The following is a 114337-nucleotide window of genomic DNA, read 5'->3' as shown; positions in this document are numbered from 1 at the left end:
GGCTGCGGCGCGTCATAGACCACGGATACTTCCATCCTGATCCAGGTATCCGCGGGTGAGGCGATGTTGGTGGTGATCGGCGCCAGTGCGACAAGCGTCGGGCCCGTGCCAGGCTGTTGTGCGGCGGCGGGCTGGGCGACCTTGCCCTCATTTTCAGGCGCAACCGGCACCAATGGTGGTGCATCGACGCCTTTGAGGTAGCCGCCTGACATCCAGCCCATGCCGATGGCGGCGGCAGTCACCACGAGCAGCATGGCGCCCTGGATGGCAAGGGAAGGACCCTTGCGAGGCTGAACCTGTTCGACATCGGCCATGGCGCTTTGCTCTCCAATCCCCAGAATGCCAAGAACTAGAACGGAAGAACCTGGTCGAGGACCTGCTGGCCGTAGGCCGGCTGCTGGACCTCGCTGACGCGACCGCGGCCGCCATAGGAGATCCGCGCCTCGGCGATGCGTTCATAGGAGATGGTGTTCTCCGCGCCGATGTCAGACGGGCGCACCATGCCGGCGATGGTGAGCACCCTGAGTTCGTAGTTGACGCGCACTTCTTGTGAACCCCTGATCATCAAATTGCCGTTGGGAAGGACCTCGGTGACGACGGCGGCGACGTTGAGCTCGAGGTTCTCCGAGCGCTTGATTTCGCCATCGGCGTTGGTTTCGGTGCTGGAACTCAAGCCGGCGTCGCCCTTGCCGCTCGTGCTGCTGCCTTCCCATCCGAGCGTGACGTCATAGCCCAGCTTGCGCGCGGCAGTGCGGCTCCTGTCGTTCTGGTTCTTGAAATTGGCCTTGTCGTTGAGCTTGATCCTGACGGTCAGGATGTCGCCTTCGCGCAGCGCCCTGGGATCGGTGAACAGCCGGCTCTGGCGATCGTCCCACAGAGAGAACTTCTTGACCGGCGTGGCGGGCGGCTGAGGATAGCTGTAGGGCGCTGCCCCGTCGCTGCCGATGCCCGATCCGACCGGCGACAGCGCCGGTTCCCTGCCGATCTCCTTGAAGTTGGTTCCACAGCCGGACAAGGCTGCCACCGCGCACAGGATGAGCATTCTGCGGATCATGACGGATCTACCCTTCGGGCTGCGCTGGCCATGATGCCGGTGAGCGTCGCCGCCGCCTTCTGGTCCATTTCGTTGAGGATGACGCCCGCCTTGCGTGAATCGAGCTTCATCAGGATGGCCGCGGCCAGGTCTGCGTTGACGATCGCCAAGCGTTCGGCCGCCGCATCGGGCTTCATGCCGGCATAGATCTTGACGACGCCGTCCTCGGCCCGGGCCAGGAACACTTCGCGCCGCTTCAGCCAGGTCTCGTATTCGGCTTTCTTTGCGTCCAGAGCTTTCATGCGCTCGTCGATGCCGGCCTGGAGCTGTTTCAACTCCTCGGCCTGCAAGGCATAGCGGCGGTCGCGAGCGGCGTCGGCGATATTGGAGCAGAAGCGCTCGATCTCGCTTTGGTCCGGCGCTTTCTGCCGCGTCAATTGCGGCGGCGCGACCACGGGCTGCGCACCGGGCAGAACCTGGCGCACGGTATCGTCCGCGTGTGCGCCACCAAAAACAGGCATGACCGTGAGGGCGGCCGCAAACAGGAAGGTGCGGGAGCGGCGTCTTTCACGGGACGAGAGGGAGGAGATCATCGGCATCGCCTATTGGAGAACCAGATCGGCTTGCAGGGCGCCGGCCGACTTGATGCCTTGCAGGATGGCAATGATGCCGTCCGGCTTGACGCCGAGACGGTTGAGGCCGGAAACAAGGGTTTGCAGGTCGGGCCCGTCGAGCACGGCGACGCGGGCATCGGGCCGGCTGGCATCGATTGCGGTGAACGGCTCGATGGCGGTCTCGCCCTTGGAGAAGGGTTCGGGCTGCACGACGCGCGGCGCTTCCGTGATGCGCACCGTCAGCGTGCCGTGGCTGATGGCGACACGCGAGATCTTGACGTCGTTGCCGATGACGATGGTCCCGGTGCGCTCGTCGATAACGACGCGGGCCGGCGTGTCAGACTCGACCACCAGATTCTCGATCTCGGCATAGAAGCGGGCCGCCGAAACGCTCTTCGGCCGCCTGATCTGCACGGTTCGGGAATCGCGCTCTGCCGCTACGCGCATGCCGAAGCGCTGGGCGGTGTAGTCGTTGATCGCGTCGGCGATGCGGATAGCGGTCGAAAAATCGGGATTACGCAATTGCAGCGTCAGCGTCGACTGGTCGTCGAACTCGGCCTTCACCTGCCGCTCGACTATGGCCCCGTTCGGCACGCGGCCGGCGGTCGGCACGCCTTGCGTCAACTGCTCGGCCTGGCCTTTAGCGATGAAACCGGAAACGATGACCGCGCCCTGGCCGACGGCGTAGATCTCCCCGTCCGCCGCCTTCAGCGGCGTCATGATCAGCGTGCCACCGGCAAGCGAGGTGGCGTCGCCCATCGAGGAGACGTCGATGTCGATGCGGGCGCCGGACTGCACATAGGGCGGCATGTTGGCGGTGACGATGACGGCGGCGACGTTCTTGGCGCGTGCGCTGCCGCCTTCGGTGGCGATGCCGAGATTTTCGAGCATGGCGCGGATCGACTGTTCGGTGAACGGCGAATTGCGCAGGCTGTCGCCGGATCCGGCGAGCCCGATGACGAGGCCGTAGCCGACGAGCTGGTTGTCGCGCGAACTCTGCAGCTGCGCGATGTCCTTGATGCGCGAGGCGACCTGGCCTGGCGGCAGCGAACTCGGCCCGGGCGAAACGCGGAACATGCGTGTGGTGGTGGCCGGATCATATTCGGGATCGTCGTAAACACCGCCATTCCTGGCGGCGAGCTCGCGTTTGGCCTTGGACGTCAGGCCATCGGCCAGCGCCGGCTGCAGGCCAAGTGCCGCCGCGAGCAGAAGGGCAAATGGGCGCATCATGAAGCGCCGACCTGAATTGTGCCGTCGGCCATCACCGTGCCGGAGAGGATCTTGCCGCTGTCGCTGTTGCGAACCTTGATGAAGTCGCCGGCCGAGCCCGGCTGCAAGGTCACGGCGGTGGCCGTTATCGTCAGCCCGCCGGCGACGAAGAAGACCTGCACGGCGGCACCCTGCTCGACCAGCCAGGCCTCACGGACGGCGGCTGAAGGAATGTAGCGGCCCGGCAGCAGCGTGCGCTTGGCGATCTTGCCCTGGAGTTCCTCGGAACGGGTCGCAACAGCATCGGGCTTGTGCTTGCCGGGGATGAGGGTGACCTGCTTCAGGGCGGCGAGTTCGATCGTCTCACCGGGATAAATGACCCGGTTGGGGATCAGCACGACCTCGCCAGCAGGTTGGTTGCTGGCGATCTGGTTGGCCGAGTCCTGGGCGAAAGCCGGCATGCCGCCGGCCACCAGCGCTACGAACAGCGCGGCGCGACGGAATGCGGAGCAGGAGATCGGCATGGCCATCATCCGTTACCTGATGTTCTTGGAGACGACGGAGGCCATGTCGTCGGCGGCCTGGATGACCTTGGAATTCATCTCATAGGCGCGCTGCGCCGAGATCAGTTCGGTGATCTCCTTGACCGGATCGACGTTGGAAGCCTCAAGATAGCCTTGCTGGATGGTGGCGAAGCCGGGATCGCCGGGCACGCCGGCATTGGCCGGGCCGGAGGCGGTCGTTTCCTGGAACAGATTGTCGCCGAGTGGTGCCAATCCCGCCTCGTTGGCGAAGTTGACGATCTGAAGCTGACCGAGAGTTTGCAGGTTGGTCTGGCCGTCGATGCGGGCAAAGACCTGACCGGTCTTGTTGACGATCACCTCGACCGCATCGGTCGGCACGGTGATGGCCGGAATGACATTGGCCCCGTCGACCGTCACCAGCTGGCCGGTGGCGTTGGTGTTGAAGGCGCCGGCGCGCGTATAGAGCGTGCCGCCATCGGCACCCTCGATCTGGAACCAGCCCCTGCCGGTGAGCGCCATGTCGAAACTGTTGCCGGTGCTGGTCAGCTCGCCCTGTGTGTGGACGTTGCGCACGGCGGTCGTCTTGACGCCGAGACCGATCGAAACGCCTTCCGGTACCAGCGAGGCGTTGGAACGGTTCGGCACACCTTGCGTGCGGTCGACCTGGTAGAGCAGGTCGGAGAATTCGGCGCGGGCGCGCTTGTAGCCGGTGGTGTTGATGTTGGCGATGTTGTTGGCGATGACTTCCAGATTGGTCTGCTGGGCATTCATGCCGGTAGCGGCGATGGCGAGTGCTTTCATGGCGTGCTCCTCAGATGCCCATGCGACTGACTTCGAGATAGGCCGAGACGACCTTGTCGCGGATGGCGACGGCGGTCTGCAGCGCCTGCTGGGCGCTCATCACGGCATCGACCACCTGACGGGTGTCGGCGTCGCCCTTGAGCGCCTGGAGCGACACCTGCTCGGCATTCTGCATGGTGCTGACGGTCTTGGAGGCAGCCTGGCTCACCGCTTCGGCGAAGGAGGTGCCAAGGTTGCCAGCTGTCGCGGGCGCGACACCGCCCTGAAGCAGGTCGGTGGCTGTGTCGCCCAGTCCAGGCTTCAGGTTGAGCGCGCCGATGCCGTTGACGATCATTGGTTCCTCATCAGGTCGATGGTCATTGAAATGAGGTCGCGCGCCTGCTTCACCACTTGCAGGTTGGCCTCGTAGGAGCGGTTGGCCTCGGTCATGTCGGCCATTTCGATCAGCACGTTCACATTGGGCATCTTGACGTAGCCCTTGTCGTCGGCAGCCTCGTTGCCGGGCTGAAATTCGACGGGAAAGTTGCTCGGGTCGCGGTCGATCGAATTCACTTCAACCGTCGAGCTGCCGGAAGCCCGGTCGAGTTCGGAGACGAAGCTGATGGTCTTGCGGCGATACGGGTCGGCGCCCGGCGTGGTGCCTGTCGACTGGGCGTTGGCGAGGTTTTCCGAGACCACGCGCAGGCGCTCGGACTGGGCGCCGAGGCCTGATGCTGCGACTTTGAGGGCTGCGGTCAGTGCGTCCATGATCAGCTCTTCACCGCCATCATCATCATTGAGTGGAATGCCTTGACGATGGCCGTGTTGAGTTCGAAGGAGCGGCGTACCTCGCCGGCCTTGAGAAGCTGGTCTTCAAGCACGACCGTGTTCTTGGACGGCATGATCACGCCGTCGTCTTCCTGCGGCTTGATGGTGAAGCCGGCATTGGTGGCAGCACTGCCGAGATGGCCGGGCTCGGTGATCTGGAGCGACACCGCGGTGCGGTCGAGCACCTTCTCGAACGGCTCGACATCATTTGCCGTGTAGCCCGGCGTGTTGGCATTGGCGATGTTGCCGGCGACCGCCGACTGACGCACGGACAGCCACTGCGCTTGCTTGGCGGCGAGATCGAAAAGGGAAACAGGCTCCATGGGAATCTCCGGGCATATGCCCAAAGACTAGGCCGCCAGTCTTGCGCGGACCTTGCGGACGGTCGCTAGAAAATGACGGCGAAAAGCATGAAGCGGCTTTTGGACGGCATCTTGCTCCGTCTCTTGAATTGGATCCAGCTCTGGCCAAAGTCGAACCGCCTTACCGGGAAAGCTCGATCACCTGGTTGGCGCTGGTGAGCATGACCCATTTGCCGTTGCGCTGTTCGATCGCCGATACCTTGCTGGAATCCGGCAGCGTCGAACCCCGCTGGACCATCCACAGGCCGGTGTCGTCCTCGATCATGGCGCGGCCGTTGGCGACATGGACCATGCGGAACTTCGCGATATCGGCGGGAAAGGGTTGGTCGCCGGGTGGGTCCGCTTTGGAATCGTCCTGCACCGTGCCGGTGGCAAGCAGGTCGACGCTGGTGTTGGGAACGTCCTTGGCGGTCAGCGGCGCGCTGCGTGCGGCGACCACACCGCCGCCCGCGCGTCCCGAATTGGTGCCGGTGCCGCCGAACTTGATCGCCTGCACGCCGAACTGGTCCTGGTTGAAGAAAATGTACCAGGGAAACAGGGCGCAGGTCAGGCCGAGCGTGATGCCGAGCGCGGCGATGACGACGTCGCTGCGACGGTCAGCCTTCTTTCTCAATTTTGGAAATTGCGCCTTTGGCGGTTGCGGCCATTCGGTGGCGGCGAACAGGCCATCGATCAGCGATTCGCGGCTGGCCTGCGCCATCTCGGGAGTATCGACGCCGGGAACCACATGCGTTGAGGAAAGGGCGGTCCGACCCAGAACAGGTTCGGATCTGGGGAGAGCCGGTTTGACGGCCCTGGCCAGAACAGCCGCGGTCCGGGCGGCCATGGCGCCGGCGGTGTTTGCCTTGGCGACCCTGGCCTCCTCCGCTCGAGCCTGCTCCGCGGCGTTCGCCTCGGCGATCATCTCGTTCAGGAGGCGCTCGGTGTACTGGCGTTCAGTCTCCTGGTTCGGCATTCTGTTTTCCCTTGAGATAGCGGGCAAGGTCGGAGAACGGATCGGCGGACGGACGGTCCCTAGGCGATTGCGTCAGCGCCTCATAGATCAGGGGCACCTGGCGCACGGCCATGTCGAGTTCGGCGTCGACGCCACCCTGATAGGCGCCGAGCAGGCGGATGTCGCGCGTGTCCTCGAAGCGGGAGATCATCGACTTCAGCCGCGTCACCAGGGCTCGCTGCTCGACGCTCCAGGCCTTGCCCGCAAGTCGCGATATGGACGACAGTGGATTGACGGGCGGATAGCGGCCCTGTTCGGCGATCGCGCGGTCGAGCACGACATGGCCGTCGAGGATGCCGCGCAAGGAATCGGCGACCGGATCATTGTGGTCATCGCCATCGACCAGCACGGAAATGATGGCGGTTATAGAGCCTTTACCTTCAGCTCCGGGTCCGGCGCGTTCGAGCAGCTTGGGCAATTCGGTGAAGACCGAGGCGGGATAGCCGCGGGCGACCGGCGGCTCGCCCGTGCCGGTCGCCACCTCGCGCAGCGCGTGGGCGAAGCGGGTGATCGAATCCAGCACCAAAAGCACGCGGTGGCCCTGGTCGCGGAAATGCTCTGCCACGCGCATGGCGGTGTCGGGCGCGCGCCGGCGCATCATGGCGCTCTCGTCGCTTGTGGCGACGACGGCGACGGTCTTGGCCATGCTGTCGCCGATCGTGTCCTCGAGGAATTCACGGACCTCGCGGCCGCGTTCACCGATCAGCGCCACGACGACCGTGTCGAACGCGTCGGCGCCGGCGAGCATGGCAAGCAACGTCGACTTGCCGACGCCAGAGCCGGCGAAGACACCCATGCGCTGGCCGAAGCAGAGCGGCGTGAAGATGTCGATGACCTTGACGCCGGTCATGAAGGTTGTGCCGACACGCTGCCGCACCATGGCGCCGGGCGTCGCGGCGGTCGCCGACATGTCGTCGCCCCTGATCAGAGGCGGACCACCATCGATCGCCCGGGTGAGCGCGTCGATGGCGCGGCCGCGCCACGAGGCATGCGGCGCCACCGCGAGCGGACCCCTGCGGAACACGGCATCGCCGATGCCGGCGTCGGCGCTGCGTTCGAAGGGTGCTATCACAACCTCGTCCCGGCTGATCTTGACAATCTCGCCGCGGCGCGCGCCGGCCTGGCCGCGCTGCTCGACGATGTCGCCCAGCCTGGTGAAATCGGAAAGGCCGCGCACCTTGTAGTGCGTGGGTGTGACTTCGGTGACGAGACCGCCGCGCTTGACCAGCCCGTCGCCGTCGCCGAAGCGCCTGATAATCCGCTCCAACCCGGCAAGCCTATCCTTCGGCGCCGGCTGGAGCTGTCTTTCGGGTGCGCGGATGGATGGTTGCTCCGACGACATGCTACGACTTCGAGCCGAGCGTCTTTATCGCCTCGTCGGTGGAAGAATCGGTCTGCCGCATCAGCGCGGCGGTGTTCTCGAAGGCTCGCTGAACCATGATCAGCCGGGTCATTTCCAGCACCGGATTGACGTTGGATTCCTCGACGAAACCTTGCGCTATGCCGACATCGGAACGGTCGGTGACTGGTTCGGGCGTGCGTGCGGGCACAATGCCGGAATTGCCGTAGCGAACGAAATTCTGGCCCGGATCGAAATTGTAGAGGCCGATCGAGCCGACGAGCTGTTCGTTCTGGCGCAGCGAGCCGTCGGCGCCGGCCTTGGGCGGGCCGTTACGGGGATCGAGCTGGATCGGCGCCCCGCCGGCGTCGAGCACCGGATGGCCCTCGACCGACATCAGCTCGCCATTCTCGTTCATCGAGAAGCGGCCGTCGCGGGTCATGACGGTGCCTGCCGGCGTGTCGATGGCGAACCAGGCGTCGCCCTGGATGGCGAAATCGAACGGGTTGCCGGTTTCCGTCATGGCACCGTGAGCCCCCGACAGATAGGTCTTGCCGGAGGAAGCGAACGATACCGACTTCTGCCCTGCACCCGACACCACGTCCTCGAACTTCACGCCGGTGGCGCGAAAGCCGACGGTGCTGGCGTTGGCGACATTGTCGGCGATCGTATCGAGCCGGCGCTCGAGGGCCATCTGAGCGGAGAGGGCGACATAGAGACTGTCTCGCATGATCAGAACTTCAGTTTCTGCATGGCCATCATCAGGTCGGTGGAGATGCCCGATGTGACCGGTTTGGCGAAGAGCACGCTGATCGATGTCACGGCCGTCGAGGTCGGATTGTTGATCTCGTACATGCTGGTGAAGCGGGTCAGGAACTTGTTGAGTTTCACGGGATCCGTGAAATCCGAGATGTCGAGCTTCTGCTCGAACAGTTGCGCCTGCTTGTCGATGTCGGCGGTGGCGAAGGAATCGGGCAGTCCCAGCGCGGTGCGCACCACGCTGGCCAGCGCGGTGTCGGCCAGCACGTCGTACCAACTGGTGATGTCAGGAGCCTTGCGCTGGAAATAGAGCGCCAGCCGCACACCCTCATTGGTCTGGCCGGCATCTTCCTCCAGCGTCTGGCGCATGTAGCTGTCGACAGTCGGTTGCTGCGCCGGATTGATGGTGGTGGCGTTCTCGCCGTACTGCTCGAAGTTGAAAGCCGAGGCCAGTGCCGCGTAAGCCGGATTCGTCTGTTTGTTGGCGGCGCTGTCGGGATCGCGCACGCCGCCTTGCAGGACCTGCTTGATGAGGTCCTTGTCCTCGGTCGCCGAATCGAGACCGAACGCCGCCAGGGCATAGGTGTAAAGCCGGCTGTTGCCCATCAGATCGTCGACGGACTTCACCTTGGTGATGCTGGCGAGATAATACGTCGTCTCGCCCTTCACATAGTCTGAATTCGGATCGAGGCCTGCGATTTGCGCCTGCGTGGCATAGTTCTTCGTCACCAGTTGCTGGGCCTTGTTGTAGATCGTCGCGTCGGCGCCGTTGGCAGCGAAGTTGAAGGCCCTGACGAACGCGGCGTAGCGCTTGTCGGTCAGCTTGTTCGCGAAACTGTCGGGATTGGTGACGCCTTCCTTGAGCGCCTTGATCATGAACGCCTTGGCGTAGTCCATGTTCTCCAGCCCGTAGGCCTTCATGGCATATTTGAACAAGCGGTCGTTCTTGACGAAATCGTCGATCGATTTCACCTTGGTGATGTTGGCGAGGTAATATTGGGTATCGCGATCGACCGTCGGCTGCTGCTCGATGCGGTCGATCGACTTGTTGATGTCTCTGGTGATCAACTGGTAGCTGGTATAGGTACTGAGCAAGGACGCGCCTCCGGCCGAAGCTATGCCAGCACAATAAGCTCACTTCCTTGCGCGAAACTGAATCGCCAACTTTCGGTTCCATGGCGGCTCCGATTCAAGCCTCACACAAGGCACAGGGACTATCCACTCTCCGACGTGAAATGCGGAAGGACCGGTCGTGGGCATTCTGATTGGACTTGTGGTGACGCTTGGCTGCGTCCTTGGCGGCTTCATGGCCATGGGCGGGCATCTGCACGTGCTGGTGCAGCCATGGGAAGCCGTGGTCATCTGCGGTGCCGCGCTCGGCACTTTCCTGGTCGCCAATCCGATGAAGACGGTCAAGGATACCGGCAAAGGCATACTGGAGGCCTTCAAACAGGCTGTGCCGAAGGAGCAGGACTATCTGGAAACCCTTGGCGTTCTGCACAGCCTGATGCGCGAGTTACGCTCCAAGTCGCGCAGCGAGGTCGAGGCGCATATCGACAATCCGGAGGAATCGGCGATCTTTCAGGCCTTTCCGACCGTGCTCAAGAACCACGATTTGATGAATTTCATCTGCGACTACTGCCGCATCATCATCATCGGCAACGCCCGCTCGCATGAAATCGAGGCGCTGATGGACGAGGAAATCCAGACCATCAAGTCCGACAAGATGAAGGCCTATCACGCGCTGGTCGCGGTTGGCGACGGCCTGCCGGCGCTCGGCATCGTCGCCGCCGTGCTCGGCGTGGTCAAGGCGATGGGTGCGCTTGACCAGTCGCCGGAAATCCTCGGCGGCCTGATCGGCGCTGCGCTGGTCGGCACTTTCCTCGGCATCTTCCTGTCCTACGCGGTGGTCGGACCTGTCGCCACCAAGATCAAGACGGTGCGCGAGAAGAAGAACCGCCTCTACATCATCGTCAAGCAGACGCTGCTCGCCTACATGAACGGCGCGCTGCCGCAGGTGGCGATCGAGTTCGGCCGCAAGACTATCTCCTCCTATGAGCGGCCGAGCATCGACGCCGTCGAACAGAGCACGATGAACACCGGCAGCGCCGAGAAGAAGGCCGCCTGAGCGATGCGCGACAGACCGGTGCCAAAACTGTCATGACGAGTCCGGGCAGCCCCTCGCAAGCGCGTTCGTTGATCATCGAGCGTCTGGTCGGCGACAGCGGCGAGGCCGATCAGGTCATCGACGCCGGACGTGCCATGGCCGAACGCGCCGTGCCGCTGCTGCAGAAGGCGATCTCGGGCGAGCTCGGCATTCCCGTAATCGTCGACCTCAAGACCGTCGAGGTCAGCCGCGTCCCGGAGGCGCGCTCGCGCGCCGGCGACAATTTCGCCATGACCGTCGTCGGCTCCCCGGCGTCCTCGGACGCGATGACCCTCGTCATCGACGCTCCCGCGATCGCGATCATGGTCTCGACGCTGTTCGGCGGCGATCCGGACATGCCGGTGTCGCCGATCGAGCGCGACCTGTCGTCGATCGAGGCCGATGTCTCGACCATGGTGTTCCAGGAGGTTGCGCAGGCACTGAACGGATCGGGACGTCGCTCGCTCGAACTGCGGCTGCCGGCGCCGCGGGCCATGTCGGGCATCGAGGCCAGGCGACACGTGTTGCGCGACGGCGCCGCGATCCGCATCGTCCTCGGCATCTCGACGCCGGTCGACAGCGGCTCGATCACGGTGACGATGCCGCAGCGTATCGTGCTGGCCGGCCGCGACGGTACGGCAAGCGTCAGCGACGACGATCACAGCACCAGCTGGCGGGCACGCTTTTCGGAAGAGGTGATGCGCTCGACCGTGGCGCTCGAAGCCACCATGCCGCTGGCACGGTTGACGCTCGGAGACCTCGCCAATCTCGAAGTAGGCCAGGTCATCGACTTCGAAGAAACGGCGCAATCGCGCGCCCGCCTCGGCGCGCGCGGCCAGACGCTGTTCGTATGCGAGTTCGGCAAACTGGGGCAGAATTACACCGTCCGAATCAGACATCCTTTCGATGCCGGGCAGGACTTTATCGACGGGCTCATGCCGGCTGGTGCCGGGCGCGCCTGAGCTTTTGGAGACGACGCATGGCCAAGACCAAGGTAGAACCAGAGCTCGACCAGCCGGACGAGCAGCTCGATCGCGCTATCGAGGAATTGCGCGGGGTCCTGCACGAAGAAGAGCAACGCCCTGATGCGGCGTTCAGGGCCGCCGCGGCAGCCAATTCGAGCGTCATCATGAACATCCCAGTCGATGTCCAGATCATTCTCGGCAGCACCGAGATGGCGGTTGCCGATCTGATGGCGCTGCAGAAGGGGTCGACGGTCGCGCTCAACCGGCGCATCGGCGAGCCGGTCGACGTGGTGGTGAACGGCCGCAAAATAGCGCGCGGCGAGATCACCGTGCTCGAAAGCGACCCTTCGCGCTTCGGCATCAGGCTGACCGAAATCATCGCCGGCACGAAGGGCGCCTAGACATGGCTGGCGGGGCTTGCCGATGGCAGCGGAGGCGAAAGGCATGACAACGCCGCTGACGACTCTGACGCGCGCACAGAAGGCGGCAGCCATACTGGTGGCGATGGGCAAACCGTCCGCCAGCCGCCTGTTGAAATTCTTCAAGCAGGAAGAGCTGAAGGCGCTGATCGAGGGCGCCCGGCTGCTCAGGACCATTCCGCAAAGCGATCTCGAGCGCATCGTCGCCGAATTCGAGGCCGAGTTCACCGAGGGCGCGGGCCTGCTCGATTCCGCCGACAGGATGGACACCATCCTCAACGAGTCTCTCTCGCCCGAAGAGATGAACGCCATCATGGGCAACAAGAAGCCCGAGGCGGCACCCGAAGGGCCACCGCCGATCTGGCCCGATCTCGAAAAGCTGGAGCCCTCGCGGCTGGGCGCGTTCCTCGCGGGCGAACATCCGCAGACGGCGGCCATGGTGCTGTCGAAATTGGCGCCACAAGCGGCGGCGAGCGTGCTTTTGACGCTGACGAAGCCGATGCGCGGCGAAATCATCAAGCGCATGGTGACGATGGCCAATGTTCCGGCCGCCGCCACCAGGATCGTCGAGAACCGGCTGCGCGCCAGCGTGCTGTCGGACACCACGACCAAGGATACTTCGGCCGGGCAGGCGCGCGTCGCCAGCGTGCTCAACGAGCTGGAAAAGCCCCTGCTCGATGAGGTCATGCAGGATCTCGAAGCCGCCGGCACGCCCGACCTCGACGGTGTTCGGGCCCGGCTGTTCGCTTTCGACGATTTGCCGCTGCTCACCCAGAAGGCGCGCGTGCTTTTGTTCGACGGGCTGTCGACCGAGCTTGTCACGCTGGCGCTGCGCGGCACGTCGGCGGCACTGGCCGAAGCGGTGCTGTCGGCGATCGGCGCCCGCTCCCGGCGCATGATCGAGGCCGAACTCGGGCAAGGGTCGGAGGGTGTGCCCGCCGCCGACATCATGGCGGCACGCAAGACGATCGTGACGACGACGATCCGGCTGTCGCGCGAAGGCGCCTTCGAACTTCCCTCGACGCAGAACGCCGCCTAAGGCATGTCCGACGCCGTCGACAAGGACTCGAAAACCGAAGAGGCGACGGAAAAGAAGATCCGCGATACCATCGAACAGGGCAAATTGCCCCATTCGAGGGAGACCGCGATCCTGGCCTCCTTTGTCGCCATACTGGTGTTCACGGTCTTTTATGCCAAGGACGCCATCATCGAGCTCGGCATGTTCCTGTCGATGTTCCTCGAGAAGCCCGAAGCCTGGCCGATGGACACCGAGACCGATGTCATCGCGCTCTACAAGCTCGTCATGCTGGAAGTGGGCAGCGCCGTACTCAGCCTGCTGGTGCTGCTCACCGTTGCCGGCATCGGCGCCTCGGTGCTGCAGAATATGCCGCAACTCGTCGGCGAGCGGATCAGACCGCAGATGTCACGCATCTCGATCGTCAAGGGCTGGAACCGGATGTTCGGCGCCCAGGGCTGGGTCGAGTTCCTGAAGTCCCTCGCAAAAGTCGGCTTTGCCATCGCCGTGCTCACCTTCACGCTGTCGGAGGATCACCGCAAGCTGCTTGCCGGGATGATCACCAATCCGGTCGCTTTCGGCCTCGTCATCCGCGGCATCGCCATCGACATACTGGTGGCGATCGTCTTCGTCATGGGACTGATCGCGGCGATCGACATCGTCTGGTCGCGCTTCCACTGGAAGCAGGACCTGCGCATGAGCAAGCAGGAGGTCAAGGACGAGTTCAAGCAGTCCGAGGGCGATCCGATCGTCAAGTCGCGGCTGCGCTCGCTGGCGCGAGACCGGGCGCGCAAGCGGATGATGACGGCGGTGCCGCGCGCGACGCTTGTTATCGCCAACCCGACCCACTTCTCGATCGCGCTGAAATATGTGCGCGACGAGGACTCGGCGCCGCTCGTAGTGGCCAAGGGGCAGGATCTCGTGGCGCTGAAAATCCGCGAGATCGCCAAGGAGCATAACATCCCGATCTTCGAGGACGTGGCGCTCGCCCGCTCCATGTACAAGCAAGTTTCGGTCGATAATGTGATCCCGTCGCAATTCTACCAGGCCGTCGCCGAACTGGTGCGGATCGTCTACTCGAAAAAGGCTGAGCGCAGACAGATTTCATGAACCGTCAACCGCACGCAAAATCCCGCGAGATCATCGTCGCCAGCGCCATCGAGCAGGTGGTGGTGGAACTCAGGCTGATCGACGTCGCCGACTATATCGCTTTCATCCGGCTGGAGCACTTCGCCTGCCTGTCGGATCTGGTCGATTCAGCGGCGGAGCTGTTCTTCATGCCTGGTACGCTGCGGCTCGGCCATGGCGGCGAGGCGCATGTCGACTGGAGCGGCAGCCCGCGCATCGTGCTCGACCTGGAGCTCAGGCCACCCGGCGTGACCGTCTATTTCCAACTGACGCTGAACGAGACCGGCAACACGGTCGTGGTCAATTACGTGTCGTTTGAAAAACCGGGCGAAGACCCCCAGCACAATACGGCGCTGCTGGAGGCGGTGATCGAACAGGCTCGTATCCGCAAGGTCGAACCGCTGGCGTTTTAAAGCGCTTCGGTCAGCCGATAGCGGCTACTCGATAAGTCCCAGCCGCAGCGCCTTGGCGACCGCCTGGTTGCGGTTGACGGCGTTGAGCTTCTGGGTCGACTGGGTGAGATACTGGTTGGCGGTATGCACCGACAGTTTCAGGAGCCGCGCGATCTCCTCGCTGGTGTTGCCATTGGCGGTCAGCTTCAGGCATTCGAGCTCGCGCTTGGAGATCGACCGCATTCTGCCGACATCGCCCGGACGCATCCGCGCGACGGCGGCGAACAGCGAAAAGCAGCGAGCGTGGATTTCGTAGAGCGCATCCTGCTGCAGCGTGATCTCCGATCCCAGGAAGACGACAAGGCCGCATTGGCCGCGATCGGCATGGACGGGAAAGGCAATGCCGCTCGATCCGGGTGTCAGCGGCGCCATCTGCCCGGTCCAGGCCAGATTGCCGAACATGTCGGCCATCGCCGCCACGCCATCATCCGTCCACCAGCGCGGCTCGGTCGAAATCCGGCTATGGCGAACGATCTCCTCGCCATTGGCGCCTGAAATGAACTTCGACGCCACCGCGACGCTGGGATAATCGGAATCAAAGCACGGGACCAGCCGGGCGCGCTCCGGCGACGGGCTGACGAAGAACAGGCCGAAGGCCGAGGCGTTAATGTCGACTGATATCCAGCGGCAGCGGCGCACCGCATCGGGAATGGTGACGGCGTGATGTGTTTCGGATCCCAGCGAGAAGGCGCCGAAAGGGCTGCGCTGCTCGTTGAAAAGGGCTTCCGCTGCGTCCTTGATCTCGGTGTGTTTCAAATGATGCCACTCCTGATCGCCGTGGCGATGGCCATCGCACGGTTGCTGGCCGCGAATTTCTGGATGGCGTGGGTGATGTAGCTGTTGACGGTGTTTGAGGAGACGCCGAGGATGACGGCCACCTCGTCGGTGGTCTTGCCTTCCGAGACCCAGAACAGGCATTCGCGCTCACGGTCCGACAGCGGATCCTGCATGGCCGCGGCGGCGATCAACTGCGGAATGTGCGAGAGCGCGTAGCAGCATTTCAGTTGCGCCTTCATCAGCGCCGGCGGGTCGATCCGGCCGGCGGCCACCGCCGAGAACAAGGCGAACAGGCGCTGACGGCCGACATTCAGCCGCAGTGAATAGATCTCGGCATGGCCGAGCACGTCCAGCAGCCGGGCCTCTTCACCCGAGACCAGCCCGTCGGTATCCGGCGCCTGGGCCGCCACCAACGGTGTCGGACGGATACCGGGTGCGGCGGTGAGTGGTCCCTGGGCGAGGCCGGCGATCAGCCGCTTGCCGATCAGCTCGATGGCGTCGAAGATCCAGTTCGAGGAGACGATACGCGCATCGTTGCGGTCCTGGTCATGGACGATGGCGACCAGCATGTAGCTGTCGGCGCCGATCTCGGCGGTCAGCTCCATGAAGAAGCTGGTGAGATCACCGCGCGACGTCAGGCGCGAGCCCAATGTGTCGGATTGAAGAGGCGCGGCGGGACTGCTCATCTGCTGCTTTTGGCCGGAATCGATGCTGATGTCCGGTTGCTGGAGAGCCAGCCGCCGAACCCGAAAACGCATTACTTTTACGAGACACACACGAGGCGCGGGGCCGCGCCCAATCAGACGGAATCCATTCAGGGAACGCGAAAACATCCGCGTCTGGCGCCGGAGAAGTCCGGAACGTGAGACTTTGGGTGGTCGCCGCGCCCCCCGCGGACCGGCTGATTCGGGTCTAATCTACCCGCAGATGAATCCGACATCAAACGCGATTTGACAAAATCGAATCTGGGGGACTCTGCTTGCGACTCAGGGGAGCTTTCGAAGCCATTGAGGGGCGAAAATACCGGGACTGTGCGCGTAGGCCATATCAGCGTCCGGCCCGTTGCGGTAGCTTCGCTCGTGCCGAAGGGGTGGGCACCCCCGGCAGTCGAGCGCAAGGTCGGCAGCGCGGAATGCGGTTGTCCGCTGCGGCGCTACTCGGGTCTTGGCAAGGTTGGTTTCGGGGCAAACAATGAGCGATTCATTTCGGGAAGTTACTTCAATCTCGTGGTTCGGGCGGATCAAGCGCGCGGTCGGCGGGGTTATCTTCGGCCTGCTGTTGATCGTGCTGATGGTGATTGGGCTGTTCTGGAACGAAGGCCGTGCGGTGCAGACGGCGCGCTCGCTGGCCGAGGGCTCTGGTGCCGTGGTCTCGGTGGAGGCTGATAGTTCCGATGCCGCCAATGAAGGGAAACTGGTGCATGTCAGCGGGCCAGTGACGGCGGACAGCAGCTTGGCGGATCCGGATTTCGGCATCACGGCGCAAGGGCTGCGCCTGTCGCGCGGCGTCGAGATGTATCAGTGGAAGGAAGAATCCAAATCGGAAACCACCAAGAAGCTTGGCGGAGGCGAGGAGACGGAGACGACCTACAGCTATTCGAAGGTGTGGGACAACAACCAGATCGACTCGTCGGATTTCAAGAAGCCCGACGGCCATCAGAATCCGCCGATGGCGATCCACAGCCATGCCTTTCAGATTCCACAGGGCAAGCTTGGCGCTTTCGATCTCGATACGCCGGTGCTGGATCGCATCGACGGCGACAAGGGTCTTTCGTTGTCGGCCAGCCAGTCAGCCGCGATCAAGGCCGCCTACACCGGAACGAAGCCGCTCAGCATCCTCGATGGGAAGATCTATCTCGGCAGCGACAACACGACGCCCGCGCTAGGCGACTACCGTATCGGCTACGAGTTGGCGCCGCTCGGCGTGGTCAGCATCGTGGCGCGCCAGGCCGGCAGCCGATTCGAGCCCTACCAGACGCAGGCGGGCGATGCGCTGCTGATGGTCGACACCGGCTCGGTGCCGGCCGACAAGATGTTCGCCGAGGCGGTCAGCGCCAACACGCTGATTACCTGGCTGCTGCGCGTTGCCGGCCTTTTATTGCTGACCATCGGCTTTGCGCTGTTCCTCAGCCCGATCGGCGTGATCCTCGACGTGATTCCGTTCCTTGGCAGCATGGCGCGGATGGGAACCGGCATCATCGCCTTCTTCCTGGCGATCCTGGTCGGCGCCACGACAATCGCGATTGCCTGGTTCTGGTATCGGCCGGTTCTGGCAGCGGCCATCCTGGCGGTCGGCGTCGTCGCGGCTGCGGCGGTCTATTATCTCGGACGATCACGCGGGGCAGCCACGCCAATGGCCGCGCCGAGCACCGGCATCGCAACGTAGCTTAAAAAAAGGGCGGCCACGCCGCCCTTTTACTGTCTGTCGTTGCTCGCCTGGATTTGCTGGCAGGCTTACCGATCCTCGAAGCCGGTCAGCACGCCGACGGCGTTGATGCCGATCTCCTCGACGGCATAGCCGCCTTCCTGGACGAACAGCGTCGGCAGGCCGAGTTTGGCGATGCGCCGGCCGATCTTCGGATAGTCGGGGCTTTTCAGCTTGAACTGGCTGATCGGATCCTTCTCGAAGGTGTCGACGCCGAGCGAGACGACGACGATGTCAGGCGCGTATGCGGCGAGCCTGGCGCAGGCATCCTCGAGTGAGGCATTCCAGGTATCCCAACCGGTGCCGAAGGGCATGGGATAGTTGATGTTGAAACCTTCGCCCGCGCCCGCGCCGCGCTCATCGGAATGGCCGAGGAAGAAGGGATACTCGACCATCGGATCGCCGTGCAGGTTGAGAACCTGCACGTCGGCGCGGTCATAGAATATCTCCTGCGTACCATTGCCGTGGTGATAATCGACGTCGAGGATCGAGACACGTTTGGCGCCCTGGTCACGGAACCATTGCGCGGCGACCGCGGCGTTGTTGATGTAGCAATAGCCGCCCATGAAGCCGGCGCCGGCATGGTGGCCGGGCGGACGGCAGAGCGCGAAGGCCGATCTCTCGCCGTCCTTGACCAGGCCGGCTGCGGTCAGCGCCACGTCAAAGGACGATTTGATCGCGGTCCAGGTGCCCTCGACGAAGGTGGCGCCGCCGTCGAAGGAATAGTAGCCGAGCAGGGCATCGATGCGCTTGGGCGGCACGTCGCCGCGCAGGCCGCGCGTCGGCCAGGTGAAGGGCATGGCCGAGCCCGTGAAGCCGGATTCCACCCATTGCGGCCAGACGGTCGGCAGGAAGTCGATGTAGTCGGCCCTGTGGACGCGCTTGGCGGAGGCAAGGTCGTGCTCGACCGGTGCTATGATCGGGCCGAGCTTCTCGCTTTCGACCCGCGCCTTGATGAACTCCGCGCGCGAGGGCTTTTCAAAGCCGGGCACGATGGCTGAGGTAACCAGTTCCATTTGGCCGGCATGGCCGGCGTGAAGCGGCGAATAGACAGTCTTCATGAAATTCCTCTCAAAGTGCGCAACTAAGGCAATTCCGGGATAGGTGGGAAGCGGTTTTCCGTCCGGAATTGCGTTGAAACCGGTCAGCCAAGATTGAGATAGGGGCTCAGCAGAGCAAGCCACATGGTTTCGACATCGTCCTCGATGAGGTCGAATGTCCTGCGGTCCTTCTTCAACCCCACGAGCCTGCAGGCATGCCCGACCTCCATCATCACCACCCCGAGCCGGCTGGCGATCTTGCCTTCGAGTGCCGGGTTCACATGCTGCAGCCATGCGGCATAAAGGGCGATGATCTGGTCGTCATATTCGTTCTGGATCGGCCGCAGGTCCGCATTGCCTGAAATGGCCTCGATCACCGGCATCAGGGTGGCGTTTTCGAGATAGAGCTTCGATGTGTCGATGAAGAGCTTGCGCACTTCCCGCCGGAACTCTTCGCGGTTGGTGGGCGGGGCGACCTTGATGCGCCTAGCGATCACCTCGGGAAAGGATGACAGCCAGCGCCGGGCGAGATCCAGAAGAATGGCTTCCTTGTTGGGAAAGTACTGGTAGATCGAACCGACCGACAGCCCCGCGCGCTGTGCGATGGCGAGCGTCGTCGGCGTCTTGGTTCCTTGCTCCCGCGTCAGGATCAGCGCCGCGTCGAGAATCCTGTCGACGACCTTGCTGGACCGTTGTTGCCGCGGCTGCTTGCGCGGCTCGAGCGCTATCCTGGTTTTGCGGTCGAGACTGCGCTTCACTGCTTGATGCCCTCGTTCCCGCCTGGTCCCAAGCGAAGCGCTTCTGTCCACAATACATTCTAAATCCGGCATGTTGACAAACGCGAATAATCAGTCGCATTCTTTATCCACGCTGTCTCTTGGGATAACAAGGGGAATTTCGAAGACAGCGCACTGGCATCATTTCTTGTCCGATAGCGCCGCGCCGTGGTGCGCAGGTCGTTGGACGCGAGCTTTGCCGGTCTCAGTCAGTCGTCAAAAAAACGCGGAGTCGCGATGTCGGTCACGGGTGCGGGTGGTAGTGCGGATCTGATTGTCGTCAACGGTCGCGTGCTGACCATGGACGGTGACAATCCCGCCGCCGAGGCCGTTGCCGTCAAGGACGGCGCCATCATCGCCATCGGCAGCAGCACCTCCATCGAAGAGTTCAAGGGATCGGGTACCAAGGTCATCAACGCGCTTGGCGGATCGGTCCTGCCCGGCTTCATCGAAGCCCACATGCATCTGTTTTCGGGCGCCGCCGAGCTTGCCCATCTGCAACTGGCCGGCGTGCATGGGTTCGAGGCGCTGCAGAAGGCGATCCGCGACTATGCAGCGACGCACCCCCACGCGCGGATGCTGGTCGGGCAGAGCGTCGACTACACCGTGCTCGACGACGAGCGGGTGACGCGTCATCATCTCGATGCGATCCTGCCGGACCGGCCCTTTGTCATGGCCGCGCCCGACCACCATACGATGTGGGCCAACACCAAGGCTCTTGAAATGGCCGGCATCCTCAATGGACGCACGCTTGGTCCGGGCAATGAGATTGTCATGGGCGACGATGGCCTGGCAGCGGGTGAACTGCGCGAGGGCGAAGCCTTCGGCCCGGTTCTCGACCTTGCCGGCGAAGGCCGCGTGCGGCTGGGCCTGGCGACCGGCGGCGAGCCCGACCCGATGCCTTCGGCCGCCGAACGCGCCGCCGACCGCGATATCATGCGGCGCGGGCTTGCCTGGTGCGCGCGCCACGGCATCACCTCGATCCAGAACATGGACGGCAATCTCTACCAGCTCGAACTGCTGGCCGAGATCGAGGCCGGGGAAGGCCTGCCCTGCCGCGTGCAGATCCCCTTTCACTACAAAAATTTCATGACGCTCGACATGTTGGACAAGGCATCCGTGATGGCCGAGCGCTATAACAGCGAGTGGCTGTCATCAGGCATGGTCAAGGTGTTCTACGACGGAGTGCTCGATTCCTGGACGGCTGTCATGGTCGAGCCCTATGCCGATCGGCCCGACTGGGTCGGCGAGCCGCTGTTCACGCCGCAGCAGTTCATCGATCTGGCTGTCGCCGTCGACAGGCGCGGGCTGCAGATCGCGGTGCATTCGATCGGTGACGGCGCGGTGCGTGCCGTGCTCGACGGCTACGAGGCAGCGCAAAAAGCCAATGGCAAGCGTGACAGCCGGCATCGCGTCGAGCATATCGAGGTCACCACCACCGCGGATGTGCCGCGTTTTGCGGAACTCGGCGTCATCGCTTCCATGCAGCCGCCGCATCCGCCCGGCGCCATGGATTTTCCGCTGGAGCCGACCGTGTCGCGCATCGGCCCGGCCCGCTGGCCGCTGAGCTATGCCTGGCGGACCTTGAAGAACGCCGGCGCCCACGTCGTGTTCGCCTCGGACTGGCCGGTGTCGCCGATCGATCCGATCCTGGGCATCCAGGCGGCAGTGCTGCGCAAACCGTGGGCAGAAAGCGACCCGGACCAGCGCTTCTCGCTGCATGAATCGATCGCAGCTTACACGGTCGAGGGCGCCTATGCCGAATTCGCCGAGCACCGCAAAGGCATGCTGAAATCAGGCTATATGGCGGATCTGGTGGTGCTGTCGGCCGATATCGAGAAGACGGCGCCGGCCGATCTGCACAAGCTGCGGCCGGTGACGACGATCTGCGGCGGCAAGATCACCTATCAGGCCCGATAATGGCATGAGGCTTGCTGGCTGAAAGACCGACTGAACTGTGATTCAATGCCGGGCTTGCCAACCTACCGGCCGTGTGGTCACATCCAACAGGGGACAAGCTCCGCCAGCAAGAGCGGGGTCAACAGTGAGGCGTAATCGTGCCGGACAAACCGGATCGGAATGCGATTGAGGTAGTAAACGTCAGCAAAATTTTCGGATCGGGTGAGGGGCAGGTCGCTGCCCTCGACAAGGTTTCGGTGTCCATCCGCGAGAACGAGTTCTTCACGCTGCTGGGACCATCCGGCTGCGGCAAGACCACCTTGCTGCGGCTGATCGCCGGCTTCGACTTTCCAACCGCCGGCGAGATCCTGCTCTACGGCCAGGACATCGCGCCATTGCCGCCCTTCAAGCGGCCGGTCAACACCGTTTTCCAGTCCTACGCGCTGTTCCCGCACATGACGGTCGCCGACAATATCGGCTTTGGCCTGGAAATGCTGGGCAAGCCGAAGGCCGAGATCAAGGCGCGCGTCACCGAGATGCTGAAGCTGGTCAAGATGGAAGCGCTGGCCGGCCGCCGCACCGGCCAGATTTCGGGCGGCCAGCAGCAGCGCGTGGCGCTGGCAAGGGCATTGGCGCCGCAGCCGAAAGTGCTGTTGCTCGACGAACCGCTCTCGGCGCTCGACTACAAGCTGCGCAAGGAGATGCAGATCGAGTTGAAGCGGCTGCAGAACGAAACCGGCATCACCTTCATCTTCGTCACTCATGACCAGGAAGAAGCGCTGACGATGTCGGACCGCATCGCGGTGATGTCGTCGGGCAAGATCCTGCAGGTCGGCTCGCCCTGGGACATCTACGACAAGCCGGCGGAACGCTTCGTGGCCGACTTCATCGGCGAAACCAATTTCCTCACCGCCGCCATTTCAGGCGCCGGCAATGGCAAAGCGCGCGCGACACTCAAATCCGGTGCGGTCATCGATGCCACCGTCGCCGAAGGCTTCCAGCCGAAGGAAAACGCCACCGTGGTGGTGAGGCCCGAGCATGCCAAGTTGTCGAAGGACAAGGGCGACCTGTCGGGCACGGTCGAGAACATCGTCTATTTCGGCACCGACACGCATATCCATGTCCATCTCGACAGCGGCGAGGCCTTCACCGTGCGCCAGCAGAACACGCGCAGCGCCGGCTGCGGTTTCGAGCGCGGCGACAAGGTTGGCATCATGATCGGCAACGATGCCGCGCAAGTGCTGAGGGACTGATGGCGACCGCGGAAGAAGTCGCCAAGGCAGCGGAACGGCGCGATGTCCGTGACCGCTGGCTTCTGTCAGCGCCGGCGCTGCTGGTCATTCTGTTTGCCGCGACCGGCCCGCTGCTGATCGTGCTGGTCTATTCGTTCCTCACCCCCGGCGCCTATGGCGACGTGAAATGGCAGTTCTCATCCGACGCCTGGACATCGGTCTTCCTGGAACGCGATATTTTCGACGACACGCTGTCGCTCGCGGCGGCGCATGTCACCATCGTCTGGCGCTCGATCAAGCTTGCGGTGGTGACGACGCTCGCCACTTTGGCGCTCGGTTTCCCGACGGCCTATTTCATGGCGACGCGCAGCGAAAAGACCAGGGATCTCTGGCTGTTCCTGATCACCATCCCGTTCTGGACGAACCTTTTGATCCGCACCTTCGCCGTGCTGCAGATCATCCGCAACGAAGGCATCGTAAACACGATCCTGCTCAAGCTCGGCATCGTCTCGGCGCCGGTCCAGATGCTCTACACCGACACGGCGATCCTGATCGGCATGGCCTATGTCTACCTGCCGCTGATGGTGCTGCCGATCTATGCCAGCATGGAGAAGCTCGACTTCCGGCTTGTCGAGGCTGGCTATGACCTTTACGCGACACGCTTCAAGGTGCTGCGGAAGATCATTTTCCCGCTGGTCAAACCCGGCGTCATCGCCGGCTCGATCCTGGTCTTCATTCCGGCACTGGGCGCCTACGTGACGCCGAGCGTGCTTGGCGGCGGCAAGAACATGATGCTGTCCAACCTGATCGAATTGCAGTTCGGACAGGGCCGCAACTGGCCGCTGGGCTCGGCGCTGTCGATCACGGTGATGATCATAGTCATGGTGGCGCTGCTTGCCTATGTGCGCAATGCCGGCAAGTCGGGGATGCGGCATGGCTAAGAACTTTTCCATCAAGCATCAGACCGGCTTCACAGCGATCGCGGCGACCTGCTTTGTCATCCTCTATCTGCCCATCATCGTGCTGGTCATCTACGCCTTCAACGCGGCGAGCTCGACATCCGAATGGGGTGGCTTTTCGCTGAAATGGTTCCAGTCGGCATACCAGAACACGCAGGTCATCGACGCGACGCTGCGTTCGTTCCAGATCGGCTCCATCGCGGCGGTGCTGTCGACCATCTTCGCCACCATGGCCGCGCTAGCCACCACACGCACGGCGTCCTATCCCGGCCTCACCTTCAAATACGCGGCGATCAACCAGCCGCTGATGGTGCCCGAGATCGTCACCGGCGTGGCGCTGCTGATCTTCTTCTCGCGCATCAAGATCTTCACCGGCTATTCCGGTATCGGCTACCTGGTCGCCGCGCATACGGCGTTCTGCATTCCCTTTGCCTACCTGCCGATACGGGCGCGGCTGGAGAATATGGACCTGACGCTGGAACGCGCCGCGGCCGACCTCTACGCCACGCCGTGGAAAACCTTTCGTCGCATCACGCTGCCGCTTTTGTGGCCCGGTATCCTGGCCGGACTGATGCTGGCCTTCGTCATCTCGCTCGATGACGTCGTCATCACCGAGTTCGTCAAATCGGGCGGCCAGGACACGCTGCCCACCTACATGCTCGGCCAGATCCGCCGCGGCATAACGCCCGAGATCAACGCGATATCGACCGCCTTCCTGCTGCTTTCGGTCGCGATCGTCACGTTGTTTTTCTTCGTCAGCAGGAAACGAGACTGAAACCGATAATGGGAGTTAAAACCATGAACTGGAAGACAACAGCGAGCGCCATAGGGTTGGCGCTGCTCGCTTCGACGGGCATCGCCCGCGCCGATGGCGAACTGAACATCTACAATTGGGGCAACTATACCAGCCCCGACGTGATCAAGAAGTTCGAGGCCAAATACAACATCAAGGTGACCATCACCGATTACGATTCCAACGACACCGCGCTGGCCAAGGTCCGCCAGGGCGGCACCGGCTTCGACATCGCGGTGCCTTCGCAGACCTACGTGCCGATCTGGATCAAGGAAGGCCTCGTCCAGGAGACCGACCCTGGCCAGATGGAGAACGCCAAGAACATTGCGCCCGAATGGGCCAATCCTGACTTCGATCCAGGCCGCAAATACACCGTTCCGTGGGCTTGGGGCACGATCGGCGTCGTCGTCAACACCGACGCCTACAAGGGCCCGACCAATAGCTGGGGCATCATCTTCAATACGCCTGACGAGTTGAAGGGCAAGGTCAACGTCGTTCCCGAGATGAATGACGTCATCTTCGCGGCGATCAAGTATCTCGGTGGCCAGCAATGCACCGACGACAAGGCGGTTCTGAAGAAGGTGCGCGATACGCTTGTCGCGGCCAAGCCGAACTGGATCTCGATGGAATACAACACCATCGAGAAGATGGGCGCCGGCGACTTCAAGGCAACCAGCGACTGGAACGGTTCGGCCCTGCGCCAGCGGCTGGCCAACCCTGCCATCCACTTCAACTATCCGAAGGAAGGCTATGGCCTGTGGAGCGACAACGTCGTCGTTCTCAAGGAGGCCAAGAACGTCGAGAACGCCAAGCTGTTCCAGAACTTCATCATGGATCCGGAAAATGCGGCGGGTCTCTCGGCCTTCCACCGCTACGCCAATGCCATCGCCGGTTCGGACAAGTACATGCCGGCCGACATGAAGGACGCGCCGGAAGTCGTCATTCCGGCGGACGCCAAGCCGCTTGGCGAACTGCAGAAGATGTGCGCTCCGGAAATCCAGGACATTTACACCAAGATCTGGACCGAACTGCAGAAATAGTCACAGACACAAGGGCCCGGCGGCACATGCCGCCGGGTCTTTTCTTTTCCGGGAATGGCTCTTTATGGACTCCTATCGCAACAGCGATCCGCGGCCACCGATCATGCAGGGTTCGCCGCCCGCCATGGTGCCCCCCAAGCTCGACTGGGACAGGCCGCCCTGGAACCGCTGGGCTTTCCAGCACATCAGGGAAATTCTGCCGACCGCCGAAGTCTGGCGCGGCAATGGCCATAGGCATCGTCTCGAACGGGCCGAGGTCGATCTCGATGGACTGGCTGTCGAGGACAGCGAGGGCAAGCCTTCGACGCTCGCCGGCTTGCTCGACGAGACCTATACGGACGGCGTCCTGGTGCTCAAGGACGGCAGGATAGCCTATGAGCGCTATTTCAACGGTATGACCGAGCGCACGCTGCACCTGTCGCAGTCGATGGCGAAGTCTGTCACCGGCTCGGTGTTCGGCATATTGGCCGGGCGGGGTCTGATCGATCCGGCGAAACCGGTGACGGACTACCTGCCGGAACTCAACGCGACCGGCTGGGCCGGCGCCAGCGTCCAGCATGTGCTCGACATGACCACCGGCGTGCGGTTCTCAGAGGAATACACCGACCGCTATTCCGACATCGGCCAGGTCGATGTCGCCACCGGCTGGAAGCCGGTACCGCCGGGCAGCAATCCGGATTTTCGCTGGCCCTCGCACATGTTCGAGCTGATCCTGGGCTTGAAAGAGACGGTGCGCCTGCATGGGGCTGCATTCGAATATCGCTCGATCGAGACGGACGTGCTCGCCTTCATCATGGAACGGGTGACGGGCAAGCGGCTGGCGCAGCTGGTTTCCGAGGAACTCTGGCAAAAGCTCGGTGCCGACGAAAGCGCCTGTTTCACCGTCGACAGCGCCGGCTATGCGCTGGCCGATGGCGGCTTCAGCGCGACGCTGCGCGACTACGCCCGCTTTGGCCAGCTGATCCTCGACAATGGCGGCGGCATCGTGCCGGCCGACTGGATCGAGGCGACGCGCACTGGCAAGCATGGTCCGGATTTCTCCCCCAGCCTGCCCGAGGGCAGCTACCGCAACCAGTTCTGGATCGAGGATCCCAGCTCGCGGGCGCTGATGTGCCGGGGCGTGTTTGGACAGTTGATCCATATCGACTGGAACACAGGAATGGTGGTGGTGAAGCTGTCGACCTACCCGGATTTCAGCAACATGGCCTATTCCGTGGCAACGCTGAAGGCCGTGCACGCCATCGCAGCGGCGCTTAGCTGAGCTTCAAGAACAATGGACTGGTAGGAAACGCGATGGCCGGCAAGACCGCGTTCGAGACACGATACGAATTCGGCCGTAACGAGGTGCTGCTCGCCAACTGGCGCGTGGCCCCGTTCAACCGGTGGTCATTCCAGAACCTCGGCGAACTGGTGCCGACGGCACGCGTGGCAGCGGCGCCGGGCGTCATCGAGGCTCCTGTGCGGGACTTGGGCGGCTTGCTCGGGGAAAAGGTCACGGTCGCGAGCGCGCCGGAGACGGTGGCCGAGTTTCTCGTCCGCTCCAGCACCGACGCATTGACGGTGATGAAAGGCGGCAAGATCATTGGCGACTGGTTCGCGCCGCATATGGAGTTCGGCGCGCGCCACATCATCTTCTCGATCAGCAAGTCGGTGACGGCGATCATCGCCGGCATACTGGAAGGCGAGGGGGTGTTCGACCCTGAAGCGCCGGTGACGCGCTACATCCCCGAAGCCGCCGGCTCGGCCTATGGCGATGCAAGCGTGCGTAATGTGCTCGACATGAGCGTCAGCCTCGATTTCGAGGAGGCCTATCTCGATCCGGAAAGCGCCTTCGCCCGCTATCGCCGCGCGACGCTGTGGAACCCCGGCGGCGGCACCGAAAGCCTGCGCGAATTCATCCTGACCCTGCAGCGGCTTGCCGAGCCGCATGGCCAGACCTTCCGCTACCGTTCGCCCAATTCCGACCTGCTCGGCCTTCTCCTGGAACGCGCTTCGGGGCAGCGCTTCTGCGACTTGATGCGCGAAAAACTGTGGCTGCCGCTTGGCGCCGTCAGCGAGGCCTCCGTCGGTGTCGACATGGAAGGCACGGCACGCACCGCAGGCGGCATTTCGGTGACGCCGCGTGACCTGGCGCGCATCGGCGAGATGATGCGGCAAGGCGGCAAGGCCAATGGCCGCCGCATCGTGCCCGAGGCCTGGGTGCGCGACACCACCAGCACCGGCGGCAGCTCGGAAGCCTGGCAGCGCGGTGCCATGCTGCCGCTGTTCCCGAAAGGCCGTTACCGCAACAAATGGTATCAGACCGGTTTCGAAAATGGCGCCTATTGCGGCATCGGAATTCATGGGCAATGGCTTTATGTCGACCCCAGGACCGAAGTGGTCATTGCCAAGATGTCGTCGCAGCCGGAGCCGGTCGACGATGCACTGGACCTCGAAATCGTTGCCTTTTTCGAAGTGCTGAGCCGCATGGTCTGACCAGCCCGGACAATCCAATCGCCCGCGCTTTCCTGTGGACCTCCGCCGCCATTGAAAACGCGGTGGTTGGCGGACCTGATCTCTGCGCCTATGGTCGCCGCTCTTTTCGACGAGAGTGGGAACGACATGGCATCCGACATCAAGCGCATCGCAGCCATCATCGCAGCCGAAATCAAGGCGCGGCCCGAACAGGCGGCCGCGGCGATCGGACTGCTCGATGAGGGGGCGACGGTGCCATTCGTGGCACGCTACCGCAAGGAGGTGACCGGCGGGCTGGACGACACGCAGCTGCGCGACCTTGCCGAGCGTCTCGTCTATCTGCGCGAACTCGACGCCCGCCGTGACACCATCCTGGGTTCGATCCGCGAGCAGGGCAAGCTTACGCCAGACCTCGAAGCGAAGATCGGGGCGGTGGCCACCAAGGCGGAACTCGAAGACATCTACCTACCCTACAAGCCGAAGCGCCGCACCAAGGCCGAGATCGCCAGGGAGCGCGGGCTGGGGCCGCTCGCCGAAGCCATTCTCAACGACCGCTCGTTGGTGCCCGCGGAAGTCGCGCTCGCCTATGTCACCGAAGAGGTGGCCGACACCAAGGCGGCGCTCGATGGCGCGCGCGACATCCTGTCGGAGCAGTTCGCGGAAAATGCCGATCTGGTCGGCAAGCTGCGTGGCTACATGAAGGAGCGCGCCTTCCTGCGCGCCAGGGTGGTCGACGGCAAGCAGGAGGCCGGCGCGAAATTCTCGGACTATTTCGACCATGTCGAGCGTTGGTCCACGGCGCCAAGCCACCGCGCGCTGGCCATGCTGCGCGGCCGCAATGAAGAGGTGCTGTCGCTCGATATCGAGGTCGACGCCGACGATGTCTCACCGGTGAAGCCGGTCGAGCGGATGATCGCCAATGCCTACGCCATCGGCGCCAGCCTGCCGGGCGACCGCTGGCTGATGGAGGTCGCCGGCTGGACCTGGCGGATAAAACTGTCGTTGCACCTGACGCTCGATCTGATGCGCGACCTGCGCGAGCGGGCCGAGGAAGAGGCGATCCATGTCTTTGCCCGCAACCTGAAGGATTTGCTGCTCGCGGCTCCCGCCGGCTCGCGGCCGACGATGGGGCTCGATCCCGGCATCCGCACCGGCGTGAAGGTTGCGGTGGTCGACGGCACCGGCAAGCTGCTGGCGACGACGACGGTCTATCCGTTCCCGCCGCGGAACGATGTGCGCGGCACGCAGGCCGAGCTTGCCGCGCTGATCCGCCAGCACAAGGTCGAGCTGATCTCGATCGGCAACGGCACCGGTAGCCGCGAAACGGAGAAGCTGGTGGCGGACATGCTGTCGGACATGCCAGCGGGTTCAGGCCCGAAGCCGCTCAAGGTTATCGTCAGCGAGGCGGGTGCCTCGGTCTATTCGGCCTCGGCGACGGCGGCGGCGGAATTTCCCGGCCTTGACGTGTCGCTGCGCGGCGCGGTGTCGATCGCGCGGCGCCTGCAGGATCCGCTAGCCGAATTGGTCAAGATCGAGCCGAAATCCATCGGTGTCGGTCAGTATCAGCACGATGTCGACCAATACCGGCTCGGCCGTTCGCTGGAGGCTGTCGTCGAGGACGCCGTCAACGCGGTCGGTGTCGACCTCAATACCGCCTCGGCGCCCTTGCTGGCGCGCGTTTCGGGCCTCGGGGCGTCGCTTGCCGAGGCGATCGTCGCGCATCGCGATGCGACCGGCCCGTTCGCCAGCCGCAAGGACCTGCTGAAGGTGGCGCGGCTTGGGCCGCGCGCGTTCGAACAGTCCGCCGGCTTCCTGCGCATTGCCAATGGCAGTGAGCCGCTCGATGCCTCGTCGGTGCATCCGGAAGCCTATGGGGTGGCCAAGAAGATCGTCGCCGCCTGCGGCCGCGATGTGCGTTCGCTGATGGGCGACAGCGCCGCGCTGAAGGCGCTCGACCCGCGCGTCTTCGTCGACGAGCGTTTCGGCCTGCCGACGGTGCGCGATATTCTTGCCGAGCTGGAAAAGCCCGGCCGCGACCCGCGCCCCGGCTTCAAGACCGCGACCTTCGCCGATGGCATCGACGACATCAAGGATTTGAAGCCCGGCATGCTGCTGGAAGGCACCGTTACCAACGTGGCGGCGTTTGGCGCCTTCGTCGATATTGGCGTCCACCAGGACGGGCTGGTGCATGTCTCGCAACTGGCCGACCGTTTTATCAAGGACGCGCATGAGGTGGTCAAGGCCGGCGACGTGGTGAAGGTGCGCGTCGTCGATGTCGACATCAAGCGCAAGCGCATCGCGCTCTCTATGCGTAGGGATGCCGGTGAGGGCGGCGCGCCGAGGAGCGGGCCGCGCGACAATGGCGGCGGCAGGCCGGCGCCACGCTCGCCGGCGCCGCAGCGCCAGCCCGAGCGGCCGGCACAGCAAGGTGCGTTCGGCGCTGCGCTGGCGGACGCACTGAAGCGGAAATAGCTACCACGCCAGAACAGCCGGCTCCTTCTCGAGCTGGCCTAGCAGCCAATCTCGAAAGCTGGCAACCGGTGGATAGCCGCGCTTGTCGTGGGGAATGACGAGGTAATAGGCGCTGCGGCTTTGCATCGGCTGGCCGGGTGCTGGCACAAGCTGGCCGCGCTGTAATTCGCCAGCGATGAGGAGCAGCGGCAACAGCGCCACGCCGAGCCCCGCCATGCAAGCCTGGGCGGCGGTGCCGAACTGCTCGAACTGCATGCCCGGCCCGGTCGGCGCGCTCAGTCCCTGATGCTCGAACCATTCCGTCCAGGCGCCGGGGCGCGTCGTCATGTGCAGCAGCGGCAAACGACCGATGTCGGCCGGCGTGGCGATGGCGCGGCCGGCGAGGAACTCGGGCGACACCACCGGTGCCACCGTCTCACGCACCAGCAGTGTCGAGTCGGCGTCCGGCCAGTCCGGCAGGCCGTAGTGGATGGCTGCATCCAACCTCTCCCTGGCGAAGTCGAACCGGCCGACGCGCGTGACGAAGTTGATGGTGATGTCGGGATTGCTTTCGACGAAATTGGGTATCATCGGCATCAGCCAGCGCGTGCCGAAGGTCGGCAATATGGCCAGGTTCAGGATGCCGCTATGCCGATTGCTCATCAATCCAAGCGCTGCGTCGCGCAATTGGCCAAGCGCCGAACGTACCGCCTCGGCGTAGATTTCGCCTGCCGTCGACAGGCGGACGTTGCGGCTGTCGCGCTCGAACAATCGGCGGCCGAACTGATCTTCCAGCAAGCTGATCTGCCGGCTGACGGCGCCCTGGGTTAGATCCAGTTCCTGGGCGGCAGCGGTGAAACTGCCAAGCCGGGCCACCGCCTCGAAGGCGGCAAGGGCGCTGATGTTGGGTAAAAGGCGACGCTGGACACTCATGATCCATTCCTAACGCTCATTGATCGGTGAAGCAATTTCGTTTGATTTTTTCAGGCCACGGGCCGATAAGCCGGGCTTCACCCTTCTGAGGATCAAGCCATGGCCGCCGACAAGAATGCATTCGTCTGGGAAGACCCGTTCCTGATCGAGGGCCAGCTTTCGGAAGACGAACGCATGGTGCGCGACGGCGCGGCGGCCTTTGCCGCCGACAAGCTCGCGCCGCGCATCGAGGAGGCGTATCTCAACGAGACTTTCGACACGGCTATCTTCCGCGAGATGGGCGAGGCTGGCCTGCTCGGCATCAACATCCCGGAGGAGTTCGGTGGCCTCGGCGCCAACTATGTGACCTACGGGCTGGTGGCACGGGAAGTCGAACGCGTCGATTCCGGCTATCGCTCGATGATGTCGGTGCAGTCATCGCTGGTGATGTATCCGATTTACGCCTATGGCTCGGATGAACAACGCAAGAAGTACCTGCCGAAGCTCGCCAGCGGCGAATGGATCGGCTGCTTCGGCCTGACCGAGCCGGATGCCGGCTCCGACCCCGGCGGCATGAAGACGCGCGCGGAAAAGACCGCCAGCGGCTATAAGCTGACCGGCTCCAAGATGTGGATTTCCAATGCGCCGGTCGCCGACGTGTTCGTCGTCTGGGCGAAGTTGAAGGGCGAGAACGGCAAGGACGAGATCCGCGGTTTCGTGCTGGAAAAAGGCATGAAGGGGCTGTCGGCGCCGAAGATTGGGGGCAAGCTGTCGCTGCGGGCGTCGATCACCGGTGAAGTGGTGATGGAAGGCGTCGAGGTCGGCGAGGAAGCATTGCTGCCCAACGCCAAGGGGCTCGGCGGACCGTTCGGTTGCCTCAACCGGGCCCGCTACGGCATTTCCTGGGGCTCGATGGGCGCGGCGGAAGATTGCTGGCATCGCGCTCGCCAGTATGGCCTCGACCGCAAGCAGTTCGGCAAGCCGCTGGCTGGCACGCAGCTCTACCAGAAGAAGCTCGCCGATATGCAGACCGAGATCGCTTTGGGGCTGCAGGCTTCGTTGCGCGTCGGGCGTCTGCTCGATGAAGGCAAAATGGCGCCGGAAATGATCTCGATCGTCAAGCGCAACAATTGCGGCAAGGCGCTCGACATCGCCCGCCAGGCCCGCGACATGCATGGCGGCAACGGTATCCAGATCGGCTACCACGTCATGCGCCACGCGCAGAATTTGGAGACCGTCAACACCTATGAGGGCACGCATGACGTGCACGCGCTGATCCTGGGACGGGCGCAGACGGGGATACAGGCGTTCTTCTGACCGTTCGATAGCCGTTTAATTTAGGTGCACCGCAACATCCGCTTGGAGAATGGCGGCCGGATGTGTCAGGGTTCAGCGAAATCGTTTGAAACGCTGAATTCCGGGGCCCCATGGCAATTCTGGCAGCCGTCTACCACCTGACCCACTACAAATACGACCGGCCGGTGGTTCTGGGTCCCCAGGTGATCAGGCTTCAGCCAGCACCGCATTCCCGCACCAAGGTGTTGAGCCATTCGCTCAAGGTCGAGCCGGCGAACCACTTCGTCAATCTGCAGCAAGACCCCTACGGCAACTTCCTCGCCCGTTTTGTCTTTCCCGAGCCGGTGACGGAGCTGAAGATCGAGGTCGATCTCGTCGCCGACATGACGGTCTACAATCCGTTCGACTTCTTCGTCGAACCGTCGGCGGAGGCGTTCCCGTTCGATTATCCCGAGGAAATCAGGGCTGATCTGGCCATCTACCGGGCACCGGAGCCGGCGGGGCCGCTTCTCTCGGCTTTCCTGGAAACTGTCGACCGCAGCGCGCCGAACACGGTCAATTTCCTCGTCGACCTCAATGCGCGCCTGCAGCGCGAGATCGCCTACATCGTGCGCATGGAGACCGGCGTCTTCTCACCGGAGGAAACGCTGGCGGCGGCCAAGGGCTCCTGCCGGGATTCGAGTTGGCTTCTGGTGCAGATCCTGCGCAATCTCGGCGTCGCCGCGCGCTTCGTCTCGGGCTATCTGATCCAGCTCAAGCCCGACCTGGTCGCGCTGGACGGGCCGGCCGGCACATCAGTCGATTTCACCGACCTGCATGCCTGGTGCGAGGTCTATCTTCCCGGTGCCGGCTGGATCGGTTTCGACCCGACTTCCGGCCTGCTCACCGGCGAGAGCCATGTGCCGCTGGCCGCCACGCCGCATTTCCGCAATGCGGCACCCATTTCAGGCATGGCGAGCTTTGCCAATGTCGAGTTCGGCTTCGAGATGCGGGTCGATCGCATCGCCGAACATCCGCGCATCACCAAGCCGTTCTCGGATGAAAGCTGGCAGGCGCTCGACGCGCTCGGCAACAAGGTCGATGCCGCGCTCGCGGCCGGGGATGTGCGGCTGACCATGGGCGGCGAACCGACCTTCGTGTCGATCGACGATTTCGAGGCCGCCGAGTGGAACACCGCCGCCGTCGGGCCGAGCAAGCGTGAAAAAGCCGACGCGCTGATCAGAAAACTGCGCGAGCGCTTCGCGCCCGGCGGCTTTCTCCACTACGGCCAAGGCAAATGGTATCCCGGTGAAAGCCTGCCGCGCTGGACCTTCTCACTCTTTTGGCGCGCCGACGGCGAGCCGGTGTGGAGCGATCCGTCGCTGATCGCGCCGGAGAAAAGCTCGGCTGATGTCGGGCCGAAACAGGCCGAAAGCCTGCTGACGGCGATCGCCGGCGAGCTCGGCATCGACACGTCCATGGTCAGTGAAGCCTATGAGGATCCGGCCGAATGGCTGCTCAAGGAAGGCAAGCTGCCCGAGAATGTCGACCCGTCCAACTCCAAGCTGGAAAACCCCGAGGAACGCAGCCGCATGGCGCGCGTCTTCGAGCGCGGGCTGACCAAGCCGTCCGGCTATGTGCTGCCAGTGCAGCGCTGGAACAGCCAGGCGTCCGATCCGCGCTGGCGTTCGGAGAGGTGGACGACGCGGCGCGGCCGGCTGTTCCTGGTGCCGGGCGATTCCCCGGTCGGCTACCGCTTGCCGCTGGGAACGCTTCCTCATGTGCCGCCCGCGCAGTTCCCCTACATCGTGCCTGTCGATCCGTCGCTGCCGCGTGGCCCGCTGCCCGTGCGGGAAGCAATCTTGCCTGCGGCGGCTCCGGCCGAACTGGAAGGTGCCGACGAAATGGCCCGCCGCCAGCAGGCGGTGTCGTTCACGGCGGCGACCGGCCAGCAGGAGCGGGTCGAGCAGGAGATCACCGAGATCGGCGGCGCGGTGCGCACGGCACTTTCGGTCGAACCGCGTGACGGCAGGCTGTGCGTTTTCATGCCGCCGGTCGAGGCGCTGGAAGACTATCTCGAACTCGTCGCCGCTGCCGAGAACGCGGCAAAGGCGATTGGCCTTCCCGTGCATATCGAGGGCTACGGCCCGCCGCAGGACCCGCGCCTCAACGTCATCCGCGTGGCACCCGACCCCGGCGTCATCGAAGTCAACATCCATCCCGCCTCGAATTGGCAGGATTGCGTGGCGACGACGACGGCGATCTATGACGAGGCGCGGCAGACGCGGCTTGGCGCCGACAAGTTCATGATCGATGGCCGCCACACCGGTACCGGCGGCGGCAACCATGTCGTGGTCGGTGGCGCCACGCCCAATGACAGTCCGTTCCTGCGCCGGCCCGACCTGCTGAAGAGCCTGGTGCTGCAATGGCAACGGCGTCCCTCGTTGTCCTATCTGTTCTCCGGCCTGTTCATCGGGCCGACCAGCCAGGCGCCACGTTTCGATGAGGCGCGGCACGATTCGCTCTATGAGCTCGAGATCGCCATGGCGCAGGTGCCGCATCCCGACCAGGGGGCCGCACCCTTGCCATGGCTGGTCGACCGCCTGTTCCGCAATCTGTTGACCGACGTCACCGGCAATACGCATCGCTCGGAAATCTGCATCGACAAGCTGTTCTCGCCCGATGGACCGACCGGTCGGCTTGGCCTTGTCGAATTCCGTGGATTCGAGATGCCACCCAATGCGCGCATGTCTCTGGCGCAGCAATTGCTGGTGCGGGCCATCATCGCACGCGCCTGGAAGGACCCGCTCGACGGACGCTTCGTGCGCTGGGGCACTTCGCTGCATGACCGCTTCATGCTGCCGCACTATGTCTGGGCGGACTTTCTCGATGTGCTCGACGACCTCAAGCTCAATGGTTTCGAGTTCCGGCCCGAATGGTTCGACGCCCAGCTCGAATTCCGCTTTCCCTTCTGCGGCGAAGTCCAGCATGCGGGCATCAAGCTGGAGCTCAGGCAAGCGCTGGAGCCATGGCATGTCATGGGCGAGCAGGGCGCGATCGGCGGCACGGTGCGTTTCGTCGATTCCTCGGTCGAACGGCTGCAGGTCAAGACCGAAGGTCTCAATCCGGAGCGCCATGCGATCGTCTGCAACGGCCGCATCGTGCCGATGAGGGCTACCGACAACCGCGAGGTCGCGGTAGCGGGCGTGCGCTTCAAAGCCTGGCAGCCGGCTTCGGGCCTGCATCCGGCACTGCCGGTCAACACGCCGCTGGTGTTCGACATCTACGACCGCTGGTCGGGCAGGGCGGTCGGCGGCTGCGTCTACCATGTCGCCCATCCCGGCGGGCGCAACTACGACACCTTCCCGGTCAATGGCAACGAGGCCGAGGCAAGGCGGCTCGCCCGCTTCGAACCGCGCGGCCATACCCCGTCCGGCTATGTGTTGCGTGAAGAACAGCCGGGGGAAGATTTCCCGATGACCCTTGACCTCAGGCGTCCGCCAAGACTGTGATCTGACATGGCAAAGGGGAATCACAAAAGGGTGCGCGGCAAGCCGCAGGCCCATAGCCTGCTGGAGCACTACCAGCCGATTGACGGCGTCGTCGACGAGATGGTCGACGCGTCGGGCAATCCCCGCCCGGTCTGGAAGGATTTTGTCGAAGCGCTGGACGAACTCGGGGCCGAAAAGCTCGGCCAGCGCTTCGCCCGCGCCGACCAGTATCTGCGCGATGCGGGTGTTTACTACCGCGTCTATGACAAGGCGGGCGCCAACGAGCGCGAATGGCCGCTGGCGCATATTCCCGTGCTCATCGAGGATAGCGAGTGGCAGGCGATCAGCGCCGGCCTGGTGCAGCGCGCCGACCTGCTCGAGGAAATTGTCGCCGATATCCATGGACAGAACCGACTGGTCGAAAACGGCATCCTGCCGGCAGGGCTGATCGCGGCGAGCCCTGAATATTTGCGGCCCGTGGTCGGCACCAGGCCGGCCGGAGGGCATTTCCTGCACTTCTGCGCCTTCGAGCTCGGCCGCGGGCCCGATGGCCGCTGGTGGGTGCTTGGCGACCGCACCCAGGCGCCTTCGGGCGCCGGCTTCGCGCTGGAGAACCGGGTCGCCACCACGCGCGCACTGTCAGACATCTATGGCGAGATGCATGTGCACCGGCTCGCCGGCTTCTTCCGTCGCTTCCGCGATGCGCTGATCGGAATGGCAAAGGAGAGCGACGGCCGCGTCGCCATCCTCACGCCGGGGCCGCTCAACGAAACCTACTATGAACACGCCTATATCGCCCGCTACCTCGGCATCATGCTGCTCGAAGGCGAGGATCTGACTGTTTCCGGCGGCAGGCTCATGGTGCGCACCGTGTCGGGCCTGATGCCGATCAGCGTGCTGTGGCGGCGGCTCGATGCCGCCTTTGCCGATCCTCTCGAACTGCGTCCGGATTCGCAGATCGGCACGCCGGGCCTGGTCGAAGCGATCCGGCAAGGTACGGTGTCCACCGTCAATGCGCTGGGATCGGGCCTGATGGAGACGCGTGCGCTGCTTGCGTTCCTGCCCAAGATCGCGCGCGAATTGTGGGGCGAGGAGCTGCTTTTGCCCAGTGTGGTGACATGGTGGTGCGGGCAGGGGACGGAGCGCGCCCATGTCCTCGCCAATATCGACCGAATGGTGGTCGGCCCGGCGCTGTCGACAAGACTTGCCTTCGAGGATGACGGACAGACAAAGCTCGGCTCGGCGCTGTCGGTCGGAGAACGGGCGGAACTGGTGGCGCGCATCGAACGCGATGGCGAGGCCTTCGTCGGCCAGGAAGCGGTGACACTTTCGACGACACCCGTCTATGTCGGCGGCTGGCTGGAACCCCGGCCGGCGAGCTTGCGCGTCTATCTGGCGCGCACGCCCGAGGGATGGACGGTGATGCCGGGCGGTTTCGCCCGCGTCGGCCTGTCGCTCGACCCGACGGCGATCGCCATGCAGCGCGGCGGCCAGGCGGCTGATGTCTGGGTGGTCAGCGACAGACCAGTCGAGCGCGAGACGCTGCTGCCGCAGGAGGGCGACAGCTTCAACCGCACCAGGCCAGGTAGCCTGCCCAGCCGCGCGGCGGAAAACCTGACCTGGCTCGGCCGCTACATCGAACGCTCGGAAGACACCGTGCGCATCCTGCGCGCCTATCATGTGCGGCTCGCCGAAACGTCCGATCCCGACATGCCTCTGCTGGCAGATATCAGGGACTATCTCGAGCCGTTCGGCATCGATGTCGAAACGGCGATCCCGCCAGGGCTGATCGGCATGCTCGACAGCGCTGTCTACAGCGCCGGCCAGATCCGCGATCGTTTCTCGCCGGATGGCTGGCTGGCGCTCAAGGATTTGTCGAAGACGATCCATCGGTTCGCCACCACCGTGGCGCCCGGCGACGACGCGACGCGGGCCATGACCGTCATTCTGCGCAAGCTTGCCGGATTCTCCGGCCTGCTGCACGAGAACATGTACCGTTTCGCCGGCTGGCGCTTCCTCGAGATCGGCCGGCGGCTGGAGCGTGGCATCCAGATCGCCGGCACGCTGGCCCGACTGACCGGCAGCAAGGCGCCAGATGGCGCGCTGGACATGATGCTGGAGATCGGCGACAGCGTCATGACCCATCGCCGGCAATATCCGGTGCAGGCCGGCCGGCGCACGGTGGTCGATCTCCTGGCGCTCGATCCGCTCAATCCGCGCTCCATCCTGTTCCAGCTGGAAAGGCTGAAGACCGAGATAGGGCTGCTGCCGGCGACCGCCGGCGAGGGGCACATGTCGGCGGCGGCCAAGGAGATCCTGCAGCTCAATACCGCCATCGCCATCAAGGAGCCGGCTGACATGACGACGAAGGCGCTGAACGAACTCGCCAGCGAAATCGGCGGCCTCTACAACAGCCTCGCCAAAGCCTATTTCGGCTAGAAAGCAATGGCCATGCTGTACGACATCCGGCTTCTGCTCCATTACGACTACGCCGCCGCCGCCGGCGGCGGCCGGCATCAGATGCGGGTGCTGCCGCCGACCATTGGCGGCGTGCAGCGCGTCATCGCCGCTTCGCTGTCCTTTGAACCGGCACCCAATGAACGATCCGACTTTACCGATTTTTTCGGCAACAACGTTACCTCGATCGCGTTTCGCGACGCGCATGAAGCGCTCGACATAAGGATGAGCGCGCGCGTTTCGGTGTCGCGGCCCGAGCCTGGGCTCGACGTGTCGCCCGATATCGGCCGACTGAGGCGGGAGCTGGCGGCCGTGCGGTGGCTGGCGCCGGCGTCGCCGCATCACTTCCTGGTGGCAAGCGGCCACGCCGGCATGGATGCGGCGATCACCACCTATGCGCAAGACAGCATCGGTGGCTCGACCGCCGGCACGGCTATGAGCCTCTGCCAGCGCATCCACCATGATTTCACCTATGATGGCGAAGCGACCACGGTGCGGACCCTGGCCAGCGATGCCTTTCGGCTGAGGCGGGGCGTCTGCCAGGATTTCTCGCACATCATGATCGCCGGGCTGCGCGGACTCGGCATTCCGGCCGGCTATGTCAGCGGCTTCCTGCGCACCATTCCGCCCAAGGGCAAGCCGCGGCTGGAAGGTGCGGATGCCATGCATGCCTGGGTCAAGGTCTGGTGCGGGCGTGATGCCGGCTGGCAGGAGTTCGATCCGACCAACGGCATGCGGGCTTCCAACGACCATATCACCGTCGGTTACGGGCGCGACTATTCGGATGTGGCGCCCATCGTCGGCGTGCTGAAGACGACCGGCGGACAGGTCGGGGAGCAGGCTGTCGACGTCATCCCGGTGGTGCTCGAAAAGGCGTAAAAAAGGCGCGCGCCGCCGGCTGTCCTTTCCGCCGACAGATGCAGCGCATTGCCTCGCCGACGCCACCGGATCCTGCTTTCCAGACGGGGTGTGGAACCAGCAGTCAACCCGCAGCTTATCTACGGACATTTTGCGTGGAGCCGTCATGCTGCAGAGAACCGGATCGTCGCGTAGCCGATTGGCTGACTGTGATAGCGTACCCAAGAATCGACCACAGATTTCCGCCCGGGATACCGCGCTGACCTATGTCAGCGATGCCGAGCCCGGCATCCGCCGGCTGAAGGCTGGCAAGGGATTTGCCTACAAGGGACCGGACGGGAGAGCGGTCTCCGATGCCGACAGGGCGCGCATCGCGGCCATCGTCATTCCCCCGGCCTGGACCGATGTCTGGATTTCGCCCGATCCGAATGGGCATATCCAGGCGACCGGGAGGGATCAGCGGGGGCGCAAGCAGTATCGCTATCACCCGCAATGGGCCGAGGAGCGCGACGGTGTCAAATATTCGAGCCTCGTCGCTTTTGCCGAAAGCCTGCCGGACCTTCGGCGCAGAATCGACAGCGACTTGCGCCGTCACGGCCTGCCGCTCGAACGCGTCGTCGCAGCGGTGGTCTGGCTGCTCGACAACACGATGATCCGCGTCGGCAACGCGGCCTATGCACGCGATAACAAGAGCTTCGGCCTGACGACGTTGCGCGATCGGCATGTCGACATCAAGGGATCGAGCCTGCGCTTCGCCTTCAAGGGAAAGTCCGGCAAGGAATGGAGATTGAAGCTGGTGGACCGCCGCATCGCCGGGATCGTTCGGGGCGCGCAGGACCTGCCGGGCCAGAAACTGTTCCAGTATCTCGACGAGAGAGACGACAGACGCCCGGTCCGCTCCGACGACGTCAACCGCTATATCCGGGACGCCGCCGGCGACGCGTTCAGTTCGAAGCATTTCCGCACATGGGGCGGCACCATCCATGCCGCGTCGCTGTTTGCACAGACGGAACTGCCTGAAAGCCAGGCACAGCGAAAGCGTGCGATGAACAACATCATCGACAAAGTGGCCGAACGGCTGGGCAATACGCGCGCGGTCTGCCGCAAATGCTATATCCACCCGCAGGTCTTCGAAGCCTGGAGCGAAGGACGGCTGCTTGCCGAAATGGCGGAAGCCAACAAGCGCAAGCGATCCATAGACGGGCTCGATGAGGAGGAAACGCTCGTGCTGAGATGGTTGAAGACGCAGGAGAGTCGATCGGCGGCAATCAGCGGCCGCTGAATCCGCGGCGTCTCGATTTTTTTATCGACGCCATGTCGGGATCGGCCCTACTGTTTCGTCCTTTGCTACAGAAAGGACCCTCCATGCTCTATGCCATCCTCTGCTACGCCTCCGAAGATGTCGTCTGCTCCTGGAGCAAGGAACAGGACGACAAGGTCATGGCCGACCTGCTCGGTGTCCAGGAGAAGTATGCCAACGCCGGCCGGCTTGGGCCCGTGGCGCGGCTTTTGCCGACAACTGCGGCAACGACGCTGCGGAAAGTGAAAGGCGAATCGCTGGTCATCGACGGGCCGTTCGCCGAAACCAAGGAACAGTTCCTCGGCTTCTATACGCTCGATTGCGCTGACCTCGACGAGGCCGTCGAATTCGCCCGCGAGCTTTCCGAGGTCAACCCGAGCGGCGGTTCCTATGAGATCCGGCCGGTATCGGTGTTCCATCCAACCAGGGTTCCAGCATGACCGAATTCGCCTGGATAAGCTCCGCGATCAGCGCTGCCCGCCCACAAGCGATGGGCGCACTGCTGCGCTATTTCCGCGATCTCGATACCGCGGAGGAAGCTTTCCAGGACGCTTGTCTCAAGGCGCTGAAGAACTGGCCGCAGAACGGGCCGCCACGCGATCCGGCGGCATGGCTGATCTTCGTCGGCCGCAACAGCGGCATCGACGCGGTGCGCAAGCGCGCCAAGCAAGCGCCGATGCCAGAGGAAGACCAGATATCCGATCTGGAAGACGCCGAGAGCGATATCGCGGAGCGGCTGGACGGCGCGCATTACCGCGACGACATCCTGCGGCTGCTGTTCATCTGCTGTCACCCTGATTTGCCCGCAACACAGCAGATCGCAGTGGCGCTGCGCGTCGTCTCCGGCCTCACCGTCAAGCAGATCGCGCGCGCCTTCCTGGTCGGCGAGAGCGCGATGGAGCAGCGCATCACCCGCGCCAAGGCGCGCATCGCGGACGCCGGCGTGCCGTTCGAGACGCCAGGCGCGGTCGAGCGCTCCGAGCGGCTCGCGGCGGTCGCGTCCATGGTCTACCTGATCTTCAACGAGGGCTATTCGACCAACAGCGGCGAGGCGCCGGCCCGCGCGCCTCTGTGCGAGGAAGCGATCCGGCTGGCACGGCTGCTGCTCAGATTGTTCCAGACCGAGCCGGAGATCATGGGGCTGACGGCGCTGCTTCTCCTGCAGCACGCACGCGCACCGGCACGTTTCGACGATGATGGCGAGATCGTGCTGCTCGAGGACCAGGATCGAAGCCTGTGGAGCCGCAAGATGATCGACGAAGGGCTGGCGCTGGTCGACAAGGCCCTGCGCCACCGCAAGCCCGGCCCTTACCAGGTGCAGGCGGCGATCGCGGCGCTCCACGCGCGGGCCGAGAAGGCCGAGGACACGGATTGGGTGGAGATCGACCTGCTTTACGGCCTGCTCGAACAGATGCAGCCGTCGCCGGTCATCACGCTCAACCGTGCGGTCGCGGTGGCCAAGGTGCGCGGACCGGAAGCGGCGCTGGCGATGATCGAGCCGCTCGAGCAGAGACTATCCGGCTATTTCCATTTCTTCGGCCTCAAGGGCGGGCTCTTGATGCAACTCGACCGGGGCGAGGAGGCACGCATTGCCTTCGACCGCGCCATTGCGCTCGCCAACACGGCGGCGGAAGCAGCCCATATCCGCATGCATATCGACCGTCTGATCAAGGACGGCGCCGTGCGCGCGCCGGCGAAAAAGGCAAACTAGACTAAGCGCCCTCTGCCAGTTCTGCTCCAAGGGTCGTCTGGCTCAATCGTGCAGCCTGGGCTTGGACCATGCCGGGGTGGCGATTTTCCCCTGAAACAGGTAATGGCACGCCATGATAGCCCCTTCCAGCCGCAACGGCGCGGGAAGGCATGGCGCAAGACGTTGACCCACGCCACACGAGCGGCGGGATCTGAAAGGGACAAAAATGACGATAGCGAAGGAAACGGCCGAGCTTCTGGCGAAATTGGGCGTGGCCAAGGAGGCGCTTGTCGGCGGCGACCTGATCGTGCGCAGCCCGGTGACGGGTGAGCAGATCGCGGCGCTGAAGACGATCTCGCCAGTCGACGCGGCAAAGACCATTAATGACGCCCACCAGGCATTCCAGTCCTGGCGGCTGGTGCCGGGTCCCAAGCGCGGCGAACTGGTTCGGCTGCTGGGCGAAGAACTGCGCGCGCACAAGACCGAGCTGGGCCGGCTGGTGTCGATCGAGGTTGGCAAGATACCCTCCGAAGGGCTCGGTGAAGTGCAGGAAATGATCGACATCTGCGATTTCGCCGTCGGTCTCTCACGGCAATTGTACGGTCTGACCATCGCCACCGAGCGTCCCGGCCACCGTATGATGGAAACCTGGCATCCGCTCGGCGTCGTTGGTGTCATCTCGGCTTTCAACTTCCCGGTCGCCGTGTGGTCGTGGAACGCAGCGCTGGCGCTGGTCTGCGGCGATGCAGTGGTATGGAAACCTTCCGAGAAGACGCCGCTGACGGCGCTTGCCTGCGAGGCGATCTTCAAGCGCGCGGTCAAGCGCTTCGGCGCGGACGCACCGCAAGGCCTGGCGCCGGTGCTGATCGGCGACCGTGCCGTCGGCGAGATCCTGGTCGATCATCCGAAGGTGCCGCTGGTTTCGGCCACCGGCTCGACCCGCATGGGCCGGGATGTCGGTCCGCGCCTGGCCAAGCGTTTTGCACGAGCGGTGCTGGAACTGGGCGGCAACAATGCCGGCATCGTGTGCCCGACGGCCGATCTCGACATGGCGCTGCGCGCCATCGCCTTCGGGGCCATGGGCACGGCTGGCCAGCGCTGCACGACGCTGCGCCGCCTGTTCGTCCATGACAGCGTCTACGACGCCTTGGTGCCGCGGCTGAAGAAGGCCTATCAGAGCGTTTCGGTCGGCAATCCGCTGGAGACCTCGTCGCTGGTCGGGCCGTTGATCGACAAGGCAGCGTTCGATGCCATGCAGAAGGCCCTGAGCGAAGCGACCGCCCATGGCGGCAAGGTGACCGGCGGGACACGGGTCGAGAATGGCCATCCGGATGCCTATTATGTCCATCCGGCGCTGGTCGAAATGCCAAAGCAGGTTTCGCCAGTAACGGAAGAAACCTTCGCGCCGATCCTCTATGTGATGAAGTATTCGGATTTCGACGCCGTGCTTGACGAGCACAATGCGGTCGGCGCCGGCTTGTCGTCATCGATCTTCACCCGCGACCTGCAGGAATCCGAGCGCTTTCTCGGTGTCGACGGTTCGGATTGCGGCATCGCCAATGTCAATATCGGCACCTCAGGCGCCGAAATCGGCGGTGCCTTCGGCGGCGAGAAAGAAACCGGCGGCGGACGCGAGAGCGGCTCCGATGCATGGAAGGCCTATATGCGCCGCGCCACCAACACGGTGAACTATTCCAAGGCGCTGCCGCTCGCCCAAGGCGTCTCATTCGACATCGATTGAGAACGCCGCCCGCGATCAGTGTCGATCAAGCTCGGCGAGCATCAATCGACACAGGTGGAGGGTGTACACGCGGCAGTAACGCCGGACAGGCTCTGACGCCTGTCCAGCGTCGGCTTTTCGTGACTGGGCGCTGGCCGAGCCAGCCGACGCTGCCGAGGTCCTTGGCGTCGCGCAGCCACGCAAACGCGGAACCGGTCAATCCACCTGTTCTGGTACAATTCCGGACGGAAAACGCTTCACAGTTTCCTGGAATGACTCTCATGCGCGGCGCTGCTCAGCCGTCGCCCTGCGATGCCGGAAAACAGGCCTTGAAGGCGGTGTCGACGACGGCCAGCTTGGCGGCCTGGACGGTCATGTATTCCTCGTAGAATCCGTGCGACACCCACATCACCGAATGGCCACGCTGACCAAGCCAGCCAATGCTGCCGAGTTCCTCCGCCGTGCGCAGTTTGCGGCCGAGATGGGTCCGCGACAGCTTGAGCCATTTGGCGAAGTCACCTATCGAAACCACGCCCGTCGGAATCCGCTCCAGGCCGGCGTGGTCGGGGTCGATGCCCGACATCAGCCAGTCCATGACGATGCCGCCATTGTTGAGCCAGATGAACAGGGAGAAGGTCTGGTTGGGTTCGCGCACCGGCTTGGACGCAAGCAGGCCGTCAGCCACCAGCGGCTGCAGCGTGGCAAGCATTTCGGGCCGCTCCAGGAATCTGGCCAGCCGGTCGCCGCCGTCGATGTGGTCGAGCGTGCGCAGATGGGCTGTTACCCAGCCGGTGAATCGCTCGATGGTGGCCGCTGTCGGCTGCAGGGGATGCGTGCGGCCGTCGCCGCCCGCCACATACTCGGCGATGTTGTAGTGCAGCATCTCCTTGATGAAGGCGTCCGCCGTGTTGCGGCTGGCCACCGCGTTCTTGTGCACGACCTCGATGAACCGCGATACGGTCAGCTCCTTGCGGCGGTCATTCGGGTCTCGCCTGAAGTGCATGGCAAGGCCGACATGACCCAAAAGCCAGCGCTGCTGTGTGGCAAAGATGGAAGCCAGGCGCGGGCTTTCCTCATAGATGCGGATCAGGGACTGCGACTGTTCCTGAACGTAGCGGTGCAAGGCCGGATGGCCGGCTATGTCTTCCAGATTCAGCGCTGATCTCCCGATGCTTTGAATCAATTCGGATGGCGAGGTTGCGTTCCCCATTTTTCAGTCTTCAACACGCGTGTCCAGACGTACCAATTGCGGAGGACAGCGCCAGCCGAGCCACAGATCCACGGCGACGATTTCATGGCGCATTTCGCCAACTGCTTGCTTTGGCTTGGAAAAAACACCTCCCAACAATGGTCAGCCGAACGGTGGATCCAGCCACGCGAGCGGCGTCACGCGACGGTCGCCTGCAGGGGCCGGTTGCTGGTCCATGGCGGCGTCTTTCACCCCATCACCCGCGAAGTCGATTTCTGCTGGAAAGGTTCGATTCCAACTTCCGGCCGGAGTTCAGCCCGGCCTGGCGGGTCGCCTTCACTCGGCGGCCTGAACCTGGTTGGCCGCGATAATCGCGCGAATCTCGGACCGGCAGGAGCCGCAATTGGTGCCTGCCTTCAGCGCGGCGCCGATGGCGTCCACGGTGGTGCAGCCAGCGGCCGCGGCAGCCGTGATCTGGTTGACCCCGACGTTGAAACAGGAACAGACGGTCGCGCCTGCATCGGGCCGTCCGGCACCGGCGCGACCGGCAACGATCCTGAAGCGCTGATGCTGGCTGGCGTGGATCTCGCCGAGCTGCTCGGCCGCCCAGCCGCGCGACACCGCGACCGGACCTGGCGCGATGAACAAGGCACCCGTCAGATGCTGGCCATCGAAGGCGGCGATGCGGTGTTGGCCGGCCTCGCGGTCGTGATAGGCGAGAACTTCGGCATCCGCGGTATCGAAGAGCGAACCGGCGAAGGCCGTCCAGTCGACATCGTCATTGGCAAAGGCAAGCTCGACCCGCCAGCCGCCCCGGCATCTGGCTACCGCCCAGTAGTCGGCGGCCATCGTCGTGGGTCTTTTGCGTGTCACGGCAAAGCCGAAGGTCCTGGCGGTGAATTTCTCGATGCTGGCCGCGACATGCTTCAACGCCGGCTGGCCTGACACCGGATCGGTAAGCGATGCGGTGAGCGTGTCAAGCCGGGCCCTGGCGGCGAATTGGTCCGTCCAGTGCATCGGCGCGAACAGGCTGCCCCGGCGCTGGCGCGTGGTCACCAGCGCGCGGACCAGCACCTCGCCGCGCGGGGTCGAGACGCGTGCGATGTCGGCATCGCCAATGCCGTGGCGTTGCGCATCCACTGGGTGGATTTCGACAAAGGGCTCGGCGATGTGCTGGGACAGGCGCGGGCTTTTGCCCGTACGCGTCATGGTGTGCCAGTGGTCGCGGATGCGGCCGGTGTTGAGGATGAGCGGGAAGTCGGAGGTGATGCGGGTTTCGACGGTTGGGCGGATGGCGATGAAGCGTGCCTTGCGGTCGGGCGTGTAGAAGTTGCCGTTGGCGAAGAAGCGGATGGATTGGTGCCCGGTCCGGGTGAGGGGGGTGCCTGGGCTCGGCCCTGGCCATTGGAAAGGCGCTAGCGCGTCGTAGTCTTCTCTATCGACACCAGCATAAGCGCCAATGTCGAAATCGCGCTCGCCGTCATTCTCGAATGCCGACAACGCGGCGTGCTCGGCAAAGATTTCCGCCGGCGTCTCATGCGCAAACGCCCCGTCAAAGCCCATGCGCCGCGCCACCTCGGCAATGATCCACCAGTCGGGCCTCGCCTCGCCGGGGACCGGCAAGAACGCGCGCTGGCGCGAGATGCGGCGCTCGGAATTGGTGACGGTGCCATCCTTCTCGCCCCAGGCCGTCGCCGGCAGCCGGACATGGGCATGGCGGACCGTGTCGGTCTCGGCCAGCACGTCCGACACTACGACGAAGGGACAGGCCTTGATCGCCGCTTCGACGGCGCCTGCATCCGGCATCGAATCGACCGGGTTGGTGGCCATGATCCACAGCGCCTTGATGCGTCCGTCGGCAACCGCCTTGAACATATCGACCGCCTTGAGGCCCGGTTTCCCTGCAATCGCCGGCGCATTCCAGAAGCGCTGCACGCGTTCGCGATGCTCGGGGTTTTCGATCTCCATATGGGCGGCGAGCATATTGGCCATGCCGCCGACCTCGCGGCCGCCCATGGCGTTGGGCTGGCCAGTGACAGAGAACGGCCCGGCGCCCGGTTTTCCGATACGGCCAGTGGCGAGATGGCAGTTGATGATCGCATTGACCTTGTCGGTGCCCTGGGACGACTGGTTGACGCCCTGGCTGTAGACGGTGACTGTCTTCTCCGTCCTGGCGAACAGGCTGTAGAAACGGCCGAGCTCGTCTTCGCTGAGCCCCGTGGCGGCAGCGACGCCGGCAAGGTTGAGCGCCGAGGCGGCGAACAGTGCTTGTCCAAAGCCGGACGTATGCGCCGTGATATAGGCACGATCGAGCGCATTGTGCTGGCCGAGCCAGGCGAGCAGGCCGGTGAACAGGGCGACGTCGCCATCCGGCGCGATCGCCAGATGCATGTCGGCGATGTCAGATGTCACGGTGCGGCGCGGGTCGACCAGCACCACCTTCATCTCGGGCCGTTTTTCGCGGGCGGCCGCGATGCGCTGATAAAGCACCGGATGGCACCAGGCGAGATTGGAGCCGACCAGCACGATGAGATCGGAGAGTTCCATATCCTCGTAGGTTCCCGGCACGGTGTCCGAACCAAACGCGCGGCGGTGGCCGGCGACCGAGGACGCCATGCAGAGACGCGAATTTGTGTCGATGTTGGCCGAGCCGACAAAACCCTTCATCAGCTTGTTGGCGAGGTAGTAATCCTCGGTCAGCAACTGGCCGGAGACGTAGAAGGCGACCGCGTCGGGACCATGTTCGGCAATGGTTTGGCAGAAGGTCGAAGCGACGAGGTCGAGCGCCTCGTCCCAAGACGAGCCGTGGTCGTGGATTTGCGGATGGAGCAGCCGGCCGTCGAGGCCGATGGTCTCGGCGAGCGCGGAGCCCTTCGAGCAGAGCCGGCCGAAATTCGCCGGATGATCGGGGTCGCCACGGACGGACACCTGCCCGTCCGTGGCGATCTTTGCCAGTACGCCGCAGCCCACCCCGCAATAGGGGCAGGTGGTCCTCACCTCGCGTGCTTCGTCAATCTCCATGGTTCAGGCCGCGCGGCTGGCCAGCGCTTCCAGCGCGATGAACAGGCGCTCGCCTTCCCGCTTCACCGGGATAGTGCGCACGGCGCCCTCGTCGGCGCCAAGCGCCTTGCCCGTCTCCAGCGAGATCACCCAATTGTGCAGAGGACACGTCACGGCCGCGCCATGGACGATGCCCTGGCTCAGCGGTCCGCCCTTGTGCGGGCAATGGTCCTCGATGGCGAAGACCTCGTCGTCCGCCGTGCGAAAGACGGCGATCTTGCCTTGCGGTGTGGCGACACAGCGCGCGCCGCGCCGGGGAATATCGGAGATGGTGCCGATCGCGATCCAGTTCATGATTGTCACTCCGCCGCCTGCGCAAACCCGACCGAGGCCATGGGCCGGAACTCGTGCTTGTCCTTGCCGGAGACGCGCTCGGACCACGGATCGACCTGGGCGAATTTCTGCGAAAAGACAAAGCGCTCGTAGTAGGCCTGGCGCTTCTCGCCGTCGTCCATGATCTGGCGCTTGACCTCGGCTATGCCGACGCGCTTGGCCCATTTGTAGATGCGTTCGAGATAGCGGCCCTGCTCGCGATACATCTGCGTCAGCGCCACGATGTGCTGCAGCGCTTCGTCTTCGGTCCTGACCAGGCCGAGCACTTCCGTGCCCTTGATATCGAGACCGGCGGCACCGGCGAAGTGGATCTCGTAACCACTGTCGACGCAGATCACGCCGACATCCTTGCAGGTCGCCTCGGCACAGTTGCGCGGACAACCCGATACCGCCATCTTGACCTTGGCGGGGGTCCACGAACCCCACATGAATTTCTCGATGCGGATGCCGAGCCCGGTCGAATCCTGCGTGCCGAAGCGGCACCAGTCGGAGCCGACGCAGGTCTTCACTGTGCGCAGGCCCTTGGCATAGGCATGGCCCGAGACGAAGCCGGCCTGGCCGAGATCGGCCCACACCGCCGGCAGGTCCTCCTTGCGGATGCCCAGCATGTCGATGCGCTGGCCGCCGGTGACCTTGACCATCGGGATCTCGAATTTGTCGACGACGTCGGCGATGGCGCGCAGTTCGGCCGCATTGGTCACGCCGCCCCACATGCGCGGCACCACCGAATAGGTGCCATCCTTCTGGATGTTGGCGTGGACGCGCTCGTTGATGAAGCGCGACTGGTAGTCGTCGGCATACTCGTCCGGCCAGTCGCAGACGAGATAGTAGTTGAGTGCCGGCCGGCATTTGGCGCAGCCGCAGGAGGTCTTCCACTCCAGTTCCTGCATGACCGCCGGAATGGTCTTCAGGTGCTTGGCCTTGATCAGCCGGCGTACTTCGTCATGGCCGAACGTGGTGCAGGAACACATAGGCTGCACCGCGGCCGGGTTGTAGGTGTCACCAAGGGTCAGCACCATCAGCTTTTCGACCAGCCCTGTGCAGGAGCCGCAGGAGGCCGACGCCTTGGTGTGGGCGCGGACGTCGTCGAGCGAAGTCAGGCCCTTGCCCGTGATCGCGCCCGTGATCTTGCCCTTGCAGACGCCGTTGCAGCCGCAGATTTCCGCATCATCCGGCAAGGCTGCAACGGCCGCCATAGGGTCCAGCGGGGCACCCCCCTGGTAGGACTGGCCGAAGATCAACGTATCGCGCATTTGCGATATGTCGGTCTGCTTCTTCTTCAGGTCGTTGAACCAGGCGCCGTCAGCCGTCTCGCCATAGAGCACGGTGCCGATGATGCGATCATCCCTGAGCACCAGGCGTTTGTAGACGCCGGCGGAAGCGTCGCGCAGCACGATCTCCTGGCGGTCGTCGCCATCGGCGAAGTCGCCGAGCGAAAAGAGGTCGATGCCGGTGACCTTGAGCTTGGTCGGCGTGTCCATGTGGACGAAGGCGGCGGCCTCGTCGCCGGCAAGCTGATGAGCGGCAACACGCGCCATCTCGTAGAGCGGCGCCACCAGCCCGTAGACCGTGCCGCCCACCTCGGCGCACTCGCCGAGCGCGAAGATGTCGGGGTCGTTGCTGCGCATCCCGGCATCGACGACGATGCCGCGGTTGACGGCGATGCCTGCATCCTTGGCCAGCGCCGCATTCGGCCTGATGCCGACCGCCATCACCACCAGGGTCGCCGGGATGATTGTGCCGTCGGCGAGTTCCACCTGCTGGACCTTGCCATTGCCTGTGATCGCCTGGGTGTTGGCTTTGGTGATGACCTTGATGCCGCGTTGTTCGACGGCGCGCTGCAGGAGATAGCCGGCGGCCGGATCTAGCTGGCGCTCCATCAGCGTCGGCATCACATGCAGCACGGTGACATCCATGCCTTGCGAATTCAGCCCGGCCGCGGCCTCGAGCCCGAGCAGGCCGCCGCCGATGACCACGGCCTTGGCGCGCGACTGGGCGGCAAGCATCATCGCGCGGACGTCATCCAGATCGCGATAGGTCAGCACGCCCGGAAGGTTGTGGCCCGGCACCGGGATGATGAACGGCACCGAGCCGGTGGCGATGACAAGCTTGTCGTAGGGCTCGGTCACGCCGTGATCGGAGGTGACGGTCTTCGCTTGGCGGTCGATGGCTACGATCTTGTGGCCCTTGTAGAGGGTGATGCCGTGCTTGATGTACCAGCCGTCGCCATGGATGATGATTTCCTCATAGGCCTTTTCGCCTGACAGCACGGGCGACAGCATGATGCGGTCATAGTTCACGCGCGGCTCGGCGTTGAAGATGGTGACGGCGTAGCGGCCCGGCGCCTGTTCCAGCAGATGCTCCAGCATGCGCCCGGGGGCCATGCCGTTGCCGATGATAACGAGTTTTTCGGTCATGTGCTTACTCCGCTCCCGTGTCACTCTGCGGCGTAGGAAAGGTCTGGAGCTTCGGCGGCTGTCGCGCGCTCCATGCGCCGGATGGAAAAGTGCATCCAGGCAAAGCAGGTGACGACGATCAGGAAGAGCAGCATGAAGCAGCTCGACCAGACGCCGGTGAGGTCGTTGAGCGCGCCAAAGGCGATCGGCAGGATAAAGCCACCGAGACCGCCGATCATGCCCACCACGCCACCAACCGCGCCGACACTCTGTGGATAATAGGCGGGAATGTGTTTGTAGACGGCGGCCTTGCCAAGGCTCATGAAGAAGCCGAGCACGCAGGCAACGGCAATGAAGGCGAGCGGGCCAATCTCGAAATGGAAGGCGATCGGCCCGCTGATGCCGCGTACGACGTAGTCTGCCGAGGGGAGAGACAGAATGAAGGTCGCGACGGCACTGACCGCGAAAGTCCAATAGAGCACGGTGCGGGCGCCGATCCGGTCGGAGAGCACGCCGCCATAAGCGCGGAAGACACTTGCGGGAATTGAATAGGCCGCGCCGATCATGCCGGCGGTCGCGAGACCGAAGCCGTAGACGCCGATCAGATAGCGCGGAAGCCACAGCGACAACGCCACGAACGCACCGAAGGCGAAGAAATAGTAGAAGGCGAAGCGCCAGACCTGCAGGTTCTTGAGCGGCGCGAATTCCTGCCAGAAGCTCCTCACGGGTGTCGCCTTGCCGGCACGGCGCTCGCGAATGGCCGGGTCGTCGCCGGTGGTGAACCAGAAGACGACAGCCATGACGACGAGTGCCGCCGCCCAGATCAGCGCAACCGACTGCCACCCCCAGGAAAGAAGCACGAACGGCGCCAGGAACTTGGTGACCGCGGCCCCGACATTGCCGGCACCGAAGATGCCGAGGGCCGTACCCTGCTTGCCGGCGGGGAAGAAGCGCGAGACGTAAGACACGCCGACGGCGAAGGAGCCGCCGGCTAGCCCGACGCCGAGCGCGGCGACCAGCATCTGCGCGTAGGTGTGCGCAAAAGCCAGCAGGAAGGTCGCGATTGCCGCCGCAAGCATGGTCGCGGTGTAGACCAGCCGCCCGCCAAAGCGGTCGGTCCAGACGCCGAGCACCATGCGCACGAGGGAACCGGTGAGGATCGGCGTGCCGACGAGCAGGCCGAATTCCGTCTCATTCAGCCCGAGATCCTGCTTAATGCGCACGCCGATGATCGAAAAGATCGTCCACACCGCGAAGCAGACGGTGAAGGCGATGGTGGACATTACGAGCGCCTGCCGGGGAGCAGTGTCCTGGCTGGGCGCGGCTGGGAGATTTGCGGTCATGTCAGGCTCCGGTTTGCGGCATCGCCGCGCTCGTTCTTGGGTGGTGAATGCGGTGCGGCATAGGTCAGCGCGAAGAGGCCGCGCCTTGCGCGATCACTTGCGGAGCCTTGCCCTCTGATTTGGTGCCGGTGGGAAACAGCAGGAGCGCCACGGTGAACAGCACCGCGGTCATCGCGCTGCTCACCAGAAAATCGCGGCGGGTGAAATCCTTCAGGGATGTTGTTCCGATCCGTTTCGTCATCGTCGTCTCCGGTTGGGCGCTTTGGGAACGGCGCTCCGTTGATTGCGTGTTCGGGTCCAAAACAAAAAAGCCGCCGTCCAGGCCCTCGCGTCCGTACATCCGGGATCGCGTGTAGACCTGAGCGGCAGCTTTGCCTGTGGCGCCCGCCATTGGACGCCTGTTCGATTGCCCGAGAAGGGCTCGTTTATTTCAATGCAGGAACCGTGCCAGTTTCCGAACTGGCTGGAATGTCTAACGAAATCAGTTAGATCGCCGACTCATGGTTCGGTCGCGCCAGCAACGGATAAGGTCAAACATTGACCAATCCGGTCGATGGATCGCATAAATTTTGTGCAATGCACAAGAATGGCGCGCGAATGATCAGCGGCGCGACTGGCTCGCAATATAGGCGTCGATCTCGTCGGGATCGAAGATCTGGCCGTCGAAGAAGCCGTCCGGGCCAAGCACCAGGCTCGCGCCCGCCGAGCCCACCGGCGTCGCCACCTTCAGCGCGCCCTCGACCTTGGCATTGGCGCCGGGCAGCGCGACGCCGAGTGGCTTCAGCGCCGAGCGGTACAGGTCTGGCCGGTAGCAATCGCGGGCGATGGCAAGGTTTTCCGGCGTGTGCGCGACATGCCCCCAGCGGACCATCTGCGTGTAGAACCACAGCGCATGGCTTTTCCAGGGGAAGTTGGCCGCCTTGTCGAACGGCACGAAGAAGTCGTCGATGTCCAGCTCCGCCCCGCCGCCCAGCCGGAGACGGCCAGTCAGGATCGGCATCTGGACGGCCGGCGGCAGGCCAAGGAAGCCACGTTGCGCCATCACCGCGGCCAATTCGTCGCGGTTCGCGGGATCCTGGCACCAGCGCGCCGAGTGATGCAGTGCGCGCAAGAGCGCCGCCAGTGCCTCGGGGCTCTGTTCGGCCCAAGCCTTGCGCGCGCCGATCACCTTCTCGGGGCTGTTGCGCCAGAGCAGCGCCTTGACGGTGACGATGTGGCCGGTGCCGGCTGCCACGGCGGCGCTGTTCCAGGGTTCGCCGACGCAATGGCCGTCGATGCGGCCGGCTGCCAACGCGTCGGCCATGAAGGGCGGCGGCACGATGACGATCTCGATTTCGCGCGAGGGATCGATGCCGCAGGCGGCAAGCCAATAACGCAGTTCGTAATTGTGCCCGGAATGCGGATGCACGACGGCAAAGCGCAGTGGGTCGCGGCCGGCGGCCGCCCGCTCGCGGATGAACGCGCGAAGGGCCGCGCCGGCGCGCGCCGGATCGAGATCGGGCACGGCGCCGTGCGCCTCCATGCCCGCCCAGACGGCGTTGGAGATGGTGACGCAGTTGCCGCCGAGCCCCAGCGAAAAGGGCACGATGGTCTCGGAGGCGAGGGGGGTGAGGCCAAGATTGCAGGCGAGCGGCATCGGTCCCAGCATGTGCGCGAGGTCGAAATGGCCGATGGCGATGCGGTCGCGGATGTTGGCCCAGGAGGTCTCGCGGTGCAGCGTGAGATCGATGCCTTCGCGCGCGGCAAAGCCCAGTTCGCCGGCAGCGACCAGGACGGCGCTATCGAAAAGCGGCATGAAGCCGGCGGTGATCTGGTGCTCGGCGCCCATGTCTATTCGTCCTCCGCCGGTCCGAGAAGCCCGGCGGCAGTCACCAGGCTCTGGGCGATATCGCTGATCTTGCGGTTCTGGTTCATCGCCGTCTTGCGCAGCAGCGCGTAGGCGGCCTCTTCGGTCAGGCCGCGCGACTTCATCAGGATGCCCTTGGCGCGGTCGATCACCTTGCGGCTCTCGAGCTCGCTGCGCGCCTCTTCCAGCTCGCGCGCCATGCGCGAGAAAGCGTTGAAGCGGCTCACCGCCATGTCGAGGATCGGCTTGACGCGCTCCTGCCTCAACCCGTCGACGACATAGGCCGAAACGCCGGCATCGACCGCCGCCTCGATCGAGGCCTGGTCGGAGCGGTCGACGAACATGGCGATCGGCCGCTTCACCGCGCGCGACAGCTGGAACATGTTTTCCAGCATGTCGCGGTTGGGGTTTTCCAGATCGATGACGATGACGTCGGGCTCGATCTCGGCGATGCGGCGCGCAATGCCGCTGACGTCATGGATGACGGTGACCCGCTCATGGCCCGCCTCGCGCAAGCCGGCCTCGATTATCGAAGCGCGGATGCGGTTTTCATCGATCACCAGGACGGCGAGTGAAGTTCGGATCATGCCGGCATTGTGGGCATGCTGGGGAATTTGTGCAATGCGGCAATAGCCGCGTCCGTGGAAAGGCGACGGACGTCAACGGCTATCCTTGGCGGCAATCCGCCAAGGATAGGATCAGGAGACGGAGCGGCCTCAGCCGCAGACGCGAACGTCCTCGAACACCCTGTGGTGGTGGCGCCAATGCACGATCGTTTCCGTGTGGCAGCGGTGGTGCCGGCGGTGCCAGCGGTAGCCGCCATTGTCGTAGTCTTCGTACTGAGCGTTCCGGTCGCCATCGTATTCGTTGTCATAACGGCGCACATGATGACGGCGAACGACAATCCCGGAATCGTCATCCGAGGAATATTGGTTGTCGTCATCGGACTGAATCGTCAAACTTGCGGCTTGCGTTGGCGCAATGACTGAAGCCGTCGCGGCAAACGCCAATAGGGAAGCCAAAATCACCTTCTTCACGTTTCGTCCTCCTGGGGTTGACTGGCATCAACTCGCAACAGGAGGAGCTTGTTCCAGGGTACATACCACACGCTTTCCAACGCGGCGGACATCAAGACGTGACCGACGCGCGGCAAAAATCACTACAAGTGGACGAAGGCGGTCAGCGGCAGATGATCGGAGGCCACGCGCGACAGCGGCGTGTCATGCGCTTCGACGGCCGCGATGATGCCGTGCCGGTTGGCCATGATCCGATCGAGCGCCAGCAGCGGCAGGTTCGACGGGAAGGTGGGGACTGCCGGTGGCTGCGGGCCGAAGGTCGCGTGCAGCGTGTTCAGCGCGGAGCGGTTTCCGAGCCGCCATTCGTTCAGATCGCCGAGCAAGAGCGTCGGCTTCTCATCGGGGCTGTTCATGAGATCGAGCACGACCTGGGCCTGCTGCGAGCGGGAGCGGCGCAGCAATCCGAGATGGGCCGCGATGATGCGCAATGATTGATTTCCGTCGAAATCGATCTCCGCCACCACGGCGCCGCGCGGTTCGAGACCCGGAAGCCTGATCTGATGCACGTCGCGAACGACGCCCCTTTTGAACAGCAGGACATTGCCGTGCCAGCCATGGCCTTTGCCTGTTGCGGAAATGGGCACCGGCACGAGGCCGGTTTCCAGTTCGAGACGGTGCAGGTCGAGAAGCCCGACACGGTCGCCGAAACGATTGTCGGCCTCCTGCAGGGCGATGACGTCGGGGGCGATCTCGCGGATGACGCGACTGGTGCGGTCGGGATCGAATTTGCGGTCGACGCCGATGCATTTGTGGACGTTGTAGGAGGCGACCAGCGTCCCGGTGACGCCGTCCTTCTTCGGCGACAAGGCGTTGGCCTTGCGCATCCGCCTGTCGCGAATGGACAGGAGCATGCTGGCCGGCAGGCTGCGCCCGCTCATTCGCATAACGCGCCCATCATCCCTACGGTTCTCACCATGCACCTGGAAATAGAGTCTTTCGGCCGATGTTCCATCATTGGTGACATGCTACCGGGCAAACACGTCGTTTTGTTAAAGATAGGATTTTTCTCGGAGATAATGGTTTTTTCTAGAGATAAGGCGAACCCAGCCAGAGGATGCGGTCGAACAGGCGGATGATGAAGGGACGCGCCCGCAAGGAGGCCAGCGTGACTGGAACAGCCGTTTCGATCGCCGTTTCGATCCGCCTCTCGATCTCGGTGGCGAAGCCTGCGTCGAGGATCTCCAGGTCGATCTCGAAGTTGAGCCGCAGCGAGCGGGCGTCGAGATTGGAGGACCCGACATAGGCCCACACGCCGTCGATCGAAAGCAGCTTGGAATGGTCGAAGGGTCCTTCCGTGCGCCATATGCGGCAATAATTCTTCAGGATCTGGTCGAATTGCGCGGTCATGGCGCGGTCGACAAGGAAGAGATTGTTCACCGCCGGCACCACGACATCGATCTCGACACCGCGCCTGGCCGCGGTGACCAGGGCACTGATCAGTTCCCGGTCTGGCAGGAAATAGGGCGACATCAGGCGTATCGACTTGCGCGCCACCGAGAAGGCGCCGATCAGCAGTTTGTGGTTGGTTTCGTTGCTGGCATCCGGCCCGGATGCGACCGCACGCACCAGCATCGGCTGGCCGGCGGGCGGTGAAACCGGTGTGATCCGCCAGGCATCGCCCTTCAGCGCCTCCTTGGTGGCGAAGCGCCAGTCTTCCGCGGCGACCGAGAAGAGGTCGGCGACGACGGGTCCGGTGACCTGGAAATGCGTGTCCCTGGCGCTGTTCGACCCGGCGAACTCCGACGAAAAACCCTTGCGGATGTTCATGCCGCCGGTAAAGGCAACCGTGCCGTCGATCACCAGGATCTTGCGGTGGGTCCGCAGGTTGGCATAGGGCAGGCGCAGGCCCATGACGATGTTGCCGTTGAAGACATCCGCCGTAATGTTGGCGCGGCGCAGATGTGCCAGGATGCTGGGGACGGAGTAGCGGGCGCCGACGGCATCGATCAGCACACGCACGGTGACGCCGCGCCGGACAGCGCCGGCCAGCGCTTCGACGAAAAGCAGGCCGACGCCGTCATTGTCGAAAATATAGGTCTCCAGCAGGACGCTGCGCTCCGCCCCGTCGATCGCCGCGCACATTGCGGGGTAGGCCTCGTCGCCGCTCTCCAGCACGTCGATTGCATTTCCCGGGTTGAGCGCGCGCCGCGCCACCCTGTCGCCCAGCGTCCTGAGGCCGGTGAAGCGCTGTCCATAGCGCTCGACGATCAACGCCTCTTCGGCGGCGACGTCGCGCTCGTGCTTGGCCGACACAAGGCCTTCGGCAAGCGGGCGCTGCGCGCTGATCGTGGCGCGGCGGATGCGGTTGATGCCGGCCACGGCATAGATCAGCACGCCGAGGATCGGCGACAGCACCATGACGCCGACCCAGCCGGTGGCGGCGCGGACGTCCTCCTTGGTCATGACGGCATGGGCAATGCCGATGGTCGCCATCACCACCGAGATGATCGCCAGTATTTGTGTCCAGTGAATCACCAGGGTCTCGAACATTGCCGGGACTATCCAGCGAGCGCCCGCGGAAGGCAATGCGGCCGGCGATGTCCACATCCGCCCATTGGCCGCGCGGCGCTACCGGGTTGTGCCTACGCATGCAAGAACGGCCGGCGCACGGTTATTTGAGCAACTCAACCAGGACGCTGAAAGCGGCGTTCACCCCTGACCCCGGGGAAGCATAAAGCCGTTGTGATCCGGCGCCCCTCCCATTCTGCTTTGGTCTTCCAGGGCTTCCTGTACTTTGGCACCGCATCCGTTGTATATAAGGGGGAATGAAATTGCCGATGTAACACTTCGGCTGAAGGCGAGGGGGGCGCCGGATGATCACGTTCAACTTCGAAGGGCCGGGCGACGGCGATATGTCGGCCGATTGCCAGGACCAGTTGCTGCCTCTCGTCAACGGGATCGTCCAGGCTGCGGTGGCTGCCGGCTGGAACCGGGACGACGTTCTTCTGACTATCGTGGAACTCGCCTGGGATCTGTACGAGAACCGGCGCGGAGATCTCTAGCCGTTCATTTTTCCATCTTTATCTCGAATAAAGATTTTTATTTGCGCGTGGGAGTTCTTCCCAAGCCAAGGTGCGTGCGATACGCTATCTTCCGGGTCGGGAAAGGGGATTTGAGGCGGCGTCGGACGGCTGAGGCAGTGCGAATGAAAAATGCGGACGAGGCACGGGAAAGCGGCGTTTCCCGAGGCATCGATCGGGAGCGAGCAGCTCGATACGTCCTGGACATCATTCCTGAAAGTGCAGGTCCGCGCAGGGCCACAGCGCAAGGAAGCGTGATTTATTCCGTTCGCGGGCCCGGCTCGCAGACATTCCTGGCCAAGGAGTACTCCGTAGGGATCGTGGTTGCGCCCATGCAGCCTGCGCATCGTTCGCCGTCTGGACGGATCGCTCACATGAACGGGCCTAGCGATGCAGGCCCGCTTCGCACAATCACGAATTATTTTCTAGAGGAACTGAGAAGGAAGCCTCGGGTTGAACTTCATCTTGGACGTATCAGGAGGCCGAAGAATGCCGGGCGATGAAGGTTTTCCCGGGTCAGTTTCTCGAATCAATTCGGCGCGGCAGCCGGCGCTCAATGCAAAAGGCGGGCTTTCTCCCCGCGCCGCACGCAAGGTGCAAGACTTCCTGCACGAGAACTTCACCCGCAAGCTGGCGCTTGCCGAAATGGCCGCGGTGTGCGGGCTGTCGTCCTATCATTTCGTGCGGGCTTTCTCGCGGACGTTCGGGGTGCCGCCGCATCAATATGTTCTCGACCTGCGGCTGGACCTCGCCGAAAGGCTGCTTGCTGACAGCCGCATGACGATCGCCGACATCGCTCATTCCAGTGGATTTTCAAGCCAGAGCCATTTTACCACCGTGATGAAGAAATACCGGCAGGTGACGCCATTGCAGGCGCGGGTAGGTAAGCTTAACGCCAAGGTTAGATGAAGGTCGACTTGCGGCGTTGTTTCACTGCTTGGTCTTAAAGCATCGGCTAAAGTAACGAGCCGTTAACCTCTGCCGGGTTGCTCGACTCTTTTCTCACAAGACAGCAATATCGTGAAATACCGCAAGCAGGAATCATGTCTTCCTGTCGTGGATTGGAATTGTCAGACGATTCCATGCCGGCCAGCGGAGAGGGCACCATGACCGACAATCAGACTTCGAGCGGCTCACTTGTTGTGCAGCGTCGCGCGGCGCATCTCGCCGGCAACTGGATCGCCAGCACCGATCCCCGTTCTCGCTCATTGCGTCGCCGCCTGATGGCGACACTGCGCATGGCTCATCGCGTGATGGGCATGGGTCGCAAGCGCCTGGGGCTGGGAACGCTGGGCGCCGGTGGGATGCTCGGGGCCGTGGTGGGGATCATGATCCCGCAGGCGGCGTTCTCGCAGGTTGTCATTGGTAACGGGGTTCTGACCAACGCCGCGAACTGCACGACCCCCTCCGCAGGGGTGCAAAGCATAGCGATCGGTTGTGGCAACACCGCCCCTGGCGCCGCCTCAACCGCCGTTGGCAATAACGCCCACGTGAATGGCAATAACGGCGTGGCGTTGGGCACCGGTATCACCGCTACGGGCGATGCTTCGATCGCCATCGGCTATGCGATGGGTGCCAATGGTCTCAACGCAATAGGCATAGGTGTCTTCGCGAACGCGACCGGCGTCAATGCTCTTGCCGTAGGCGGGAACGCCCGCGCACTCGTTGATGGAGCATCAGCCTTTGGTGTCAACAGCACCGCAAACGGTGCGAACGCCGTCGCGCTGGGCTCAACGGCCAGCGCTTCGGGGGGTGCCTCGGTGGCGATTGGATTGTCCTCCAACGCCTCATCTGCAAACGGTGCGGCCATAGCCATGGGGGTTGGCGCCAAGGCGAACGCCGGAACGGGCGGCGGTTCTCCCGTTGCCATTGGCACGAATGCCAATGCGAGCGGTACCGCTCCTGCTGGCTTTACCTTCGAGGCCGTCGCGCTCGGCACAGCCGCGGCCTCAACCGGGGCATGGTCGGCCGCCGTGGGATCGAGCTCTTCCGCGACTGGAACCGGAGCCAGCGCGTTCGGAACCTCCGCCACGGCGTCGGCGAACCAGTCCACGGCGATCGGCAACGGGGCAGCCGCCTCCGGTGTCGGAACCACGGCCATGGGTTACCTGGCCAAAGCCGCCGGGACGAATGCCGTTTCGATTGGCAACCAGGCCAGCGCCGGTGGGTTGAATTCGCAAGCGCTCGGTAACGTCGCCAATGCTTCGGGCAATTTCGCGCTGGCGCTCGGCAACCAGGCCGTGTCGACCGGAGTAGGCTCGGTATCGGCGGGTTCGGGAGCCCAGGCCACGGGCATCTCAGCCACCGCGCTGGGCAACAACGCCACGGCGACTGCCGTGCAAGCAACAGCGCTGGGATTGGGCGCGACGGCCAGCGCTCAATCTGCCATCGCCATAGGCACCACCTCCGTTGCGAGTGCCGCCGCTAGCACGGCAGTGGGCAACACCTCCGTTGCCAGCGGCCAAAATGCCTCCTCATTCGGGTCCGGATCCAAGGCGACGGGAGACAATTCCCTCGCTGCCGGCGTCAGCGCCAACGCCAGCGGGGTCGCCAGCACCGCACTCGGCATCGGCGCCGCGGCGTCGGCCACGAGCGCCATCGCCATCGGCAACAATGCCGCGGCCAGTTCCACCAACGCGGTTGCCATGGGCACCAACGCGGTGGCGACCGGCGGCCAAGCCATCTCCATCGGTGCGAACAACACCGCCTATGGTGACGGCGCGGTGGCAATCGGCGATCCGAGCTTCGCCAGCGGCACCGGCGCCTTCACCGGCGGCGCCAACAACATCGCCAACAGCGACGGCACGGCGAGTGCCTCCGCCGCCAACCAGGCCGCCGGCGCGGTCGCCATCGGCAACAACAACAAGGCGATCGGGCAAGGCTCCGTGGCGCTGGGCAACGGCTCGACGGCGGGTGCCGCCGGCCTCGCCGGCAATGTCGCGCTGGGCGACGGTGCCACCGCGGCGGCAAGCTCCGGCGACGTGGCGCTCGGCTCGGGCTCGGTGACCGCCGTGGCGGTCGGCACCGCCAGTGGAGTGGTCAACGGCACGACCTATGCCTTCCAGGGCACCAACCCGACCTCGACGGTCAGCATCGGCGCGCCCGGAGCGGAACGCACCATCACCAACCTGGCGGCGGGGCGGATCAGCGCGCTCTCGACCGACGCCATCAACGGTTCGCAGCTCTTCGCCACCAACCAGGCGGTCGATGCCATCGGCGCCGTCGTCAACAACATCAATGTCGGCGGCGGCATCAAGTATTTCCATGCCAATTCGGCGCTGCCTGACTCCCAGGCGCTGGGAGCCGATTCCGTCGCTGTCGGCCCGAACGCGGTGGCCAACAATGCCGGCGACGTCGCGATCGGCCTGAATTCGGCGTCGGGCGCAACGACCAACGTCGGCGGCACGACGATCGGCGGCGTCAACTACACCTTCGCCGGCGGCACGCCGGCGGGCGCCTTCTCGGTCGGCTCGGTCGGCGCCGAGCGCCAGATCCAGAACGTCGCGGCCGGGCAGTTGAACGGCGGTTCGACCGATGCCGTCAACGGCTCGCAGCTCTTCGCCACCAACCAGCAGGTGACGCAGAACACGACCGACATCGCCAATATCGGCAGTGGCGTCACCAATCTCGGCAACACGATCAACAACATTGCCGGCGACACCTCGACCGCCTACACCGATGCCAACGGCATAGGCATCCGCTACGCCCGCACCAACGAGGCCGGCCTGGCGCAGACGGACTCCTTCGCACAAGGCGTCGGTTCCACCGCGGTCGGCTACCAGGCGACCGCGACCGGGGTCAGCGCGCTGGCGCTCGGCCGCGACAGCAACGCCAGCATCGACGGCGGCGTGGCGCTCGGCTCGGGTTCGGTCTCCGATCGCGCGATCGCTCCGGCTACCGGGCAACTGCCCGCCGGCCCATCCAACTTCATCCAGTACAACACCACCGACAAGACGCTGCTCGGCGCCGTGTCGGTCGGCAACGCCACATCCTATCGGCAGATCACCAATGTGGCCGACGGCACGCAGGACCAGGACGCGGTGACGGTGCGCCAGCTCGCCGGCGCCATCGCTGCCGTATCGGCCACCTCGACCAAGTATTTCCACGCCAATTCGGTGGCGGGCGACTCGCTGGCGGTCGGCGCGGAATCGGTCGCGGTCGGTCCGACCACGGTCGTCAACGGCGATAACGGCATCGGCATCGGCAACGGCGCCGTCGTCGACCAGACGGCACCCGGCGGCACGGCCATCGGCCAGAACGCCCATGTGATGCTGGCCGACGGCCTGGCGCTCGGCACCAATTCGCTCGCCTCCGGCATCCAGTCGGTGGCGCTCGGCGCCGGCGCCCAAAGCAGCTTCATCAACAGCGTGGCGCTGGGCGCGCAGTCCGTCACCACGGTCGGCGCACAGGCCGGTTACACGGCCTTTGCCCTGACCACCCCGCAGACTTCGGTGGGCGAGGTGTCGATCGGCGGCGCCGGGGCCGAACGCAAGCTCACCAATGTCGCGGCGGGCTCGGCCGACACCGACGGCGTCAACGTCTCGCAGCTGCGCGGCGTCTCGCAAAACGTGTCCAACCTGTTCGGCGGCGGCACAACGGTCAATCCGGACGGCTCGATCACCGGTCCGACCTACAACATCCAGGGCAACAACTATTCGACCGTCTATGATGGCTTCACCGCCGTCGACAATGCGCTGACCAACATCAACAATGGCGGCGGCATCAAGTATTTCCACGCCAATTCGGGACTGGCAGACAGCGTCGCGGGGGGCACCAACGCCGTGGCGATCGGGCCGGAGAGCGTGGCGAGCGGCACAGACAGCCTGGCCGCCGGCCATGGTTCGACAGCCGCGGGCCAAGGCGCCGTCGCGCTCGGCCAGGGCGCACAGGCCAACAACGCCAGCGATGTGGCGCTCGGTTCGGGTTCGGTGTCGCAGACCGCGGTCGGTACGTCCAGCACCACCATCAACGGCAAGACCTACGCCTATGCCGGCACCACCCCGACCGGAACCGTCAGCGTCGGCGACGCCGGCTCCGAGCGGACGATCACCAATGTCGCCGCCGGACGCGTTTCTTCCGGCAGCACCGATGCGATCAACGGCTCGCAGCTCTACGCCACCAACACGGCGATCGAGGACCTGACCAAGACGATCGGCGGCATCGGCGGCACTGTCCAAAACACCGTGCAATACGACACCGTCAACAATCCGGACGGATCGACGACCAAGACCAACAAGATAACGCTGCAGGGCGGCGATCCGAATGCGCCTGTCGTCATCTCCAACGTCGGCCCCGGCGTTGCCGGCACCGACGCGGTCAACGTCAACCAGCTGAACCTGAACCTTGCCCAGAGCAAGACCTATACCGACCAGGTGGCGGTCACGACGTTGCAGCAGGCCAACAATTATACCGACCAGAAACTGGGCCAGCTCAATTCCGACATCAGCGGCATCAGGGACGAAGCCCGGCAGGCGGCGGCAATCGGACTGGCGGCCGCCTCGCTGCGCTATGACGACCGTCCCGGCAAGCTGAGCGTGGCGGCCGGCGGCGGCTTCTGGCGGGATTCGAGCGCCTTTGCCTTCGGCGCGGGCTACACCAGCGAGGACGGCCGCATCCGTGGCAACGTGTCCGGCACGGCGGCGGGTGGAAATGTCGGTGTCGGCGCCGGCTTGAGCTTCACCTTGAACTGAGGTGGGCAGCAGGGCGGCAATGAACAGGCGAACCGGCCATGACAGGCTAGACGCTGATCCGGGAAGACCGCCTGTTTTTCCCGGATTCGCCTTGGCATGCCTGACCTGCCTGGCGCTTGCCGGCGGGCTGGCGCCAGCTGTCGGGCAGGTGGCTTCGCCCTACAGGATCAAGCCCTCCGACGTGGTCTTGCCTCCCGACGTGAAGCTCGGACAATACCAGCGCACCATCCGTCCCTTCGAGAACTGGACACTGATCTGCGACGAGAACCTCAAGGCGCGCAAGAAGGTCTGCAACGTCTCGCAGGTGATCGAGGACGGCGCCGGCAAGATGGCGTTCAGCTGGTCGCTCGCGGCCACCCAGGACGGCAAGCCCTACATGATCCTGCGCACCGCGCCGAACGCCAGGAGCGATGGGCTGGTGTCGCTGAAGTTCGATGGGCGCGCCGAACCGATCGACGTGCATCTGAATGGCTGCAACGAGATGGTCTGCGTCGGCATGCTGCCAGTGGGACCCCTGATGCGCCAGGAGATAGCGCAGAAGGCGACGCCGGCGATTTCCTACCCGACCGTCGATGGCCAGACCATTACCGTCACCGCAACGCTCAAGGGGCTGTCAGAGGCCCTTGCGCCAATCAAATAACCGAGGCAGCACCGTGAGCCAGCAAGACCCGTTCATCTCCGCGACGCGCAGCAATCCGACCGTCGATCCGGACCGCAAAAGGATCGTCGAGCCGGACCGCAAGAGGCCCGTCGAGCCGCCGCGGCGGTGGCCGCGCATCGTCGGATTGTCGCTGTTGGGCCTGGCCATGATGGGCATCGGCTTCGCCGGCGCGAACTATGCCGCGATCGCCGGCCTGGTCGGCAGCCCGACGGCGGCACAGGCCGAGGCCGCCGCCGCTCCCGCGCTGCCGGACACGCCCTTCCTCCAGCACGTCAAGCAGGCGGGCGTACAGGCCTGCTCGACCGTTTTTCCGGTGCTCGGACAGCTTTTGACAACCGGCACGAAATACAGCGTCAAATCCCTCTGGAACGACCAGGCCGCGGACAAGCACGCCGTCCAGGCTTTTGTCGGCATGGACTATGCCACGGACCGGTACAGCGGGCCGGCCGCCGGCGTGGTCTTCGCATCGCCCACCGCTTCGGGCTGCGAGGGCGCGATGGTGCGGGTGGCGCCGTTCGCCAGTCCGTGCGCGGACATTCCGTCCATTCTTCCGCAAGGCAGCAAGATCACGGATCATCTCGGACAGGTCGAAGTGTATGAGCTTGGCGGCAACACGGGTGAAGCGCTTCTGCTGCCGACGGGCAACACATGCGTGGTGATTTCCATCGCATCGGCGGCCAAGTGAGGATGTCAGGCGAATGGGCGAGGCGCCCTGGAAAGGATTGCGGACCATGAAATCGCGACGTTTGACAGTCTTGTGCATGGCCTTGCTGTGGAGCGGGCAGGTGGTCTCGGCCGATCTGGCGGAGCCGTCCGAACCGCCACAGGAGGAGAAAGGCATCTGGGCGGCAATCGCCTACTCCCAGACCGATACCAAGTACGGCTTCTTCTGGGGCGCCGACAAGCGGCAGGAAGCTAAGGACATAGCGCAGAAATATTGCGAGAATGCCGGTGGAAAAGCCTGCAATGTCGTTGCCGTGTTCCGCAATCACCGCCATTGGACGGACGACGACGAGACCGGATTTCCCTACAAGCATTGCGGCGCGCTCGCCGTGGCCGACAAGGTGGAGCACCGGTTCACCCCCTGGGGCGTGAACTCGGCCGAGACCCGCCGGGAGGCGGAGGACCTCGCGCTCCAGGCCTGCGAGGCGGGGGGGATCCAGTGCAAGATCCGCGAATGGGTCTGTACGTGAGAATAACGGCGTCTCGAAGCCGACACTTTGGGCATTTGCCCGGCACAAAAGAGAAGGCCGCATTCATTGGTTCATAGACATTTTTCGCTGAAGGCAGCCGCCATCTGCGCGGCTGCCTTCTCCGCTTCGCTGCCGGCTGCTTTCGCCCAACAGCAGCAGGCGGCGTCGCTGCCGAACGGCGCATCGTCGCTCCAGGAAACCTATCAGGACTGGCAGCTGGCCTGCGGCATGCAGGACAATGCCCGGGTCTGCACGGTCACGCAGGACCAGACGCAGAAAAACGGTCAGAGGCTTCTGGCCATGGAACTGCGCGTCGGGCAGAAGGGCGGATTGACCGGAACCTTGCTGCTGCCCTTCGGCATCCTGTTCGAGCCCGGCGTGGCGGCGCAGATCGACGACCAGCAGCCCGTCGGACCGTTGAAGTTCAGGACCTGCCTGCCGAATGGCTGCGTGGCGCTGTTTCCGATCGACCGGGCGCTGACGCAGAGGCTCAAGGCAGGCACCGAGCTCAAGCTCAACGTCACCACGGCGGCCGAAACTCCGCTGAGTTTCCCGGTGTCGCTGAAAGGCCTTGGCGCCGCCCTCGATCGCATGGTCGCGCTCAGCGCACGTTGAGGTGCAAGGCGATGGGGCCCTCAAAAGGCCCATTGCAGCGCAAGGCCGACCACGGACAGTCCCATTGTGATTGTCGCCAGCCATCCGAGAAAGCGCAGCCAACCCTCAACGGGGAATTCGCCCATGATGTCGGAGCGCCCGGTCATCAGCATCATGACGACCATTACGGGGACCGCGCATATGCCGTTGATGACGGCGCTCCAGTAAAGCGCCTTGATGGGATCGATCGGCGTGAGCATGATCCCCATTCCCAGCGCCACGGCGGCGGCCAGGGTCGCATAAAATGCCATCGCTGCCTTCGGCTTGCGCTCCAGTCCCACTGGCCAGCGGCACGCCTCGCCCACGGCGAATGCGGCCGAGCCCGCGAGAACCGGCACCGCGAGAAGGCCGGTGCCGATAATCCCCATTGCAAAGATCTCAAATGCGAATTTGCCCGCGACCGGCTCCAGGGCCTTGGCCGCATCAGAGGAAGAATTGATGTCGGTCACTCCGGCCTTGTGCAGGGTGGCAGCCGTTGTAACGATGATTGCGATGGCTATCAGGTTCGAAAAAGCCATGCCCACCAGGGTGTCGGCGCGAATGCGCTGGAAGGCACCCGGCGCTTGCCACGGTGCCCGCCTCAGCGGCTTGGCCTTGGGGTCGATCGTCTCCTCTTCGACCTCTTGCGACGCTTGCCAGAAGAACAGATAGGGAGAAATCGTGGTGCCGAGTATGGCCAGAAATGTCGTGAAAAAGGCCCGGCTCCATTCCATGCGCGGAAGAACGACCCCCTTGAGGGCCTCGCCCCATGGGATATCAGCCAGAAACGCAGCCACCACGTAGGCAAAAAGGCTCAGCGTTGTCCATTTCAGGACCGTGACGTACCGGCGGTAGTCGAGAAAGACGATCGCCAAAACGCAAGCCAGGCCGAACGCAACGACGTAAAGCGAGCTTGGGCCGCCCACCAGCAATCGCAATGCATCAGCCATCGCGCTCAGGTCCGCCCCGATGTTGATCACGTTGGCGGCGAACAAAAGCAAGGCTACAAAATATATCAGGGGATACGGGTAGTGTCGGGCCAGATTGCCGGAAATACCTCGACCTGTCGTGCGGCCTATCCGCGCTGCTATCTCCTGGATCGCGACCATGAGCGGAAGAGTGAACACCATGGTCCAACCGACATCGAAGCCCAGCTGAGCGCCCGCTTGGCTGTACGTGCCGATGCCCGAAGGGTCATCGTCCGAAGCGCCTGTGATGAAACCAGGTCCGATTGTGCGCAGGAATCGCTGAAAGGGCCCTTTTGCCCGAATATTGCTCTGTTTTTCACAGACTTCGGCGCTTATGTCCCTCATGGAGGTGCTCCAAAAACACGGTCCCTTTCGATATCCGCTTGAAGCAAAATTCAGCGCTCGCCGTTCGGTTCCTTTAGCTATCGCTGAAGCATCATTGGTGGTTGCTTTGCCGGAGACATGATATTTCTCGCGCGGGTCGGTTTCCGCGACATGTGAGGGCCATCATCAAATCGATCGCAAAGAACCCATAAGAATTTCGCTGAAGATCGTTTCACTCGGAACATATAAGCGAGCGACTGGTTTGGTGGAGGCAGCACACACAACCAAGGGAGATCCTCCATGATTGTCAAACTTCTCTCCGCCACGGTGCTTGCGGTCGCTCTGGCCACATCGGCCATGGCACAGTCGAACGGCACCGGAACCAACAGCGGTTCAGGCTCGACATCCGGCATGACCAATGGCGCAAATGGGACCGGCACCGGCTCTGGTGCAGGGGTAACGCCCACCGATCCGAACGCTACTAGTTCGACAAAATCGTCGAGCGGCATGACCGACCGCTGCAAGGACGCCGCGGGCAACGACATCGACAACAACACCGCCTCCGGCGCGACAACGTCGAACATGCAGAACTGCAACAAATGAGCCGGTGGCTAGGAGCACCGCCCGAAGTCGCTCTTCTCTCCGGGGCGACCAATCGGGCGGCGTTCTCGTTGCAACGCTGCAGGCGCAGATGAGCCGACAGGCCGTCAAGCAGGCGCCATCGGCCCTGCCGTGGGCGGCAGGCGCTTCGGCGGCTACCCTTATTGCGTTGTCGGTCTGCGCGATCGGCTTGATGCGCAGCAGCAATCTGCGAGAAACCACCATCCTGCAGGCGGTCGGTGGGGATCCTGACCGCGCCGTCCCGGCAATGATCCGCAATGGCTGTGGCGGATGTCACGAAATTCCGGGAGTCCCTGGTGCCCGTGGCACCGTCGGTCCATCCCTGCGAGGCGTCGCCGAGAGAGAATATGTCGGGGCGTCGCGAACGTCCCCAGACGCGATGATGCGTTGGATCAGCAGGGCGCGCGACGTCGATCCCAAGACGGCCATGCCCAACACAAATCTGTCGCCCCAGGAGGCGCGCGACATCACCGCCTATCTCTATGCCCGAACGTGAGAGGCGTTGAGCGCAGTGCTGGGCGCAGTCGTTTTGCCAGCAGAAACAGTAGACCAAGGAGCAATCCGGCGCCTCCAACCGCCAGCGCCTGCCCCGCCAGAACCAGGACTGTCTGCGCCGTTGACGTGCCGGCCCGCATCTGACGCACGTCGGCCGCCGTAACGCGCGCTTCCGGATTTCCGAATTGCGCGGTCACATAATTTGCAAGTATCGCCACCTGGGCGTCGTCCAACCAGCCGGCGAAGGCCGCCATTGATTTGCGTTCCGCGACGTCACCAGCCTTGACGCCTTCGAGGATCGTCATGACGACATTGTCAGGCACGGCCGCGCCGGGGGAGGTGTTGTGGATCAGTGATGGGGCGGAGCCGTCCGCTGATCCGCCTCCATTTGCTCCATGACACCCCGAACAGAGCGATCGATAGAGATCGCCGCCGGCCGCGGTTCCGCTACCTTGCGCCTTGCTTCCAGCATTGTCCGCGATCGTGGGCACATTGCCCCATGAAAAACGCGGCTGCCTTTCGTCCCCGGGTTGTGCGGGCACATCCCTGAGATAGGCGACCATGGCACGGATGTCGTCGTCCGACAGATGTTGCAGGCTGTTCATGACCGTTTCCGCCATCGGGCCGCTTGCATATGCCTTTCCGGGCACGGCGCCGGTCTTGAGAAACCGAAACAGCTCTTCATCGCTCCAGCCGCCGACGCCTGCGATCTTGTCACGGGTGATGTTGAAGGCTTGCCAGATGCCGGCGCTGCCGCCGGCAAGCTTGCGATTGTCATCCATGCCGAACGTCGTATTTCTTGGCGTGTGACAGGCACCGCAGTGACCGAGCACTTCGACAAGATAGGCCCCTCTGTTCCATGCGGCGGTTCGGCTCCGATCCGGCATGAAACCGCCGCTGTGCAAGTTCGCGAGCTTCCACAGCGCCAGAGTCCATCGCTGGTTGAACGGAAAAGGCAGGATGTTTGCTGGGCGCGGCTGGGAGATCGGCGGCTGCGCCAGCAGATACGACCGGATCGCGAGCACGTCCTCGCGGTTCATCGCTGCGAAGCTGTCATAGGGCATGGCGGGATAAAGGTCGGCCCCGTCACGCCTGACGCCTTGCTGGACGGCTCGCACGAACTCGTCCGCGGAATAGCGCCCGATGCCCGTATCGAGGTCCGGTGTGATGTTGGTGGAAAAGACGTCGCCAAACGGCGTTGGGACGCGATAGCCTCCGGCGAATGGGCGGCTGGGATTGGACGTGTGGCAGCCGATGCAGTCGGCCGCCCGGGTAAGATATTCACCCTTCTGGATTTCGCTCGCCTGCAGGTGCGTGCAAAACGCCAACGATGCCAAAACGGACGCGATCGCATAAGAGATGGCGGCCGGGACTGGAGCGCTCACCGCATGCCGAAGCGCACGGCGGTGCACGGCCAGCCCGCTTCGTGGCGCCATCACAGTTCGCACCCGCTGAAGGTCAGCCCTGCCAACATTTGTGTCAGCATCACGAGCGTGAACAGCGCTCCAATGCCGACCGAAGTCCTGGCCAGAAACATGCGAGTGCGCGCTTTAAGGGGCGGGCTCGTGCCATGGCCTCGGTCATGAATCGCGCGCCACGACAGCAGCGCGCCTGCCGTGGCGGCGGCGGCACCTATCAACGAGAACAAGGCAGTGGGCCAAAAGCTGGCGTGGCATTGCCAGAACGCGGTTGAATAATCGAGCTGCAGCGTTATGGCCCACGCGGCTGGTCCACTGACCAGGCCTGCCCAGGAAACGCCGGTGCGGATCGCCTGCATCTCACATCCTCGGGGCCCAGTAGATGATAAGATAGAGCACGACCCATGAGACGACCACGAAGTCCCAATAGAAGGCGTTGTCCGAGACGTCGCTGAAGCGTCGGCCGGCCTTGCCTTTTTGCGTGAACATGAGAGCCGCAAGGACGATCGTGTCCCCGACATCGGTAAGGAGATGCGTTGTGTGCAGCCCGAGCAGGAACCAGACGATCGAGCCGTACGCGTTCTGATCCCAGGAAATCCGCAGCGCCGGAAATTCCCAGACACGAACGATCAGCGGAAGAATTCCGGCGATCGACATGATGATCATGCCAAGGCGAACTTTCGCGAGGTCCTGACGGCGCGCCCAAAGTTCGAGCAGATGGTTGGGCACGATGCTCGCCAGCAGAATAACCAATACTGTCGTGCCTGGCAGCAGATCTGGTGCCGGCGCCCCGATCGGCCAATGCGGGGCCAGCACAGCCAGATAGAAATAGGTGCCGATCGCCAAGGCGAAACCCGTCGCCTCAAGGGCGATGAAGGCAAGGGTTCCCCACCACATCGGGCTCGCCGCCCCGAAATCATATGTGGGCAGGTGGCTGACATCGGCGACAGGGCGCTGCCTCATTCCTCGTCCTCCGGTTCGCCTTTCGGCCAGAACCAGCAGATGAAGCCAATCGAGACCGGTATAGCGCCCCAGACCACCGCCCATGGCGTGAATATCGAGCCAAGAAATGCGCCGCCAACCGCGATGGCCGAGAGCAGCGGCCAAATCGAATTGTCGGCCGATGGCACCCTCAGTTGCGGCACCGCGTCGGCGACCGTGCCGGCGAGCACCTCGCGGGCATCGACGCGCAGGCCTTCGACGACGAGGAGCATGTCGGGTTCGGCCCAGAGCGGTTCGCGGTGGTTTACCACCGGCAGCCGCGAAAAATCGTAGGAGGGCGGCGGCGAAGTCGTCGCCCATTCGAGCGTGCTCGCCTGCCAGGGATTATCTCCGGCAATGCGGCCGTTGCGAAGGCTGAGCAGGATGTTCAGGAAGAAAAGCGCAAAACCGGCGAACACCACCAGCGACGAGAGGCTGATGAAGAGGTTCATCTCGCCCCAGCCGCTCGCCGGCGGATAGGTGTAAACACGGCGCGGCATGCCTTGCAGACCCAGAATGTGCATGGGGAAGAAGGTGAAATTGAACCCGAGAAAGACCAGCCAGAAGTTCCAGCGGCCAAGCCTTTCAGACAGCATGCGGCCGGTGATCTTGGGGAACCAGTAATAGACGGCGCCGAGCAGGGGAAAGACGGCGCCGCCGACCAGCACGTAATGGAAATGGGCAACCACGAAATAGGTGTCGTGCACCTGCAGGTCGAGCGGTACCGAGGCGACCATGACCCCGGTCAGTCCGCCGATCACGAAGGTGAAGATGAAGCCGAGCACGAAAAGCATGGGCGTGCCGAAGCTCGGCCGGCCGTCCCAGATCGTCGCGATCCAGCAGAAGATCTGAATGCCGCTCGGAATGGCGATCATCATCGAGGAAGCGGTGAAGAAGCTCTCGCCGAGCTGGGGCAGACCGGTGGCGAACATGTGGTGCACCCACAGGCCAAAGGAGAGGAAGCCGATCGCGACCAGCGACAGCACGATCCCGAGATAGCCGAAGACCGGGCGCCGGGCGAAGGTCGGCAGGATCGCGGAGACAAAGCCGGTCGCCGGAATGAAGATAATGTAGACCTCGGGATGACCGAAGAACCAGAACAGATGCTGCCACAGCAGTGCATCTCCCCCCGCGGCAGGATCGAAAAATTTCGTGCCGACCAACCGGTCGAGGATCAGCATCGTGCTCGATACCATCACCGCGGGCATGGCGAACAGTATGACGAAAGCGGTGACGAGGACCGACCAGACATAGAGCGGGATGCGGTCGAGCGACATGCCCGGCGCGCGTTGTTTGAACACTGTCGCAATGATCTCGACAGCGACCGCGAGTGCGGACACTTCCGTATAAGTCACCATCTGCGCCCAGAAATCGGGGCGCTTACCGATGCCGTATTCAGGTCCGGCGAGCGGAACATAGGAGAACCAGCCGGCGTCGGCGCCGGTTTCGAAGGCAAAGGCGATCCAGATCATCAGCCCGCCAAAAAGATAGACCCAGTAGCTGAAGGCATTGAGGCGCGGGAAGGCGACATTGCGGGTCCCGATCATCAGCGGCACCAGGTAGATGGCGAACGCCTCCATCACCGGTACGGCGAACAGAAACATCATCGTCGTGCCATGCATGGTGAACAGCTGGTTGTAGAGATCGGGACCGATGTAGCCGGCTTCGGGCCGGGCAAGCTGGAACCGCATCGCCAGCGCGGACAGACCTGCAAGGATGAGGAACAGGAAAGCCGTCACGATATAGCGCCGGCCGATCAGCTTGTGATCGACAGTGACCAGCCAGCCATAGAGGCCTTTCGGCGTTCGCCAGGCATGCGCCAGAAAGGCGCGCAGCCTCGCCTCATCGAGGCCGGTGTCCCGCACGCCTTTCAGCACCTCCTGTTCATGCTCGGCTGACGTTCCCGCAACGCCGCTCATTCAAGGCTTCCAAGATAGGTGACGACGGCATTGAGATCGTCGGCGCTGAGGGCAATGCGCGGCATCTTGGCGCCGGGCTTCATGGACTGCGGATCGGCTATCCAGGCAGCAAGCGCCCCTGGGGTGATGGCCAACGTATCCGCAGCCAGTGCGCGGCGGCTTGCGAGATGGGTAAGATCAGGTCCAAGCGTTCCGCTGGCCGGTGTGCCTCTTATCGTGTGGCAGAGTGCACAGCCGGTAGAAAGAAAAGCCCGCTGGCCGCGGCGTTCTTCTTCGCCGGCGGGCGCCGGCGCCGCGGCGTCCTGCCTGGATCGCCACGCATCGAAAGCTTCGCGGCTTTCCGCAACGACGGTGATGGCCATATGGGCGTGCTGATAGCCGCAGAACTCGGCGCATTGGCCGCGATAGGTTCCGGGTTTGTCCGCAATAAGCGTGAGCTCGCTTGGCCGGCCCGGGATGAGATCCCTTTTGCCGGCGAGGCTTGGCACCCAGAAGCTATGAATGACATCGAGCGAATCGAGCTCGACCTTGACCGGGTCGCCAACGGGAATATGGATCTCGTTTGCCGTGACGATCGCTTGCGACGGTTCATTCCCGAAGTAACGGACCTCCCACCACCATTGATGCCCGGTGACCCGGACGGTGAGCGTTTCCGTTCCGCTCAGCGAAGCAATGGATTTGCCCGCGAAAAAGCTCATCGTCGTCAGTATGACGAGCACGAGAACGGTCAAAGCGATGGCGCTTGCGACAAGGCGCGTAAACCGACGTTCCTGCCGGAGATCGATCTCAAGTGGCAAATGCGTTGTCTCGGTCGGAGGGCGACGCAGAAGCGCTGCCGCCAAGACCAGCATGACAAGCAGCCATGTGCCCGTCGCAACCGCGCTGAAGGACCAGATCAGGTCGAGGATCCTTCGGGCATTCGCACCGTGTGGATGAAGCGCGGACTGCCAGTCGCTGCATCCAGCCAGGACCAGCATTGGCGCTGTGCTGGCCCACTGTTTTGGCCATGTGCAGGTGAGCGGCATCAGCGGTCGTTTCCGCGTACGAGGGTGGGCCGCCGGACTCACGCACCTTGCCATGAAGGATCCACCATCGTTGTCAAGGCCATAACGCGGTTGGTTGCAAAAGGATGCTTGGCAACGCTACCGTCCCTGGAAAGAGCGCGAACTCAGGGAATACTTTGTCGAACCAAGGCGAGGGGCGGCCGTTCTTCAGCATACGGCGGAAGCGCGGCTCTAGATGATGGGCAGGTGGGAAGCGTGCCGCCGCCCGCTTGTTCCAATCCAGAAAGCGGCCAGGAGCAGTGCGGCTCCGCCATAGATCAGGCCGGCCGGAATCCACATCAACAGGCCCGCCAATTGCTGATCCTCGAGTGGGCTGAGGCCCCACAGTTTCGAGCCGATGGCATTTTCCGGGTACCACAGCCTGCGCGAAACGACAAACAATGCCCCGAGCAAGCCGGTGTGCAGCGAGGTGAAGAAAAGATGCATGACCGCACCGCCACAGTCTTGTTCGCGGCCAGGGCGGGGCAGCAGCACCCACCAGAACAGAAGCCCGGTGCCGAGAAAACTCGCATGCTGGGCATAGTGCAGAAAGCCCTGCTGGAGCGCAGCCTCAAACAGCGCTGGAACATGCCATGTCCATATCGCGATTCCGTGCAGGAAAGTCGCGACCACAGGGCGGCTCATGACAGCCCAGATCACCTGAAATATGTTTGTGTGCCCAGCCGCGCCGAGCGTCTGGCGCAGCCGCGCGGGCAGCGCCCACATCATTGCCGCCATCGGTCGGGAAGCGACCAGCAGCGGTGCCGCGATGGCCATCAGCAGTTCGTGCTCGACCATGTGAGCGGCAAACACATGTTCGCCCAATGCGTGGATCGGGCTTACAAGCGCGACCGCCAGTGCGGCCCAGCCGGCGAAAAACAGCAAGGCCTGCCGCGACCGCAAAGGACGTCCGTGTGCGCTCCGACGCCAGAGCCGGCTGGCGCCAGCAATGTACAGCGACACAGCCGCCGCGAGCGGAAATGTAATCGGAAACGCCAGCGTCCAACCGGCTTGCGGGGCGCCGCTGCCATAGCAGATAGAAGTCGAGAAGAGTGCGTCGAAGCTCATGGCACGCCTCTGGGGCACTGCTCTCCTGGCTGCATTTCGCGGCTCCAGAGTATTTCCGGCGAAAACAGGTTCGCCTCCAATGCTCTATATGTTTGTTACGCAATTCCGAACGCAAAACCGCTTCGCATTTTCGCGGGAATTGCTCTAGGCATCCATCATCGACTTCGCCGGCTCCCGAGCGATATTTTCTTCGATGCGCTCGTGCCCCGGCGTCTGCGGCAAGGCCTGGCGGAAATTCTTGGCATAGTCGGGCGGCATCCTGGGCGGCATCAACGGCTCATAGGCGTCGACCAGCGCTTCGATCACAACCGGACCTTCGGTTGCGAAGGCCTCATCGAGAATAGTCTCGATCTGATCGGCCCGCTCGATGCGAAAACCGCTTGCGCCCATCGCTTCCGCCGCCTTGGCAAAATCGATCGGCTGCAGTTCGCAACCGAATTGCGGATTACCCAGAAACATCATCTGCTCCCAGGCGATCTGATTGAGCATGTTGTTCTTGATGACCAGAATCTTCAGCGGAATCTTGTAGCGCACCGCCGTCGAGAATTCGCCCAGCTGCATGGCAAAACCTCCGTCTCCCACGATAGCGGCGACCGGTCGACCGGGAAATGCAATGCCGGCGGCGATGGCATAGGTAAGGCCGCAAGCCATGGATGCCAGCGATCCGGATACGCCAAACGCCTGGCCCCTTCGAAGATCGACATGGCGGGCGGCAAGCTCCGTGTTCTGACCGGAGTCGGTGGCCAGCACCGTGTCGTCGGCCAGTCTTTGGCCGAACGCCCGGGCAATCGTTTGCGGCTTCAGCGGATGCGTTCGCGCGTCTTCGGATTGCCTCATCATCTGGCGCCATCTCGTCATGGTTTTCTGGGCGTGTTGCAGGAATTCACCGGAAGGCTTTTGGGTCAGACGTTGATTGAGCGCGCGCAATGTCTCGGCGGCGTCCCCGACAAGGCCGGCCTCGACCGGAAAGCGCAGGCCAATGCGCTGCGCATCGCAGTCGATCTGGACGCCACGGGCCTGCCCGGGCTTGGGGTAGTATTCGATGTAGGGGAAGGTGGAACCGACGATCAGCACCGCGTCGCAGGTCTCCATCGCTTCTTGTGAAGCCAGGGTTCCGAGGATGCCTATCCCGCCGGTCGTGTGAGGATGGTCGTCCGGCAGCACCGCCTTGCCCAGCAAGGCCTTCGCGACAGGTGCTTGCAGCAGATGCGCGGCATGTTCGAGTTCCGCGGCCGCGCCGATGGCGCCGCGTCCGGCCAGGATCGTCACTCGCGAGGCGCGGTTCAGAATGGCGGCTGCTTCGTCAAGCTCGGCGTCCGGCGGCATGGTGTGGCCGGCGAACATTTGCTGCGGCGTGTGCGCCGGGCGGTTGCGTTTGCTGCGCTTTGAGGGATTGCCCTCTTGCTCCTGCACGTCACTGGCAATCGAAAGATGGGCGACGCCCTTACGCGCCAGCGCGGTTCGGCAGGCGAGGCTGGCAACATTTTCCATATGCGCGGCATCGGAGACATGGGCGTTGTATACGGAGACATCGTTGAACACGCGCGTCAGATCGACATCCTGCTGCGTGAACGTCTCGATCAGATCGTGGAACTGCATGCCCGTGATCGCAAGCACCGGAGCCTGGTCGAGCTTGGCGTCGTAAAGGCCGGTCAGAAGATGCGTTCCGCCGGGACCGGACGTTGCCAGGCAGACGCCTAGCTTTCCTGTCCATTTGGCGTAGGCGCACGCTATGAAGGCAGCCGACTCTTCGTGCCGGACCTGCACGAAGGCTATCTTGTCCCGCCGGGTGCGCAGCGCCTCCATGACGCCGTTTATGCCGTCTCCCGGCAAGCCGAACACCACGTCCACGTCCCAGGCGATGAGTGTGTCGACGAGAATTTCTGCTGCATTTGCCATGTCAGGATCGCTCCGGTGATAGGGCCGAACCGGTGAAGCACAGGTTGGTTCCTTCATCACAAGAAATCGTGACATGTCGGAAAGCGGCGGCCGGGGCGGCTGTCGGGACCCCGACGGTCTCCAGGAACAAAAAGCCTTACCAGTGGTTCGAGCCGCGTCTTGGCGCAGCTTCAATCCCGCTTTGTCGGCACCTGGTTGGAATGTTTGTCATGACGTTTTGCATGCCCTCGGTAAAGATGCGCTTCCAATGAGCGAGCCACTGGATAGTGCCGGCCAGAGGAAAAGCGAGCGAAAGGAAGGCGGCGTTGTCCGGGCCCTCGGGCTTGGACTGATTACCGGCGCGGCTGACGACGATTGTTCGGCGATCGGTACCTACGCCAGTGCCGGAGCCCGATTTGGGCCCGACCTGCTGTGGACGGCACCGGTTACTCTGCCGATGATGTATCTCGTCGTCTATCTTTCATCCAAACTTGGTCAGGTTTCGGGTCGTGGGCTATTCAAGGTCATATCCGATTTCTATCCGCGTTGGCTGCTATGGTCTGTTCTGACGGGCGTGCTGATTGGCAATACGATCGAGGCGGCCGCCGACCTTGGCGCCATGTCGGCGGCCGTTATGTTGTTCGTTCCGCTGCCTGGTCCACTGATCGTCATTGTCGTCGCGATCGTCATTTTTGCCCTGCAGGTATTTGGATCCTACACCTTGATCCGCGATGTGTTCCGATGGCTGGCGCTGGCGCTGCTTGCCTATGTGGTCTCCGCCCTGCTTGCCAAACCGGATGCGGCTTCGGTCCTGCGCGGCACGCTGCTGCCAAGGATCGAGTTCAGCCGCGAATACCTGTCCATCCTGGTCGCCATCGTCGGAACGACCCTCTCCGCATACCTTTACACATGGCAGTCGAACCAGGAGGTGGAGGAGGAGATTGCCAAGGGCAGAACGACCCTTGAAGAGCGAAAGGGCGCCACCGAGGGCGAACTCCGCCGATCCCGCCGCGATATCCTGATCGGCATGACGTTCTCCAATCTGATCATGTATTTCATCATTCTTTCGACAGGGTCGACGCTCTACAAGGCCGGCCAGACTCAGATCGACACCGCGGCGCAGGCCGCCGAAGCGCTGCGGCCGCTTGCCGGCGATGCGGCGGGAATTCTTTTTGCCGCAGGCGTAATTGGCGTCGGCTTTCTGGCTGTGCCGGTCATGACGGCTGGCGCTGCCTTCGATTTCGCCCAAGCGATGGGATGGAAGAATGGGTTGAATGCCAAACCCCGGCAGGCCCCTAAATTCTACATGGCGATCGGGACAATTACATTGGTGGCGGTGGGTCTCAATTTCCTCGGCTTCAATCCGATGAAAGCCATGGTCTGGTCGGGCATCGTGCAAGGGTTTTCCACGCCTCCGCTCCTGCTTCTCATTCTCATCATGACGAACAATCGCAAGATCATGGGTGACAAGGTCAACAGCAAAAGCACGAACATCCTGGGTGGCGCGACGACCCTGGCGATTTTTTCGGCGTCGGCGGGTCTGGCGGCAAGCTGGTTCCTGTGATTCGCGGGACGTGAAGTATCTTCAGGCGTGGCGGAACATCGGCGATCAATTGTCGTTGACACGCTTGTGAGAGAGAGGACACCGCCATGTCAAACTTCCAGGCCGCCACTCCGGATCGTCTGCGGCAACTCAGGCTTGAGGCTTCAGCTCATTTCACTCCGATGATGCTGCACGAAGCATTGCTGCGGCTTTCCCACGCCTGTGGAGGTGAAAGCCTTGAGCGGTTCGAGAAGGCCATGGTCGCCCAGATCGAAGCGACGAAGGACGACCGGGCCGATTTCGAAACGATCAAGGAATTCGCGATCGAGCAGCTTTATGCCGTGATCCGGGAAGCGAACGATTCGCCAAAGAAGAAACAGTCGCTGGAAAAGACAGAAACCCGCAGGACGCCCGGCCGCTCCGAAGAACCGCAGACGCTCGAGGATCAACTGCAGGCCGGGTTGGAGGATTCTTTTCCCGCGAGCGACCCGCCAGCGGTCGTGTCCACAGCCATTCCAGGCGGAGCAAAGAAGCTGGTCGGGACCGACGAGGTGCTGAAAAAGCAGCGAGAAGAGGCGGCCAAAGAGACCGGCCAATCATAAGGCCGCAATGTGAGCCAAAGGCGTGGCTGCAAACCAGGCCCGCAGGGCTTTTAACTGCCGGTGTGCGGCTTTGTTCCCAAAAGAACGGGTGCGCCGCCGATCCATCACTGAAGCAGGCGTCATCGTTGCGGCCTGCCGAATTTCTGAAGAGTTGTCCTCGGCGCGAGGAACGAACCAAACTTCCATGCATTTAGCAGGGGGCTGCATTCGTACACTCTTTCTTCTGGGAGCTGGACCATTGTCATCCGGAGGCTACATTTCGGCCGATCAGGAAACCAATGAAGTTTCCATCGTTGACCTCATACCCGCCCTCCGGGCTTTCGCGCGCACCTTCTGTCGCGTCCCCGACGATGCCGACGATCTGGTGCAGGAGACGCTGACCAAGGGGCTCGCCAACATCGACAAGTTCGAACCCGGCACACGCATGAAATCGTGGCTCTTCACCATCATGCGCAACACTTACTATACCCGGATCAAGATTGCTGCCCGGGAAGCGCCAGGCCTGCTCGACTGTGCATCTTCAAGGCCGATTTCGGAAGCGACCCAGGAATGGAGCGTTCAGAGCAAGGAAGTTCACGGCGCCATTCAAAGGCTACCCGAACACCAACGCGAGGTTCTGATGCTGATCGGCGTTCTGGGAGTAAGCTATGAGGAAACGGCCGAGATATGCGGCTGCGCGGTAGGGACGGTCAAAAGTCGGCTGAATCGTGCCCGCGCCAATATTCTCGAGTTGCTTGGGGAGAGTTCACTGCAGACATTGATGGAGAGACGAAATCATCTATCGGATGGTCAACTCGGTATCGAGGGTGACAGCCGCAGATAGTCAGTTCTTCACGTCACGTCGACGCTTCTCGATCAGCGCGTTTTGCAACTCCATCGCCAGCCTGGTCAGCCGGTCTGGAATTTTTTCCTGCTCTATGGCGTCGAGGAGAGAAGTGATCTCCTGGTCCATAGCCAGACCGAATTGTGGGTCCACCGTATCATCCCTCGAACGAGACATCCAAATTCTCTTGATAATAGCAGTCCCTTGACCTTAGTGTGGTGACAAATGCTCGAGATTACAAGGCGATGTCCACCGCCGGCATGATTACCGGCGGCCCTTGCACAGGTTTATTTCCTTAATCTTACATCGCCACGGGCCAAGAATGCGGTGTGACGCCGTTCAATCCTTCGGCAACTGGTTCGCGGCATGGTCCTGATATTGATCGGACTTGATGCGATTGCCATCCAGTCCGCGCTCCTCGCTGTGTTGTTTCTTGTCGCGATTGGACAGAACCGCGTTTCCTCCGACCTTGTCCTTGGGCAGGTCGGTCATCGCGCCGGCGCCGGTACCCTTGCCCTGGGTGCCGCGGCCGAAATGTTTTTTGTCGCCGGATGCCATGATTTCCTCCTTCGGATCGGTGACGCTCTTCAGCGCCTCTTGTTCGACGTCCGAACTGGCGGCGCGGGGTAATGTTCCGCCGTCACGAGCAAGCAGGAAGGCGTCGCCATCCCATGACCGAAACGGCTTCTCGCCATTGATGACGACCCGCAATTGGTGAGCTTCCGCCAGGCGGCCGATATCGGCGCGGTCCAAAAAAAGCGATCCGCGATAGGAATAGTTCAGCAGGGCCAGCCAGCCCGGTCGTTTCAGAATGCGTGCGATCTCATCGAAATGCCGCTCGGCCATGCCGGCCAGAACCAGATAAGGAAAGCTGTCGACCGCCAGCACGCAATCGAAACTGCTGTCGTCGAATTCGGTCAGATCAAGACCGCAGGTTTGCCGCAACTCGACATTGCCCAACGCGGCGCATCGGTCGGAGGCAACGGAGATCATCCGCGAGGATATATCGATGCCGACCATCCGGTTGAATGATTTGGCAAGCGCACGCTCGAAACGGCCGATGCCGCAACCAATGTCCAGAATGTCCCGGCCGGTTCCGGTGAAGTCCTGCTCCTTGAGCCATGCAGCGACTTCCTCGGTCGTGGCCGACAGCCTTTCCTCATCACCGAGCGATGCGAGCTGGACACTCGCTGTTTGCGAAATCGCTGCCGCCGCATCGAAGCTCAACGCCAGCCGCCTGACGACAGCGGCATCGGTCTCGCCGTCGTCGCGTGCGTGCCGAACGGCCGCTCCCGTCGCTCGCAAGGTGGCAAAGGCGCCGGGTTTGCGGCGAAGCAGCCCGGCTACCTCTTGCAGCCGTTCCGTTTCTTGCGAATTCGAGGGAACGATCTCCAGCACGATCTCCGCCAATTCCGCCACCCTGATCTCCATCCCCAGGTGAAGCGCCAGCCTGGCGACGACGGCTTCGGCGCAAACACCATCGGCCATGCAGCCTTCTATGACCGATCTAATCGCCATCCGGCGCTGGGCGGATTTTGACCCGGCTGCACTCATGCTATCAGCTCCGCGTCCAGATCCTGCGCATCGTCCACCTGTCGATGGCGCCCCAGCCGTATTTGTAGGCCTCCTGACCACGCAGGAAATCGAACTCGCGGGCACCCTCGCGGATCGACTCCGCGATCGCGTGGCCGATCAGGATCGCACCTGGACTCTCCTCGGCATAGGCAGGGTCGAAGCCGCCGAGATAGGCATAGGCGCGACCGCGATGGTGGAAGCCGTAATAGGCGCCGACGGTCTTGCCATCGATTGCCAACAGCCAGCATCGGACCAGGCCGCGAGCGTCGAGCAAGGGTACTGCGCGCCTGTGGAATTGCTCCACGGCGACATCGGCCAACACGCCACCTCCGTGTCCGGCCCAGCGCGCGTGGTGCAGGCGGATCAACTGGTCGAGGAAACTTTGGGCATCGCCTCGTGCCGACGACAACGCGGTCCGGCCGCGTCTGGACGCCGCCTGGCGCGCCCGTCGCAACTGCCGCCTGCGTCGGGAGGGCACGCAGCCCGCAAGGGTTTCGTCGCCGGCGATGGCGAGCACGGGGCAAGCGCCATGTGCGGCTGGCCGCCCCGCCTTCAGATCGGGGTGTGTAACCGCAAGACCGGCACCGCCTTCCGGCAAATCCGACAGAATCCATTGCGACCAGCCGACCGAGAGGATCTTTTCGGCAATGATCGCGACGACCTGAGCCTCGGTGCCGGGGACACACAGGATGTCCAGATAGTCGCTGAGCGAGATGCCGACCGGAAGAAGTTTCGACCCAGCGGTTCCGTGCTCGAGATAGAGCGGCGCCAGCCCAATCAGATCGCCTCCGCGCCAGACCGCGACCGTCGCCAGGTCGCCGGGCGCGAATGTGCGCCACCATGGCACCAGCCAAGCGGGAGATTGAAACGGCGTCGCCGAGGAACTCTGCTCCCACAATCTCCACCAATGCGGCGCAAGGGTATCGAACCGCGCCGGATCATCGATGATCTCGCTGCGCAACACAGGCTTGCTCACGGTGTGGCGGCGAGGCGCCCGGCATCGGTGCCGAGTCGTGCCAGCGCTTGATAGGCGTCCATATAAGACGAGATCATTCGTTCCAGCGAAAACCGCCGCCGCGCCTCGGCCCGGCATGTCTCGGCGTCCAGGCTGGACGCCGCAATGATGGCTTGCGCCATCTCGTCGATCGTATTGACGAGAAAGCCTGTCCTGCCGTGCTCGATGACATCGGGAAGCGCACCATTCGGAAAGGCGACAACCGGTGTGCCGCAGGCCAGCGCCTCCATGGCGACAAGTGAGCTGGTCTCGGCGGCAAGGCTCGGAATGACCAGACAGCGCGCTGCGTTAAGAAAGCGCCGCTTGGCGGTGAAACCGAGCGGACCAAGGAAGCGGCGGCGGCCATCGAGGCGAGGTTGGACCTCGTCGCGAAAGTAGCGCGCGTGCGTTTCATAGGGATAGACCTTGCCGCCGACAACCAGCGGCACACCTGCTTGCTTGGCTGCGTCCAACGCCAGGTGGATGCCCTTTTCCGGGCAGATCCGGCTGAGAACCAATGCGAACTCGCGCTTCGCTTGCGGCAGGCTGAGCGCCTCTATGTCGACGCCGTTCGGAATCGGCGCCGCCAGTCTGGCGCCTGATGGCGCGGTTTTCTGCTGGGCGGCCGAGACCGCATGAAGCCACAGGTCGTCGCGCGTCGGGCGCAGTGCCTCGGCCGGATACCAGTCCAGCGGCAGGTGAAGCGTCACCAAGGTCGGGCCATCGTCTGGCAGATAGGCATCGAAATCGATGCCATGCAGATGAACCACATTGATCGGCCAACTGGCGCGGGCAGCGGCGATCGCGGTGCGATGAGCCTGCTGCGCGCGGCTCTTGGCCGCCTCGTCGAGCACGCCACTTTCCGCCGGTGTCTCCACAAGCGTGCCGCTCGCGCTGGAGCCCCGGCAGCCGACGACGATCGACCGGTGACCCGTGCGAACCAGTGCCCGATCGAGCATCGACAGGACCTGCTCGGCACCCCCGACCGCATCAGGTCCGACAGGCGCAAGGGGATAGGCGACATTGAGGACGGTGAGCGTCATGGCCGGCCGAGCCACGGTGTCAGAGGCAGTGAATTGGTGGACCCGTGAGCTTCCACTTCGGTCAATGCATCCAATGATCGCGGACCGGTCGCATGAGAGCCTCACGCAGCCGAGGCCCGCTGCGTCGGGCGCGAGGCGGATGTCATGACGGGCGCGTAGCGGCGGACCATCGTTGCGCAGAACTCGGCGAATTCCTCGGGCACCAGCGGGGGACTGGTGTGGTGAGGCATCATTCCGCGATGCTCAGGCGTGAAGCAGAAGGTGACCGTGACGTCGAAATCGGCAAGTGCCTCCATCTGTCGATCGAACCAGTCCAACGCATTCGGCCTGAAGCTGTCGGCCCAGGAAAGCCCCGTGCGCATGTTGGTGACGCCGAGCCGCTTCATCCAGGCGACGGCGTCGTCCAGTCGCGGGTCCTCGAAGTGAAACCACTGCACCAGCCCCATTGCGGGTGTGTAGCGCAGGAATTCCTCCAGCGCCGGCTTCGGCGTGCCGTCCTGGCGCAGCAGGCCCATGTGGAAATGACGATAGTAGGAGGATCCCTCCGCTTCGCGGTGCCGCGTCGTTGCTTCCCATTCACGCGGAAGGTCGTAGAGGCTGTACCACTGGATGCGCGGTGCGTTGCCGAGCAGCAATTCGGCGGTGCGCTTCAGTCCCCAAACCTGTATTTCCTCGGCCCCGAAGGTCGATACGCCGACCTCGCTGACCCAGATGGGAAGATCGGTGACGGTCGCGATCTCGCCGATCTTCTGCGGCCATTCCTGGATTTGCCACAGGTTCCAGTCGAGAGGAAAGCCGTGTACCGCGACGGCATCGACATGGTCCAGCACGCCGTATTCCTTCATGCGCGTGATAAAGCCGGGGTCTATCGGCGAGATGCCGCCAAGCACTTTTGTCAGAGCCGGGTTCTCGGACGCGATCGCGTCCGCCGACAGGACCGCCATCCTGGCAAAGCGGCTCCAATCGGGGTCGAGCTCTGGGTCCCAATGCGATTTGTTGTTGGGCTCGTTCCAGATCATCGCGGCTTCAATCATGGAGCTTTCCTTTCGACGGGTAAATCGCGCCGCCGCCGGCCGGCGCGCCGGCAGCGCGGCAGAAATAGACCTCCTGCTCGGGATGTAGAACGATCTCGAAACCGGCGCTGCGCAGCATCGCTTCGGTGCAGGCCCGGTTCGGTATCCACCAGTTGGTCGGATCGTCGGCATAGCGGTGTTCGATGAAATGCAGCTTGGGAAATTCCGGCCGGTCGAACAAATCATGCGTCCAGAAATGATAGTTCTCTTCCAGCTCGGGCAGCTCCTTACTGCCTCGTTGCATCGACTGGAAGATCATCAGATCGCCGGCGACGTGCTCACGGATCAGGTCGAGGGCGAGCAAGGGGTGGCGCAGATGGTAAAGCACTCCCATGAACAGCACGACGTCGAATGTCTCGCGCAGGGCACCGACGTCGTAGACCGACAGTTTCTGGAATTCGATCTCGCAGTCCGCGATCTCGGCGGCAAAGCGGGCCTGCGCCAGATAGGCCTCGTCGAAATCGATGCCGAGGACATGGGCGGCGCCTCGCCGTTTCATCTCGATCGAGTAGAAGCCGGCGTTGCAGCCAATATCCAGCACGGTCTTGCCAGCCAGATCGGCGGGTATGGCGTCGGCGAATTTGCGCCATTTGATCAGTGGGTAATTGCCGAGAAAGTGGTCGGGCGCGGTTTCGACGCCGGCCAGTTCCATGTTGTGGAACCACGGGCCGAGCGCGTCGATGCGCCGGCGGATTTCGGCATGGGAATGCAACATGTTCAGGCTCCTTCGCCCGGAACGACGGGTACATGCGAATGCGTGCCGGGCATGATCGTTGCGGACTGTTGATGAGCTGACGGGACGCCGTTTTCAAGCAACCGCAGGGCTGTGCGATAGCCGTTGAAAGTGCCGACATCGACATAAGCGGAGCCGGCTTTGATCCCGTAGGCTACACCCCCGGCCGCAAGGTAGGCGTTGATCAATGTACCGATATATTCGTCACGACCATCCCGCTCGCGCCAGAGTGCCGCAAGCCGATGCAGGATCTGGCCGGGCATCTTGAACGCGCCCCAAACCCAGTTCGTGGAGGCATCCTGTCGCTTGACCTGGATTTCGATCACGCGCTCGTCGTCCCCGGTACAGACGGCATCGAAGAATTCCGGGCTGTCAACGGGGAAGAGCAGAAATGAAAGCTGATCGTCGGGCAAATGACAGAATCCGTCCTCGGGAAACCAGATCGTATCTGGAAGGCCGACCAGGACGACCTCGTCGGGCGCCACGAGGGGCGCTGCCCGGAAAATCGCATCGCAGAGACCGATAGGGTTGGGCTGCACCACAAAGAGCGCCGCCGCGTCGCCGTAGCCGGCTGCATAGTATTCGAGAATGTCGGATTTGCCCGATCCGATGATGAAGCAGATCTTGTCGACGCCGGCCTGGACCATGCGCCGCACCAGATACTCGCTTACGGCGCAGGGACGTTCGGTCTGGCCGTCGATCCGGCTGCCAACCGGCAGCAGCTCCTTCGAGAAACCGAGCGGTTGAATGCGGCTGCCGCGTCCGGCAGCGGGCACAATGCCCAACATCAGACTGCTTCCTCGATCGGTTCGCCGACCGGATTTTGCAAGGCGTCGGCCAGCATTCTATCCAGTTCCGCCGCACGCCTGGCAGACGTGTGCTCGCTCAGGACCCGCTCGCGGGCACGCCTTCGGATGCCATCGAGTTGGTGCTCCGGCAATTGCAGCGCGGCGACCACGTCATCCGTGTCATGCGCCAACAGGACTTCGCGGCCGGGTTCGAAGAAGTCCGCGAGGCCTGGCCATGCGTCGGTGATGATGGCAGCCCCACACGCGGCCGCTTCGAAGAGCCGTCCCGACGGGCACCAGCCCTTTTGTGCCATGGCTTCCCGGGTGACGTTCAGCGTCAGCCGCGACGATGAGAAAAACGCCGGATGGTCGGCGGGCGGCAGATGCCTGACGAAGAAGATGTTGTCGCTCCACGGGAATTCCTGCGGATACTGTGCGCCGCCAATGATGAAGCGCTGATCGGGCAGGCGCATGGCCGGGCGGACCAGCAGCTCTTCGACGCCGGCCTGGCGATCTGCCGCGTAGGTCCCGAGATAGGACAGATCGCCGGCGAATTCGGCCCGCTTCTCGGCCGGCCGATGCCGGTCCGGATCGACATGCCCGTAGAGCGGCATCACCTGGCGCGCACCCAGAACCGTCTTGAGCGCCTCGAGCGCCGAGCCGCCGGTGTAGCTCAGGACGAGGTGGTAATCGGCAAGGCCCTCTGGTCCGAAATAGGGCGGACGCTCACCGTGCTCGACGCGGGCAAGCGTGACCGGAGTATCGAGATCGTAGAAGACACGCAGCCCGCGACTTGCCTGCTGGGCCAGGCGCGAAGCCTCAACGGCGTCGGGGCAGTAGGAGGTGACGACAACGACATCCGCTTGCTTCATCGCCCGCTCCGCAACGCGGCGGATGTCCTCCCAGTCCGGATAGATGACGACGTTGCCGCCGTCGAGCTGATCCAGATCGCGGGCCCCGGCATAATAGGGAGTGTCGCGTTCGAAAAAGGTGATGGACCAGCCCAACCGGGCGAGAGCGCGGATCAGCCCGCGCCACAGCGTGGCGTGGCCGTTTCCCCATGAAGACGTGACGGTGAGACCGAAAATGACCATCCGCATCCGGAATTTCCTCGTCAGGCCGCTTCATTCATTCGCAGGAGCTTGGAGCCCCAGTCGCCCGACACGATGGTCGTGATCGAGGCGGGATCGATGTCGAAGCGGAAGCAGTCGCCGACCGGCAAGCCAAGCACATTGCAGACGGCGGCCTTGATCACGTCGGCGTGGCTGACCAGGGCGACGCACTGGTTCTGATGCAATTCGCGGACGCCGTTCATCAGCGAGACCATGCGCTGCTGGACATCCAGCATGGTCTCGCCGCTCGGGGTCCTGGCCTCCTGGCGCTGGTCGTTCCAGGCGCGCCAACCGGCATCGCCGTTCAATTCGTCGAAAGTCTTTCCCGACCAGTCGCCGAAGTCGATCTCGTCGAGTTCGGCGCAGATCGCGATTTCGCCGACGCCGCAAGCGAAAGCGATTGGCAGCGCCGTCTCCTGCGTGCGCTCGCGCGGGCTGCACAGGATGGCTGCAATCGTCTCTTGGGCCATGCGGCGGCCAAGCTGCTCGGCCTGAGCCTTGCCGGCCTCGCCGAGGCAAACGCCGGCCATGCGCCCGGCAAGATAGGAGCCGACATTGTCGTGCGCCGCGTGGCGGATCAGGAAGAACGTGGTGGTCATTCCGCGGCATCCAGCAAAGGCTCATCCTTGCCGGCGATGAAAGCGAGCGTGCGCTGCCGAGCTTCGGCGTCGGTGAACTGTTCGGGAGGCGACTTCATGAAATAGCTGCAAGGACCCGTCAGCGCCCCGGCGATGCCGCGGTCGAGCGCCAGCTTGGCGCAGCGCACCGCATCGATCACCACGCCGGCTGAATTGGGCGAATCCCACACCTCCAGCTTGAGCTCGGCATTCAGCGGCACGCCGCCGAAGGTGGTGCCTTCGACACGAATGTAGGCCCATTTGCGGTCGGTGAGCCAAGGCACATGGTCGCTCGGTCCGACATGGATGTTGCCCGGCTCCAGGGGAACATCGAGCTGGCTGGTCACCGATTGTGTCTTGGAGATCTTCTTCGATTCCAGCCGCTCACGTTCCAGCATGTTGAGAAAATCGGTGTTGCCGCCGAAATTCAGCTGATAGGTGCGATCGATGCGCACGCCGCGCTCGCGAAAGAGGTTGGCCAGCAGCCGGTGCACGATGGTCGCGCCGACCTGGCTCTTGATGTCGTCGCCGACCAGCGGCAGCCCGCGTTGCTCGAAGCGCCGGCGCCATTCCGGACGCGACGCGATGAAAACCGGAATGCAATTGACGAAGGCGCAGCCGGCCTCGAGCGCGCATTCAGCATAGAAGCGTGTCGCCTCTTCCGAACCCACCGGCAAGTAGGAGACCAGCACGTCGGCTCCGCTGTCGCGCAGGATATCGCTGACATTGGCAACCGGTTCGGGCGCCTCTTCGATCTCGTCGCGCAGATATTTGCCGATGCCGTCGAGCGTCGGTCCGCGCTCGACGCGAACACCGGTCGCCGGCGCGTCGGCAAAGCGGAACGTGTTGTTCGGGGCAGCGTAGATCGCATCCGCGACATCGCGGCCAACCTTGCTTTTGGCGACATCGAATGCGCAGACAATTTCGATGTCGTCGACATGATAGCCACCGAGATCGGCATGCATCAGCCCCGGGATCGGTTCGTTGCTTTTTGCATGACGATAATAGGAGAGGCCCTGCACCAGGGAGGATGCGCAATTGCCGACTCCAACGATGCCAACACGAACCTTTTTCGATCCCACGAAACTGCCGCCCTATGCTGTTCAAAGGTAAGTTCCTTGCGCCGAACCACCACCGTGCCGGAATGTTCCTTGGTCGCTCGAATAATTGCGCGGGACGGCATGGATCGAAGCTGCACCCGCCGCGTTGCCCGCATGGCAAGCACTGGAAATCGATCGATGATCGTCTACGGCGACCACAAGCGGACCGAGAACGCACGACAACTTCAGGAGGCAGCGATCGAACTGGCCCAAAGCCTCGATCGGATGTCTCGCGGCATCCGGCGCCATGCCGCATTGGTCGGGCTATTCATCAGCGCGTCACAGCTGGTTCAGGGGCTCGCCGATGTCGACTTCAAGGTCCTGGGCGTCGACACCAATTCGCCTTCGCAACGGCAAGGCGCCGAGTTGCTGGTCGGGCTTGCGGCAGAGGTGGCGAAGTCGTGGCGAAGCGGTTTCGCCTTAGGCGGTGGCATCGATCCGCGACTTCTCCAATTGCTGGCGGCGCTCGATTGCAAGGCAGAGGTTTTGACCGGTTCGGCCGAGGGTTACGCGCATTATGCGCTTTATCCCGAGAGCTATCTGGGCGCGGCGCAGGAATCAGGTCTCGACGCGAACACATGTGTGATCGGCATCCGCAGTATCGGCTTGGGGCTTGCGGCCATGGTGGCCGCCGCCATCGGTGCGCCGCCGCCGATCAGTCTGCGTCCGATCGGCCATCCTTTCGATCGGCGGGTCAATGCCGATCCGCGGTTGGTCGCTGCCTGGAGGAACGAGCCGTCGGCTCGGTTCGCTGTCGTCGACGAAGGTCCCGGCCTGTCGGGAAGTTCTATCCACGCCGTCGTCACGTGGCTGCGGGACCTGGGTATCGATAGGAGCCGCATTCACCTGTTCCCCAGCCATTCGGGCGATCCGGGCGCAGAAGCGTCGCAGGACGTCCGGGAGACATGGATGCGCTGCCGCAAACATGTGGCGATGACGTTTGAACGCACCTTTCCCGAAAGCTCGCAGATTCCAACGCTGCGCGATTGGGTAGCCGAGGCGGTCGGCAGTCCGGAATTGCGTTTGACCGAAATATCCGGCGGCGCGTGGCGAACCCTTCACTATGCCGACGAAAAGCGCTGGCCACCGAGCACTCGCGGCACCGAACGGCGAAAGTTCCTGGCGTCCGCGGGTCCAGATTGCTGGCTCGTCAAGTTTGTTGGCCTCGGCGAAACCGGGCAGCGCAAGATGCGGGCCGCGACGATGTTGCATCAGGCCGGATTCGGATCGCAAGTCGTCGGACTCTGCCACGGCTTCCTGGTTGAACGGTGGGCCGACGGCACCACGATGGATCAACTGCCGCTGCCCAGACAAAGACTTGTCGCGGAGTTCACGCGCTATCTGGCCTGGCGAGCGATCAATCTGCGAGCCCGCGAACCGGGTGCTTCATTGCCCGCCCTCGCGGAGATGGCCGTTCACAACGCTTCCGAGGCTTCGGGCAAAAACCAGGCGGCGAAACTATGGAACTGGTTCTCGAAACAGACTCTCCCGCAGGTACTGGAACGCGTCGAAATCGACGGCAGGCTTCACCCCTGGGAGTTCCTGATCGGTGCAGACGGCACGCTGGTCAAGACGGATGCCGTCGACCATTGCCGGGGACACGATCTGATCGGCTGCCAGCCGATAGAATGGGACATTGCCGGCGCTTGCGTCGAACATGGTTTGTCCGAAGGCGAGGCGGCGTCGTTGATCGGCGGCATGGGTGACCGCATTGATGTCGGGCTCGTCGAGTATTTCCAACCTTGCTACCTGGCGTTTCAGCTGGGGCTGTGGAGCATGGCCGCTCAATCCGAGGACGGACGGGAACGAGCAAGGCTGGCAGGGACAGCCAACCGATATGAGGCAGGACTGACACGGTTCCTGGACAAGGCCAGGGCGTGACAGTTCCCCTCAATCCAGGCTTCGCAGCATGTCGGCTTCCTGCTCGAGAATACTGGCCACTTCTTCCCGCTGCAGGTGGGTCATCATCAGGCTGACGCAGCACTCCAGATAGGTGATCGAGGCTCGCCGCAAATAGGCGGCCGTCTCCTGTTCCGCCATCTTGTCGATATCCGGTGCGGATCGCTTGGGTCGCATGAGGATGTCCTCCATACCTGGTCCTCTCGCCAAACCACAAGCTTGAGCGGATGTTCCGCCGGAATCGACCGCGAAGGGGTGGCTGCGATCCAGCATCAGACAGGGAGGTTCTGCAGCCCACCTGATGTGGACCTCGCCCTCGTGGTGCGACCTGCTATTTGGTTGCCGATCGGAACGCCTTCGAGGCTCGCGAAATAGCCGATAGTCCGGGCGAGCCCCTCATTGAGAGGCACTCTTGGCATCCAGCCGAGCAGCGCTTTCGCGCGCGAGATGTCGGGCTGCCTGCGTCGAGGATCGTCCTGCGGCAGCGGCAGAAACGTCATCTCCGACTTGGTGCCGGTCATCGCCTTCACCAATGCCGCCAGCCGCATGATGGTGAACTCTCCGGGATTGCCCAGATTGATCGGCTTGCCCGGATTGGGATCGAAGTCCATCAGACGCATCAACCCGTCGATCAGATCGGAGACGTAGCAGAAAGATCGTGTCTGCAAGCCGTCGCCGAAGATCGTCAGCGGCCGCTTCTCGAGCGCCTGCATGATCAGGTTCGAGACGATGCGGCCGTCCGCCGGATCCATTCTCGGCCCGTAGGTGTTGAAGATACGTGCGACACGAACGTCGGCCTTGGCGACTCTCAGATAGTCGAAGCAAAGTGTTTCGGCGGTGCGCTTGCCCTCGTCGTAGCAGGCGCGTGGGCCGATGCAGTTCACATGGCCGACGTAATCTTCCCTCTGCGGATGTTGCTCCGGATCGCCATACACTTCACTCGTGGAGGCCTGCAGCAATCGGGCATCGTTGCGGGCGGCGAGTTCGAGCAGATTCAACGTTCCGATGACACAGGTTCGCGTGGTGTGGATCGGATCGGCCTGGTAACGCGGCGGCGAGGCGGCGCATGCCAGGTTGAAGATGCGATCCACCGGCTCACCAAGCTCCAATGGACGGCAGATATCCTGCTCGATCAACCGGAACCCCGGCTTGTCCATGATCGCGTTGATGTTCTCCATGCGACCGGTGAGAAAGTTATCGGCGCAGATCACGCGCCAGCCATCGCGTAACAATGCTTCGGAAAGATGCGAACCGAGGAAGCCCGCGCCACCGGCGACAAGCACCGTCTTTGCCCTTTGCGCCTTTTTTGTTCGTCGCATCGCGATTTTCTCCTGTCTGCCAGTCATGCTGCACTTCCGATGTCAAGGTCGAGGACCTCCGCCTCCTTTTGCGTAAGCGCCGTGATGAATTCGCGAGCCCTGGCCACACCGGTGTGGGACGCAAGGACGAGTTCGCGTGCCCGGTCGGCCATGGCGAGACGTGTACGAGCCGATTCCCGGGAAAGAATGACGACGACATCGTCCGGCTTCTTGGCCGTGTGGATCGTCGATGCGGGAAAGAAACTGTCGAGGCCTGGCCAGCGGTCGCTGATGATCGGCGTGCCGCAAGCGGCTGCTTCGAAAAGGCGCACGCTGGGCGACCATCCCGCTGCAATCATTGAACGGCGGGTGACGTTCAGCGTGTAGCGTTGGCGGCTGTAGAACGCGGCGTGCCCGGCCGGCGGCAGATGTTCGATGCGCTCGACATTGTCGGGCCAATCGATGTCGGAGGGATATTGCGAGCCGGCGACGACGAAACGGCGGTCCGGCATGCGCCGTGCAGGTTCGAGCAGGAGCGCGTTGAGCGTGGCTTGCCGGTCCCCGCTATAGGTGCCGAGATAGCCGAGATCCCAGCGGACCGGGTCGGCGGTGCGGTGATGCCGTTCCGGATCGACCGAACAGTAGAGCGGCTCGGCGCGGCGTGCGCCGAAGGTCTGCGCCAGATCGTTAAGCACCGGGCCGCCGGCGAAAGAGAAATAGATGTCGAAGTAGGGGATCTGGCGCCAGCTCAGATAGTCGCAATCATCCGCCGACAGCTTTGCCAGGGTCACCGGCGTGTCGATGTCGTAAAAGCAGAGTTGTCCTTTGCAAAGTGAAGCGACGATGTCGATAACCGCCCGCCCTTCCGGCACGAAGGAGCCGATGACCACGATATCGGCCTGTTCCAGGCACCGTGCATGGTCGCGCTGAAGTTCCGGTACGGTTTCGTAGTAGCGCAAGGCGCAGAAGTCCGGATCGCGCAAATCGCGGTGATTGGCGTACCACGGCACATCGCGCTCCAGGAAAGTCACGCGATGGCCGAGTTCGTGAAGACCTTTCAGCAGACCTCGAAAAGTGGTGGCGTGGCCGTTTCCCCAGGACGAGGATAGCGACAGGCCGAGAAAGACGATGTTCAACTGCTTGGTCATTCGGCCGCCTCCACGGTCCCCTGCGTCAAATGGCGTTTGAAGACTGCATCGGTCACGGCCGCGCGCAGTGCGTAGGTATGGTCGGCGAGAACACGGCGAAGCGCGGCTTGGCCGATTGCCTTTGCCCGACGGGGGGTAAGCGCCTGCATGATTTCGGCGACATCGTCGCCGTCGCGCGCCACAAGGATCTCCTCGCCGGGTTTCAGGAACAGCTCGACGCCCAACCAGGCATCGGTGATCAGGCAGGCGCCGGCGCCGGCCGCCTCGAAGACACGCGTGGCCGGTGAAAAACCGTTCGCGGCCATGCTGTCGCGGCTGATGTTCAAGACGGCCTTTGGCGTGACATTGAAGGCGTTGTGATCGCGGGTGCCGACATGGCCGAGCCAGCCGACATTGGCGGGGAGCGGCTTGTCGCCCCAGCCCGATCCGCCAAGCAGAAAACGTTGTTCCGGCAGTTGGCTCGCAGGATCGAGGAAGAACGATCCGACACGGGCTTCACGATCCGGCAGCCTGTTTCCGAGGAACGCCAGATCGCAGGCAAAACGCGCATTGCCGGCGACCGGGTGGTGCGTTTCGGGATCAAGCGCATTGTAGATGGGCACGCATTCGTTCGCGCCCATGGCACGATAGGCCCAGACGACGGGGTCGCCGCCGCCATAGGTCAACACAAGGTCTATTTCTTGCAGCGCACGATGGAGCGGGTGGTCCGGCTCGTCGCGCAACCGGGCGAGCGTGGCCGGCGCGTCGACGTCCCAGAATACGGTGAGCGCATCGCTGCGGGCGTGATCGAGCACGGCGCGCAGCAGCGCCTCATCCTCGAAGCCGACACCACTCGCCTTGACGACGATATCGGCCTCGGCGGCCCGCGCCGCCGCCTGCATCAGCGCATGCCGGGTCGCCTCATAGACGACGACGGAGCACCAGTCCGGCGCCTCGATGTCGCGGTTTTTCTGCCGGTCATAGACGTCAGGCTCATAGAAGGTGATTTCATAGCCCAGTTGCGAAAGCGACTTCAGCAATCCACGGTAATAGGTCGCGGCACCGTTCCAGTAGGACGACAAAAGGCTCGATCCATAGAATGCGATCTTCATTCGGCGGCTTCCTTTGCGGCGGTCGGGTCGACGGTGTGCAGGTTGGTGCATTGCCAGAGCACGTCGAACAACTCGTCGACGCGGTGACGACAGGTGTGGCGCGAGCGGATGGTCTCAAGGCCCGAGGCCACCAGGGAGGCCGCGAAATCGGCATCGGCCAGCACCGCCTGTAGGTGTTGCCGCATCTGCGAGCCATTCTCGGCAAACAGGAAGTCGACGCCGGGCCTGAAAAGCCGCTCGACATCCGACCATGGTGCTGAAATCAGCGGGATGCCGCAGGCGAGTGCCTCGAACATGCGGATCGTCGGAATTCCAGGCAATTTTTCACGATAGGGGCGCCGCGGGATGTGCACCGTGACACGATGCGTGGCAAAGGCCTTCGGCACGTCGGCATTGGCGATCCACCCTTCGTAGCGCAGACCGGCGACGGCCAGATCGGCAAGTGCCGGCTTGGGATAGCGGACACCGTGAACAGTGGCCTCAAGGCCGAGATCGCGCACCGGTTCGATCAGGAACTCCCTGAGTTCGGCGGTCCGCTCGTCGTCGCCCCAGTTTCCGATCCAGACCAGATTGGACTTAGCGTGGATTTCCGGGTGCGGCTTGAACAGGCGATCGTCCGCCGCTTCATGCCAGGTGAAGACACGCTTGCCCCAGCCGGCGCGCAGATAGCTCTCGCGCAACGCTTCGCCAAAGGCGAGAACGCCATCATAATGCTCCAGATGGAGCGCCGAGATAGCCTCGGTGGCCGACACGGCCCGGTGATGGGTGTCGTGAAACAGAAGGATGAAGTTGCCGCCATCGGTCCGGGCACGGCCGATTCGAGCGACAAGCTCCGGGTCGGTCCATTCGTGGACGATCACCACGTCGGCCTCGGCGATCCAGGCTTCGTGGTCGAACCCGGCATCATAGGTCACGGGCATCAATTCGGGGAAATCCTTGCGGAAGCGTTCGATCGCGAAGGATCCCTTCTCGGCCAGCAGGTTTGACCGGCTCCAGCCGTCCGCGGGCTCCAGAGCGATGGCTTGATGCCGGCGGGCCACCAGTTCGCGCATGACGCCGCGAAGGAAATGGGCATTGCCGTGGTTCCAGTCGGAGACGAGCGAGTGGGTGTAGAACAAGAAGCGCATGATCAGCGCTCCGCCACGGCTAGCGCCGCCTTTTCGTAGACATCGCGCATGGCCGCGGCCTGCCTCCCCAGCGTGTACCTGCGGCTTCGGCGAAGGGCGGCCTGGCCGAGCTCTCGCCTATGCCCGGCATCGCTGGAAAGACGATTGACGCAGGCAGCGAGATCGTGCGGGACGCGCGCGTCGAAGAACATCGCGGCCCCGTCCCATATCTCGCGATAGGTCGAGATGTCCGAGAGCACCAGGGGTGTTGCCGACATAGCCGCTTCCAGCGCCGCCAGACCGAACGGTTCGTAGAGCGACGGCGATACAAAAATGCCGGCGCGGGCCATCAAGGAGCGCACCTCGTCATACGGCAGCGCCCCGAGAGAAACGGCGTGGTTGACGGTGGCACGCTCGCCGTTCGGGCCGTGAATCGAACCGGCTGTAAAGATGGGCCATTGCGTCAACGAGGCGGCCTGGTCGACCACCATCACGTTCTTTCCCTCGTCCCACCAACGGGCGGCGGCGAAGACCAGCGGCTGGCGGGTTTCGACGTTCGGGACCGGACGGGCGCCATTTCCGACGATGTGCAGGCGTGCGAGCGGGCCATAGCAGGTCTCGAGCAGCTCGGCATGGCTGCGGCTCGGCGCGATGACGGCGTCGGCCCTGTCGAAGCCGCGCTTGTTGCGCTCTTTCTGCCAGGTCCATGCGCTGTCCAACGCCTGCCCCCTGACGGAGTGGAACCATGTCGTTACGCATGAATGCGAGACCGCTATGACAGGGCAGGGCGCATCCAATTCCACTGCCTGCGTCGGCGCGTTGAGATGGACGACGTCGATGGCGTGGTCACGCATCAGCGCATGCAATTCCCCTGGCAAACCGTCGAGATCGCCGGCGTCGTGGGTCATCCAATCCAGCGGCGTGTTCAGCCAGATCAGCGTCGCGAAGGACCGCGCCTCTTCGGCCTGTTGCCCGGATGGTTGCGGTCCTAGCCCGGCGAACACGATGCTGTCGCCGCCGTTGACCAGTTCCCGGCCGAGATCAAGCGCATAGCGCCACACCCCGCCCATGGCGTCGACGGTCATCAGGATGCGGCGCTTGCGCGGCCTTAGTGTCCGCAACATGCCGCCTCCAGCTCCGCCAGCGGACGCGGGCGCTTTTCCTGGATGTCGCTGAACTTCTGGAACGAGGCGAGGTAATGGTCATGGGCGCGCTCCCAGGCGAGATCGTCGGGTTCGCCCCAAAGCTCGCGATAGCTGGGCGAACTCGGATAAGGATAAAGCGGTACGGGTTCATTGGCCCACACGCCCTTGTCGATCAGATGGGCTCGCCAGTAATCGACAAGGGCAGGATCGTCCTCGACAACGCCGATCAGATTGGCCTGGACGAAGGGAACGTGGCGTCTGGCCTTGACCAGCAGCGCTGCCAGTTCCTCGGTGCCCAGCCGGCAGCGCTTCGCGAGCATCGCCCGCCCTTCCACCGTCAGGCTTTCGAGGCCGGCTTCGATGGAGACGCAGCCTGCCGCGCCCAGCAATTCCAGCAGCTCGGGTTTCCATAGATCGATGCGGGTCTGTACGCCGAATTTCACATCGCGCTCGACCAACGCCTCCAGCAACGCTTTTTGCGGCAGAAAAATTTCGTCGATGAAGTAGATATAGCCGACGCCTTGGGCAATCAGCCGATCGATTTCGGTCACCACCGTTTCGTGGTTCCGGCGGCGATAGGCATCGCGGAAATCGATCTTGGCGCAGAAGCTGCAATTGTAGGGGCAGCCGCGTGACGCCTCGACCTCGGCGCCGAACCCATGCTGTTGGTCATCGAACCTATGATGGTGATGCGAATGGGCGGCGATCCAGTCGGATGGCCATTCAAGCGGGGGATGATCGACAAAGGAACTGACATGAACGCCGCCGTTCGAAACCAGACTGGCGTCCCGCAGATAAGCGGTCGAGTGCACCGCGCTCCAATCGTCGCGCAGGGCAAGTTCCGCGACGATTTCCTCGCATTCGCCGCGCACGACAATGTCGACGCCAAGCTTGCGCAGCGTCGGCGCCGGCGTCGCCGAGCCATGCGGCCCGACCGCGACGGTGCGTCCGCCACGCCCGGCCAGACGATTGAGGAAATCGGCCGGCACGCGCAGCTCCGGCGGTGCGCAGCGCCAGAACAGATAAGTCGGCGCGGTGCTGACGACCGTCATCGCCGGCGCGAACTCAGTCACGCGTTCGCAGAGCCCGGAATTGTCGAGCTTCTGTAACTGCCCGTCCAGCAGCAGCACCTCATGGCCCGCCGCTTCGAGCATGGCTTTCGAATAGCCGAGTTCCAGCGGCAAATGGGGTTGGCGGCAGCCGAAATAGATGCTGTCGTCATACGTCCAGAAGGGATTGACCAGGGCTATTCTCATGCGACGTACCTCACGGCTTCAGGGCGAGGCTCGAGCCGGTGGCGCTGCAGCCAGTCGGCAAGATCGCGAATGCCCTCGCGCCACGCGACCTGCGCCTTCCAGCCAAGCGCGGCCTCGATCTTGCGGGTATCGGCGACGAAGAAGGGCTGGTCGCCGGTCCGTTCCCCATCGTGGCGGATCGAAAGCTCACGGCCGGTCAGGCCGCCGATCTCGCTCAACAGCATACGCAGACTGAGCGCATTTTCTGGTCCGCCGCCAAGATTGAATGCCTGGCCCGTGGCGGTCTCGATCTGGTCCAGCACGGCCCTGTAGGCGGCGACCGCATCCGAGACGTGCAGGATGTCGCGCACCTGCCTGCCGTCGCCGTAGATGGTGATTTGCCGTCCCGTCAGGGCGCTGAGCAGGAAGTGCGCCACCCAGCCCTGGTCCTCGGTTCCAAACTGGCGCGGTCCGTAGATGCAACTCATCCGCAGCACCGCCGTCGGCATGCCGTAGGATTTGGCATAGTCGAGCACATACTGGTCCGCCGCACCCTTGGAGCAGCCATAAGGTGTGCAGAAATCCAGGCCGCGGGCCTCATCGATGCCGCGGGCCTGGATGGCGCTGTCGCAAGGTGTGTAGCGGTCGCCGTCCTTGCGAACCGCGACATCGGGAAGGCTGCCATAGACCTTATTGGTGCTGGCGAAAACCACCGGGATGCGCTCGCCGCTCAGTCGCGCCGCTTCCAGCACGTTGAACGTTCCCCGAAGGTTGATGTCGAAATCCTCGTCCGGCCGGACCAGGCTCGTGGTGACGGCCGTTTGCGCGGCCAGATGGAAGATCGCCTTGGACCTCATCAGAACCGGCGCCAGGGCATTGGCGTCCCGCACATCGATGGTCTCGACGGTAAGGCGGTCGCCATGTTTCTGGGCCAGCCATTCAAGGTTCTGTTCGACGCCGGGACGGCTGAAATTGTCGACCACCAGCACCGGTTCGCCATCCGACAACAGGCTGTCGGCCAGGTTCGATCCTATGAAGCCGCTGCCGCCGACGATGGCGACCGGCGCTTCGCGACGGTTGCGTGCGCCCGGGCTCATGACACCAACCCACGCTCTTCGAGCTCGCGCTTCATTTCGGCGCCGCGGTCGATGGCCGCCGTGTTGCGCACCCAGGAAACGAAATCGCCGAGAGAGTTCTCCAATCGGCGGCCCGGTTCGAAGCCGAGCAGCTCACGTGCCTTGGAAATATCGGCGAAGCAGTTGCGTATATCGCCGGAGCGCGCCTTGCCGAGCAGCTCAGGCGAGCGGTTCGGGGTTCCCATGGCCTCTGCCAGCAATCGCGCGACTTCGCTGATCGCATAGGCCCGGCCGCTGCCGATGTTGATGACGTGGCCCTTTGCCTGACGTTGCTGCAGCGCAAGGCGAAAGGCGCGGGCGACGTCCTGCACATGAACGAAATCGCGCTTCTGTTCGCCATCCTCGAAGATCATCGGCCGTTGGCCATTGGCGAGACGTGAAGCGAAGTTGGCCAGCACGCCGGTATAGGGATTTGATAGTGCCTGGCCGGCACCGAAAACATTGAACAGGCGCAGCGCGACCGCATCGATGCCGTACGCGTCGCCGAAGATCAGCACGGCGCGCTCCTGGGCGTATTTTGTCAGCGCGTAGATCGAGGCGAGATCGACCGGTTTTTCTTCGTCTGTCGGCACCGGCGAAAGGGGTTCCCCTTCCGGCGACAGCGGATTCCACTGTCCGCTTTTGATGTCGCTCGGCTTGCGCCGGGCATTGTCGATGCGCCGGCCGTCGGGCGTGGCATAAAGACCCTCGCCATAGACGCTCATCGAGGAGGCGACGACGATCCGCTCGACCGGGTGTTTGATCAACGCCTCGAGCAGCGTCGCCGTGCCGAGGTCGTTAGTGCTGACATAGCGCGCGATCTCGTACATCGATTGTCCGACGCCCACTTCCGACGCCAGGTGAATGACAGCGTCGACGCCTTCCAGCGCCTCAGTAACGGCCTCGCGGTCGCGGACGTCGCCCTTGATCAGTTCGGCTCCGGCGGGAAGCGCGATCGCTTCGCCCGCATGCACCTGCTCGAGCAAGGCGTCGAGAATGCGAACCGAATAATCCTGAGCGATGAGTTCTTGTGTGACGTGGCGGCCTATGAAGCCGCAGCCTCCTGTAACCAATATGCGTTTCACGACGACTCCTCGGACAAGTGACCTCGGCGCCCCGAACTTTTCGGCAAAAGGTTTGTTCCCTGTGCTTCAACAAAGTTCCCTTTGAGACCTTCGTGCGAAGCAAGACATCGCCGTCAGCCCCGTGATGCTGGAACATTGCCGCCGGTGTGCTGTTAGGACGCTCGACAGCCGCTGTGACGCCGACAGCGCGAGGCCCGATGATCAAGGAGATTTCAATGTCGCAGTCCCAGACGACCACCAATCACGACGAAATTCGCAAATGGGCCGAGGAGCGTCAGGGCCGGCCGGCGGTGGTTCGCACCAAGGGCGAGGGCGGCATCCTGCGGATCGACTTCGGCGAGCCCGAGGAAGCATTCGAGCCCATCGATTGGGACGAGTTCTTCCGGATATTCGACGAGAACGATCTGGCGTTCCTGTATCAGGCCAAGACCAGCGACGGGAAAGCCAGCCGCTTCAACAAATTCGTCGAGCGCGATCGCAAGGGTTGAGAAGGCTGGCCTGGCAGCTGATCCTGGCCGATCCAGAAAATCTCGCAATTCGATGGAACAATCGACGGCTCCATTGCTTCGGGCGCTGAGCCAGAAAGGCGATCCGGCAAAATCAGGCCCCTGAACACAGTTGCGGATGACAGACGATCGCAACCCCCAACGGAAGCGACTTAGCCTCGGGCTCGGAGGACAAAATTCAATGCATCAGGTTCGCGCCGTGGTCCTTCACCACCTCTCGCATGATGTCGTTGAGCCAGTTTTCGGTCGACTGGCCAAGCCGCCTGTGGTCGATGGTTCGGATCGCTTGCTCGAGTGTCCTCTCAACCAGCCGGTCGGATGCGTTGACGTCCCCCAGCAAAAGACGCGCCGCGAGCCGCAGTTTGGGCAAAAGCGCGAAGACGTCGTCTGGCGGAGGGGGCACGGCGATGCCAGCTCGTTCCGACGCCTGCGCCGGAAAAAGGGCATTGAACACTGCCCTGCTGCCCGAGGATTTTCGCAAATTGCTGGCGTAGCGAAGATGTTCGGGAATGGCGATGTCGTTATCGCCGCTGAAGAACACGAAAGGGATGCCCCGACGCATCAACTTGTCCGCGATGGGAAACACGCGTCGGCCGTTGAGATTGACGTCCAGGATTGCAGCTTCGGCCTGATCGGTGTGTTCGGAAGCCTGCTCGACGGTGGCTGCGGGTCCGAGGATGATGGCGCCCATATTGCTGAAAAACCGTGCGAGATCTCCCGCCACCGCCCATTCGTCTTCGACAATCAGAATGTGCAATCCCCGCAGATCGCGCACGTCGTCATCCTTTCTTCGAACGGAGTTTAGGATGCAGAGAAGCCGTTTCCCATTTTCTGTGATCCAGCGCCGCCTGCAATCGTTTCGCAAGCACCAGCATGCGATCCGGGACGGACCCTGCATCGAGATATTTGATTGATTGAGGCGGCGCCATTGGTGCCAGGAGCTTCATGCCAGCTGAGCGTTTTGTCATTGAACCACCATGGGTGTTCAACGTCATCCGTGCTGTCTTGTTCCATTCTGCCTGCGCGCTATATGGTTATGTCCTATCCGTACCGACCTTGAGGGAGTTCATGTCGGGTCGGGGGAAGAGGGATATGCCGTGACAGCGCAATCAATCAAGTTCCCCATCGTCGGCGTCGGCGCGTCCGCGGGTGGCATTCCCGCGATGGAAGGGCTGTTCAAGGGCATCGCCGGTCAGCCAAGAATGGCGTTCGTGATCATCACGCACCTCAGTCCCAAGCGCAACAGCCTGCTGCATGAGGTTATCGACCGCTATACCGAGATGCCTGTCATGGTGGTCGAGGACGGCATGGCTGTCGAACCCGACCACGTCTATGTGATGCCGGAAAACGTCACTGTCGTCATCGAGAAGGGCGTGCTGCACCTTAGGCGGCCCAATGGGCTTACCCAAGAGCGTAAACCCGTCGATATCTTCTTCAGCGCACTGGCCGAGGACCAGGGCGAATACGCGGTCGGCGTCATTCTGTCGGGCGGCGATTCCGATGGAACCTTGGGCGTCAAGGCCATCAAGGAGCGGGGCGGGCTCACCGTGGCGCAAGCGGCTGACGGCTACGGTCCGCGCAATCCCGACATGCCGCAGAGCGCCATTGCCAGCGGGCTCATCGACGTCGCCGTGCCTGCCGAGGAGATTGGGGCGAAGCTGGAGGCTTACGCCCGCGGCTTCGACGCGCTGGACGGGCTGACGAACGAAGAGGACGTTCATACGGCCGACATAGATCAGGTCCGCGAACAGATATACGGGATCTTGCGCAGCCACTCCGGTCATGACTTTTCAGGTTATAAAACCAAGACCTTCCTGCGCCGGATCAAGCGGCGCATGCAGATCGCCCAGATTCAGTCCATCGGCGCCTATATCGACTGGCTGAAGAAGGACCCTCGCGAGGTGATGAACCTGTTTCGCGATCTGCTGATCAACGTTACCAACTTCTTCCGCGATCCCGACGCCTTCGAATTGCTCGAACAAAAGATCATCCCGCGGCTGTTCGACGGCAAGACGGCGAGCGATACCGTCAGGGTCTGGATTCCAGGCTGCGCCACAGGCGAAGAGGTGTTCTCCATCGGCATCCTGCTGCGTGAACACATGGAAACGCTTTCGGCCGTGCCTCGCGTCCAGATTTTCGCGACCGACATAGACGAGCCGGCGCTGGCGGTGGCGCGCGCGGCACGCTATCCCGAAGCGTTGATGCAAGGACTTTCCCCGGAACGCAAACAGCGGTTTTTCACCGGCGATGGCGAAACGTACGTCCTCAGCAACGAGATCCGGGAACTGTGCATCTTCTCGCCACATAGCGTCATTCGCGATCCGCCCTTCTCGCGCATGGATCTGGTTTCGTGCCGTAACCTGTTGATCTATTTCGGCCCAGCCATTCAAAGCCGCGTTCTTCCTGTCTTCCACTATTCGCTGAAGCCCGGTGGTTATCTTTTCCTCGGCACCTCTGAGAGCGTCGGGCAGCACGAAAATCTGTTTGCCACCGTCGACAAGAAACATCGCCTCTTCCAGGCACGGGAGCATGTTTCGCCGCACATCAGGCTGCCGGCCCTGATCGGAGATGTTCCTTCCGGCGTTTTTCCCGCCGAAACCGCTGGCTTGAAGAAGGGAACTGTCGGCTATCCGCTGCGCCAGGCTGTCGAGGCGCAGGTGCTGGAGCGGTTCGCGCCCCCGCATGTCCTCGTCAATGCCGAAGGCGACGTCGTCTACTATTCGGCGAGGACCGGCAGATTCCTCGAAGCGCCGCAAGGTATTCCCAGCCGGCAGTTGCTGACGATGGCGCGCCGCGGGCTTCGGCTGGATCTGCGCGCCGCATTGAGGGAGGCGACGACGACACGCCGCACGGTCGTGCGGGATAACCTCGCTGTCGAGGAAGACGACGAACGCGTACAACCGATCAGGCTGACGATCGAGCCGCTCGCCGAGAGGGGCAATGGTGAGCCGCTTTACCTTGTGCTCTTCGAGCCGTCGGGACCGACGCAGGCCCGATCCGATGAGGACGGCGGCAGTCGTGACAGCGACAGCACCGCCGATCTCGAGCGGGAGCTGCGCGACACAAGAGAGCGCCTTCAATCCACCATCGAGGAATACGAGACGGCGCTCGAAGAGGTGAAATCCTCGAACGAGGAACTCGTCTCCGTCAATGAAGAGGCGCAATCCACCAATGAGGAACTCGAAGCGTCCAAGGAGGAGATGCAGTCGCTCAACGAAGAGCTCAACACGATCAACGCGGAGTTGACCAGCAAGATAGAAGAGCTCGATCACGCCAACAGCGATCTGCGGAACCTGTTCGAAAGCACCGATATCGCGACCATTTTTCTCGACCGCAGTCTTGTGGTGCGAACCTTCACGCCGGCGGCCTCATCTTTCTTCAGCCTGCGCCCCTCCGACGTCGGCCGGCCGTTGACGGATCTGTCGAGCCAACTCGATTATCCCGAGTTGAAGCAGCACATCGACAAGGTGTTCGAGACAGGCGAGACCCTGAACCACCATCTTGCGCGCGATTCCAGGGGCCTGTTTCATATGGTCCGCATCAACCCCTATCGGGACAAGGGCAACAGGATACAGGGCGTCGTGGTGACACTGGTCGACGTTACCACCCTGGCGCGGGCGGAAGAGCATCAGCAGGTGCTCATCTCGGAGCTGAACCATCGCGTCAAGAATATGCTGGCGGTGATCGCCAGCATCGCCAACCGCATGCGGGACAGTTCCGATACGAAGGAAGAGTTCGCGGACGCGTTGATCGGTCGGCTGCACGCCATGTCCCGGGCCTACGGACTGCTGACCCGCGAGAAGTGGAAAGAGGCTTCGGTCAAGGAATTGCTCCACCAGGAACTCGAACCGTTCGGCATCGAACGGATCGAACTCGATGGCGACGACGTTAAACTCGGCCCGCAACAAGGGCTTTCCCTCAGCATGGCCATTCATGAACTGGCCACCAATGCGGCCAAGTATGGCGCCTTGTCCAAGCCCCGAGGCAGGATCGGCGTCAAATGGGCGATGGATGGCGACAATTTCACGCTTGGCTGGCGCGAAAAGGACGGCCCTCCCGTCAGGGAGCCGTTGAACAATGGCTTTGGCCTGAACCTGTTGAAGGGGGAAATCGGCTACAGGCTCGGCGGCGATGTCGAGACCTCCTTCCGCAAGGACGGTCTCGAGGTTCAGATCGCTTTTTCGGCAAACCATAAGGACGCGCCATGAGCGACAGACCGCACGTTCTGGTGGTCGAGGACGAGTGGCTGATCGCAGAGGACGTCGCGTCTGACTTGCTTGCAGCGGGCTATCCCGTGGTCGGCCCTGTTTCGTCCGTTGCCGCCGCGCTTCAATTTGTCGAGGCGGACAAGGTCGACCTGGCGTTGCTGGATATTCAGCTCAACGGTGAAACGAGCCTGCCGGTCGCGGAAGTCTTGCTGGCTCGCGGCACTCCGTTCGCGTTCGTAACGGGCTTCGGGGAGCGTGATGTTCCTGTCCCGTTTCGAAACTGCAAATTCGTTGCAAAACCAGCAAGCGAGGCGGCCATCCTCACTGCCGTGGCTGACCTTGCGTCGCTCCGCGCAGCCAAGAAACGGTCGTGATTTCAAGCCAGCCGGTCGCGATCAATCCAGCGGCTTGTCGGTAGGCCGGGGCGTGGTACTCGCCTGGCGTGGCCGGCCGGCATTTCGATTGGTGACCGGATTATCCAGCGGAACGCTCGACGGCCGGGATGCGCCGGCGGTCTTTGGCGTCACCGGCTTTGCGCCGGCATCCGTTGCTTTGGCATCCCGCCTTGGGTGCGGCAGGCCACCGGCATTCGGCGATCGGACGGCGGGTTTCGAGGTTGAACCTTCCTTGGTCATTGTGGCTCCTTCCTTGCAAGGGAAAACATCTCATGTAGGCAGGTCAATCGTCGGCGCGATCGAAAGTTCCGCGACCGCAACGACACCACGCTGCCGAGGGCGGCACGAGTAAGGACGGAGCGGTTCTTGTGCGTGTGGATGTCCCAGCCATGCGGCTGCAAACGTCTTGCAGAGATCGGATACGGCTTCGAGGTTGGCCCCATGCATGATCACGAAGGACGCGTCGATCGCGCCGTTCTGGACCTTGGCCAAAAGCGGATCTTCCGTTCAGGCGCGAACAACTCGAATAAGGCGAAGCGGAACAACTGACGTCGATGCAGGTTCGGTGTCGTGCGGCGTCGTCGCTCCCCTTGTTTGACGCTGCAAGATCGGGTTCCCCTCAGCCTGATCAGCCCGCGCGCTCCCTTGCCGGGAGGCGCGGGTTTTTCCGTCAGCCGAGCGATCGTGTTTTGAATTCGGGCGGAACAACCCACTCGTTCGGCAGTTCGGCGCGCAGGAGAACCGAAATGCACTATGCCGATGAAATCGCGCTCAGGCGCGTGAAGATGCTGGTCGAACAATATGTTCTCGCCAGAAGCAGGAGGTATGATTTTGTCTCGACCGAGCTGGCGTGCCGGGCCATCCGTCAGGTGGTTCGCAGCCCGATCGAAGATACCGAACTCGATCATTTGCTGGCCCGAAGTGCGGTCAAACAGGGACTTTCCGTGCGGTTCGATCGAATAGGTCACTTGTCGGCTGCTTTACCCGAACTCATTGGGGAAAAGTCAGTATGAGAGCCTTATGGTCACTGTGTGCGGCATCGGCGTTGCTCGCCTTGGCGGCGTGCAACAACAATGCCGACCCCGTCAAATCCAAGACGGATACGACGAACAGCCAGCCTGTCGACAAGAATCCGGCGACGGATACCAATCCGACACCACAGACCAGTACTGGCGGGGACCAGCAAGGCACGCAGCCAACGCAGCCGGCATCGCCCAAGCCGCCTGGCGGTTAAGAGCCATCCGGTCCAGGTGGGCCGCTGCTTGTCCGGGTTTGTGACGCCGCCGGGAAAATACGAAGCGACGCCAGTCTGGTTTCAGCCAATAATTCTGACTGGAACGGATTTAACGGCGGGAACGTGGGCTTTCTTGGCGCGGTGCCAGAGGGGCACCAGAGGGTTGAGTTCTGGATAATAGCCGGCGCAGTTGCCTTCAGGCACCGAATAGGATGTCACGCGCAAGCCCCGGACGCGCCGCTCGACACCGTCATCCGCATGGGTTTCGAGATCGATCTGCTGCCCCGCGGTCAATCCGAACCGTTGGATGTCGGCCTCGTTCATCAGCAAGACCATGCGTGTGCCATGGATGCCGCGCAGCCTGTCATCATAACCGTAGACAGTTGTGTTGAACTGGTCATTGGAACGCACCGTTATCAGCGTCAGGACCTTGTACCCGGATACATCGATGTCGGGATTCGTCTCGAGCGTCGTCGGCAGCTTGAAATTGGCCTTCTTGTTCGGCGTCTCCCAAACTCGCTTCGACGCCTTGATGTCGCGATGAAAGCCTCCCGGCGTCAGGAACCGTTTGTTGAACTGGCGAAAATGCTGAGGGATGCAGCGTTCGATCTCATCGCGAATGCGGGAATAGTCGGCAACCCACTCGTCCCAAGCAATCGAGCTCGTGCCCGGTACGGTAGCTTTGGCCAGCTCGGCAACGATCTTCGGCTCTGAAAGCAGATTTGGCGAAGCTGGCGGGCGCGATCCGAAGGAGCCATGGATGCAGGCGGTGGAATCCTCCACGGAAACCGTCTGATCGCCGCTTTCCTGGCGGTCTCTCTCCAGCCGCGACAGGCAAGGCAACAGATAAGTTACCGCCCCGGGGATGAGATGACTGCGGTTGAGCTTGGTCGCGATCTCGACATGCAGGCCAAGTCCCCGCCAGGCTTTCTCGACCAGCCCGGTTTCAGGCACGGCGCGCACGAAATTACCCCCCAGGCCGATAAAGCCCTTCACGGAGCCGGCAATGACGCCTTCGCAGGTCTCGACCGTATCGAGGCCTTTTTCGCGCGGGGGCTCGAAAGCATAGAATTCCGCGAATTTGTCGAGTGGAACGAGCTCAGGTTTTTCAGATATGCCGACGGTGCGCTGGCCCTGGACGTTGGAGTGACCACGCAGCGGCGAAATGCCGGCACCGGGCTTTCCGATGTTGCCACGCATCAGCAGCAGATTGCAAAGCATCTGAACGTTCTCGGTGCCATGCCTGTGCTGCGTCAGGCCCATCCCGTAATTGCCGATCACCGCATTGGAGCGGCCGTAGACTTCAGCCACATGCTCCAGATCCGCTCGCGCGATGCCCGACCGTGTGACGATGTCTTTCCACTCGGCAGCGCGTAAATAGGCTTCGAACTCAGCAAAACCATGCGTGTGTTCGGCAAGGAACTCGACATCGAGGACACGCGAATTTCCATTCTCCCGAGCCGCGTCATCGAGTGCCAGCACCGCCTTGGCAATCCCGGTCATTGCGGCAATGTCGCCGCCGCTGCGGACCTGGAAGAAGTCGCTGGACATCTTGGTGCCGGGGCCTGGCGACAACATCTCGACGGGATCCTGCGGATTCTTGAAGCGCTTAAGCCCTCGCTCCGGCAGGGGATTGAAGGTGAAGACCGGCACGTCACGTTGGCGAGCCTCCTGCAGCGGGTGCAACAGCCGCGGCGCCGTCACGCCGGTGTTGTGGCCGAAGAAGAACATCATGTCGCATTTGGAAAAGTCTTCGAGCTGCACGGTCCCAACCGGCGAGCCGATCGACTCGGGAAGTCCGACCGAGGTCGATTCGTGACACATGTTGGAAGAATCGGGCAGGTTCGACGAACCGTAGATGCGGGCGAAGAGCTGATACATGAATGAAGCTTCCAGCGAGGCGCGGCCGGATGTGTAGAAGACGACCGACTTCGGATCGAGCCGCCGAAGTTCCATGCCGATCTCGGCAAAGGCTTCATCCCAGGAAATCGGCTCATAGCGATCGGTGACAGCGTTGTAGCGCAGCGGATCCGTGAGCCTGCCTTGCTTTTCCAGGTCGCGATCCGGCCAATCGAGCAGGTCGGTGACCGAATGCCGTGCGAAGAAGTCCGGACCGCAACGCAGCTTCGTCTGATCCCACATGGTGGCCTTGGCGCCATTTTCGCAAAACTCGAAGGGCCGCGGCTCCGCTGGCTTGGCCCATGAGCAGGAAACGCACATGTAGCCGTCTGCCTTGTTCTGCTTGAGCAGCGTGCTCCATATTCCCGACATCAGCAGGCCTTCGCCATATGCCTTGCGGATCAAGGAGGACAGGGACCCCCATCCGCCCGTCGGGTGGTCGTATTTCTTGATTTCGACATGATCGGTAACGGCGGGTTCCATGACGGTCGTCCTTGCGAATGCCAATACCAAACCTCGCCCCTGCTTGATTGTTCCCGAGTCCGTGAAGCGAACGTCGCTGGTGCAATTCGGCCGCGCTTGCCAGGCGAACGATAACCGGTGCCTCGGCATCGGTTCGCGCCTGCGTGTGGAACTATTTTGGTCATTGGCTGTTCGGCAAGCGAAGGGAGCAGCACGATGGAGCGACGCAACGCGGTAATCTCGCTGGCGATAGCCGCGGTCATTATCATCGGTTTCCTGATCGGTTTTCACTACGTTGACATGGGCTGGCGCACTTCGCCCCTGAAACGGGCGCCTGAGCAGAACCAGGGCGGCAACGCTCCCGCGGATACTTCACCGGCCGCGGGCGTCCAGAAAAATCCCAAGGAAAATACCGAAATGCCGGGGCAGCAGTGATCGACCGCTACCAACAACCCCAGCTTGGCTCACCAGTGTCGCTATCCTTCATATGAACTCGGACGAGAGGACGTTGTGCTGTCAGATCCCACCGTTCTGATCCTGATGTATTTCCTTCTCCCGGTCTGGTTGGTCGCTGGTTTTGCAGACTGGCTCTGCCATCGCGCTTCGCATATCGAATCGACGACCGGCGCCAAGGAATCGTTGATCCATCTCCTGATGTTCATCGAGGTCGGCATACCGCTGCTTGCCGCCATGTTCCTCGACGTGAATGCCCTGGTCATAGCCATCATGATCGTCACCTTCTTCATTCATGAGGCCACCGCGATGTGGGACGTTCGCTACGCCACATCGGCGCGCACGGTAACGCCGATCGAACAGCATGTGCACAGCTTTCTGGAGATGGCCCCGCTGATGGGGCTGGTCAGCGTCGTGTCCCTTCATTGGGGACAGTTTCTCGCATTGTTCGGGGCAGGACGGGAAACCGCGCGCTTTGATTTTGCCTGGAAATCGCAGCCGCTGCCGGTGACTTATATCGTCTGCGTGATGGCCGTGATCCTGCTTTTCGAATTGCTCCCTTATCTGGAAGAATTCGTCAGGGGGTTACGTGCCAATGCCGGCAGGCTCATTCCACCGAAAGCCAGACGACGCGACCCGGGCCAGACGACCTTGCGGTGAAGCGCTCAGCGGAAACGATGTCCCAGCCGTCTGGGTGCTGGCGCCCTGTGCGGAACATCTCTGCCGGACTGCCCATTATCAGAGGGTGACACGGACATGGAGTGTGGTGATGGGCATACTTTCCGATCTGGACAAGAAGCTGACGGACAACATGTATGAACATGGCAGCGCGCTTACCGATGCCGTTGCGGATCTGCCGCGTGCGGTCGTCGAAACCGTCGAGCGGCTGATGCCTTTCATTCAGCCCGAAGCGCGCGAGACAGTGAGAAGTCAGGTTCTCGGCCTGGTCCACGAATACAGGGTCGAGAACCCTCCAGGCGCGGCCGAGCAGGATTGAACTAGCCGTTCTGGTCTATCGCGTGGGGCGCGGGTTGGCTCCCGTTGCTCGCTTTGTGGCCGCTGAACCACAACCAGGCCGCGATGATCACGACCGCCACGATCACTATCCAGGCTATGAGACGAGGCATTGCGGAATCCTCCGTGCCAGCAGTTCATCCACGTCGATGCGGTGATCAGGACGGGTTGAGGTCGGTTCGCCTCGTATTCCAAATACCGCAAGCGATCGTTTGTTCCGCTTGAGTTGGTTTCAATCGTGGCCGGCGGTTCCCTGTCATGGTCCATGTCTTGCGATGGCACGCGTGCGATCATTGATTGACGGGCACACGGGGCACTCTAGATCAATTCATGCCGATCACGATTCGCTTCGGTTGCGGGGAGACTGTTGCTGTGGCGCACCAAACGCCGGCTTTGACCTTCAGTGGCCGTCATCTCAGGCTGGATTATCTGTGCGTCCTGTTGCTTCTGGGCATTTCGGCGGGATGCTCGTCTTCCGATCGGATCGAGCAGCAATCACAAACTGCGGCATCCGCCGCACAGACCGCATCGAGGGTGCTCGATGCCTGGACAAGCGGTGCGGCGCCGTTCGCATACACCGCTGGCACGCTGCAATCGGTCGGCAAGACACTGGCCGATGCCGAGGCGCAAATCCGATCGGCCGAAACGGCCGAACCCGCCGAGCAGGCTGCATTGGCGACAGCGGTCAAGGATCTGTCGGTCGCGGTGGCTCACGCCGGGGCGGGATTGCAGGCAGGCAACCGAGCGGGGGTCCAGAAAGCAAAACAGGATCTTCAACTTGCCTCGCGCTCGCTTGCCACCGCCTATGCAAAATATTTCGCGCCGAAGCCATGAAGAAGCTCGTGGAAATATCGCTCGGCGTCGTTACCAGCGTTGGCGGCTTCCTCGAAGTCGGATCGATGGCGACGGCGGCGCAGGCAGGCGCGACTTTCGGTTTCCAACTGATCTGGGCCGTGGTGCTCGGCACCATCTGCATCATCTTTCTGGTGGAAATGGCCGGCAGGTTCGCGGCGGTGAGCCATCACACGATCTGCGATGGCATTCGCGAGAGATTTGGCTTCAACGTCTTTGTGTGGCCGTTGCTTGCCACCTTCTTGCTCAGTCTCATGGTGCTCTCCGCCGAGATCGGCGGCGTTGCCATCGCACTCGAACTTGCCACCGGCATAGGCTTCCAGTGGTGGGCGCTGCCGGTGGCTTTTCTGGCGTGGCTGCTGCTCTGGAAAGGCACGTTCGGCCTCATCGAGAAAGGCGTGTCGATGCTCGGCCTGGTGACCTTGTGTTTCGTCGTCGCGGCCGTGATGCTGAAACCCGACTGGACAGCGGTCGCTGCTGGCGCCGTGCCTTCGCTGCCAGCCCACGATACCGCCAGTTACTGGTTCATGGCGGTCAGCATTCTCGGCGCTTCGATATCGCCGTACCTGTTCATGTTCTATTCCTCCGGGGCCATCGAGGACCAGTGGGACAAGAGCTATCTCGGTGCCAATCGGGCCATAGCGGGACTGGGGATGTCTTTCGGCGGCACCATTTCGGTCGGCGTGCTGATCGTGGCCGCCCTCGTGCTGGCGACGCACGGCATCGACCAGGTGGACGATTATCACCAGTTGCCGTTGATGCTAATCCCGGTATTCGGCTTCTGGGGTTTCGTCCTGTTCGTAGCCTCTCTCGCCATTGCCTGCTTCGGCGCTACGCTCGAAGTCGGGCTGCAGCAGGCTTACCTCGTGGCTCAAGGCTTCGGCTGGACGTGGGGCGAGGACCGCAAGCCGCGCGACAACCCAGGGTTCAGCGCGGTGTACACGGTATCGTTGTTTCTTGCCGCCATCCCCATCATGCTTGGTCTCGATCCGCTGAGGCTCACCATCTTTTCCATGGCGCTGACGGCGGCCAGCCTGCCGCTGACCGTGGTTCCATTCCTGTTTCTGCTGAACGACAAACGCTACGTCGGCGAGCATCGCAACGGCATTCTCTCCAACGCCGCGGTCATCTTCATCATCGCGCTCGGCTTTGTGCTGGCCGTGGTGACGATCCCGCTGCAGATATTCGGAGGCACATGATGAAATTGCTGCGTGATCTCCTGGACAAGCAGGTGGTTGACCGCGAACAGGTCAAGATCGGCAAGATCGATGGGCTGGTGGCGGAGTTGCGGCAGGGCAAGCCGCCAAGGATCATTGCGATCGAACTCGGCTCCATCACTTTGGCGCGCCGCCTCGGCGCAGGACCTGGGCGATGGGTGGCGCGACTCGCGGCAAAGCTGGGTGGCAAGCGCCATGGCGAGCCGCATCGGATCGCCTGGCACAAGGTGAGGGATATCGGCACCGACATCGAGTTCGATGTGGATGTGCGTCAGACGTCGATCTTCGCCTGGCAGGACTGGTTGCGCGATCATATCATCGGGCGCATTCCGGGAGCTTGATGATGACCATCGTCAATCTCGAACGTCTGGCTGGGCGACGCGTGCTGTCGCAGCGAGGCAAGAGCATCGGCTACATCGAGGAAATCCGCGCTGAACGGGATGGCGACGATTTCGTCGTTACCGAATTCCACGTCGGCATCCACGCTGCTTTCGAGCGTCTTTCTGCGTCGGCCATGGGCGTGGCGGTGCTCGATCTGTTTCGGCTGCGCCGCCGCGATGGTCTGTACCGCATCCCTTGGGACAAGCTCGACATCTCCGACCCGGCGCGCCCGCGGCTGCTGTGCCCGATGACCGAACTCTCCGGCATGAAGAGCGCACCCGATCGTCGCGAATAGGTCGCCGCCGCGCATCGTCGTGAATATTTTCAGCGCAGCATGCTCGCGGCCAGAAAGACCGCGGCGGCTATCAAAACGACAGCTGCAATGACAAACAGCGGCCAGTTGCCGCGAGGCCGCAGTTCCGGTTCGCTTTCGATCGGCCGCATCGCATTGGCGAAGCTGGCGTCGTTCTCGAATTTTGGCCGGGAACGTGGCGGCTCTGCTCCAGCGACCGGATTTTGTGTGTCGGCCGCCTCGGCGTCGGTCTCCAGCGGGACAATGGCGGGATCGAAGCCTGGCGTTTTGTCCTGCGTCGCTCCCGCCTCAATCTCGCCTCTGGCAGAGGCAGGGGTAGGATTTGACATCTTGGCCATGACCTCTCTCTTTCGAACCAAACTCTGCCAAATCGGCAGCGGTGGTTTTGACACGGCTATATTTGCTCGAGCAGAATCCTGGCGTCCTTGGCCGCAACGATGAACGCCTGTCTTGCGACCTTTGGAGGCTTTTCGCCACGCATCACGGCAAGGCACGCCCTGAGCGCGGCAAGACGCATTTCGGATTTCGGCTCTGGCCAGTCCCGCAGCAGCACTTCAGCGGCATCGGACACAGAGACCACGACCCTGTCTCGGTCAATGCGGCCAGGTTGAATGATGATCGGCTTTCTGAAATGGCCCGCACGCACTTGCCCCTCCAAGACCTGCCCCGTTGCTTTACAAAGCCTGCCCAAGGACGAGCCGCGCAGACCGCACGCTAACTCCGCGACCGCCGATTTGTTCCAGCGTACCTGGCGTTGGAATAGCGATGCCTGGAATCACTCGTTTTTCACGGCGTTTTTTTGCAGCCACGCCCGACGGCTCCTTCACGGATTTTGCCGCTGAATGGTCCGCTGGCATGCCGTCTCGATGGGGGAACAAAGCGCATCCCGGCTTGTTAGGTCGCAACGCAAATTCGCTCACCGACAAGGACAAAGCCGATGAAAACACGACATCTTCTCGCCTCCTTCGCAGTTGCTTGCACTGTTCTCGCAATGCCCGCCTTTGCTGC

At 63.0% G+C, this 114337-nt stretch carries 109 protein-coding genes and 1 pseudogene (2 of these 110 only partly in view); 48 read left to right on the top strand and 62 right to left on the bottom strand.

Annotated features, from left to right (window positions below):
• The 13 genes from FJ434_RS06960 to FJ434_RS06900 form a co-directional block, all read right to left on the bottom strand.
• On the bottom strand, window positions 1-314 hold the 5' portion of the coding sequence (locus FJ434_RS06960) for a flagellar basal body-associated FliL family protein (RefSeq protein WP_140745447.1). 181 nt of this gene lie to the left of the window's left edge; the window shows 314 of its 495 coding nt (coding positions 1-314); the start codon lies at window positions 312-314; the stop codon falls past the left edge of the window.
• Window positions 315-349: 35 nt separating this feature from the next.
• Window positions 350-1054, bottom strand: coding sequence for a flagellar basal body L-ring protein FlgH (gene flgH / locus FJ434_RS06955; RefSeq protein ID WP_140504140.1), 705 nt, complete (start codon window positions 1052-1054; stop codon window positions 350-352).
• Window positions 1051-1632: a MotE family protein gene (locus FJ434_RS06950; RefSeq protein WP_140745449.1), complete on the bottom strand. Its 582-nt coding sequence runs from the start codon at window positions 1630-1632 to the stop codon at window positions 1051-1053. The genes flgH and FJ434_RS06950 overlap by 4 nt, the downstream gene beginning before the upstream one ends.
• A 3-nt stretch (window positions 1633-1635) precedes the next feature.
• Window positions 1636-2877 (bottom strand): flagellar basal body P-ring protein FlgI, encoded by a 1242-nt coding sequence (locus tag FJ434_RS06945; protein WP_140504136.1) that lies wholly within the window; start codon window positions 2875-2877, stop codon window positions 1636-1638.
• Window positions 2874-3386: a flagellar basal body P-ring formation chaperone FlgA gene (flgA, locus tag FJ434_RS06940; RefSeq protein WP_181165816.1), complete on the bottom strand. Its 513-nt coding sequence runs from the start codon at window positions 3384-3386 to the stop codon at window positions 2874-2876. The genes FJ434_RS06945 and flgA overlap by 4 nt, the downstream gene beginning before the upstream one ends.
• Before the next feature lie 6 nt (window positions 3387-3392).
• The gene (gene flgG, locus FJ434_RS06935) at window positions 3393-4181 is read right to left on the bottom strand and encodes a flagellar basal-body rod protein FlgG (RefSeq protein ID WP_010911276.1); all 789 of its coding nucleotides are present in this window, start codon (window positions 4179-4181) and stop codon (window positions 3393-3395) included.
• Between the two features lie 10 nt (window positions 4182-4191).
• Complete coding sequence (locus FJ434_RS06930; RefSeq protein WP_027144750.1) at window positions 4192-4515, bottom strand: flagellar hook-basal body complex protein FliE; 324 nt, start codon at window positions 4513-4515, stop codon at window positions 4192-4194.
• Window positions 4512-4928 carry a flagellar basal body rod protein FlgC gene (gene flgC / locus FJ434_RS06925; RefSeq protein ID WP_015315914.1) on the bottom strand — a complete coding sequence of 139 codons (417 nt, stop codon included), beginning with the start codon at window positions 4926-4928 and terminating at the stop codon, window positions 4512-4514. The genes FJ434_RS06930 and flgC overlap by 4 nt, the downstream gene beginning before the upstream one ends.
• Before the next feature lie 2 nt (window positions 4929-4930).
• Window positions 4931-5311, bottom strand: coding sequence for a flagellar basal body rod protein FlgB (gene flgB / locus FJ434_RS06920; protein ID WP_027144748.1), 381 nt, complete (start codon window positions 5309-5311; stop codon window positions 4931-4933).
• Window positions 5312-5471: 160 nt separating this feature from the next.
• Window positions 5472-6305: a hypothetical protein gene (locus FJ434_RS06915; RefSeq protein ID WP_140745452.1), complete on the bottom strand. Its 834-nt coding sequence runs from the start codon at window positions 6303-6305 to the stop codon at window positions 5472-5474.
• A complete protein-coding gene (fliI, locus tag FJ434_RS06910; RefSeq protein ID WP_140745454.1) occupies window positions 6286-7686 on the bottom strand; it encodes a flagellar protein export ATPase FliI in 1401 nt (466 codons plus the stop codon). Before fliI ends, FJ434_RS06915 begins: the two co-directional genes overlap by 20 nt.
• A gap of 1 nt (window position 7687) precedes the next feature.
• On the bottom strand, window positions 7688-8413 hold the full coding sequence (gene flgF / locus FJ434_RS06905) for a flagellar basal-body rod protein FlgF (RefSeq protein ID WP_027144745.1): 726 nt from the start codon (window positions 8411-8413) through the stop codon (window positions 7688-7690).
• Window positions 8414-8415: 2 nt separating this feature from the next.
• Entirely contained in the window at window positions 8416-9537 is a 1122-nt protein-coding gene (locus FJ434_RS06900) for a DUF1217 domain-containing protein (RefSeq protein ID WP_140745457.1), read from the bottom strand.
• Between the two features lie 157 nt (window positions 9538-9694).
• On the opposite strand from FJ434_RS06900, the gene motA reads away from it, so the two are divergent.
• The 6 genes from motA to FJ434_RS06870 are packed head-to-tail and all read left to right on the top strand — an operon-like array spanning window position 9695 to window position 14528.
• Complete coding sequence (motA, locus tag FJ434_RS06895; protein WP_140504127.1) at window positions 9695-10570, top strand: flagellar motor stator protein MotA; 876 nt, start codon at window positions 9695-9697, stop codon at window positions 10568-10570.
• A gap of 32 nt (window positions 10571-10602) precedes the next feature.
• On the top strand, window positions 10603-11550 hold the full coding sequence (locus FJ434_RS06890) for a FliM/FliN family flagellar motor switch protein (protein WP_140504125.1): 948 nt from the start codon (window positions 10603-10605) through the stop codon (window positions 11548-11550).
• A gap of 17 nt (window positions 11551-11567) precedes the next feature.
• Window positions 11568-11954 (top strand): flagellar motor switch protein FliN, encoded by a 387-nt coding sequence (gene fliN, locus FJ434_RS06885; protein ID WP_027144741.1) that lies wholly within the window; start codon window positions 11568-11570, stop codon window positions 11952-11954.
• Window positions 11955-11997: 43 nt separating this feature from the next.
• Window positions 11998-13011, top strand: a complete 1014-nt coding sequence (locus FJ434_RS06880) for a flagellar motor switch protein FliG (protein ID WP_140712698.1) — start codon at window positions 11998-12000, stop codon at window positions 13009-13011.
• Window positions 13012-13014: 3 nt separating this feature from the next.
• Window positions 13015-14097 carry a flagellar biosynthesis protein FlhB gene (gene flhB, locus FJ434_RS06875; RefSeq protein WP_140745459.1) on the top strand — a complete coding sequence of 361 codons (1083 nt, stop codon included), beginning with the start codon at window positions 13015-13017 and terminating at the stop codon, window positions 14095-14097.
• Window positions 14094-14528 (top strand): hypothetical protein, encoded by a 435-nt coding sequence (locus tag FJ434_RS06870; protein WP_140504119.1) that lies wholly within the window; start codon window positions 14094-14096, stop codon window positions 14526-14528. The genes flhB and FJ434_RS06870 overlap by 4 nt, the downstream gene beginning before the upstream one ends.
• Before the next feature lie 24 nt (window positions 14529-14552).
• Here the strand turns inward: FJ434_RS06870 and FJ434_RS06865 are convergent, their stop codons facing one another.
• Window positions 14553-15323, bottom strand: a complete 771-nt coding sequence (locus FJ434_RS06865) for a helix-turn-helix transcriptional regulator (protein ID WP_140745461.1) — start codon at window positions 15321-15323, stop codon at window positions 14553-14555.
• A complete protein-coding gene (locus FJ434_RS06860) occupies window positions 15320-16030 on the bottom strand; it encodes a helix-turn-helix transcriptional regulator (RefSeq protein WP_140745463.1) in 711 nt (236 codons plus the stop codon). Before FJ434_RS06860 ends, FJ434_RS06865 begins: the two co-directional genes overlap by 4 nt.
• Before the next feature lie 505 nt (window positions 16031-16535).
• On the opposite strand from FJ434_RS06860, the gene FJ434_RS06855 reads away from it, so the two are divergent.
• Entirely contained in the window at window positions 16536-17729 is a 1194-nt protein-coding gene (locus FJ434_RS06855; RefSeq protein WP_140745465.1) for a TMEM43 family protein, read from the top strand.
• Between the two features lie 68 nt (window positions 17730-17797).
• Here FJ434_RS06855 and FJ434_RS06850 read toward each other — a convergent pair whose 3' ends face one another.
• Window positions 17798-18829 (bottom strand): histone deacetylase family protein, encoded by a 1032-nt coding sequence (locus tag FJ434_RS06850; protein ID WP_140745467.1) that lies wholly within the window; start codon window positions 18827-18829, stop codon window positions 17798-17800.
• A gap of 83 nt (window positions 18830-18912) precedes the next feature.
• A complete protein-coding gene (locus tag FJ434_RS06845; protein WP_027144733.1) occupies window positions 18913-19566 on the bottom strand; it encodes a TetR/AcrR family transcriptional regulator in 654 nt (217 codons plus the stop codon).
• A 255-nt stretch (window positions 19567-19821) separates the two neighbouring features.
• Between FJ434_RS06845 and FJ434_RS06840 the strand changes: the two genes are divergently transcribed.
• The 8 genes from FJ434_RS06840 (at window position 19822) to FJ434_RS06805 (ending at window position 30433) form a co-directional block, all read left to right on the top strand.
• Window positions 19822-21504 carry an amidohydrolase gene (locus FJ434_RS06840; protein ID WP_140745469.1) on the top strand — a complete coding sequence of 561 codons (1683 nt, stop codon included), beginning with the start codon at window positions 19822-19824 and terminating at the stop codon, window positions 21502-21504.
• 137 nt (window positions 21505-21641) lie between these two features.
• Window positions 21642-22736 carry an ABC transporter ATP-binding protein gene (locus FJ434_RS06835; protein ID WP_140712684.1) on the top strand — a complete coding sequence of 365 codons (1095 nt, stop codon included), beginning with the start codon at window positions 21642-21644 and terminating at the stop codon, window positions 22734-22736.
• Window positions 22736-23656 carry an ABC transporter permease gene (locus FJ434_RS06830; RefSeq protein ID WP_140504104.1) on the top strand — a complete coding sequence of 307 codons (921 nt, stop codon included), beginning with the start codon at window positions 22736-22738 and terminating at the stop codon, window positions 23654-23656. The genes FJ434_RS06835 and FJ434_RS06830 overlap by 1 nt, the downstream gene beginning before the upstream one ends.
• On the top strand, window positions 23649-24449 hold the full coding sequence (locus FJ434_RS06825; protein ID WP_140745472.1) for an ABC transporter permease: 801 nt from the start codon (window positions 23649-23651) through the stop codon (window positions 24447-24449). Before FJ434_RS06830 ends, FJ434_RS06825 begins: the two co-directional genes overlap by 8 nt.
• Window positions 24450-24472: 23 nt before the next feature.
• Entirely contained in the window at window positions 24473-25507 is a 1035-nt protein-coding gene (locus tag FJ434_RS06820; RefSeq protein WP_140504100.1) for an extracellular solute-binding protein, read from the top strand.
• Window positions 25508-25571: 64 nt separating this feature from the next.
• Window positions 25572-26768 carry a serine hydrolase gene (locus tag FJ434_RS06815; protein WP_140745474.1) on the top strand — a complete coding sequence of 399 codons (1197 nt, stop codon included), beginning with the start codon at window positions 25572-25574 and terminating at the stop codon, window positions 26766-26768.
• 32 nt (window positions 26769-26800) lie between these two features.
• Window positions 26801-27982: a serine hydrolase gene (locus FJ434_RS06810; protein WP_140745476.1), complete on the top strand. Its 1182-nt coding sequence runs from the start codon at window positions 26801-26803 to the stop codon at window positions 27980-27982.
• Window positions 27983-28108: 126 nt separating this feature from the next.
• Window positions 28109-30433, top strand: coding sequence for a Tex family protein (locus FJ434_RS06805; protein WP_140504095.1), 2325 nt, complete (start codon window positions 28109-28111; stop codon window positions 30431-30433).
• Here the strand turns inward: FJ434_RS06805 and FJ434_RS06800 are convergent, their stop codons facing one another.
• On the bottom strand, window positions 30434-31345 hold the full coding sequence (locus FJ434_RS06800; RefSeq protein WP_140504094.1) for a LysR family transcriptional regulator: 912 nt from the start codon (window positions 31343-31345) through the stop codon (window positions 30434-30436). It lies immediately after the preceding gene.
• A gap of 99 nt (window positions 31346-31444) precedes the next feature.
• On the opposite strand from FJ434_RS06800, the gene FJ434_RS06795 reads away from it, so the two are divergent.
• From FJ434_RS06795 to FJ434_RS06760, 8 genes are all read left to right on the top strand, one after another.
• The gene (locus FJ434_RS06795; protein ID WP_140504092.1) at window positions 31445-32641 is read left to right on the top strand and encodes an acyl-CoA dehydrogenase; all 1197 of its coding nucleotides are present in this window, start codon (window positions 31445-31447) and stop codon (window positions 32639-32641) included.
• Window positions 32642-32751: 110 nt separating this feature from the next.
• Complete coding sequence (locus FJ434_RS06790; protein ID WP_140745478.1) at window positions 32752-36111, top strand: transglutaminase family protein; 3360 nt, start codon at window positions 32752-32754, stop codon at window positions 36109-36111.
• Window positions 36112-36117: 6 nt separating this feature from the next.
• Window positions 36118-38529: a circularly permuted type 2 ATP-grasp protein gene (locus tag FJ434_RS06785; protein WP_140745481.1), complete on the top strand. Its 2412-nt coding sequence runs from the start codon at window positions 36118-36120 to the stop codon at window positions 38527-38529.
• Between the two features lie 12 nt (window positions 38530-38541).
• Window positions 38542-39426: a transglutaminase family protein gene (locus tag FJ434_RS06780; protein WP_140745483.1), complete on the top strand. Its 885-nt coding sequence runs from the start codon at window positions 38542-38544 to the stop codon at window positions 39424-39426.
• Window positions 39427-39571: 145 nt separating this feature from the next.
• Window positions 39572-40687 (top strand): DNA topoisomerase IB, encoded by a 1116-nt coding sequence (locus FJ434_RS06775; protein ID WP_140745485.1) that lies wholly within the window; start codon window positions 39572-39574, stop codon window positions 40685-40687.
• 83 nt (window positions 40688-40770) lie between these two features.
• Complete coding sequence (locus FJ434_RS06770; protein ID WP_015315946.1) at window positions 40771-41145, top strand: YciI family protein; 375 nt, start codon at window positions 40771-40773, stop codon at window positions 41143-41145.
• Window positions 41142-42416 carry an RNA polymerase sigma factor gene (locus tag FJ434_RS06765; RefSeq protein WP_140504083.1) on the top strand — a complete coding sequence of 425 codons (1275 nt, stop codon included), beginning with the start codon at window positions 41142-41144 and terminating at the stop codon, window positions 42414-42416. Before FJ434_RS06770 ends, FJ434_RS06765 begins: the two co-directional genes overlap by 4 nt.
• 205 nt (window positions 42417-42621) lie before the next feature.
• A complete protein-coding gene (locus FJ434_RS06760) occupies window positions 42622-44136 on the top strand; it encodes an aldehyde dehydrogenase family protein (protein ID WP_140504081.1) in 1515 nt (504 codons plus the stop codon).
• Window positions 44137-44410: 274 nt separating this feature from the next.
• Here the strand turns inward: FJ434_RS06760 and FJ434_RS06755 are convergent, their stop codons facing one another.
• The 11 genes from FJ434_RS06755 to FJ434_RS06705 form a co-directional block, all read right to left on the bottom strand.
• Complete coding sequence (locus tag FJ434_RS06755) at window positions 44411-45325, bottom strand: hypothetical protein (protein ID WP_140745487.1); 915 nt, start codon at window positions 45323-45325, stop codon at window positions 44411-44413.
• Between the two features lie 315 nt (window positions 45326-45640).
• Entirely contained in the window at window positions 45641-48325 is a 2685-nt protein-coding gene (locus FJ434_RS06750; RefSeq protein WP_140745489.1) for a nitrate reductase, read from the bottom strand.
• 3 nt (window positions 48326-48328) lie between these two features.
• Window positions 48329-48658 carry a nitrite reductase small subunit NirD gene (gene nirD / locus FJ434_RS06745; RefSeq protein WP_140504078.1) on the bottom strand — a complete coding sequence of 110 codons (330 nt, stop codon included), beginning with the start codon at window positions 48656-48658 and terminating at the stop codon, window positions 48329-48331.
• 5 nt (window positions 48659-48663) lie between these two features.
• Entirely contained in the window at window positions 48664-51114 is a 2451-nt protein-coding gene (gene nirB, locus FJ434_RS06740) for a nitrite reductase large subunit NirB (protein WP_140745491.1), read from the bottom strand.
• 20 nt (window positions 51115-51134) lie between these two features.
• Window positions 51135-52436: a nitrate/nitrite transporter gene (locus FJ434_RS06735; protein WP_140745493.1), complete on the bottom strand. Its 1302-nt coding sequence runs from the start codon at window positions 52434-52436 to the stop codon at window positions 51135-51137.
• 64 nt (window positions 52437-52500) lie between these two features.
• Window positions 52501-52827, bottom strand: a complete 327-nt coding sequence (locus FJ434_RS30095; RefSeq protein ID WP_246678246.1) for a hypothetical protein — start codon at window positions 52825-52827, stop codon at window positions 52501-52503.
• A gap of 210 nt (window positions 52828-53037) precedes the next feature.
• Complete coding sequence (locus tag FJ434_RS06725) at window positions 53038-54264, bottom strand: CmpA/NrtA family ABC transporter substrate-binding protein (RefSeq protein WP_181165817.1); 1227 nt, start codon at window positions 54262-54264, stop codon at window positions 53038-53040.
• 2 nt (window positions 54265-54266) lie between these two features.
• Window positions 54267-54869 carry an ANTAR domain-containing response regulator gene (locus FJ434_RS06720; RefSeq protein ID WP_140504072.1) on the bottom strand — a complete coding sequence of 201 codons (603 nt, stop codon included), beginning with the start codon at window positions 54867-54869 and terminating at the stop codon, window positions 54267-54269.
• A 129-nt stretch (window positions 54870-54998) separates the two neighbouring features.
• Entirely contained in the window at window positions 54999-55319 is a 321-nt protein-coding gene (locus FJ434_RS06715) for a hypothetical protein (protein ID WP_140712650.1), read from the bottom strand.
• Between the two features lie 122 nt (window positions 55320-55441).
• Window positions 55442-56242, bottom strand: coding sequence for an endonuclease/exonuclease/phosphatase family protein (locus tag FJ434_RS06710; protein WP_140504068.1), 801 nt, complete (start codon window positions 56240-56242; stop codon window positions 55442-55444).
• A 142-nt stretch (window positions 56243-56384) separates the two neighbouring features.
• The gene (locus tag FJ434_RS06705; RefSeq protein WP_140745497.1) at window positions 56385-57848 is read right to left on the bottom strand and encodes a phosphatidylserine/phosphatidylglycerophosphate/cardiolipin synthase family protein; all 1464 of its coding nucleotides are present in this window, start codon (window positions 57846-57848) and stop codon (window positions 56385-56387) included.
• Window positions 57849-58171: 323 nt separating this feature from the next.
• Here FJ434_RS06705 and FJ434_RS06700 point away from each other — a divergent pair, with 323 nt between their 5' ends.
• From FJ434_RS06700 to FJ434_RS06665, 7 genes are all read left to right on the top strand, one after another.
• Window positions 58172-58360 carry a hypothetical protein gene (locus FJ434_RS06700; protein WP_181165818.1) on the top strand — a complete coding sequence of 63 codons (189 nt, stop codon included), beginning with the start codon at window positions 58172-58174 and terminating at the stop codon, window positions 58358-58360.
• A 507-nt stretch (window positions 58361-58867) separates the two neighbouring features.
• Window positions 58868-59287 (top strand): AraC family transcriptional regulator, encoded by a 420-nt coding sequence (locus tag FJ434_RS06690; RefSeq protein WP_140745499.1) that lies wholly within the window; start codon window positions 58868-58870, stop codon window positions 59285-59287.
• Between the two features lie 197 nt (window positions 59288-59484).
• Window positions 59485-64068: a YadA-like family protein gene (locus FJ434_RS06685; RefSeq protein WP_140745501.1), complete on the top strand. Its 4584-nt coding sequence runs from the start codon at window positions 59485-59487 to the stop codon at window positions 64066-64068.
• Window positions 64069-64159: 91 nt separating this feature from the next.
• The gene (locus FJ434_RS06680) at window positions 64160-64708 is read left to right on the top strand and encodes an invasion associated locus B family protein (protein ID WP_140712642.1); all 549 of its coding nucleotides are present in this window, start codon (window positions 64160-64162) and stop codon (window positions 64706-64708) included.
• 13 nt (window positions 64709-64721) lie between these two features.
• Entirely contained in the window at window positions 64722-65414 is a 693-nt protein-coding gene (locus FJ434_RS06675; protein WP_140504060.1) for a hypothetical protein, read from the top strand.
• Between the two features lie 46 nt (window positions 65415-65460).
• The gene (locus FJ434_RS06670) at window positions 65461-65922 is read left to right on the top strand and encodes a DUF4189 domain-containing protein (RefSeq protein ID WP_140745504.1); all 462 of its coding nucleotides are present in this window, start codon (window positions 65461-65463) and stop codon (window positions 65920-65922) included.
• A gap of 66 nt (window positions 65923-65988) precedes the next feature.
• A complete protein-coding gene (locus FJ434_RS06665; RefSeq protein ID WP_140745506.1) occupies window positions 65989-66537 on the top strand; it encodes an invasion associated locus B family protein in 549 nt (182 codons plus the stop codon).
• Between the two features lie 20 nt (window positions 66538-66557).
• Here the strand turns inward: FJ434_RS06665 and FJ434_RS06660 are convergent, their stop codons facing one another.
• On the bottom strand, window positions 66558-67868 hold the full coding sequence (locus FJ434_RS06660; RefSeq protein ID WP_140745508.1) for a divalent metal cation transporter: 1311 nt from the start codon (window positions 67866-67868) through the stop codon (window positions 66558-66560).
• Between the two features lie 279 nt (window positions 67869-68147).
• Between FJ434_RS06660 and FJ434_RS06655 the strand changes: the two genes are divergently transcribed.
• Both FJ434_RS06655 and FJ434_RS06650 read left to right on the top strand, forming a co-directional pair.
• Complete coding sequence (locus tag FJ434_RS06655) at window positions 68148-68450, top strand: hypothetical protein (RefSeq protein ID WP_140745510.1); 303 nt, start codon at window positions 68148-68150, stop codon at window positions 68448-68450.
• A gap of 88 nt (window positions 68451-68538) precedes the next feature.
• Window positions 68539-68964, top strand: a complete 426-nt coding sequence (locus tag FJ434_RS06650; RefSeq protein ID WP_140504053.1) for a c-type cytochrome — start codon at window positions 68539-68541, stop codon at window positions 68962-68964.
• Here FJ434_RS06650 and FJ434_RS06645 read toward each other — a convergent pair.
• From FJ434_RS06645 to FJ434_RS06615, 7 genes are all read right to left on the bottom strand, one after another.
• On the bottom strand, window positions 68936-70399 hold the full coding sequence (locus tag FJ434_RS06645) for a cytochrome c (protein WP_181165819.1): 1464 nt from the start codon (window positions 70397-70399) through the stop codon (window positions 68936-68938). The genes FJ434_RS06650 and FJ434_RS06645 overlap by 29 nt on opposite strands.
• On the bottom strand, window positions 70399-70740 hold the full coding sequence (locus FJ434_RS06640; protein ID WP_027144317.1) for a hypothetical protein: 342 nt from the start codon (window positions 70738-70740) through the stop codon (window positions 70399-70401). Before FJ434_RS06640 ends, FJ434_RS06645 begins: the two co-directional genes overlap by 1 nt.
• A 1-nt stretch (window position 70741) precedes the next feature.
• Window positions 70742-71344, bottom strand: coding sequence for a cytochrome c oxidase subunit 3 (locus FJ434_RS06635; protein ID WP_140504051.1), 603 nt, complete (start codon window positions 71342-71344; stop codon window positions 70742-70744).
• Window positions 71341-73281 (bottom strand): cytochrome c oxidase subunit I, encoded by a 1941-nt coding sequence (gene ctaD, locus FJ434_RS06630; protein WP_140745512.1) that lies wholly within the window; start codon window positions 73279-73281, stop codon window positions 71341-71343. Before ctaD ends, FJ434_RS06635 begins: the two co-directional genes overlap by 4 nt.
• Window positions 73278-74306, bottom strand: a complete 1029-nt coding sequence (coxB, locus tag FJ434_RS06625) for a cytochrome c oxidase subunit II (protein ID WP_140504047.1) — start codon at window positions 74304-74306, stop codon at window positions 73278-73280. The genes ctaD and coxB overlap by 4 nt, the downstream gene beginning before the upstream one ends.
• 210 nt (window positions 74307-74516) lie before the next feature.
• Complete coding sequence (locus FJ434_RS06620; protein ID WP_140745514.1) at window positions 74517-75392, bottom strand: cytochrome c oxidase assembly protein; 876 nt, start codon at window positions 75390-75392, stop codon at window positions 74517-74519.
• Window positions 75393-75536: 144 nt separating this feature from the next.
• Window positions 75537-77291, bottom strand: a complete 1755-nt coding sequence (locus FJ434_RS06615) for a thiamine pyrophosphate-dependent enzyme (protein WP_140745515.1) — start codon at window positions 77289-77291, stop codon at window positions 75537-75539.
• Window positions 77292-77364: 73 nt separating this feature from the next.
• On the opposite strand from FJ434_RS06615, the gene FJ434_RS06610 reads away from it, so the two are divergent.
• The 3 genes from FJ434_RS06610 (at window position 77365) to FJ434_RS06600 (ending at window position 80238) form a co-directional block, all read left to right on the top strand.
• A complete protein-coding gene (locus tag FJ434_RS06610; RefSeq protein ID WP_348640958.1) occupies window positions 77365-78834 on the top strand; it encodes an Nramp family divalent metal transporter in 1470 nt (489 codons plus the stop codon).
• An 86-nt stretch (window positions 78835-78920) separates the two neighbouring features.
• Window positions 78921-79415, top strand: a complete 495-nt coding sequence (locus FJ434_RS06605) for a hypothetical protein (RefSeq protein ID WP_140504042.1) — start codon at window positions 78921-78923, stop codon at window positions 79413-79415.
• A 238-nt stretch (window positions 79416-79653) separates the two neighbouring features.
• Complete coding sequence (locus FJ434_RS06600; protein ID WP_181165831.1) at window positions 79654-80238, top strand: sigma-70 family RNA polymerase sigma factor; 585 nt, start codon at window positions 79654-79656, stop codon at window positions 80236-80238.
• Here FJ434_RS06600 and FJ434_RS29685 read toward each other — a convergent pair whose 3' ends face one another.
• The 11 genes and pseudogenes from FJ434_RS29685 to FJ434_RS06555 all read right to left on the bottom strand — a co-directional run bounded on the left by FJ434_RS29685 (window position 80239) and on the right by FJ434_RS06555 (window position 89255).
• Window positions 80239-80391 (bottom strand): hypothetical protein, encoded by a 153-nt coding sequence (locus FJ434_RS29685; RefSeq protein WP_181165834.1) that lies wholly within the window; start codon window positions 80389-80391, stop codon window positions 80239-80241.
• Window positions 80392-80577: 186 nt separating this feature from the next.
• Window positions 80578-80796 carry a hypothetical protein gene (locus FJ434_RS29680; protein ID WP_181165832.1) on the bottom strand — a complete coding sequence of 73 codons (219 nt, stop codon included), beginning with the start codon at window positions 80794-80796 and terminating at the stop codon, window positions 80578-80580.
• A gap of 222 nt (window positions 80797-81018) precedes the next feature.
• A pseudogene (locus FJ434_RS30090) lies at window positions 81019-81669 on the bottom strand (methyltransferase domain-containing protein); the annotation flags it as partial.
• A 127-nt stretch (window positions 81670-81796) separates the two neighbouring features.
• Window positions 81797-82789 carry a GNAT family N-acetyltransferase gene (locus FJ434_RS06590; RefSeq protein ID WP_140712620.1) on the bottom strand — a complete coding sequence of 331 codons (993 nt, stop codon included), beginning with the start codon at window positions 82787-82789 and terminating at the stop codon, window positions 81797-81799.
• Window positions 82786-83850: a glycosyltransferase family 4 protein gene (locus FJ434_RS06585; RefSeq protein ID WP_140745520.1), complete on the bottom strand. Its 1065-nt coding sequence runs from the start codon at window positions 83848-83850 to the stop codon at window positions 82786-82788. Before FJ434_RS06585 ends, FJ434_RS06590 begins: the two co-directional genes overlap by 4 nt.
• A 101-nt stretch (window positions 83851-83951) precedes the next feature.
• Window positions 83952-84884, bottom strand: a complete 933-nt coding sequence (locus FJ434_RS06580) for a beta-xylosidase (protein WP_140745522.1) — start codon at window positions 84882-84884, stop codon at window positions 83952-83954.
• A complete protein-coding gene (locus FJ434_RS06575) occupies window positions 84877-85638 on the bottom strand; it encodes a TIGR04290 family methyltransferase (protein WP_027144330.1) in 762 nt (253 codons plus the stop codon). Before FJ434_RS06575 ends, FJ434_RS06580 begins: the two co-directional genes overlap by 8 nt.
• 2 nt (window positions 85639-85640) lie before the next feature.
• A complete protein-coding gene (locus FJ434_RS06570; protein WP_140504033.1) occupies window positions 85641-86444 on the bottom strand; it encodes a sugar phosphate nucleotidyltransferase in 804 nt (267 codons plus the stop codon).
• The gene (locus FJ434_RS06565; protein ID WP_140745524.1) at window positions 86444-87544 is read right to left on the bottom strand and encodes a glycosyltransferase; all 1101 of its coding nucleotides are present in this window, start codon (window positions 87542-87544) and stop codon (window positions 86444-86446) included. The genes FJ434_RS06570 and FJ434_RS06565 overlap by 1 nt, the downstream gene beginning before the upstream one ends.
• Before the next feature lie 14 nt (window positions 87545-87558).
• A complete protein-coding gene (locus FJ434_RS06560) occupies window positions 87559-88155 on the bottom strand; it encodes a histidine phosphatase family protein (protein ID WP_027144333.1) in 597 nt (198 codons plus the stop codon).
• Entirely contained in the window at window positions 88152-89255 is a 1104-nt protein-coding gene (locus FJ434_RS06555; RefSeq protein ID WP_140504030.1) for an inositol-3-phosphate synthase, read from the bottom strand. The genes FJ434_RS06560 and FJ434_RS06555 overlap by 4 nt, the downstream gene beginning before the upstream one ends.
• 156 nt (window positions 89256-89411) lie before the next feature.
• On the opposite strand from FJ434_RS06555, the gene FJ434_RS06550 reads away from it, so the two are divergent.
• Window positions 89412-91154, top strand: a complete 1743-nt coding sequence (locus FJ434_RS06550; RefSeq protein ID WP_140745527.1) for a hypothetical protein — start codon at window positions 89412-89414, stop codon at window positions 91152-91154.
• Between the two features lie 9 nt (window positions 91155-91163).
• On the opposite strand, the gene FJ434_RS06545 is transcribed toward FJ434_RS06550, so the two are convergent.
• From FJ434_RS06545 to FJ434_RS06505, 9 genes are all read right to left on the bottom strand, one after another.
• The gene (locus FJ434_RS06545) at window positions 91164-91349 is read right to left on the bottom strand and encodes a hypothetical protein (protein WP_084636728.1); all 186 of its coding nucleotides are present in this window, start codon (window positions 91347-91349) and stop codon (window positions 91164-91166) included.
• Between the two features lie 95 nt (window positions 91350-91444).
• Window positions 91445-92491, bottom strand: coding sequence for a UDP-glucuronic acid decarboxylase family protein (locus tag FJ434_RS06540; protein WP_140745529.1), 1047 nt, complete (start codon window positions 92489-92491; stop codon window positions 91445-91447).
• A 23-nt stretch (window positions 92492-92514) separates the two neighbouring features.
• The gene (locus FJ434_RS06535; RefSeq protein WP_140504025.1) at window positions 92515-93618 is read right to left on the bottom strand and encodes a glycosyltransferase; all 1104 of its coding nucleotides are present in this window, start codon (window positions 93616-93618) and stop codon (window positions 92515-92517) included.
• Window positions 93615-94709 carry a glycosyltransferase gene (locus FJ434_RS06530; protein WP_140745533.1) on the bottom strand — a complete coding sequence of 365 codons (1095 nt, stop codon included), beginning with the start codon at window positions 94707-94709 and terminating at the stop codon, window positions 93615-93617. The genes FJ434_RS06535 and FJ434_RS06530 overlap by 4 nt, the downstream gene beginning before the upstream one ends.
• A complete protein-coding gene (locus tag FJ434_RS06525) occupies window positions 94706-95836 on the bottom strand; it encodes a glycosyltransferase (RefSeq protein WP_140745536.1) in 1131 nt (376 codons plus the stop codon). Before FJ434_RS06525 ends, FJ434_RS06530 begins: the two co-directional genes overlap by 4 nt.
• Window positions 95837-95838: 2 nt before the next feature.
• Window positions 95839-96939: a glycosyltransferase family 4 protein gene (locus FJ434_RS06520; RefSeq protein WP_140745539.1), complete on the bottom strand. Its 1101-nt coding sequence runs from the start codon at window positions 96937-96939 to the stop codon at window positions 95839-95841.
• Window positions 96924-98216 (bottom strand): TIGR04295 family B12-binding domain-containing radical SAM protein, encoded by a 1293-nt coding sequence (locus tag FJ434_RS06515; RefSeq protein WP_140504018.1) that lies wholly within the window; start codon window positions 98214-98216, stop codon window positions 96924-96926. The genes FJ434_RS06520 and FJ434_RS06515 overlap by 16 nt, the downstream gene beginning before the upstream one ends.
• Window positions 98213-99292 (bottom strand): GDP-mannose 4,6-dehydratase, encoded by a 1080-nt coding sequence (locus FJ434_RS06510; RefSeq protein WP_140745541.1) that lies wholly within the window; start codon window positions 99290-99292, stop codon window positions 98213-98215. The genes FJ434_RS06515 and FJ434_RS06510 overlap by 4 nt, the downstream gene beginning before the upstream one ends.
• Window positions 99289-100395, bottom strand: a complete 1107-nt coding sequence (locus FJ434_RS06505) for an SDR family NAD(P)-dependent oxidoreductase (RefSeq protein WP_140745543.1) — start codon at window positions 100393-100395, stop codon at window positions 99289-99291. The genes FJ434_RS06510 and FJ434_RS06505 overlap by 4 nt, the downstream gene beginning before the upstream one ends.
• 215 nt (window positions 100396-100610) lie before the next feature.
• Here FJ434_RS06505 and FJ434_RS06500 point away from each other — a divergent pair, with 215 nt between their 5' ends.
• Window positions 100611-100883, top strand: a complete 273-nt coding sequence (locus tag FJ434_RS06500) for a hypothetical protein (protein ID WP_027144343.1) — start codon at window positions 100611-100613, stop codon at window positions 100881-100883.
• A gap of 196 nt (window positions 100884-101079) precedes the next feature.
• On the opposite strand, the gene FJ434_RS06495 is transcribed toward FJ434_RS06500, so the two are convergent.
• On the bottom strand, window positions 101080-101676 hold the full coding sequence (locus FJ434_RS06495) for a response regulator (protein ID WP_181165820.1): 597 nt from the start codon (window positions 101674-101676) through the stop codon (window positions 101080-101082).
• A gap of 4 nt (window positions 101677-101680) precedes the next feature.
• Window positions 101681-101896: a hypothetical protein gene (locus FJ434_RS29675; protein WP_181165821.1), complete on the bottom strand. Its 216-nt coding sequence runs from the start codon at window positions 101894-101896 to the stop codon at window positions 101681-101683.
• 102 nt (window positions 101897-101998) lie between these two features.
• Here FJ434_RS29675 and FJ434_RS06490 point away from each other — a divergent pair, with 102 nt between their 5' ends.
• The 3 genes from FJ434_RS06490 to FJ434_RS06475 all read left to right on the top strand — a co-directional run bounded on the left by FJ434_RS06490 (window position 101999) and on the right by FJ434_RS06475 (window position 106517).
• Window positions 101999-105109 carry a CheR family methyltransferase gene (locus FJ434_RS06490; RefSeq protein WP_140745545.1) on the top strand — a complete coding sequence of 1037 codons (3111 nt, stop codon included), beginning with the start codon at window positions 101999-102001 and terminating at the stop codon, window positions 105107-105109.
• Window positions 105106-105483, top strand: a complete 378-nt coding sequence (locus tag FJ434_RS06485; RefSeq protein WP_140712600.1) for a response regulator — start codon at window positions 105106-105108, stop codon at window positions 105481-105483. Before FJ434_RS06490 ends, FJ434_RS06485 begins: the two co-directional genes overlap by 4 nt.
• 767 nt (window positions 105484-106250) lie before the next feature.
• A complete protein-coding gene (locus tag FJ434_RS06475) occupies window positions 106251-106517 on the top strand; it encodes a hypothetical protein (protein ID WP_140712598.1) in 267 nt (88 codons plus the stop codon).
• 302 nt (window positions 106518-106819) lie between these two features.
• On the opposite strand, the gene FJ434_RS06465 is transcribed toward FJ434_RS06475, so the two are convergent.
• On the bottom strand, window positions 106820-109120 hold the full coding sequence (locus FJ434_RS06465; protein ID WP_140745547.1) for an FdhF/YdeP family oxidoreductase: 2301 nt from the start codon (window positions 109118-109120) through the stop codon (window positions 106820-106822).
• A gap of 195 nt (window positions 109121-109315) precedes the next feature.
• On the opposite strand from FJ434_RS06465, the gene FJ434_RS06460 reads away from it, so the two are divergent.
• The 7 genes from FJ434_RS06460 (at window position 109316) to FJ434_RS06430 (ending at window position 113311) form a co-directional block, all read left to right on the top strand.
• Window positions 109316-109534 carry a hypothetical protein gene (locus FJ434_RS06460; protein WP_027144351.1) on the top strand — a complete coding sequence of 73 codons (219 nt, stop codon included), beginning with the start codon at window positions 109316-109318 and terminating at the stop codon, window positions 109532-109534.
• A 75-nt stretch (window positions 109535-109609) separates the two neighbouring features.
• A complete protein-coding gene (locus tag FJ434_RS06455; RefSeq protein WP_140745549.1) occupies window positions 109610-110212 on the top strand; it encodes a diguanylate cyclase in 603 nt (200 codons plus the stop codon).
• A 109-nt stretch (window positions 110213-110321) separates the two neighbouring features.
• On the top strand, window positions 110322-110549 hold the full coding sequence (locus tag FJ434_RS06450; protein ID WP_181165822.1) for a hypothetical protein: 228 nt from the start codon (window positions 110322-110324) through the stop codon (window positions 110547-110549).
• 389 nt (window positions 110550-110938) lie between these two features.
• Window positions 110939-111400 carry a hypothetical protein gene (locus tag FJ434_RS06445; RefSeq protein ID WP_140712590.1) on the top strand — a complete coding sequence of 154 codons (462 nt, stop codon included), beginning with the start codon at window positions 110939-110941 and terminating at the stop codon, window positions 111398-111400.
• Window positions 111397-112617: a divalent metal cation transporter gene (locus FJ434_RS06440; protein WP_140712588.1), complete on the top strand. Its 1221-nt coding sequence runs from the start codon at window positions 111397-111399 to the stop codon at window positions 112615-112617. Before FJ434_RS06445 ends, FJ434_RS06440 begins: the two co-directional genes overlap by 4 nt.
• Complete coding sequence (locus FJ434_RS06435) at window positions 112617-112976, top strand: hypothetical protein (RefSeq protein WP_140745552.1); 360 nt, start codon at window positions 112617-112619, stop codon at window positions 112974-112976. The genes FJ434_RS06440 and FJ434_RS06435 overlap by 1 nt, the downstream gene beginning before the upstream one ends.
• A 2-nt stretch (window positions 112977-112978) precedes the next feature.
• Window positions 112979-113311, top strand: coding sequence for a hypothetical protein (locus tag FJ434_RS06430; protein ID WP_140745555.1), 333 nt, complete (start codon window positions 112979-112981; stop codon window positions 113309-113311).
• A gap of 29 nt (window positions 113312-113340) precedes the next feature.
• On the opposite strand, the gene FJ434_RS06425 is transcribed toward FJ434_RS06430, so the two are convergent.
• Window positions 113341-113667 (bottom strand): hypothetical protein, encoded by a 327-nt coding sequence (locus FJ434_RS06425; RefSeq protein ID WP_140745557.1) that lies wholly within the window; start codon window positions 113665-113667, stop codon window positions 113341-113343.
• 56 nt (window positions 113668-113723) lie between these two features.
• Window positions 113724-113975 carry a DUF982 domain-containing protein gene (locus FJ434_RS06420; protein WP_140712582.1) on the bottom strand — a complete coding sequence of 84 codons (252 nt, stop codon included), beginning with the start codon at window positions 113973-113975 and terminating at the stop codon, window positions 113724-113726.
• 291 nt (window positions 113976-114266) lie between these two features.
• Here FJ434_RS06420 and FJ434_RS06415 point away from each other — a divergent pair, with 291 nt between their 5' ends.
• Window positions 114267-114337, top strand: the start of a protein-coding gene (locus tag FJ434_RS06415) for a DUF4142 domain-containing protein (RefSeq protein WP_140745560.1). The gene runs 673 nt beyond the window's last position; the window shows 71 of its 744 coding nt (coding positions 1-71); the start codon lies at window positions 114267-114269; the stop codon falls past the right edge of the window.

It is taken from the genome of Mesorhizobium sp. B2-5-13, assembly GCF_006440535.1.
Lineage (GTDB): Bacteria > Pseudomonadota > Alphaproteobacteria > Rhizobiales > Rhizobiaceae > Mesorhizobium > Mesorhizobium salmacidum.
The sequence above is the reverse complement of the archived record's forward strand: the minus strand, read 5'-3'. Positions and strand labels throughout refer to the sequence as shown.

Bases quoted from the DNA above. Each gene is read 5' to 3' on its own strand.
- FJ434_RS06500 (WP_027144343.1), top strand. From the start codon at position 100,611: ATGTCGCAGTCCCAGACGACCACCAATCACGACGAAATTCGCAAATGG.
- FJ434_RS06805 (WP_140504095.1), top strand. From the start codon at position 28,109: ATGGCATCCGACATCAAGCGCATCGCAGCCATCATCGCAGCCGAAATC.
- FJ434_RS06760 (WP_140504081.1), top strand. From the start codon at position 42,622: ATGACGATAGCGAAGGAAACGGCCGAGCTTCTGGCGAAATTGGGCGTG.
- FJ434_RS06870 (WP_140504119.1), top strand. From the start codon at position 14,094: ATGAACCGTCAACCGCACGCAAAATCCCGCGAGATCATCGTCGCCAGC.
- FJ434_RS06880 (WP_140712698.1), top strand. From the start codon at position 11,998: ATGACAACGCCGCTGACGACTCTGACGCGCGCACAGAAGGCGGCAGCC.
- FJ434_RS06795 (WP_140504092.1), top strand. From the start codon at position 31,445: ATGGCCGCCGACAAGAATGCATTCGTCTGGGAAGACCCGTTCCTGATC.
- FJ434_RS06815 (WP_140745474.1), top strand. From the start codon at position 25,572: ATGGACTCCTATCGCAACAGCGATCCGCGGCCACCGATCATGCAGGGT.
- FJ434_RS06440 (WP_140712588.1), top strand. From the start codon at position 111,397: ATGAAGAAGCTCGTGGAAATATCGCTCGGCGTCGTTACCAGCGTTGGC.
- FJ434_RS06670 (WP_140745504.1), top strand. From the start codon at position 65,461: ATGAAATCGCGACGTTTGACAGTCTTGTGCATGGCCTTGCTGTGGAGC.
- flhB (WP_140745459.1), top strand. From the start codon at position 13,015: ATGTCCGACGCCGTCGACAAGGACTCGAAAACCGAAGAGGCGACGGAA.
- flgF (WP_027144745.1), bottom strand. From the start codon at position 8,413: ATGCGAGACAGTCTCTATGTCGCCCTCTCCGCTCAGATGGCCCTCGAG.
- FJ434_RS06540 (WP_140745529.1), bottom strand. From the start codon at position 92,491: ATGCGACGAACAAAAAAGGCGCAAAGGGCAAAGACGGTGCTTGTCGCC.
- FJ434_RS06465 (WP_140745547.1), bottom strand. From the start codon at position 109,120: ATGGAACCCGCCGTTACCGATCATGTCGAAATCAAGAAATACGACCAC.
- FJ434_RS06810 (WP_140745476.1), top strand. From the start codon at position 26,801: ATGGCCGGCAAGACCGCGTTCGAGACACGATACGAATTCGGCCGTAAC.
- FJ434_RS06800 (WP_140504094.1), bottom strand. From the start codon at position 31,345: ATGAGTGTCCAGCGTCGCCTTTTACCCAACATCAGCGCCCTTGCCGCC.
- FJ434_RS06735 (WP_140745493.1), bottom strand. From the start codon at position 52,436: ATGACCGCAAATCTCCCAGCCGCGCCCAGCCAGGACACTGCTCCCCGG.
- FJ434_RS06620 (WP_140745514.1), bottom strand. From the start codon at position 75,392: ATGAGCTTCGACGCACTCTTCTCGACTTCTATCTGCTATGGCAGCGGC.
- FJ434_RS06755 (WP_140745487.1), bottom strand. From the start codon at position 45,325: ATGGGGAACGCAACCTCGCCATCCGAATTGATTCAAAGCATCGGGAGA.
- FJ434_RS06775 (WP_140745485.1), top strand. From the start codon at position 39,572: ATGCTGCAGAGAACCGGATCGTCGCGTAGCCGATTGGCTGACTGTGAT.
- FJ434_RS06850 (WP_140745467.1), bottom strand. From the start codon at position 18,829: ATGAAGACTGTCTATTCGCCGCTTCACGCCGGCCATGCCGGCCAAATG.
- FJ434_RS06485 (WP_140712600.1), top strand. From the start codon at position 105,106: ATGAGCGACAGACCGCACGTTCTGGTGGTCGAGGACGAGTGGCTGATC.
- FJ434_RS06700 (WP_181165818.1), top strand. From the start codon at position 58,172: ATGATCACGTTCAACTTCGAAGGGCCGGGCGACGGCGATATGTCGGCC.
- FJ434_RS06430 (WP_140745555.1), top strand. From the start codon at position 112,979: ATGACCATCGTCAATCTCGAACGTCTGGCTGGGCGACGCGTGCTGTCG.
- fliN (WP_027144741.1), top strand. From the start codon at position 11,568: ATGGCCAAGACCAAGGTAGAACCAGAGCTCGACCAGCCGGACGAGCAG.
- FJ434_RS06460 (WP_027144351.1), top strand. From the start codon at position 109,316: ATGGAGCGACGCAACGCGGTAATCTCGCTGGCGATAGCCGCGGTCATT.
- FJ434_RS06770 (WP_015315946.1), top strand. From the start codon at position 40,771: ATGCTCTATGCCATCCTCTGCTACGCCTCCGAAGATGTCGTCTGCTCC.
- fliI (WP_140745454.1), bottom strand. From the start codon at position 7,686: ATGTCGTCGGAGCAACCATCCATCCGCGCACCCGAAAGACAGCTCCAG.
- flgB (WP_027144748.1), bottom strand. From the start codon at position 5,311: ATGGAGCCTGTTTCCCTTTTCGATCTCGCCGCCAAGCAAGCGCAGTGG.
- FJ434_RS06915 (WP_140745452.1), bottom strand. From the start codon at position 6,305: ATGCCGAACCAGGAGACTGAACGCCAGTACACCGAGCGCCTCCTGAAC.
- FJ434_RS06860 (WP_140745463.1), bottom strand. From the start codon at position 16,030: ATGAGCAGTCCCGCCGCGCCTCTTCAATCCGACACATTGGGCTCGCGC.
- FJ434_RS06640 (WP_027144317.1), bottom strand. From the start codon at position 70,740: ATGCAGGCGATCCGCACCGGCGTTTCCTGGGCAGGCCTGGTCAGTGGA.
- nirD (WP_140504078.1), bottom strand. From the start codon at position 48,658: ATGAACTGGATCGCGATCGGCACCATCTCCGATATTCCCCGGCGCGGC.
- flgC (WP_015315914.1), bottom strand. From the start codon at position 4,928: ATGGACGCACTGACCGCAGCCCTCAAAGTCGCAGCATCAGGCCTCGGC.
- FJ434_RS06820 (WP_140504100.1), top strand. From the start codon at position 24,473: ATGAACTGGAAGACAACAGCGAGCGCCATAGGGTTGGCGCTGCTCGCT.
- ctaD (WP_140745512.1), bottom strand. From the start codon at position 73,281: ATGAGCGGCGTTGCGGGAACGTCAGCCGAGCATGAACAGGAGGTGCTG.
- FJ434_RS06780 (WP_140745483.1), top strand. From the start codon at position 38,542: ATGCTGTACGACATCCGGCTTCTGCTCCATTACGACTACGCCGCCGCC.
- FJ434_RS06560 (WP_027144333.1), bottom strand. From the start codon at position 88,155: ATGACCACCACGTTCTTCCTGATCCGCCACGCGGCGCACGACAATGTC.
- FJ434_RS06635 (WP_140504051.1), bottom strand. From the start codon at position 71,344: ATGAGGCAGCGCCCTGTCGCCGATGTCAGCCACCTGCCCACATATGAT.
- FJ434_RS06840 (WP_140745469.1), top strand. From the start codon at position 19,822: ATGTCGGTCACGGGTGCGGGTGGTAGTGCGGATCTGATTGTCGTCAAC.
- FJ434_RS06545 (WP_084636728.1), bottom strand. From the start codon at position 91,349: ATGCGACCCAAGCGATCCGCACCGGATATCGACAAGATGGCGGAACAG.
- FJ434_RS06515 (WP_140504018.1), bottom strand. From the start codon at position 98,216: ATGAGAATAGCCCTGGTCAATCCCTTCTGGACGTATGACGACAGCATC.
- FJ434_RS06425 (WP_140745557.1), bottom strand. From the start codon at position 113,667: ATGGCCAAGATGTCAAATCCTACCCCTGCCTCTGCCAGAGGCGAGATT.
- FJ434_RS06585 (WP_140745520.1), bottom strand. From the start codon at position 83,850: ATGACGCTCACCGTCCTCAATGTCGCCTATCCCCTTGCGCCTGTCGGA.
- FJ434_RS06890 (WP_140504125.1), top strand. From the start codon at position 10,603: ATGACGAGTCCGGGCAGCCCCTCGCAAGCGCGTTCGTTGATCATCGAG.
- coxB (WP_140504047.1), bottom strand. From the start codon at position 74,306: ATGCCGCTCACCTGCACATGGCCAAAACAGTGGGCCAGCACAGCGCCA.
- FJ434_RS06610 (WP_348640958.1), top strand. From the start codon at position 77,365: ATGTCGGAAAGCGGCGGCCGGGGCGGCTGTCGGGACCCCGACGGTCTC.
- FJ434_RS06830 (WP_140504104.1), top strand. From the start codon at position 22,736: ATGGCGACCGCGGAAGAAGTCGCCAAGGCAGCGGAACGGCGCGATGTC.
- FJ434_RS06435 (WP_140745552.1), top strand. From the start codon at position 112,617: ATGAAATTGCTGCGTGATCTCCTGGACAAGCAGGTGGTTGACCGCGAA.
- FJ434_RS06525 (WP_140745536.1), bottom strand. From the start codon at position 95,836: ATGCGCTTCTTGTTCTACACCCACTCGCTCGTCTCCGACTGGAACCAC.
- FJ434_RS06750 (WP_140745489.1), bottom strand. From the start codon at position 48,325: ATGGAGATTGACGAAGCACGCGAGGTGAGGACCACCTGCCCCTATTGC.
- nirB (WP_140745491.1), bottom strand. From the start codon at position 51,114: ATGACCGAAAAACTCGTTATCATCGGCAACGGCATGGCCCCCGGGCGC.
- FJ434_RS06510 (WP_140745541.1), bottom strand. From the start codon at position 99,292: ATGAGCCCGGGCGCACGCAACCGTCGCGAAGCGCCGGTCGCCATCGTC.
- FJ434_RS06605 (WP_140504042.1), top strand. From the start codon at position 78,921: ATGTCAAACTTCCAGGCCGCCACTCCGGATCGTCTGCGGCAACTCAGG.
- FJ434_RS06930 (WP_027144750.1), bottom strand. From the start codon at position 4,515: ATGATCGTCAACGGCATCGGCGCGCTCAACCTGAAGCCTGGACTGGGC.
- flgG (WP_010911276.1), bottom strand. From the start codon at position 4,181: ATGAAAGCACTCGCCATCGCCGCTACCGGCATGAATGCCCAGCAGACC.
- flgA (WP_181165816.1), bottom strand. From the start codon at position 3,386: ATGGCCATGCCGATCTCCTGCTCCGCATTCCGTCGCGCCGCGCTGTTC.
- FJ434_RS06720 (WP_140504072.1), bottom strand. From the start codon at position 54,869: ATGATCCGAACTTCACTCGCCGTCCTGGTGATCGATGAAAACCGCATC.
- FJ434_RS29675 (WP_181165821.1), bottom strand. From the start codon at position 101,896: ATGACGTTGAACACCCATGGTGGTTCAATGACAAAACGCTCAGCTGGC.
- FJ434_RS06950 (WP_140745449.1), bottom strand. From the start codon at position 1,632: ATGCCGATGATCTCCTCCCTCTCGTCCCGTGAAAGACGCCGCTCCCGC.
- FJ434_RS06535 (WP_140504025.1), bottom strand. From the start codon at position 93,618: ATGACCAAGCAGTTGAACATCGTCTTTCTCGGCCTGTCGCTATCCTCG.
- FJ434_RS06855 (WP_140745465.1), top strand. From the start codon at position 16,536: ATGAGCGATTCATTTCGGGAAGTTACTTCAATCTCGTGGTTCGGGCGG.
- FJ434_RS06530 (WP_140745533.1), bottom strand. From the start codon at position 94,709: ATGAAGATCGCATTCTATGGATCGAGCCTTTTGTCGTCCTACTGGAAC.
- FJ434_RS06565 (WP_140745524.1), bottom strand. From the start codon at position 87,544: ATGCGGATGGTCATTTTCGGTCTCACCGTCACGTCTTCATGGGGAAAC.
- FJ434_RS06685 (WP_140745501.1), top strand. From the start codon at position 59,485: ATGACCGACAATCAGACTTCGAGCGGCTCACTTGTTGTGCAGCGTCGC.
- FJ434_RS06450 (WP_181165822.1), top strand. From the start codon at position 110,322: ATGGGCATACTTTCCGATCTGGACAAGAAGCTGACGGACAACATGTAT.
- FJ434_RS06650 (WP_140504053.1), top strand. From the start codon at position 68,539: ATGAGCCGACAGGCCGTCAAGCAGGCGCCATCGGCCCTGCCGTGGGCG.
- FJ434_RS06615 (WP_140745515.1), bottom strand. From the start codon at position 77,291: ATGGCAAATGCAGCAGAAATTCTCGTCGACACACTCATCGCCTGGGAC.
- FJ434_RS06710 (WP_140504068.1), bottom strand. From the start codon at position 56,242: ATGCGAATGAGCGGGCGCAGCCTGCCGGCCAGCATGCTCCTGTCCATT.
- FJ434_RS06945 (WP_140504136.1), bottom strand. From the start codon at position 2,877: ATGATGCGCCCATTTGCCCTTCTGCTCGCGGCGGCACTTGGCCTGCAG.
- FJ434_RS06660 (WP_140745508.1), bottom strand. From the start codon at position 67,868: ATGAGGGACATAAGCGCCGAAGTCTGTGAAAAACAGAGCAATATTCGG.
- FJ434_RS06705 (WP_140745497.1), bottom strand. From the start codon at position 57,848: ATGTTCGAGACCCTGGTGATTCACTGGACACAAATACTGGCGATCATC.
- flgH (WP_140504140.1), bottom strand. From the start codon at position 1,054: ATGATCCGCAGAATGCTCATCCTGTGCGCGGTGGCAGCCTTGTCCGGC.
- FJ434_RS06765 (WP_140504083.1), top strand. From the start codon at position 41,142: ATGACCGAATTCGCCTGGATAAGCTCCGCGATCAGCGCTGCCCGCCCA.
- FJ434_RS06790 (WP_140745478.1), top strand. From the start codon at position 32,752: ATGGCAATTCTGGCAGCCGTCTACCACCTGACCCACTACAAATACGAC.
- FJ434_RS06570 (WP_140504033.1), bottom strand. From the start codon at position 86,444: ATGTTGGGCATTGTGCCCGCTGCCGGACGCGGCAGCCGCATTCAACCG.
- FJ434_RS06580 (WP_140745522.1), bottom strand. From the start codon at position 84,884: ATGATTGAAGCCGCGATGATCTGGAACGAGCCCAACAACAAATCGCAT.
- FJ434_RS06645 (WP_181165819.1), bottom strand. From the start codon at position 70,399: ATGGCGCCACGAAGCGGGCTGGCCGTGCACCGCCGTGCGCTTCGGCAT.
- FJ434_RS06655 (WP_140745510.1), top strand. From the start codon at position 68,148: ATGATTGTCAAACTTCTCTCCGCCACGGTGCTTGCGGTCGCTCTGGCC.
- FJ434_RS06575 (WP_027144330.1), bottom strand. From the start codon at position 85,638: ATGTTGCATTCCCATGCCGAAATCCGCCGGCGCATCGACGCGCTCGGC.
- FJ434_RS06550 (WP_140745527.1), top strand. From the start codon at position 89,412: ATGATCGTCTACGGCGACCACAAGCGGACCGAGAACGCACGACAACTT.
- FJ434_RS06785 (WP_140745481.1), top strand. From the start codon at position 36,118: ATGGCAAAGGGGAATCACAAAAGGGTGCGCGGCAAGCCGCAGGCCCAT.
- FJ434_RS06475 (WP_140712598.1), top strand. From the start codon at position 106,251: ATGCACTATGCCGATGAAATCGCGCTCAGGCGCGTGAAGATGCTGGTC.
- FJ434_RS06725 (WP_181165817.1), bottom strand. From the start codon at position 54,264: ATGGGCGCCGAGCACCAGATCACCGCCGGCTTCATGCCGCTTTTCGAT.
- FJ434_RS30095 (WP_246678246.1), bottom strand. From the start codon at position 52,827: ATGGCGGGCGCCACAGGCAAAGCTGCCGCTCAGGTCTACACGCGATCC.
- FJ434_RS06690 (WP_140745499.1), top strand. From the start codon at position 58,868: ATGCCGGGCGATGAAGGTTTTCCCGGGTCAGTTTCTCGAATCAATTCG.
- FJ434_RS29680 (WP_181165832.1), bottom strand. From the start codon at position 80,796: ATGGCATCCGGCGACAAAAAACATTTCGGCCGCGGCACCCAGGGCAAG.
- FJ434_RS06520 (WP_140745539.1), bottom strand. From the start codon at position 96,939: ATGTTGCGGACACTAAGGCCGCGCAAGCGCCGCATCCTGATGACCGTC.
- FJ434_RS06825 (WP_140745472.1), top strand. From the start codon at position 23,649: ATGGCTAAGAACTTTTCCATCAAGCATCAGACCGGCTTCACAGCGATC.